This window comes from Roseomonas sp. SRI_022 (assembly GCF_057586215.1).
In genome coordinates this window covers 166,927-280,284 of sequence record NZ_JBYCZL010000002.1, presented here as the reverse complement: position 1 = coordinate 280,284, position 113,358 = coordinate 166,927, and the positions used below count along the sequence as shown (strand labels likewise).

The 113,358-nt window shown below is 68.3% G+C and carries 96 protein-coding genes, 1 tRNA gene, 8 pseudogenes and 1 other annotated feature (2 of these 106 cut by a window edge); of the genes and pseudogenes, 48 read left to right on the top strand and 57 right to left on the bottom strand.

Annotated features, from left to right (window positions below):
* Together tpiA and AC2YHJ_RS03070 are read right to left on the bottom strand one after the other, a co-directional pair.
* A protein-coding gene (gene tpiA / locus AC2YHJ_RS03075; protein WP_487393909.1) for a triose-phosphate isomerase crosses the window boundary here: on the bottom strand, positions 1-300 show its 5' portion. Its footprint begins 420 nt before the window's first position; only the first 300 of its 720 coding nucleotides appear in the window; it begins with the start codon at positions 298-300; its stop codon lies off the left edge, out of view.
* Positions 301-409: 109 nt separating this feature from the next.
* Positions 410-664, bottom strand: coding sequence for a hypothetical protein (locus AC2YHJ_RS03070; protein WP_487393872.1), 255 nt, complete (start codon positions 662-664; stop codon positions 410-412).
* A gap of 308 nt (positions 665-972) precedes the next feature.
* Here AC2YHJ_RS03070 and AC2YHJ_RS03065 point away from each other — a divergent pair, with 308 nt between their 5' ends.
* The 5 genes from AC2YHJ_RS03065 to AC2YHJ_RS03045 are packed head-to-tail and all read left to right on the top strand — an operon-like array spanning position 973 to position 6,406.
* Positions 973-2,865: a peptidyl-prolyl cis-trans isomerase gene (locus tag AC2YHJ_RS03065; RefSeq protein WP_487393870.1), complete on the top strand. Its 1,893-nt coding sequence runs from the start codon at positions 973-975 to the stop codon at positions 2,863-2,865.
* On the top strand, positions 2,862-4,376 hold the full coding sequence (trpE, locus tag AC2YHJ_RS03060) for an anthranilate synthase component I (protein WP_487393869.1): 1,515 nt from the start codon (positions 2,862-2,864) through the stop codon (positions 4,374-4,376). The genes AC2YHJ_RS03065 and trpE overlap by 4 nt, the downstream gene beginning before the upstream one ends.
* The gene (locus tag AC2YHJ_RS03055; protein WP_487393868.1) at positions 4,357-5,451 is read left to right on the top strand and encodes a glycosyltransferase family 9 protein; all 1,095 of its coding nucleotides are present in this window, start codon (positions 4,357-4,359) and stop codon (positions 5,449-5,451) included. The genes trpE and AC2YHJ_RS03055 overlap by 20 nt, the downstream gene beginning before the upstream one ends.
* A 51-nt stretch (positions 5,452-5,502) precedes the next feature.
* A complete protein-coding gene (locus AC2YHJ_RS03050; RefSeq protein ID WP_487393867.1) occupies positions 5,503-5,946 on the top strand; it encodes an antitoxin Xre/MbcA/ParS toxin-binding domain-containing protein in 444 nt (147 codons plus the stop codon).
* A 16-nt stretch (positions 5,947-5,962) separates the two neighbouring features.
* A complete protein-coding gene (locus tag AC2YHJ_RS03045) occupies positions 5,963-6,406 on the top strand; it encodes an RES family NAD+ phosphorylase (RefSeq protein ID WP_487393865.1) in 444 nt (147 codons plus the stop codon).
* 111 nt (positions 6,407-6,517) lie between these two features.
* Here the strand turns inward: AC2YHJ_RS03045 and AC2YHJ_RS03040 are convergent, their stop codons facing one another.
* The 3 genes from AC2YHJ_RS03040 to AC2YHJ_RS03030 are packed head-to-tail and all read right to left on the bottom strand — an operon-like array spanning position 6,518 to position 8,930.
* A complete protein-coding gene (locus AC2YHJ_RS03040; RefSeq protein ID WP_487393864.1) occupies positions 6,518-6,718 on the bottom strand; it encodes a hypothetical protein in 201 nt (66 codons plus the stop codon).
* A complete protein-coding gene (locus tag AC2YHJ_RS03035; protein ID WP_487393863.1) occupies positions 6,715-7,917 on the bottom strand; it encodes a mandelate racemase/muconate lactonizing enzyme family protein in 1,203 nt (400 codons plus the stop codon). Before AC2YHJ_RS03035 ends, AC2YHJ_RS03040 begins: the two co-directional genes overlap by 4 nt.
* Positions 7,914-8,930 carry a Bug family tripartite tricarboxylate transporter substrate binding protein gene (locus tag AC2YHJ_RS03030; RefSeq protein ID WP_487393862.1) on the bottom strand — a complete coding sequence of 339 codons (1,017 nt, stop codon included), beginning with the start codon at positions 8,928-8,930 and terminating at the stop codon, positions 7,914-7,916. Before AC2YHJ_RS03030 ends, AC2YHJ_RS03035 begins: the two co-directional genes overlap by 4 nt.
* Before the next feature lie 72 nt (positions 8,931-9,002).
* Here AC2YHJ_RS03030 and AC2YHJ_RS03025 point away from each other — a divergent pair, with 72 nt between their 5' ends.
* The 7 genes from AC2YHJ_RS03025 (at position 9,003) to AC2YHJ_RS02995 (ending at position 15,326) form a co-directional block, all read left to right on the top strand.
* A complete protein-coding gene (locus AC2YHJ_RS03025; protein WP_487393861.1) occupies positions 9,003-10,400 on the top strand; it encodes a hypothetical protein in 1,398 nt (465 codons plus the stop codon).
* Between the two features lie 214 nt (positions 10,401-10,614).
* Positions 10,615-11,214 (top strand): anthranilate synthase component II, encoded by a 600-nt coding sequence (locus AC2YHJ_RS03020; protein ID WP_487393860.1) that lies wholly within the window; start codon positions 10,615-10,617, stop codon positions 11,212-11,214.
* Between the two features lie 4 nt (positions 11,215-11,218).
* A complete protein-coding gene (gene trpD / locus AC2YHJ_RS03015; RefSeq protein WP_487393859.1) occupies positions 11,219-12,244 on the top strand; it encodes an anthranilate phosphoribosyltransferase in 1,026 nt (341 codons plus the stop codon).
* Positions 12,241-13,080 (top strand): indole-3-glycerol phosphate synthase TrpC, encoded by an 840-nt coding sequence (gene trpC, locus AC2YHJ_RS03010; protein WP_487393858.1) that lies wholly within the window; start codon positions 12,241-12,243, stop codon positions 13,078-13,080. Before trpD ends, trpC begins: the two co-directional genes overlap by 4 nt.
* Positions 13,081-13,090: 10 nt before the next feature.
* Positions 13,091-13,561: a cyclic pyranopterin monophosphate synthase MoaC gene (gene moaC / locus AC2YHJ_RS03005; RefSeq protein ID WP_487393857.1), complete on the top strand. Its 471-nt coding sequence runs from the start codon at positions 13,091-13,093 to the stop codon at positions 13,559-13,561.
* A 1-nt stretch (position 13,562) separates the two neighbouring features.
* On the top strand, positions 13,563-14,768 hold the full coding sequence (locus AC2YHJ_RS03000) for a molybdopterin molybdotransferase MoeA (RefSeq protein ID WP_487393908.1): 1,206 nt from the start codon (positions 13,563-13,565) through the stop codon (positions 14,766-14,768).
* Positions 14,769-14,894: 126 nt separating this feature from the next.
* The gene (locus tag AC2YHJ_RS02995) at positions 14,895-15,326 is read left to right on the top strand and encodes a hypothetical protein (protein ID WP_487393856.1); all 432 of its coding nucleotides are present in this window, start codon (positions 14,895-14,897) and stop codon (positions 15,324-15,326) included.
* Between the two features lie 21 nt (positions 15,327-15,347).
* On the opposite strand, the pseudogene AC2YHJ_RS02990 reads toward AC2YHJ_RS02995, so the two are convergent.
* From AC2YHJ_RS02990 to AC2YHJ_RS02960, 7 genes and pseudogenes are all read right to left on the bottom strand, one after another.
* Positions 15,348-16,424: pseudogene (locus AC2YHJ_RS02990) on the bottom strand (recombinase family protein); the annotation flags it as partial.
* Positions 16,421-17,581, bottom strand: a complete 1,161-nt coding sequence (locus AC2YHJ_RS02985) for a hypothetical protein (protein ID WP_487393855.1) — start codon at positions 17,579-17,581, stop codon at positions 16,421-16,423. The gene AC2YHJ_RS02985 and the pseudogene AC2YHJ_RS02990, both read right to left, overlap by 4 nt.
* Positions 17,578-19,491 carry a hypothetical protein gene (locus tag AC2YHJ_RS02980; RefSeq protein WP_487393854.1) on the bottom strand — a complete coding sequence of 638 codons (1,914 nt, stop codon included), beginning with the start codon at positions 19,489-19,491 and terminating at the stop codon, positions 17,578-17,580. Before AC2YHJ_RS02980 ends, AC2YHJ_RS02985 begins: the two co-directional genes overlap by 4 nt.
* Positions 19,492-19,607: 116 nt before the next feature.
* Positions 19,608-19,814, bottom strand: a complete 207-nt coding sequence (locus tag AC2YHJ_RS02975) for a MerR family transcriptional regulator (protein WP_487393853.1) — start codon at positions 19,812-19,814, stop codon at positions 19,608-19,610.
* Positions 19,811-20,017, bottom strand: a complete 207-nt coding sequence (locus AC2YHJ_RS02970; protein ID WP_487393852.1) for a hypothetical protein — start codon at positions 20,015-20,017, stop codon at positions 19,811-19,813. Before AC2YHJ_RS02970 ends, AC2YHJ_RS02975 begins: the two co-directional genes overlap by 4 nt.
* A 142-nt stretch (positions 20,018-20,159) precedes the next feature.
* A complete protein-coding gene (locus tag AC2YHJ_RS02965) occupies positions 20,160-21,596 on the bottom strand; it encodes a Rossmann-fold NAD(P)-binding domain-containing protein (protein WP_487393851.1) in 1,437 nt (478 codons plus the stop codon).
* 599 nt (positions 21,597-22,195) lie between these two features.
* Positions 22,196-22,537: a hypothetical protein gene (locus AC2YHJ_RS02960; RefSeq protein ID WP_487393850.1), complete on the bottom strand. Its 342-nt coding sequence runs from the start codon at positions 22,535-22,537 to the stop codon at positions 22,196-22,198.
* A 240-nt stretch (positions 22,538-22,777) separates the two neighbouring features.
* On the opposite strand from AC2YHJ_RS02960, the pseudogene AC2YHJ_RS02955 reads away from it, so the two are divergent.
* A pseudogene (locus AC2YHJ_RS02955) lies at positions 22,778-23,254 on the top strand (integrase core domain-containing protein); the annotation flags it as partial.
* A 138-nt stretch (positions 23,255-23,392) separates the two neighbouring features.
* The gene (locus AC2YHJ_RS02950) at positions 23,393-23,860 is read left to right on the top strand and encodes a hypothetical protein (RefSeq protein ID WP_487393849.1); all 468 of its coding nucleotides are present in this window, start codon (positions 23,393-23,395) and stop codon (positions 23,858-23,860) included.
* A gap of 119 nt (positions 23,861-23,979) precedes the next feature.
* Here AC2YHJ_RS02950 and AC2YHJ_RS02945 read toward each other — a convergent pair whose 3' ends face one another.
* Positions 23,980-27,228 (bottom strand): error-prone DNA polymerase, encoded by a 3,249-nt coding sequence (locus AC2YHJ_RS02945; RefSeq protein ID WP_487393848.1) that lies wholly within the window; start codon positions 27,226-27,228, stop codon positions 23,980-23,982.
* Positions 27,229-27,234: 6 nt separating this feature from the next.
* The gene (locus tag AC2YHJ_RS02940; protein WP_487393846.1) at positions 27,235-27,480 is read right to left on the bottom strand and encodes a hypothetical protein; all 246 of its coding nucleotides are present in this window, start codon (positions 27,478-27,480) and stop codon (positions 27,235-27,237) included.
* A gap of 142 nt (positions 27,481-27,622) precedes the next feature.
* On the opposite strand from AC2YHJ_RS02940, the gene AC2YHJ_RS02935 reads away from it, so the two are divergent.
* Entirely contained in the window at positions 27,623-28,153 is a 531-nt protein-coding gene (locus tag AC2YHJ_RS02935) for a hypothetical protein (protein ID WP_487393845.1), read from the top strand.
* A gap of 34 nt (positions 28,154-28,187) precedes the next feature.
* Here AC2YHJ_RS02935 and AC2YHJ_RS02930 read toward each other — a convergent pair whose 3' ends face one another.
* Positions 28,188-28,649 (bottom strand): GIY-YIG nuclease family protein, encoded by a 462-nt coding sequence (locus AC2YHJ_RS02930; protein WP_487393844.1) that lies wholly within the window; start codon positions 28,647-28,649, stop codon positions 28,188-28,190.
* A 202-nt stretch (positions 28,650-28,851) separates the two neighbouring features.
* The gene (locus AC2YHJ_RS02925; protein ID WP_487393843.1) at positions 28,852-29,577 is read right to left on the bottom strand and encodes an SOS response-associated peptidase; all 726 of its coding nucleotides are present in this window, start codon (positions 29,575-29,577) and stop codon (positions 28,852-28,854) included.
* A gap of 284 nt (positions 29,578-29,861) precedes the next feature.
* On the opposite strand from AC2YHJ_RS02925, the pseudogene AC2YHJ_RS02920 reads away from it, so the two are divergent.
* Positions 29,862-30,838, top strand: a pseudogene (locus AC2YHJ_RS02920) (IS3 family transposase); the annotation flags it as partial.
* Positions 30,146-30,262 (top strand) — a sequence feature (AL1L pseudoknot). (Overlaps the previous pseudogene by 117 nt.)
* Here the strand turns inward: AC2YHJ_RS02920 and AC2YHJ_RS02915 are convergent.
* Entirely contained in the window at positions 30,804-32,207 is a 1,404-nt protein-coding gene (locus tag AC2YHJ_RS02915; protein WP_487393842.1) for an IS30 family transposase, read from the bottom strand. The pseudogene AC2YHJ_RS02920 and the gene AC2YHJ_RS02915 sit on opposite strands and share 35 nt — an antisense overlap.
* Before the next feature lie 43 nt (positions 32,208-32,250).
* Between AC2YHJ_RS02915 and AC2YHJ_RS02910 the strand changes: the two are divergent.
* The 4 genes and pseudogenes from AC2YHJ_RS02910 to AC2YHJ_RS02895 all read left to right on the top strand — a co-directional run.
* Positions 32,251-32,553: pseudogene (locus AC2YHJ_RS02910) on the top strand (integrase core domain-containing protein); the annotation flags it as partial.
* Between the two features lie 429 nt (positions 32,554-32,982).
* Positions 32,983-34,734, top strand: a complete 1,752-nt coding sequence (locus tag AC2YHJ_RS02905; RefSeq protein ID WP_487393841.1) for a calcium-binding protein — start codon at positions 32,983-32,985, stop codon at positions 34,732-34,734.
* A 358-nt stretch (positions 34,735-35,092) separates the two neighbouring features.
* Positions 35,093-35,416 carry a hypothetical protein gene (locus AC2YHJ_RS02900; RefSeq protein WP_487393840.1) on the top strand — a complete coding sequence of 108 codons (324 nt, stop codon included), beginning with the start codon at positions 35,093-35,095 and terminating at the stop codon, positions 35,414-35,416.
* A 351-nt stretch (positions 35,417-35,767) separates the two neighbouring features.
* A pseudogene (locus AC2YHJ_RS02895) lies at positions 35,768-35,971 on the top strand (IS66 family transposase); the annotation flags it as partial.
* A gap of 204 nt (positions 35,972-36,175) precedes the next feature.
* Here AC2YHJ_RS02895 and AC2YHJ_RS02890 read toward each other — a convergent pair.
* Together AC2YHJ_RS02890 and AC2YHJ_RS02885 are read right to left on the bottom strand one after the other, a co-directional pair.
* Complete coding sequence (locus tag AC2YHJ_RS02890; RefSeq protein WP_487393838.1) at positions 36,176-37,423, bottom strand: McrC family protein; 1,248 nt, start codon at positions 37,421-37,423, stop codon at positions 36,176-36,178.
* A complete protein-coding gene (locus tag AC2YHJ_RS02885) occupies positions 37,420-39,702 on the bottom strand; it encodes an McrB family protein (RefSeq protein ID WP_487393837.1) in 2,283 nt (760 codons plus the stop codon). Before AC2YHJ_RS02885 ends, AC2YHJ_RS02890 begins: the two co-directional genes overlap by 4 nt.
* Before the next feature lie 476 nt (positions 39,703-40,178).
* Between AC2YHJ_RS02885 and AC2YHJ_RS02880 the strand changes: the two genes are divergently transcribed.
* Positions 40,179-42,812, top strand: coding sequence for a UvrD-helicase domain-containing protein (locus AC2YHJ_RS02880; protein ID WP_487393836.1), 2,634 nt, complete (start codon positions 40,179-40,181; stop codon positions 42,810-42,812).
* Between the two features lie 278 nt (positions 42,813-43,090).
* On the opposite strand, the gene AC2YHJ_RS02875 is transcribed toward AC2YHJ_RS02880, so the two are convergent.
* The gene (locus tag AC2YHJ_RS02875; RefSeq protein ID WP_487393834.1) at positions 43,091-44,047 is read right to left on the bottom strand and encodes a LysR family transcriptional regulator; all 957 of its coding nucleotides are present in this window, start codon (positions 44,045-44,047) and stop codon (positions 43,091-43,093) included.
* Between the two features lie 102 nt (positions 44,048-44,149).
* Between AC2YHJ_RS02875 and AC2YHJ_RS02870 the strand changes: the two genes are divergently transcribed.
* The 4 genes and pseudogenes from AC2YHJ_RS02870 (at position 44,150) to AC2YHJ_RS02855 (ending at position 47,468) form a co-directional block, all read left to right on the top strand.
* A complete protein-coding gene (locus AC2YHJ_RS02870) occupies positions 44,150-45,352 on the top strand; it encodes an MFS transporter (RefSeq protein WP_487393833.1) in 1,203 nt (400 codons plus the stop codon).
* Positions 45,353-45,428: 76 nt separating this feature from the next.
* Entirely contained in the window at positions 45,429-46,382 is a 954-nt protein-coding gene (locus tag AC2YHJ_RS02865; protein WP_487393832.1) for a tripartite tricarboxylate transporter substrate-binding protein, read from the top strand.
* A gap of 4 nt (positions 46,383-46,386) precedes the next feature.
* Positions 46,387-46,632: pseudogene (locus AC2YHJ_RS02860) on the top strand (methyltransferase family protein); the annotation flags it as partial.
* A complete protein-coding gene (locus AC2YHJ_RS02855) occupies positions 46,608-47,468 on the top strand; it encodes a methyltransferase (protein ID WP_487393907.1) in 861 nt (286 codons plus the stop codon). The pseudogene AC2YHJ_RS02860 and the gene AC2YHJ_RS02855, both read left to right, overlap by 25 nt.
* Here AC2YHJ_RS02855 and AC2YHJ_RS02850 read toward each other — a convergent pair.
* Positions 47,395-48,315 carry a LysR family transcriptional regulator gene (locus AC2YHJ_RS02850; RefSeq protein ID WP_487393831.1) on the bottom strand — a complete coding sequence of 307 codons (921 nt, stop codon included), beginning with the start codon at positions 48,313-48,315 and terminating at the stop codon, positions 47,395-47,397. The two genes, AC2YHJ_RS02855 and AC2YHJ_RS02850, sit on opposite strands and share 74 nt — an antisense overlap.
* A gap of 148 nt (positions 48,316-48,463) precedes the next feature.
* Between AC2YHJ_RS02850 and AC2YHJ_RS02845 the strand changes: the two genes are divergently transcribed.
* On the top strand, positions 48,464-49,447 hold the full coding sequence (locus tag AC2YHJ_RS02845) for a Bug family tripartite tricarboxylate transporter substrate binding protein (RefSeq protein WP_487393830.1): 984 nt from the start codon (positions 48,464-48,466) through the stop codon (positions 49,445-49,447).
* A 9-nt stretch (positions 49,448-49,456) separates the two neighbouring features.
* On the opposite strand, the gene AC2YHJ_RS02840 is transcribed toward AC2YHJ_RS02845, so the two are convergent.
* A complete protein-coding gene (locus tag AC2YHJ_RS02840; RefSeq protein ID WP_487393829.1) occupies positions 49,457-50,380 on the bottom strand; it encodes a LysR substrate-binding domain-containing protein in 924 nt (307 codons plus the stop codon).
* 102 nt (positions 50,381-50,482) lie between these two features.
* Between AC2YHJ_RS02840 and AC2YHJ_RS02835 the strand changes: the two genes are divergently transcribed.
* From AC2YHJ_RS02835 to AC2YHJ_RS02810, 6 genes and pseudogenes are all read left to right on the top strand, one after another.
* Positions 50,483-51,442: a Bug family tripartite tricarboxylate transporter substrate binding protein gene (locus AC2YHJ_RS02835; RefSeq protein ID WP_487393828.1), complete on the top strand. Its 960-nt coding sequence runs from the start codon at positions 50,483-50,485 to the stop codon at positions 51,440-51,442.
* 3 nt (positions 51,443-51,445) lie between these two features.
* Positions 51,446-52,174, top strand: a complete 729-nt coding sequence (locus tag AC2YHJ_RS02830; RefSeq protein ID WP_487393827.1) for a dienelactone hydrolase family protein — start codon at positions 51,446-51,448, stop codon at positions 52,172-52,174.
* Between the two features lie 124 nt (positions 52,175-52,298).
* Positions 52,299-53,630 (top strand): MFS transporter, encoded by a 1,332-nt coding sequence (locus AC2YHJ_RS02825; protein ID WP_487393826.1) that lies wholly within the window; start codon positions 52,299-52,301, stop codon positions 53,628-53,630.
* A pseudogene (locus AC2YHJ_RS02820) lies at positions 53,575-53,869 on the top strand (transposase); the annotation flags it as partial. The gene AC2YHJ_RS02825 and the pseudogene AC2YHJ_RS02820, both read left to right, overlap by 56 nt.
* 379 nt (positions 53,870-54,248) lie before the next feature.
* A complete protein-coding gene (locus AC2YHJ_RS02815; RefSeq protein ID WP_487393825.1) occupies positions 54,249-55,043 on the top strand; it encodes a class I SAM-dependent methyltransferase in 795 nt (264 codons plus the stop codon).
* Positions 55,044-55,510: 467 nt separating this feature from the next.
* Entirely contained in the window at positions 55,511-56,617 is a 1,107-nt protein-coding gene (locus AC2YHJ_RS02810) for a mandelate racemase/muconate lactonizing enzyme family protein (RefSeq protein ID WP_487393824.1), read from the top strand.
* Positions 56,618-56,668: 51 nt separating this feature from the next.
* Here the strand turns inward: AC2YHJ_RS02810 and AC2YHJ_RS02805 are convergent, their stop codons facing one another.
* Positions 56,669-58,222: a calcium-binding protein gene (locus AC2YHJ_RS02805; RefSeq protein WP_487393823.1), complete on the bottom strand. Its 1,554-nt coding sequence runs from the start codon at positions 58,220-58,222 to the stop codon at positions 56,669-56,671.
* 338 nt (positions 58,223-58,560) lie between these two features.
* On the opposite strand from AC2YHJ_RS02805, the gene AC2YHJ_RS02800 reads away from it, so the two are divergent.
* A complete protein-coding gene (locus tag AC2YHJ_RS02800; RefSeq protein WP_487393822.1) occupies positions 58,561-59,148 on the top strand; it encodes a hypothetical protein in 588 nt (195 codons plus the stop codon).
* Between the two features lie 159 nt (positions 59,149-59,307).
* On the opposite strand, the pseudogene AC2YHJ_RS02795 reads toward AC2YHJ_RS02800, so the two are convergent.
* From AC2YHJ_RS02795 to AC2YHJ_RS02775, 5 genes and pseudogenes are all read right to left on the bottom strand, one after another.
* Positions 59,308-60,183: pseudogene (locus AC2YHJ_RS02795) on the bottom strand (ABC transporter substrate-binding protein); the annotation flags it as partial.
* Positions 60,184-60,267: 84 nt separating this feature from the next.
* Positions 60,268-61,643, bottom strand: a protein-coding gene (locus AC2YHJ_RS02790; protein ID WP_487393821.1) for an IS3 family transposase whose coding sequence is annotated in 2 segments (ribosomal slippage) — positions 60,268-61,283 and positions 61,283-61,643 — 1,377 coding nt in all. Because the reading frame shifts where the segments join, the coding sequence is not laid out codon by codon here.
* A gap of 64 nt (positions 61,644-61,707) precedes the next feature.
* Complete coding sequence (locus AC2YHJ_RS02785; RefSeq protein ID WP_487393819.1) at positions 61,708-63,795, bottom strand: hypothetical protein; 2,088 nt, start codon at positions 63,793-63,795, stop codon at positions 61,708-61,710.
* A 514-nt stretch (positions 63,796-64,309) separates the two neighbouring features.
* Positions 64,310-64,843: a hypothetical protein gene (locus AC2YHJ_RS02780; protein ID WP_487393818.1), complete on the bottom strand. Its 534-nt coding sequence runs from the start codon at positions 64,841-64,843 to the stop codon at positions 64,310-64,312.
* A gap of 542 nt (positions 64,844-65,385) precedes the next feature.
* Entirely contained in the window at positions 65,386-66,117 is a 732-nt protein-coding gene (locus AC2YHJ_RS02775) for a GntR family transcriptional regulator (protein ID WP_487393906.1), read from the bottom strand.
* A gap of 70 nt (positions 66,118-66,187) precedes the next feature.
* Between AC2YHJ_RS02775 and AC2YHJ_RS02770 the strand changes: the two genes are divergently transcribed.
* Positions 66,188-67,222, top strand: coding sequence for an amino acid ABC transporter substrate-binding protein (locus AC2YHJ_RS02770; protein ID WP_487393816.1), 1,035 nt, complete (start codon positions 66,188-66,190; stop codon positions 67,220-67,222).
* Between the two features lie 11 nt (positions 67,223-67,233).
* Positions 67,234-68,565, top strand: a complete 1,332-nt coding sequence (locus tag AC2YHJ_RS02765; protein ID WP_487393815.1) for an aspartate aminotransferase family protein — start codon at positions 67,234-67,236, stop codon at positions 68,563-68,565.
* 322 nt (positions 68,566-68,887) lie between these two features.
* Here AC2YHJ_RS02765 and AC2YHJ_RS02760 read toward each other — a convergent pair whose 3' ends face one another.
* The 3 genes from AC2YHJ_RS02760 to AC2YHJ_RS02750 all read right to left on the bottom strand — a co-directional run bounded on the left by AC2YHJ_RS02760 (position 68,888) and on the right by AC2YHJ_RS02750 (position 71,905).
* The gene (locus AC2YHJ_RS02760) at positions 68,888-71,188 is read right to left on the bottom strand and encodes a UvrD-helicase domain-containing protein (protein ID WP_487393814.1); all 2,301 of its coding nucleotides are present in this window, start codon (positions 71,186-71,188) and stop codon (positions 68,888-68,890) included.
* Between the two features lie 22 nt (positions 71,189-71,210).
* Complete coding sequence (locus AC2YHJ_RS02755) at positions 71,211-71,363, bottom strand: hypothetical protein (RefSeq protein WP_487393813.1); 153 nt, start codon at positions 71,361-71,363, stop codon at positions 71,211-71,213.
* Between the two features lie 164 nt (positions 71,364-71,527).
* Positions 71,528-71,905, bottom strand: coding sequence for a hypothetical protein (locus tag AC2YHJ_RS02750; RefSeq protein ID WP_487393812.1), 378 nt, complete (start codon positions 71,903-71,905; stop codon positions 71,528-71,530).
* A gap of 160 nt (positions 71,906-72,065) precedes the next feature.
* On the opposite strand from AC2YHJ_RS02750, the gene AC2YHJ_RS02745 reads away from it, so the two are divergent.
* The 3 genes from AC2YHJ_RS02745 (at position 72,066) to AC2YHJ_RS02735 (ending at position 75,286) form a co-directional block, all read left to right on the top strand.
* Positions 72,066-73,097, top strand: a complete 1,032-nt coding sequence (locus AC2YHJ_RS02745) for a methyltransferase (protein WP_487393811.1) — start codon at positions 72,066-72,068, stop codon at positions 73,095-73,097.
* 123 nt (positions 73,098-73,220) lie between these two features.
* The gene (locus tag AC2YHJ_RS02740) at positions 73,221-74,156 is read left to right on the top strand and encodes a Bug family tripartite tricarboxylate transporter substrate binding protein (protein ID WP_487393905.1); all 936 of its coding nucleotides are present in this window, start codon (positions 73,221-73,223) and stop codon (positions 74,154-74,156) included.
* A 107-nt stretch (positions 74,157-74,263) separates the two neighbouring features.
* Positions 74,264-75,286, top strand: a complete 1,023-nt coding sequence (locus AC2YHJ_RS02735; RefSeq protein ID WP_487393809.1) for an MBL fold metallo-hydrolase — start codon at positions 74,264-74,266, stop codon at positions 75,284-75,286.
* A 130-nt stretch (positions 75,287-75,416) separates the two neighbouring features.
* Here the strand turns inward: AC2YHJ_RS02735 and AC2YHJ_RS02730 are convergent, their stop codons facing one another.
* The gene (locus AC2YHJ_RS02730) at positions 75,417-75,599 is read right to left on the bottom strand and encodes a hypothetical protein (RefSeq protein ID WP_487393807.1); all 183 of its coding nucleotides are present in this window, start codon (positions 75,597-75,599) and stop codon (positions 75,417-75,419) included.
* Between the two features lie 168 nt (positions 75,600-75,767).
* Here AC2YHJ_RS02730 and AC2YHJ_RS02725 point away from each other — a divergent pair, with 168 nt between their 5' ends.
* Entirely contained in the window at positions 75,768-76,193 is a 426-nt protein-coding gene (locus AC2YHJ_RS02725; protein ID WP_487393806.1) for a hypothetical protein, read from the top strand.
* A 397-nt stretch (positions 76,194-76,590) separates the two neighbouring features.
* Here the strand turns inward: AC2YHJ_RS02725 and AC2YHJ_RS02720 are convergent, their stop codons facing one another.
* Positions 76,591-79,983 carry a beta strand repeat-containing protein gene (locus AC2YHJ_RS02720; RefSeq protein ID WP_487393805.1) on the bottom strand — a complete coding sequence of 1,131 codons (3,393 nt, stop codon included), beginning with the start codon at positions 79,981-79,983 and terminating at the stop codon, positions 76,591-76,593.
* A gap of 153 nt (positions 79,984-80,136) precedes the next feature.
* Between AC2YHJ_RS02720 and AC2YHJ_RS02715 the strand changes: the two genes are divergently transcribed.
* Complete coding sequence (locus AC2YHJ_RS02715; RefSeq protein WP_487393804.1) at positions 80,137-81,210, top strand: TIGR03032 family protein; 1,074 nt, start codon at positions 80,137-80,139, stop codon at positions 81,208-81,210.
* Positions 81,211-81,661: 451 nt separating this feature from the next.
* On the opposite strand, the gene AC2YHJ_RS02710 is transcribed toward AC2YHJ_RS02715, so the two are convergent.
* The 13 genes from AC2YHJ_RS02710 to AC2YHJ_RS02650 all read right to left on the bottom strand — a co-directional run bounded on the left by AC2YHJ_RS02710 (position 81,662) and on the right by AC2YHJ_RS02650 (position 95,662).
* Entirely contained in the window at positions 81,662-82,156 is a 495-nt protein-coding gene (locus AC2YHJ_RS02710; RefSeq protein ID WP_487393802.1) for a hypothetical protein, read from the bottom strand.
* Positions 82,157-82,243: 87 nt separating this feature from the next.
* Positions 82,244-83,071, bottom strand: coding sequence for an RNA methyltransferase (locus AC2YHJ_RS02705; protein WP_487393800.1), 828 nt, complete (start codon positions 83,069-83,071; stop codon positions 82,244-82,246).
* A gap of 90 nt (positions 83,072-83,161) precedes the next feature.
* On the bottom strand, positions 83,162-84,586 hold the full coding sequence (cysS, locus tag AC2YHJ_RS02700; protein WP_487393799.1) for a cysteine--tRNA ligase: 1,425 nt from the start codon (positions 84,584-84,586) through the stop codon (positions 83,162-83,164).
* A 141-nt stretch (positions 84,587-84,727) separates the two neighbouring features.
* Positions 84,728-86,062, bottom strand: a complete 1,335-nt coding sequence (gene gltX / locus AC2YHJ_RS02695) for a glutamate--tRNA ligase (RefSeq protein WP_487393798.1) — start codon at positions 86,060-86,062, stop codon at positions 84,728-84,730.
* Positions 86,059-86,364 (bottom strand): hypothetical protein, encoded by a 306-nt coding sequence (locus tag AC2YHJ_RS02690; RefSeq protein WP_487393796.1) that lies wholly within the window; start codon positions 86,362-86,364, stop codon positions 86,059-86,061. The genes gltX and AC2YHJ_RS02690 overlap by 4 nt, the downstream gene beginning before the upstream one ends.
* Entirely contained in the window at positions 86,361-86,744 is a 384-nt protein-coding gene (locus tag AC2YHJ_RS02685) for a hypothetical protein (RefSeq protein ID WP_487393795.1), read from the bottom strand. Before AC2YHJ_RS02685 ends, AC2YHJ_RS02690 begins: the two co-directional genes overlap by 4 nt.
* A gap of 180 nt (positions 86,745-86,924) precedes the next feature.
* Positions 86,925-87,959, bottom strand: coding sequence for a DUF1254 domain-containing protein (locus AC2YHJ_RS02680; RefSeq protein ID WP_487393794.1), 1,035 nt, complete (start codon positions 87,957-87,959; stop codon positions 86,925-86,927).
* 39 nt (positions 87,960-87,998) lie between these two features.
* The gene (locus tag AC2YHJ_RS02675; RefSeq protein WP_487393792.1) at positions 87,999-89,429 is read right to left on the bottom strand and encodes a DUF1254 domain-containing protein; all 1,431 of its coding nucleotides are present in this window, start codon (positions 89,427-89,429) and stop codon (positions 87,999-88,001) included.
* 224 nt (positions 89,430-89,653) lie between these two features.
* On the bottom strand, positions 89,654-91,324 hold the full coding sequence (locus AC2YHJ_RS02670) for an NAD+ synthase (RefSeq protein ID WP_487393791.1): 1,671 nt from the start codon (positions 91,322-91,324) through the stop codon (positions 89,654-89,656).
* A 34-nt stretch (positions 91,325-91,358) separates the two neighbouring features.
* Entirely contained in the window at positions 91,359-92,243 is an 885-nt protein-coding gene (locus AC2YHJ_RS02665) for a DMT family transporter (RefSeq protein ID WP_487393789.1), read from the bottom strand.
* A 16-nt stretch (positions 92,244-92,259) separates the two neighbouring features.
* Complete coding sequence (locus AC2YHJ_RS02660; protein ID WP_487393787.1) at positions 92,260-93,051, bottom strand: transporter substrate-binding domain-containing protein; 792 nt, start codon at positions 93,049-93,051, stop codon at positions 92,260-92,262.
* Entirely contained in the window at positions 93,048-94,229 is a 1,182-nt protein-coding gene (locus AC2YHJ_RS02655; protein ID WP_487393903.1) for a beta/alpha barrel domain-containing protein, read from the bottom strand. The genes AC2YHJ_RS02660 and AC2YHJ_RS02655 overlap by 4 nt, the downstream gene beginning before the upstream one ends.
* 53 nt (positions 94,230-94,282) lie before the next feature.
* The gene (locus AC2YHJ_RS02650) at positions 94,283-95,662 is read right to left on the bottom strand and encodes a class II 3-deoxy-7-phosphoheptulonate synthase (RefSeq protein WP_487393786.1); all 1,380 of its coding nucleotides are present in this window, start codon (positions 95,660-95,662) and stop codon (positions 94,283-94,285) included.
* Between the two features lie 122 nt (positions 95,663-95,784).
* Here AC2YHJ_RS02650 and AC2YHJ_RS02645 point away from each other — a divergent pair, with 122 nt between their 5' ends.
* Positions 95,785-96,948, top strand: a complete 1,164-nt coding sequence (locus AC2YHJ_RS02645; protein WP_487393785.1) for a serine hydrolase domain-containing protein — start codon at positions 95,785-95,787, stop codon at positions 96,946-96,948.
* An 81-nt stretch (positions 96,949-97,029) separates the two neighbouring features.
* On the opposite strand, the gene gorA is transcribed toward AC2YHJ_RS02645, so the two are convergent.
* Positions 97,030-98,409 (bottom strand): glutathione-disulfide reductase, encoded by a 1,380-nt coding sequence (gorA, locus tag AC2YHJ_RS02640; protein WP_487393783.1) that lies wholly within the window; start codon positions 98,407-98,409, stop codon positions 97,030-97,032.
* 104 nt (positions 98,410-98,513) lie between these two features.
* Here gorA and AC2YHJ_RS02635 point away from each other — a divergent pair, with 104 nt between their 5' ends.
* The gene (locus tag AC2YHJ_RS02635; RefSeq protein ID WP_487393782.1) at positions 98,514-99,320 is read left to right on the top strand and encodes a tetratricopeptide repeat protein; all 807 of its coding nucleotides are present in this window, start codon (positions 98,514-98,516) and stop codon (positions 99,318-99,320) included.
* A gap of 40 nt (positions 99,321-99,360) precedes the next feature.
* On the opposite strand, the gene AC2YHJ_RS02630 is transcribed toward AC2YHJ_RS02635, so the two are convergent.
* Genes AC2YHJ_RS02630 through AC2YHJ_RS02615 form a run of 4 tightly spaced genes read right to left on the bottom strand, consistent with a single transcriptional unit; the run spans position 99,361 to position 102,398 of the window.
* Positions 99,361-99,747 (bottom strand): VOC family protein, encoded by a 387-nt coding sequence (locus AC2YHJ_RS02630; RefSeq protein ID WP_487393781.1) that lies wholly within the window; start codon positions 99,745-99,747, stop codon positions 99,361-99,363.
* Positions 99,744-100,199 carry a MaoC family dehydratase gene (locus AC2YHJ_RS02625; RefSeq protein ID WP_487393780.1) on the bottom strand — a complete coding sequence of 152 codons (456 nt, stop codon included), beginning with the start codon at positions 100,197-100,199 and terminating at the stop codon, positions 99,744-99,746. The genes AC2YHJ_RS02630 and AC2YHJ_RS02625 overlap by 4 nt, the downstream gene beginning before the upstream one ends.
* Positions 100,196-101,674 carry an NAD-dependent succinate-semialdehyde dehydrogenase gene (locus AC2YHJ_RS02620; RefSeq protein WP_487393778.1) on the bottom strand — a complete coding sequence of 493 codons (1,479 nt, stop codon included), beginning with the start codon at positions 101,672-101,674 and terminating at the stop codon, positions 100,196-100,198. The genes AC2YHJ_RS02625 and AC2YHJ_RS02620 overlap by 4 nt, the downstream gene beginning before the upstream one ends.
* 52 nt (positions 101,675-101,726) lie before the next feature.
* On the bottom strand, positions 101,727-102,398 hold the full coding sequence (locus tag AC2YHJ_RS02615; protein ID WP_487393777.1) for a GntR family transcriptional regulator: 672 nt from the start codon (positions 102,396-102,398) through the stop codon (positions 101,727-101,729).
* Positions 102,399-102,475: 77 nt separating this feature from the next.
* Here AC2YHJ_RS02615 and fahA point away from each other — a divergent pair, with 77 nt between their 5' ends.
* From fahA to AC2YHJ_RS02600, 3 genes are read left to right on the top strand one after another with little or no spacing between them, the layout of a single operon-like run.
* Positions 102,476-103,753: a fumarylacetoacetase gene (fahA, locus tag AC2YHJ_RS02610; RefSeq protein WP_487393775.1), complete on the top strand. Its 1,278-nt coding sequence runs from the start codon at positions 102,476-102,478 to the stop codon at positions 103,751-103,753.
* Positions 103,754-103,776: 23 nt separating this feature from the next.
* Positions 103,777-104,565: a cyclase family protein gene (locus AC2YHJ_RS02605; RefSeq protein WP_487393774.1), complete on the top strand. Its 789-nt coding sequence runs from the start codon at positions 103,777-103,779 to the stop codon at positions 104,563-104,565.
* A 5-nt stretch (positions 104,566-104,570) separates the two neighbouring features.
* The gene (locus tag AC2YHJ_RS02600; RefSeq protein WP_487393772.1) at positions 104,571-105,515 is read left to right on the top strand and encodes a tripartite tricarboxylate transporter substrate binding protein; all 945 of its coding nucleotides are present in this window, start codon (positions 104,571-104,573) and stop codon (positions 105,513-105,515) included.
* Between the two features lie 7 nt (positions 105,516-105,522).
* On the opposite strand, the gene AC2YHJ_RS02595 is transcribed toward AC2YHJ_RS02600, so the two are convergent.
* From AC2YHJ_RS02595 to glmU, 3 genes are read right to left on the bottom strand one after another with little or no spacing between them, the layout of a single operon-like run.
* A complete protein-coding gene (locus tag AC2YHJ_RS02595; protein ID WP_487393771.1) occupies positions 105,523-105,837 on the bottom strand; it encodes a hypothetical protein in 315 nt (104 codons plus the stop codon).
* Between the two features lie 4 nt (positions 105,838-105,841).
* Positions 105,842-107,665, bottom strand: coding sequence for a glutamine--fructose-6-phosphate transaminase (isomerizing) (glmS, locus tag AC2YHJ_RS02590; RefSeq protein WP_487393770.1), 1,824 nt, complete (start codon positions 107,663-107,665; stop codon positions 105,842-105,844).
* A gap of 7 nt (positions 107,666-107,672) precedes the next feature.
* Positions 107,673-108,977 carry a bifunctional UDP-N-acetylglucosamine diphosphorylase/glucosamine-1-phosphate N-acetyltransferase GlmU gene (glmU, locus tag AC2YHJ_RS02585; protein ID WP_487393769.1) on the bottom strand — a complete coding sequence of 435 codons (1,305 nt, stop codon included), beginning with the start codon at positions 108,975-108,977 and terminating at the stop codon, positions 107,673-107,675.
* A gap of 179 nt (positions 108,978-109,156) precedes the next feature.
* On the opposite strand from glmU, the gene gph reads away from it, so the two are divergent.
* Entirely contained in the window at positions 109,157-109,804 is a 648-nt protein-coding gene (gene gph, locus AC2YHJ_RS02580) for a phosphoglycolate phosphatase (protein WP_487393768.1), read from the top strand.
* On the opposite strand, the gene AC2YHJ_RS02575 is transcribed toward gph, so the two are convergent.
* A complete protein-coding gene (locus AC2YHJ_RS02575) occupies positions 109,793-110,575 on the bottom strand; it encodes a DUF3108 domain-containing protein (RefSeq protein WP_487393766.1) in 783 nt (260 codons plus the stop codon). The genes gph and AC2YHJ_RS02575 overlap by 12 nt on opposite strands.
* A 94-nt stretch (positions 110,576-110,669) precedes the next feature.
* Here AC2YHJ_RS02575 and AC2YHJ_RS02570 point away from each other — a divergent pair.
* Positions 110,670-110,744, top strand: a tRNA-Val gene (locus AC2YHJ_RS02570).
* A gap of 191 nt (positions 110,745-110,935) precedes the next feature.
* A complete protein-coding gene (locus AC2YHJ_RS02565; protein ID WP_487393764.1) occupies positions 110,936-111,310 on the top strand; it encodes an LCCL domain-containing protein in 375 nt (124 codons plus the stop codon).
* 307 nt (positions 111,311-111,617) lie between these two features.
* Here AC2YHJ_RS02565 and AC2YHJ_RS02560 read toward each other — a convergent pair whose 3' ends face one another.
* A complete protein-coding gene (locus AC2YHJ_RS02560) occupies positions 111,618-112,784 on the bottom strand; it encodes an acyl-CoA dehydrogenase family protein (RefSeq protein ID WP_487393763.1) in 1,167 nt (388 codons plus the stop codon).
* Positions 112,785-112,926: 142 nt separating this feature from the next.
* Positions 112,927-113,358 carry the 3' portion of an EF-hand domain-containing protein gene (locus tag AC2YHJ_RS02555; RefSeq protein WP_487393762.1) on the bottom strand. 186 nt of this gene lie beyond the right edge of the window, so only the last 432 of its 618 coding nucleotides appear in the window; its start codon lies beyond the right edge, outside the window — the gene reads right to left on this strand; the stop codon is at positions 112,927-112,929.

Genomic DNA, 113,358 nt, shown 5'->3' with positions numbered 1-113,358 from the left:
GTGGTCGGCGCGGCGTTCGGAATGGCCGAGGATGACATAGCGCGCCCCGGCATCGGCCAGCATGGCAGCCGCGATGTCCCCGGTGTGGGCGCCCTTGGCATCGGCGTGGCAGTCCTGCCCGCCCGTCGCGACGGGGGTGCCGGACAGCGCCGCGGCGATGGCGGCGACCAGGGTGGCGGGCGGGCAGACCAGGATCTCCGCCTGCAGCCCGGCGGCGCCGGCGGCCACGGCGCGCGCCAGCGCCAGGCCGTCGGCGGCGAGGCCGTGCATCTTCCAGTTCCCGGCAACCAGCGGGCGCAATCCAGGCGTCACGGCGTCGTCTCCCTCGGCATCGGGACCGGGTTAGCGGCGGGTGCGGGGGCTGTCCATGGCCCGGCGCTTCGCCTCGCCACCAAGGGCGCGACGCCGGCTACGGCGCGGCCGGCACGCCGATGACCCACACGCCGTTGCAGATCTCTTCGAGCACGAATGGCTTGCCGGCCCGGTCGGTGTAGATGGCCAGCTCCATGGGCTGGCCGTAGTTCGGATCGCGACATGGAAGCTTGGCGGCCAATTGCAGGCGCCGGCCCATGACCACCCCGCGCTTGCGCAATTCCTCCTCCGGCGATCCGATGCCCCAGATCAATTCCATCCTTCCGGACGGGCTGTCCTCGATCGTCCTCACGGCATCACCCTGTCGACGGCGTGTCCCGGTCGCAGCCTAGGCCCCTCCCCGTTGGACCGGGTAGCCTTGTCCACCCCCGGGCCTTGATCGGCACGGCCATCGCCACTCCGACAATCAACCCGGCCCCGCACCGGTCGGCCGGCTCATGGCGATGCCCCAGGCTGCCGGCGACTGCCTCACCGCGGTAGACGTGAGGACCCACGGTCTCGCCCCCGGTTCGTCCTCGCCCTCGGCAATGGGACAATGTTGGGGGCGACGCCCCCTCAAGCCCTTCCGTCCCACCCCCCGCCCGGCTAAGCACGCGCCCCATGCTGACCGCGATGCGCCGCCTTGCCGGCACCTGGTTCGCCAGGCTCCTCTTCCTCCTCCTCGTCGCCTCCTTCGCCATCTGGGGCATCGAGGATGTGGTGCGGAACTTCGGCCGCGAGACCGCCGTGGTGCGCGTCGGCGACAGCGCCATCGAACTGCCCGAGGCGCAGGCCGCCGCGCGGCGGGAGATGGCGCGCATCGCCCGGCAGCTGGGCAACCGCTTCGAGCCGGACGAGAACATCCGCCGCGCCGTCAGCGCCACCGCGCTGGAGCGCCTGATCGGCGAGCGGGTGCTGCGCCAGGAAGCGCAGCGCATGGGCTTGGTCGCGCCGCCCGAGACGGTGCGCGATTCGATCTTTTCCATCCCCGGCCTGCGTGGGCCGGATGGCAGCTTCTCCCGCCAGGTCTTCGACAGCTTCCTCCGCGCCAACGAACTGAACGAGCCGCAATTCCTGCAGGTCGTCGCCGATGACGTGCTGCGCCAACAGCTGATGGGCGCGGTGCGGGCGGGTTCGGCCGGGCCGGATGCGATGTCCGGGCCGCTGCTCGCCTGGGCCTTCCAGCGCCGCAGCGCGGAGGTGGTGCGCATCGCCCGCGCCGCGATGCCGGAACCCGAGACGCCGACCGAGGCGCAACTGCGCCGCTACCAGGAAAACAACCCGGCGCGCTTCTCCTCCCCCGAATACCGGGAAGCGTCGGTGCTGGTGCTCTCGCCCGAGACGCTGTCCGCGGAGGTCGCAGTGAGCGACGCGGATCTGGAGGCGGCCTACGACGCCCGCCGAGCGCAGTTCGAGACGCCGGAACGCCGCGCCCTGGAACAGGCCGTGGTGCCGAATGAGGAAGCCGCCCGCGCCATCGCCGAGGCCTGGCGTGCTGGGGCGGAACTCGCGGCGATCGAGACGCAGGCCCGCGCGGCGGATGGCGGGGCGGCCGATCTCGGCCTGCTGGACCGCACGGCGCTGCCGATCGCCGATGTCGCGGCGGCGGCCTTCTCGGCCGAGCCGGGCGCGGTGACCGATCCGGTGCGCAGCCCCTTCGGCTGGCACGTGATGAAGGTGATGCGCGTCGAACCGGCGACGCGGCGGACGCTGGACGAGGTGCGCGACACGCTGCGGCGGGACGTGGCGCATGACCGTGCGCTCGACCTCGCCTATGAGCGCGCGAACCGGGTCGAGGACGCGCTCGCCGGCGGTGGGACGCTCGCCGAGGTGGCGCAGCGCTTCTCCTTGCCGATCGTCTCCGCGACGCTCGATGCCAATGGGCGCGACCAGGCCAATGCGGTGGTGGCGCTGCCGGTGGCCGAGGCGCAGCGCACCCCACTGCTGCGCGCCGTCTTCGCAGCCCGCCAGGGCGATGCGCCGCGCATGACCGAGATGGGCGACGCCTTCGTCGCCATCGAGATCCGCGGCGTCATCCCCCCCGCGCTGCGGCCCTTCGCGAGCGTGGAGACCGAGGTGAGCGCCGCCTACCTCGCCGATGCACGCCGGCGCGAAGCGGAACAGCGCGCGGCCGGGCTGCTCGCCGCGGTGCGCGGCGGCAAGACCATGGCCGAGGCGGCCGGGGAGGCCGGGCTGACCGTGGTGGACCTGACCGGCTTCAGCCGCGACCCGGCGCAGTCCGGCACGCTGCCGCCCGAGCTGATCGCCCCGCTGTTCGAGGCGAAGGTGGGCGACACCACCATGGCCGAGACGCGCGACGGCTTCGCGGTCGCGCGGCTGACCGCGATCATCCCCTTCGACACCGCCAGCGACGCCGCTGCCCTGGCGCGCGTGCGCAGCGAGATCGAGCAGTCCATGCAGGATGAGCTCGAAGGGCAATTCGCCACGGCGCTGCGGGCGCGGTCGAACGTGCGCATCAACAGCCAGCTGCTGGAACAGGTGACGGGCCAATGAGCGGGACCGATTTCGCCGCGGCGCGCGCCGCGCTGGAGGCCGGCCACGGCACCGTGCTGGTGCGCGAACGGGTGGCCGACCTCGACACGCCGGTCGGCGCCTTCCTGAAGCTGACGGGCGGGGCGCAGGCCAATGCCTTCCTGCTGGAATCGATCGAGGGCGGGGCGGCGCGCGGGCGGTATTCCGCGATCGGTCTCGCGCCCGACCTGGTCTGGCGCTGCCGGGGCGGCAAGGCGGAGATCAACCGCCACGCCCTGTCGGCGCCGCATGCCTTCGAGCCGGAAGCCGGCCTGGCGATGGACAGCCTGCGCCGGGTGATCGCCGCCGCGCGGTTTCCGGTGCCGGCCGGGCTGCCACCGATGGCCGCCGGGCTGTTCGGCTATCTCGGCTACGACATGGTGCGGCTGATCGAGAAGCTGCCCGAGACCAACCCGGACGTGCTCGGTATTCCCGATGCCGTGCTGACGCGCCCGACGCTGATGGCCGTCTTCGACCATGTGCGCGACACGCTGACGCTCTGCGCCCCGGTGTGGCCGGGTGGCGAGCCGGGGGCGGCGCTGGAAGCCGCCGAGGCGCGGCTGGACGAGGCAGAGGCGGCGCTCGACCGCCCGGTGCCGCGCCCTGCCCCGCCCGCCGTGCTGCCGAAGCTCGCCCAGCCGGACAGCAACTTCACCGAGGCCGGCTACATCGCGGCCGTCGAGCGCGCGAAGGAATACATCCGCGCCGGCGACGTGTTCCAGGTGGTGCCGGCGCAGCGCTTCTCGGTGCCCTTCGCGCTGCCGCCCTTCTCGCTGTACCGCGCGCTGCGGCGGATCAACCCCGCGCCCTTCCTGGTGTTCGGGGATTTCGGCGGGTTCTCCGTGGTCGCGGCGAGCCCCGAGATCCTTGTGCGCTGCCGCGACAACACGGTCACGGTACGCCCGCTCGCCGGCACGCGCCGCCGCGGCGCGACGCCGGAGGAGGATCGCGCGCTGGAGGCCGAGCTGCTGGCCGATCCGAAGGAGCGGGCGGAGCACCTGATGCTGCTCGACCTCGGCCGCAACGATGTGGGCCGCGTGGCCGCCATCGGGTCGGTGAAGGTGACGGCGCAGTTCCAGATCGAGCGCTACTCGCAGGTCATGCATATCGGTTCCGAGGTGCAGGGCCGGCTGCGGGATGGGCTCGACGCGCTGGATGCCTACGCGGCGGGCTTCCCGGCCGGGACGCTGACCGGCGCGCCGAAGATCCGCGCGATGGAGATCATCGAGGAGCTGGAGCCGTCCCGGCGTGGCCTCTATGCCGGCGGCATCGGGTATTTCGGCGCCGATGGCGGCATGGACACCTGCATCGCGCTGCGCACCGCGCTGGTGAAGGACGGCGTCATGCATGTGCAGGCCGGCGCCGGCGTCGTCGCCGATTCCGACCCGAAGTCGGAATACGAGGAGACGAAGCAGAAGGCGCGCGCCCTGTTCCGCGCGGCGGAGGAGGCGGTGCGCTTCGCCGCGGGGCGGCGTGAACGCGGCAACACCTGACCTCGCCGCGATCCTCGCGGTGATCGAGGACGCCCGCGCCAGCGGCCGGGCGCTCGAAGCCGCGGCCGCGCTGCGCAGCCTGTCCGCCCTGGCGCCCAAGGACAACATGGTGCGTGCCGCCCTCGCCCGCGCCCTGTTCCAAGCGGGCCTATGGAACGACGCCTGGGACGCCTACGAGGTCCGCTTCGACCTGTTCCCCGCCTTCCCCATGGTGACCCGGCCCGGCCCGGATGGCCCGGTGCCCATGCCGATCTGGCGCGGCACGGGCCAGCCCGAGGCGATGCTGGTGATGGGCGAGCAGGGCCTCGGCGACACCATCCAGTTCGCGCGCTACCTGCCGCTGCTGGTCGCGCGCGGCATGCGGGTGCATGCGGTGCTCGATCCGCGGCTGCATCGCCTGCTCGCGCCGCTGACTGAAGGGCTCGACCTGCGATCCGCCGATACGCCGGGGTCGGTTGCCGGGGTGAAGACCTGGCTGCCGCTGCTGAACCTGCCGCGCGCCCTGGGGCTGACCCCGCAGCAGTATCGCGGGCGCATCCCCTACCTGACGGTGGATCGTGAGCGCCGCGCGCGGATGCGCGCGCGGATCGGCGGGCAGGGCCTGCGCATCGGCATCGTCTGGCAGGGCAATCCGGCGGCGCCGGTGGATGGGAAGCGTTCCGCCCCGCTCGCCGCCTTCGCCCCCATCGCAGCGATCCCCGGCGTGCGCCTGTTCTCCCTGCAGAAGGGCCCTGGGGAGGAGCAGGAGGCACCCTTCCCTCTCGACCGGCTGGGGCCGGAGATGGACCAGGGGCCGGACTGGTTCCTCGACACCGCCGCGGCGATCGAGGCGCTGGACCTCGTCGTCACGGTGGATACCGCCGTGCTGCATGTCGCGGGGGCGCTGGGGCGCCCGGCGCTGATGCTGACCCATGGCGCCACGCCAGACTGGCGTTGGCTGAACGCGGCGGATGTGCCGGTCTGGTATCCCTCGGTACGGCTGGTGCGCTGCCCGGACGGGACCGGGGACTGGGCGGGGGCGGCGGCGCGCGCGGCGCTGCTGATCCGCACGGGGAATGTGCCGCCGGCGGTGTGATGCCGGCGGATTCCCTTGCGGAAGACCATGTGAGCCCCCATCTTGGCTCACATGAGCGCCACGGCCCTGATCGACCCCCACGCCATCGCCGAGACCATGGGCGGCGAGCCCGTGCTGAAGACCCCCGTGCATTCGATGCTGGACCTGCACAGGGTCATCCTGGGCGGCGTGCCCAAGGCCGCCGTGGCGCATCTCGGGCGGCTCTACGCCGATGTCATGCCGAGCCAGGATTTCGCGGCACTCTTCACCTCGGTCTCGACGATGAAGCGGCCGGGGCCGCTGCCGCTCGCGGCCGGGGAGCGGCTGCAACGCGTCGCCCGGCTGACCGCGCTCGCCGAACGCGCCTTCGGCGACCAGGACAAGGGCGTGGCCTGGCTGACCACGGCGCATCCGATGCTGGGCCGCACCACGCCGCTGGAACTCGCGAAGACCGAGATCGGCGCACGGCAGGTGGAGCGCCTGCTCGCGAACATCCTCTACGACCTGCCCGCCTGAAATGCCGGTTCGCGTCGTGCGGATCGCGCGCGCGGCGCATCCGGTGTGGTCGGGCATCGGTGCCGCCGTGGTGGGCGGCCGGTGGAACGCGGTCGGCGTGCCGGTGATCTACGCGGCGTCGAGCAAGGCGCTGTCGATGCTGGAGGTGCTGGTCCAGGGCGGCGACATGGCCGTGCCGCGCGACGCGGTGACAGCGATCATTCCCGACGCCGTGGCGATCGAGGACCTGACCCCGCTGCCCGAAGCCTGGCGCGAGATCGACAGCCCCACGGCGATGGCGGCCGGCACGGAATGGGCCGTTTCCGGCCGGACCGCCGTGCTGCGCGTGCCCTCGGTCATCGTGCCCGAGGAAGCGAACTACCTCATAAACCCGGCACATCCGGACGCGGCGCGGATCGCGGTGGGCGACCCGGCGCGGGTCGAATGGGATCCCCGGCTGTTCGGGATCGTCGGCCCGTAGGGCGGGCCAGTCCTCAAACCGCTGACCCGTTGCGGCAGCGCGCGGAAGGTCGATGGCGATGGCCGCGCGCCAAGTCGGCCACCGCCATCGCGGCGAGCGACGCGGCCCCCGTCAGGACTGCATCAGTTCCAGCATCAGCAGGATGTTCAGCCCGAGCCAGACCAGCGCCAGGGCCAAGGCCAGCCAGATCAGGATCGTGCCGATCAGCGCCGCCCTGCCCCGCCCCCACTGCCGCAGCGCCAGCCCACCGACCACCAGCACGACGAGCAGCAGCGGCTGCGCCAGGGGAAGATGGGGCAGCGCCTCCATCATGCGCCGCTGGTCCGCAGGATCGCATCCTCCCGCTTCGCCACCGCCGGCAGCAGCGCCGAACCCAGGCCCGGGCCCTGCATCGGCAGCACCCAGCCCTGTTCGACCTTCGGCAGCACCGTCACCAGGTCGCGATACCAGGTGGCGAGCGTCGCCCGCACCACTTCCTGGAACATCGCGGTCGGCGCGTGCATGGCAAGGTGGACCGAGGCGATCAGCGTGATCGGCCCGGTGCAGTCATGCGGTGCCACGGGCCGCGACCAGGCCTCCGCCAGCGCGGCGATCTTGCGCGCCTCGGTCAGCCCGCCGCACCAGGCGAGGTCGAGCATGACGATGTCCGTCGCACCCGCCACCAGCAGGTCACGGAAGGCGACCTTGCCGCCCAGCGTCTCCGACGCGCAGATCGGCACGCGCACGGCCCGGCGCAGCTCGGCGAGCGAGGCGACGTCGTCCATCTTGGCGATCGGGTCTTCCGCCCAGGTGATGTTGAACTCCTCGAGCGCCTTGCAGATCGACAGCGCGGCAGGCAGCGACCAGACCGAGTGCAGCTCCGCCATGATCTCCATGCGGTCGCCCACCGCGCGGCGGATCTTGGCGAAGGGCTCCAGCCCCTTCTTCAGGTCCGACAGCGTGATCGACACGCCCTGCGTGGCGGGCGCGTAGATGTCGAAGGGCCAGATCTTCATGGCGTTGAAGCCTTCGGACAGAAGGCTTTCGGCAAGCTGGCCGGCGTCGCGCATGAAGGCGACTTGATCGTCATAGGGCCCGCGCGATTCATCCGCCGAGCCGATGTCGCGCCGCTGCGCCGACTTCGTGTTGTAGTCGTATCCGGCACAGGTGTTGTAGCTGCGCACCCTGTCGCGCGACCGCCCGCCCAGCGCCTCATGCACGGGAATGCCGTGGCGCTGGCCCTTGAGGTCCCACAGCGCGATGTCGATGGCGGACGCCGCGCGCACCTCGGCCGAGGATCCGCCGAAGCCGACATAGGGCGTGAGCAGCGCGCGGGAGAAGCCCTCGATGTCGCGCGAATCCTTTCCGATCAGCAGCGGCGCGGCGCTCTCGTGGATCACCGCCTCCACCGCCGCGGCGCCGCGGAAGGCCTCGCCAAGGCCGGTCAGACCCTCATCGGTCGTGATCTCCACCCAGATCAGGTTCGGCCGCTCGCCGATGCGGATGGTGCGGATGGATGTGATGCGGCTCATTCGGCGCGGATTCCCTGCTTACGGACAACCTCGGCCCAGCGTGCGGCCTCGGCACGGACATGGGCGCCCATCTGGTCGGGCGTGCCGCCCAACGGCGTGGCACCCAGTTCCGCCATGCGCGCGCGCACGGCGGGGTCCTGCAGGGCGCGGCCAAAGGCGGCGTTGAGTGCGGCAATGGCGGCCGGCGGCGTGCGCGACGGCGCCATGAAGCCGAACCACGAATCGATCGCCATGCCCTGCACGCCCTGCTCGGCGAAGGTCGGCACGTCCGGCAGCTCGGGGATACGCGTGTCGCTCACCGCCGCGAGGGCGCGCACCGAACCGCTGCGGATATGCGGCAGGATGGAGGGCAGGTTGTCGAAGAACACGTCGACGCGACCGGCGACGAGGTCGGTGATCGCCGGACCCGATCCGCGATAGGGCACATGCGTCATTTCGATGCCGGTGATCGAACGCAGCAACTCGGGTCCGAGATGGTTCGACGCGCCGACGCCCGACGATGCGAAGGACAGCGGCTCACGCCGCGCGAGGGCGAGGAATTCCTGGACGTTCTGCGCCGGCAGTTCCCGCCGCACGGTCATCACGTTGCGCACCGCGCCGGTCAGGATGACGGGCGCGAAGTCGGCCAGCAGGTTGTAGCCCGGATTGGCGTAGAGCGCCGGATTGGCGCCGCAGGGGCCGAAGGCGCATTGCACCAGCGTGCTGCCATCCGCCGTGCCGCGCGCGGCTTCCGCCATGCCAATGTTGCCGCCGGCGCCGCCGCGGTTCTCGATCACCGCGCCGCGCGGCAAATGTGGGCCTGCCGCCTCGGCCAGCACGCGCGCGACGATGTCGCTGGTCCCGCCCGGGGTGAAGGGGACGATGATGCGGATGGGGCGGTCCGGCAGGTCGGCCGCTGCCGCCGGGGCGAGGCCCGCCAGCGAGAGCAGGCCGGCGAGGCCAAGTGCGAGGATGCCGCGTCCGCGCCGCGGCGCGATGGATTGCGGCGACGAAACAAGGCCGCCCCTGGCCATCGCAATCGTTGCTGCCCGGCGCAAACCGCCCGAAAGTGCCTGCGTCATCATTCCCTCCTGAAGGTCCCCTGCTTGCATCGACGCTGCGTCTTCACCAGTGCCGGGGACCGCAATGCGGTTCGCCAATGGCTGCCGCCCGGCGGTGAGCCAGCGTTCGACCTGCTTGTTGCCTTCTACGGGGACGACGATACGCGATTCGCCGAATTGCGCGAGATCGCCACCAAGGTCTGGCGCATCAAGGGCGGCAAGATGCAGAACCTGCACGCGCTGGTGCAGGCCGGGGAGATCGACCTGTCATCCTACGACCAGGTCTGGCTGCCCGATGACGACATCCAGATCGACCCCGCCGACATACCGCGTCTGTTCGACCTGGCCGCGATCTACGACCTGTGGGTGAGCCAGCCGGCCCATGCCGAGGGCAGCCGCGTGACCTGGCCGGTGACCAAGGCGACCGAGACGCGCGACCAGATCCGCTTGACCAACTTCGTCGAGGTCACCTGCCCGCTGTTCCGCCGCGACAAGCTCGCATCCTTCCTCGCCGTCTATGACGGCAGCCTGATCGACTGGGGCGTGGATTGGTGGTTCGGGCATGTCCTTGGCGCCGCTTGGTCCGGCCGCTTCGCGGTGATCGACGCGATCACCGCCTGCAACCCCGAGGCACGCACCAAGGCCGGCGGCTACCGGGAGATCGACCGGCTGCAGAGCCCCGAGGCGCGCCGCGCCGCCTGGTTCGCCCTGCGCGATGCGCGCGGGATCCGCATGACCAAGGCGGAGACCGTCGCGACGCTGCCGCTGCCGCCGGGCTGGCGGGCCTCGAAGCCGCTGACGGTCGCGTCCTCCCCGAAGCCCGCCACGCGGCCGGTCTTCGGCCGGCCGACGATGACGGCATCCGAGGCGGAGGCCTTCCGCGCCGCCATCGCGCAGCCCTTCGGCTGCTACCTGGAATGGGGCATGGGCGGTTCGACGCGGGAGGCCCTGCGATCCCCCGCAAGGCGCGTCGTCGCGATCGAAAGCGACGCCGCCTGGATCGACGCCGCGCGCGCCGATGCCGATGTGGAGGCCGCCGAGCAGGCCGGCCGGCTCAGCATCCTGCATGCGGATATCGGCCCGACCGGCCGCTGGGGCATGCCCACGACCGGCAATGCCGAAAGCTGGCTGCGCTACGCCGAGGCACCCTGGGAGTTGCTGCGGGCCGAAGGCATCTGGCCCGGCATCGTGCTGGTGGATGGGCGCTTCCGGGTGGCCTGCGCGCTCGCCATCGCGCGCGAGACGCTGCGCCGCCCCGGCACCACGCCGCCGCTGCTGCTGCTGCGCGATGTGGGGCCGCAGCGCCGCTACTACGGCCCGATCTTCGAGGCCTGGAAGACCGAGGTCGCCATCGACACCATGCATCTGCTGCGGATGCGGCCGCGGATGAGCGCCGAGGAGCTGGACCGGATGGTCGCCAGCTTCGCCGGGGACCCGCGCTGAGGTCATTTCGGAACGCGCCGTTCGGCGCATTCGGAAGTCCGGCACCGGCCCGCACCCCCGCCCGGCCACCCCCGGCAATATCCTGGAATGGGTGGCCGGGCGGGGGTGCGGGCCGGTGCCGGATCATCAACCAGCGCCGCATTCCGGGGCCGGGCAGCAGCCCCCCGGCCGACCGACTTGATTTCGGCGGCCAGCGGGGCCAACGATCCGCCTCATGATCCTCCTGATCGACAACTACGACAGCTTCACCTTCAACCTCTTCCACTTCCTGGGGGACCTCGGGGCCAAGGTGGAAGTGCGGCGGAACGACGCGATCGACCCGCAGGGGGTGCTCGCCATGAAGCCGGAGGCCGTGGTGCTCTCGCCCGGTCCCTGCACGCCGAACGAAGCCGGCATCTGCCTGCCGCTAATCGCCCTGGCCGCCGAGGTGAAGCTGCCGGTGCTCGGCGTCTGCCTCGGCCACCAGGCGATCGGCCAGGCGTTCGGCGGCCAGGTGGTCCGCGCGGCGGAACCCGTGCACGGCAAGGTCTGGCAGGTGCACCATGACGGGCGGGACGTCTTCGCCGGCATCCCCTCCCCCTTCGCCGCCACGCGGTATCACTCGCTGATCGTCGATCGCGCGACCATGCCGGACTGCCTCGATGTGACGGCATGGACCGAGGACGGCATCGTCATGGGCGTGAAGCATCGCGACCTGCCGATCTCGGGCGTGCAGTTCCATCCGGAGAGCATCGCCTCCGCCCATGGCCACGACCTGCTGCGCAACTTCCTGACGCTGGCCGGCGACCGGATGGCCGCGCCCGCCGCGGCCTGAGTCCATGTCGCTCAAGCCGATACTGGCGCGCCTGGCGAATGCCGAACGCTTGGCGGAAGCCGAAGCCGAGGAGGCCTTCGGCATCATCATGGGTGGCGAGGCCACGCCCGCGCAGATCGCCGGATTGCTGATGGCGATGCGCGTGCGCGGCGAGACGGTCGCCGAGATGACCGGCGCCGTACGTGCGATGCGCGCCCGCATGGTGGCGATCACCGCGCCGGCCGATGCGATGGACATCGTCGGCACCGGCGGCGACGGGGCGGGCACGCTCAACATCTCCACCGCCACCGCCATGGTGGTGGCGGGGGCGGGAGTGCCGGTGGCGAAGCACGGCAACCGGAACCTGTCGTCGAAATCCGGTGCGGCGGATGCGATCTCCGCACTCGGCATTTCGCTGGAAGTGCCGATCGACCGGCTGCCCGCCGTGCTCGCCGAGGCCGGCATGGTCTTCCTGATGGCACCGCGGCACCACGCCTCGATGCGCCACGCGGCCGGGCCGCGGGTGGAACTCGGCACGCGGACCATCTTCAACCTGCTCGGCCCCATGGCGAACCCCGCCCGGGTGAAGCGGCAGATGACCGGCGCCTTCGCCCCGGAATGGCTGCGGCCGATGGCCGAGACCCTCGCACGCCTCGGGACCGAGCGCGCCTGGCTGGTGCATGGCCAGGGCCTCGACGAGCTGACGCTGGCCGGCGAGAGCCAGGTGGTCTCGCTTGAGGCCGACGGGTCGATCCGCGAATTCACGGTGACACCCGAGGATGCCGGCCTGTCCCGCGCACCGACCGAGGCGGTGAAGGGCGGCGACCCCGCCCAGAACGCCGCGGCGCTGGAGGCCCTGCTGAAGGGCGCGCCCGGTGCTTACCGCGACGTGGTGCTGCTGAATGCCGCCGCGGCGCTGATCGTGGCCGACCGCGCCGTTGACCTGCGTCAAGGCGCGGCCATTGCCGCCAAGGCCATAGACGACGGTGCCGCGCTTGGCGTACTGACCCGCCTCCGCGCCGCCTGCCCCCCCAAGGACGCCGCAGCATGAACGCCCCCCTCGTCGTCACCCAGCCCACGGACACCACCTCGGTTCCGGACGTGCTGGTCCGCATCCTCGCGGACAAGGAGAAGGAGGTGGCCGAGCGCATGGCCGCCACCCCGCAGGCGGAGATCGAGCGCGCCGCCGCCCATGCCCCGAAGCTGCGCGACTTCATCGGCGCGCTGTGCCACCGCATTGGGGAGGGCCGCACCGGACTGATCGCCGAGATCAAGCGCGCCTCGCCCTCCGGCGGGCTGATCCGCGACCCCTTCGATCCTCCGGCGCTGGCCAAGGCCTATGAGGCCGGCGGCGCGGCCTGCCTGTCGATTCTGACCGACGGACCCTATTTCCAGGGCAAGCGGGAGGACCTGGAAGCCGCCCGCGCCGCCTGCTCCCTGCCCGTGCTGCGCAAGGACTTCATGATCCACCCCTGGCAGGTCTTCGAGGCCCGCGCCATGGGTGCCGATGCGATCCTGCTGATCATGTCCGCGCTGTCCGACGACCGCGCCAGTGAACTGGAGGACATCGCCCGCTCGCTCGACATGGCGGTACTGGCCGAGGTCCATGACCGGCGCGAGTTGGACCGCGCGCTGGGGCTGGAGACGCGGCTGATCGGCATCAACAACCGTGACCTGCGCAGCCTGACGACCGATATCGGCCTGACCGAGGAACTGGCCCCGCTGGTCCCCGCCGACCGCCTGCCGGTGGCCGAGAGCGGCATCCGCACGCCGGTCGATGTGCGGCGCATGGCGACGGCCGGGGCGCATTGCATCCTGGTCGGCGAGCATCTGATGCGCCAGCCCGACGTCACCGTCGCCGCGCGGACGCTGGTGGACGCGCGCTGAGCGCGACGCCATGGCACTGACGCATTTCGACGCGGCCGGGCGTGCCGCGATGGTCGATGTCTCGGCCAAGGACGAGACGTCGCGCACCGCCACCGCGCGCGGGCGGATCGTGATGGAACCGGCCACCCTCGCGCTGATCCGCGAAGGCCGCGCCGGCAAGGGCGATGTGCTGGGCGTGGCGCGCATCGCCGGCATCATGGCGGCGAAGAAGACCTCGGAGCTGATCCCGCTCTGCCATCCGCTCATGATCTCGAAGGTCACGGTGGACCTCGAACCCGAGGGCGAGAACGCCGTCGCGATCGAGGCGACCGTGAAGCTGAGCGGGAAGACCGGCGTGGAGATGGAGGCGCTGACGGCGGTGACCGTCGCCGCGCTGACCGTCTATGACATGGTGAAGGCCGTCGATCGCGGCATGCGCATCGAGGATGTCCGCCTGGTCCACAAGGCCGGCGGCAAGTCGGGCGAGTTCCATGGCGAGTGACCTGCTGCCGGTCGATGAGGCGCGCGCGCGCATCCTCGCCACCCTGGTACCCACCGCCGCTGAGACGGTCGCGCTGTCCGAGGGTGCCGGCCGCGTGCTGGCGCGCGGGCTGACGGCGCGGCTGACGCAGCCGCCGGCGGATGTGTCGGCCATGGATGGCTATGCGGTGCGCGCGGCGGATGCGGCCGAGGGCGCGACGCTTGCCGTGATCGGCGCCGCACCGGCCGGGCGGCCTTTTGCCGGCACGGTCGGCACTGGTCAGGCCGTGCGCATCTTCACCGGCGGCTTCGTGCCCGATGGTGCGGACGCCATCCTGCTTCAGGAAGACGCGACCGCCACCGAAGGCAGCGTGCGCGTCAACGAGACGGTTGCGGCAGGCCGGCATATCCGCCGGCGCGGCCTGGACTTCGCCGAGGGGGCGGAGGTGCTGCCGCCCGGGCGGAAGCTGACCGCACGCGACATCGGACTTGCGGCGGCGTCGAACAATCCCTGGCTCGCGGTGCATCGCCGCCCGCGCATCGGCATCCTGGCGACCGGCGACGAGATCGCCCTGCCCGGCGATCCCATCCCACCCGGCGGCATCGTGTCGTCGAACGCGCACGCGCTCGCCGCGCTGATCCGCGCGAATGGCGGCGATCCGGTCGTGCTGCCCATCGCGCCCGACGACACCAACGCCATCGCCGAGGTCGCCGCCACCGCCCATGCCTTCGACCTGCTGGTGACGACCGGCGGGGCAAGCGTGGGCGAGCACGACCTGATCCAGTCCGCGCTCGGCGGCGAGGGTTTCGAGCTCGGCTTCTGGAAGATCGCCATGCGGCCGGGCAAGCCGCTGATCTGGGGCAGGCTGGGGCGGACGCCCGTGCTGGGACTGCCGGGCAACCCGGTCTCCGCGCTGGTCTGCGGCGTGGTGTTCCTGATCCCGGCAATCGCCAAGTTGTCCGGCCTGCCGGGCGCGGCGGTGCCGACGCGGCGGGTGCTGACCGGCGTGGCACTGGCGGAGAACGACAAGCGCGCGGACCACCTGCGCGCGACACTGTCCGTCGACGCGAACGGCCGGATGGTCGCGCTGCCGGCGAAGACACAGGACTCCTCGATGCTCGCGACGCTCGCGCGAGCGGATGCGCTGGTGTTGCGGGCACCCTATGCGCCCGCGCTGCCGGCGGGGGCGGAGGTGGAAGCGATCCTGCTGGGAGAACTCGGGGTGTGAGAATGGAGGGGCGCCGCCCCCTGCATCCCTCTTTACCGAACCTGAGGTCAAGGCTTTGAGGGCGTCGCCGACGGCGGCATCCTCCGTGGCCAGAACGGCGCCGCCGGCCCGCAGCATGCCGACGAGGTGACCCACCAGTTCGATCTCCGGCGGGTCGTCCGGCCCCTGCCCGGGGCTGACGATGACCTTGTCGATGAGCGCGCGGGCCGCTTCCAGGACCTCGGGATCGTTCCGGCTCTCGATGGCATCCCGGAGCACCGCGACCCGGCGGGCATAGATCTCGGCCAGGTTGGGATGCAGGACCGGCGGCACCGCCGACTGCCCTTCCAACGCGGCCTTGAGTTGCTCGCGGCGCGCCTCCAGCTCCTCGAGCTTGCGCTGCACGCCGGGCGCGCGGACACCCTCGGCGATGGCCTCCACCAGGTTGTCGAGCTTCCGCTGGATCCCCTGCAATTCGCGCCGGTGGCCCTCGGCTCCTGCGGAGGCTTCCGACTGGGCCCGGTTCCACTCCTCGATGAAGGCCTTGCAAAAGGCCGCCACGCGATCGGATCGCATTAGTCGGCTGCCGAGCGCCTCGATCACCATCGCCTCGAGCCGCCGCCGCCGCACCATACGCGTATTCCCACAGCTCTTTCCGCGCCGTGCGCGTTGGCAGCCGAGGTAATCCCTCCCCAACGCTGCGAACTGACCACCGCAAGTGGCACACACCACCTTCCCGGTCAGCAGGTGCTTCGCTCTCCGCCGCTCCCAGAACCCGGCAACCTCCTGCGCCGACGTCGATGCGGCCTCCTTCGTCAGGCGTGCCTGGGCGCGCTCCCATACTGTGTCATCGATGATGCGCAGTTCGGGGACCTCGGCTTCCACCACCTCCTCCCGAGCATGGAGGCGGCGGACAAGCCGGCCATCCAGCGGGTCGCGCATGAGGTAGCTGTGGTTCCAGCGCAGCCGGCCAACATAGATCGGGTTGCGCAGCATGCCGTCGCCGCGCTTCGGCCGCCCACGGATGGTGGTGTCGTACCAGGGGCCGGCCGGGCCGGGGATACCTTCCGCGTTCAGTGCTACAGCGATCGCGCGGGGGCTGTGGCCGGCGACGTAGTCATCAAAGATCCGGCGAACGACACTGGCATTGACGGGATCGACGACGCGTCGACCCAGTACGGGTTCACCCCTCTCATCCAGTTGGCGGACCTTGCGATAGCCATAGGGCGGTGCGCCGAACGCGAAGCCCTTGCGCGCCCGGCCCTCCTGACCGCGATGGGTCTTGGCGGCCAGATCCTTGAGATACAGGGCGTTCATGGTGCCCTTGAGACCGACATGCAGATCCGAGATGTCATTGTCGGCCAGGGTGACGATCTTCACGCCGCAGAACATCGCCTGCTTGTAGAAGGCGGCGACATGCTCGAGATCGCGGCTGAACCGGTCGAGGCTCTCGGCCAGGACGATGTCGGCCTTGGCGGCCCGCATGGCCTCGAGCAAGGCCTGGTAGCCGGGCCGCAGTAGCGTGCTGCCCGAGATCGCCGCGTCCGAGAACGACGCGACGATCGTCCAGCCTTCGCGCTCGGCGCGCTCGCGACAGATCCGGAACTGGTCCTCGATCGAGGCGGCGCTCTGCAGGTCGCTCGAGAACCGCGCATAGAGCAGGCAGCGGGTCGTCATGGCACTTTCCTCCGGACTCTCTTCGCGGCGGCGGCCGTGCGTCGCGGGCGCGATGTCCCCGCTGCCGGGACGCTGTCCCGCCAGCCATAGACCGAGGCGGCCAGCGACCAGGTCTCCTTGCGCAGGCGGGTGATCAGGCCGCCGTGCCGGCGCAGCGTCTCGGTCGCGCGGGACTTGAGGTAGTGCGTGATGGAGACGCCCGGGCTGTGGCCGAGAGCGACACCGGCGTCGAGGGCCGCCTCTGGCGAAATGAACGAGGCCGTGGTGCGCAGGCATTTCCGGAACCAGTGCGGCCCCTGCTCGCGCCCGAACCAGGCCTTGGTCCGCCAGCGGACCATCTTGCCGAGGTCGTTCGCCGACAGCGCCTTGCCCCTGGTGCCGATCCAGAGCGCGGCGCTGGACGCGCTGCCGGCCAGGCTGGACCGGACCGCGGAGATGTAGCGGTCGAACACGGGAACGAGCTCAGGGTGCAGGTCGTAGGTCATGAGCACCTTCGTCTTGATGTCCTTCTCGCCGAAGTGCACACGATATCCGGCATCCGTGCGGACGATATGCTCGCCGATCTCCATGGCGCCGACGGAGCGGATGCGCGGCCCATGTGCGGCGAGCAGACCGAGCAGCGCCGCATCGCGCAGCGCCACCTGTCCCCTGGCGTAGCCCCGGCCCTCGCAGCCTGCTCGGAACAACTCGAGGGCGCGGGCCAGGAGTTCGCGGGAGTCGCGGATTTCGCACCAGCGCGGCTTTGGCTTCAGCAGGCGGCGGAGCGAGCGTCCGCCGGGCCGGAGGATGAACCCGACATCAACGTTGGGATCCATCAGGCTGAGGCTGCGGTGCAGGTCGCGCAGCCGCCCATAGAGTGTGGTGCTGCCATTCCCCCGCGCGCGTTGGTCGGCCATCCAGCCATCGAGCCGGGTCCGCGTCACGCGGGCTGCGGGGGAGGCCTGCGCATCAAGCTCGCCGCACCGCATGAGGTAATGCAGCCAGAACCCATAGGCCTCGCGGATTTTCCGGCAGGCAGAAGCACCGAGTTCATGAGGGACCTTGCCGTCGTCTTCGTCGAACAGGCTGTCGGCCGGCGTGAATGCCCGCTCCCAGACTGCCCGGTCCTTGGCCGGCCAGTCAGGCAGACCAACGGACCAGATGCGGACCCGCGTCACTGGCGGCGCCCCCGCTTGCGGGCGGCCACGCCCGGCAGCAGCGGCGGCATCGCCCCGCGGTTGCGCTTGGCGAACAGCGCATCGGCGGTGAGTCGGGTACCCCGGCGCTCCGTCGTGATCACCCCGGAGAGCCGTGCAAAAGCCCCCTTGGGCGCCCAGGAGGCGTAGAACCGCATCGAGGTATCGAAGGTCGTGTGCCCGAGCACGAGGCGCAGATCCTCGATCGCATGGGGGTTCGCGCCGAGGATGAACGCACCGGCCAGCGCGCGGAACTGATGGGTGGACATCCGCACGCCAACGTTCCTGTGGATGGCAAGGCTGATCGAATTGCCAAGGCTGCCCTTGTGGCGCGGCTGGTCGGTGTATGTCTTGGACGGAAACAGCCAGTCGCTGTCGGCATTGGGCAACAGGGGCCGGTAGTGGCGGATGTACTCCTCCAGCACCGCCGCCGTGTCGCGGTCGAGGGCCCATTCGATGGCGATATCGTTCTTGACCGCATCGGCGACGATGCGGACATGCGTATAGCTGCGCCGCCGGCTGTCGAGCTTCACGAGGTCATATCCCAGGCGGAGGTTCGCGAGGTTCTTGATCCTGATCGGGCAGTGCAGCTCGATCTCGATCGCCACGGCGATTGCCGCCGTGCGCGCTGCCTCGAGCAGCCGTGGCGGATGCTCCACGCCGCGCGGATCGATCCACCCTGTGCGCTGCTCTTGAGCGATCCTCATCAGCTGGCGCGGCAGGTGCAGGATGGCCGCGCGGCGGCCGGGATCCTCTAGTTCCGCCAACAGCCGCATGTTCCGGTCGGTCATGCGCTTCTGCCGCTTCGGCTTGGCCTGGCGGAGGAGATTCAGCGCCCTCCTGAGCGCATCGCCCTCCAGGCGGGCATGGTACTTCGCCACGACGCGCAGGGTGTCGGAGATGATTCCGAGCTGGGCCCCCTTACGCTTGCCGGCGCGAAGGAAGTGCCAGTTCAGGATGCGCTTCAGGTTCCCGGGCTGGGCCACCATGGCCAGGTCGGAGATGCCCTCGGGCGGCGTGCCGCTGTGCACCAGCGCCGCGAGTGCGAGGCGCAGCGCGTCCATGCGTGTCCGGACGCTTGACGGGCGCAGCGCTTCGTCCGGGCCGTCCTCGTTCTCGAACAGGTCGTCACCGGAGCCGCGGGTCATGCGCTTGCGGAACGCCTCGACATCGGCCTGGAGCGAGGCGGGATAGCTCTCGAACGGCAGCGAGTACTGACGCGGCTCGGCCGCCGGTGCGGTCAGCCTGGTCGCCGGCCATCCGGCAACCGTGCCGGCGGCATGATTCCAGCCCTTGGCGACGCGGCGGACGTTGTCGCGCGCCGATCCCCGGATATCGCACTCCTGCAGATGCGCCAGGTACGCGGCGAGAACGGCATCGTTCACCGCCGGAGGGTCGAGCCCGCGATCCGAGCAGAACCCGACGAACGCCTTGAGCCGCAGCCAGGCGATCTTGTCGACCAGGGCCTCGAGCAAGGGTGCCCAGGCCGGCAGCAGCGCGCCACCCGCCCGGCGGCGGTCGGCCAGCAGATCGAGGCGCTTGAGGATGTAGCGGAGGTGCCCGCGATAGGCCGCGAAACTACTGTCGCGGAGTCGGCACGCCGCCGGCGTCGTGCGCGACATGATCTCGCGCACGGAGCGAGCCGTGAACGGGATCTGGGCCAGCTCGGCGCCGCTGGCGCGAGCGAGCAGCCAGACGGCGGTCTTGAGATCGCGTTGTCGAGCCGGCCCGATGTCGGTCCACCCATCGATGATGCCGGGAATGGCGGGGCGCTCTGCGCCCTTCTTGCGGATCGCTTTCAGGCCGGCAACGGCAAGGGCGGTCAGGCCCTTGGCGGCGGCGGGGGTGACAAGGGGTTTGGGCAGGGAGAGCCCGGGAGCCATCATGTTCATCGAGAGCCTCCGTTGGTGATGGTAGGAAATAGTCGGAAATTCTTCAAGACGGTTATTGTCATAACCGCGAATTGTATTGGATGCCGTCTCGAAGAATACTGGATTGATATCTGTAATCACGGCGACTCCCGCCGCCCATGATTGAGCAGCCGCTCGACGTCTTCGCGGCGGTAGTAGCGATGGCTGTTGATGCGGGTGGCCGGGACCAGGATCTCGTCCTGCTCCCAGTTCCACAGCGTGCGGGGATCGACACCGAAGATCTTCGCGACCTCGGGGGCCTTGAGCAGCCGGGCCAGGCCAGCATGATCGCCGGGCGCGCTCATCGGCCGGCCTTCGGCGCGACGACGGGCGGGTTCGTCGCAGGGACACCGGCACAGTCGGCCATCGCCCGGGCAAAGAGGCTGCGGGCGGCGGCGCGGCCCAACGCTGCATCGAGCGCAATCAGCTTGGCGTCGAGGGACGCGTCAGCCTGGTCGGCGGCGGTGGCCGGGCCGGGGGCCTGGCCGTGATGGCGTGGGTCGCTCATGGCGACCCCAGGCACTACGCATGCGGCGGCACCGATGCACCAGAGGCCTGCCGCCGAAAATGCGCGACGGTGACGTCGGTATCGCGCAAAGCCAGCTCAGTCCTGGCTTTGCGGTGAGACAAGAATCACGTGGCGGCGGCGTTCACCGGGGCTCCAGGCTGCCGTGCAGATCGACGAGTTGGCCCTGCTCGCGCGCGCCCAGGCGCTCGATCGTCTCTCGCATCACGCGTGCGGTGCTTGCCGGCAGGGTATGGCGGTTCGACGTCCCATCTTCGCGCCGTCCCCAGCCGGCGTGCATCTCGACCACGGTGAGGCCGACCCGCCCAAGATCGCGGGCCCACAGCGACACCAGCATGTTGATCGCGGCATAGGCCGGCGCAGCCGTATATCCGCCAAGCAGCCTGCCGTGAGAGGCACTGGCCAGGCGTGAGGTGATGACCACGATCTTGCCGCCCTCGCGCAGCACGAGCCGCTCGCGCAGCCCCTGCATGATCGCCTGGAGGACGCGTGGGACATTGAGGGCTGTCTGAGCCCAGCCCGCCGAATCCACCTGTTCGAAGTCCTCCGGGCCCGGTGGATCGATGACGCCGTAGCGGCCCGTCAGCCCCCCGATCACGAGCAGATCGAGCGGCCCCTCACCGAGCTGCGCGAGTTCCTCCTCGCGCGGCATGCGGGTCAGGGACAGGGGCGCTACCGTGATGCCACCACCGAGCTCAGCCTGCACGGCAGCGATCCGATCAGCCGGCGCCGTCGCAATCACACGATCGTCGGCCTCGGCATGGAGACGGACCAACGCCCGCAGCACGGGATTGTCTGCGCCGATGACCAGCACGGACCGGGACGCCGGTCGTGCCGGCGTGGCCTCGCCGGTCGCTTTGAGCGCGGGGCGGTCCTTATCCTTCAGGTAGGCTCGTACAGCCTTGGAAACCGATCCCTTGGCGAATGAGCAGGGCTCGTTCGTCAGCACGTCCAGGGCGAACGCCATGAACTGACCCTTCGACGTCGACTGCGTCGGCACCTCCGTCCGATATTGCCACCACGTCCCTTCCAACGCTTCCAGCGCGATGTCGAATACGCGCGACCGTCTCGGGCGGGCTCGCTCAAGGCGCGGGACCGCCTGAGCCGAGACCGCCAGGCCCTCGGCGAGCCGGTCGAGCGCAACGGCCGTGGCGTCGAGCCATCGGAGACGGTGCAGGCGGTGTTCGACGGCGATCGCAGCCTGGATGCCGTCAGGCTCGGCTTCCGACAAGGCGGGGCGGCCCAGCGCGTCGATACTGGCCAGCAGATCGACCTTGCGCAGCGCCTGCACGGCCTGCGCTGCCGCTTTCGAGGCGCCATCGAGGATCCGCTTGGCGGTCGAACCCTTGCCTCCCACCCGCTCGCTCACGTCCATTCGGGCCAGGTGCTTCGCGAGACCACGGAGGTCGGCCGCCGCCGCCGTCGTGTCGAGATGCCTCAGCGCGATGTCCGCGTAGTCCGTGGGAGGCGTGTCGGGCGCTACGCGTGAAGGCCGAGCGTCACGCTTACCCTTCGCGCGCTTGCTGCTCCGCTCGCTGTCGATATCGACATCCTTGGCCATGCTCACCCTCACCCGATTCGCATCATGCGACACGCAGATCATTGACCAGGCGCTACTGCTTATTGATCTTACCGATGGTCTGGTGGTGAGGCTCTGAGCCAGGGCAAAGCGGGACCATCCCCGCGCCCATCGCAGGGTGATCCCGCTGCCCTCAGCATCCGTGTTCCGGCGGAGCCGGCCCGTCGCCTGTGGGCCCGCACGGCCCAGGAGGCGGCCGCGCGGAAGGCTTGCTTCTTCACGAGGACTGCCTGCGTCCCCGGGCGGCCATGGGCATCAAGCCTGCGCGGTGCCCTTCCGGTAAATGCCGCCATCCCCACAGTACCGGACTGCTTCGCACGCTGCCGTCTCTCGCCGACCATGCGGGCAGGGTCCGGCGCGATCGGCCCACAAAGGGCCCTTCGCGCCGTGGCATCTGCCTCGCATGCCCCGCACGCCGCGGCACGCGGATCCTGCCGCCGAAAATCGTCGCGCGTGTCGCCGATGATGGCCGAGGCCAGGACATCGCTGGCTCGCGGATAGGGCAACAAACATCATCAGCGCTCTGTCAGGACCACAAACGACGAGCGCCCCGCCGGATCACTCCGACGGGGCGCTGTCTGTTACTGCTTCGGTACCTCCGCACCCTCGGCAAAGCGGCTCAGAATCGTCGTGCCGATGGCGAGTTCGCGGAGGATGCGGCGGGAGAGGCCGCCGAGCTGGCCATTGGCCTTCTCGAGAGCCTCGACCGCCGCCCTGAGGCCGGTCGAAAGACCTTCCCAGGCGATGAGCGCGGCTTGCGGGTCGTCCGCCTCGTTGGAGCGCCGGAGCACATGCTCCTGGACACTCCAGTCGGCGATGCCCCGGAGGTCGCGCACCACTTCGTCGAGCGCGGCAAGTGCGCGAGCCGCATCAAAGATCTCCGCGAGCGAGTTCCCGCGAGGGATAGGTGTCCCTTTGGTCATGTGATGTCCTGATTGTTGGAGAGGAGGGCGTCCAAACCCGTCAAGGCGAACGCTTCGCTGACCTGCAATGAACAAGATCAGCATCAACAATATAGTAAATCTCATTTCAATTTAAATAGTTCGATAATAAAATATAGTCTGAATACCTTCGGAAAGTCTAAGAGGCTGTCACTGAGCGGTATCGGAATGTGGATTCGGTGACCGCGTCGGGGGTGATTCCAACGAGTTGCCGAGACCGAGTTGGACTTCGTCGCCGACCAGTTGTTCGACGGCCGACCGATCCGCGTCTTGGCGGTGCTCGATGCCCATACGCGAGAGGCGCTCTCGATCGTACCGAGAGTGAGCTTCCGGGCGTTCGACGTGGTGCAGGAACTGGATCGCCTGGCGTGCGAACGTGGCCCGCCGACGACGTTGAAGGTGGACAGCGGGCCGGAGTTTTCCGGACGAATGCTGGACCAGTCGGCCCACCTGAACGGCGTGGCGATCGACTCCTCGCGTGCCGGCAAACCCACCGAAAATGCGCACATAGAGGCGTTCAACAGCCGGCTGCGAGCCGAATGCCTGAATGCCTCGTGGTTCCTGTCGCTGGCAGACGCACCGGAGCGCCTGGAAGCCGAGCGACACGAATACAATGAGGAACGGCCGCATGGGTCACTGCGGAACTTGACCCCGCGGGCGTTCGCCGAGCAGGCTCAAAACACCCGAGAAGTTGCTTAACCCCCGGACCACAGAAGAGGGCAGGACCAATGGGGCCAACTCCCTCATAGCCCGTGGATCCTCGATCGGGGGCAGGTCAGTGCCGCATTTCGTACAGCATTCTGGCGCAGGTCGCAGCGTTTGGCTCAGAATGAGACGATGAACGACAGCCCAATATTCCGAGCCATTGCACGTTCCTCTGATGTCGCCTGGCTTCAAACGTGCCGCAAGACCAACCTGGAGCGAGATCCGGCCATCGCTGAGGCCGCGCGCAAGCGGATTGTCGAGGTTGAAGTCGCTGCATCGCTCGCACTTCGATTGGGTGGCGTCACGATCGAAAGCCGGGTTGCCGAATCGGTGCGTGTTTATCGGGAATTTCTCAAGCTGAAACACGGTAGAAACCAGGCCGCCGGCTATACGGAGCGCGATATTCGGCGTCACGGCGCAAAAGAGGCAGTCGTTAAAACCGTCAAGACTGGCAAGGTCACGGAAGGACTTAGAGCACTTCTGGAATGTAATCGCCTAGACTGTTCGTATGAACAAATTGCGATCGATTTTGCCGCCGAGATGCCACCAGAGGTAGTGGAGCAGGCGAAAAGGACATTGTCGGCTTTGGGCGAGGCATAGAGTTCAGGGGCAGACACTCTACCCGCCCCGCGTCCGAGAGGCTGCGCAGTCTGTACTCGCGCCGTGTCTACGCATCGTCCGGCCATCGAGCCAGCATCCGCGCAACTAGGGGCAGTTGGTCATCGAAAGTCCCGCGTCGCCGGCATCCGCGGCGGTGGAACGGGCTCCGCGCCCTCCGCCCCGTCCTCGCCCATGGTCATTACGCGCCGCAGTAGATCCGACCGGTCGATCAGCCGCGACGCGACCAAGTGGATGATCGGCACCTCCGAGTGCTGGTCCTCGCGCTCCACCCGGCCATCCACCGCCATCAACCCCGAAGTCAGGAGAGGCACGCGATCCCGTTCGGCAATGTGCGTGTAGACCACGACATTGGCCTGGCCGTGCTCATCCTCGATCGTCACGAAGATCACGCCCTTCGCCGTCATCGGCTGCTGACGCATCAGCACCAGGCCGGGGATGCGCAGGCGCCGGCCCGCCGGAGCGCGTGCGAGGGTCCGCGTATCATCGCAGCGTAGACGGCTCAGGATCGGCCGGAGCAGTGCGAGGGGATGCCGGCGCAGCGTCAGGCTCATGGAGGTGTAGTCGCGACCGATCGCTTCGCCCTCCTGCATCGCCGGCAGGGTTGGAGCCGGTTCCGGAATCAGCGCTCGCGTCTCCGGCTGATCGGATGCCATCGCAGCGCCGAACAGCGGCAAGTCGGTCGGCATGCGAACGTCCACCGCCGCGGCGTTCCATCCTACCTCGCGGCGGCCGAGGCCCAGCGCGGCAAACGCATCGGCACCGGCGAGCGCCTCAATGGCACGGCGATCGAGGCCCGCGCGCATCGCCGCTTCTTCCACCGAGCCGAACGGCGCGCCGTTGCGCGCCATCCGCGCCTTCACCAGGTTCCGGCCAGCCTCTTCGGCCAAGCCAGACACCATGCGCAGCCCAAGCCGCATGGCGTGCTGATCTGCGCTGCGGGGATCGGGTTCCAGGCTGCAATCCCACTCGCTGGCGTTGACGCAGACCGGTTGCACCACGACGCCATGCTCCCGCGCGTCACGCACGATCTGCGCCGGCGCGTAGAACCCCATCGGCTGGCTGTTGAGCAGCGCACAGGCAAAGACCGCCGGGTGATGGCACTTCAGCCAGGATGACGCGTAGACGAGGTGCGCGAAGGAGGCGGCATGGCTCTCCGGGAAGCCGTAGCTGCCGAACCCTTCGATCTGCTTGAAGACCCGCTCGGCCATCTCCGCCGAGTAGCCGCGGCGAACCATGCCGCCGACCAGGCGGTCCCGGTAGGCACCGACCCCTTGGGTGTACTTGAAGGTCGCCATGGCCCGGCGGAGCGCGTCGGCCTCGTCGGGCTCGAACTTCGCTGCGACGATGGCGAGCCGCATGGCCTGCTCCTGGAACAGCGGCACGCCGAGGGTCCGGCCCAAAACTGCCTTGAGTTCGTCCGGCGGGCCATGCTCCGGCGAGGGACCCGGATATTCGGGCTGCTCGAGACCCCATCGGCGGCGGATGTAGGGATGGACCATGTCGCCCTGGATCGGGCCGGGCCGCACGATCGCGACTTGCACGACCAGATCGTAGAACTCCTTGGGCCGCAGCCGCGGCAGCATGGCCATCTGGGCCCGGCTCTCCACCTGGAACACGCCGAGGCTGTCCGCCCGACGCAGCATGGCATAGGTGGCAGGGTCGTCCTTCGGCACACTGGCGAGGTCGAGCACGACGTGTCGGTGTGCGCGCAGCAGGTCGAAGCCGCGACGCAGGCAGGACAGCATACCCAGGCCAAGCACATCGACCTTGAGAATGCCGAGGGCTTCAACGTCGTCCTTGTCCCATTCCAGGACGGTGCGGCCCTCCATTGCCGCATTGGATACGACGGCCAACTCGATCAGCGGCCCGCGGGTGATGACGAAGCCGCCGACATGGGTTGCCAGGTGACGCGGGAAGTTCTGGATCTCCTCGGCCAGTTCCAGCGTCATCGTCAGCCGTCGATCTTCGGTGTCCAGGCCGGCCGCGGCGGCGATCTCCGCAAGCGGCTCGTCGGAACCCGGCCCCCAAACTGATTTTGCCAGCTTGGCCGTCACGTCTTCCGAGAGGCCCATGGCCTTGCCCACCTCGCGCACGGCGCTACGGGACCGGTAGCGGATCACGGTAGCGACGATGGCGGCGCGGTCACGGCCATAGCGGTCGTAGATGTGCTGGATCACCTCCTCGCGCCGCTCGTGCTCGAAATCCACGTCGATGTCGGGCGGCTCGCCGCGGGAGGCCGAGACGAAGCGCTCGAACAGCAGGTCGTGCTTGGCGGGATCGACGGCGGTGATGCCGAGGACGTAGCAGACGGCGGAGTTGGCGGCGCTGCCGCGGCCCTGGCAGAGGATGCCCTTGCTCCGCGCGAAGCGGACGATCTCATGCACCGTCAGGAAGTAGGGCGCGTAGCCCAGTTGCTCGATCAGCCGCAACTCATGCTCAAGGCGACCGGCGATGTCGTCCGACACGCCGGCGGGCCACCGGGCCGCCAGGGCCTCGGCGACGCGCGCGACAAGCGTTTCCTGCGCCGTGCGACCGGGTTCCAGCACCTCCTCCGGGTATTCGTAGCGGAGTTGGTCGAGGCTGAAGCCGCGGGTGGCCTCAAGAATGCGCAGGGACGACGCCAGGGCCCCGGGATGGCGATGGCACAGCGCCGCCACCTCCGCCGGCGTCTTTAGCCGGCGGTGCGAGTTGGGCTCGGCGGCGAAGCCGATCTCATCGACGGTCGTGCGCAGGCGGATCGCCGTCAGCACATCGGCGAGGCGCCGGCGAGACGCCTCGTGGTAGCGCGGCGCCGTCGTGGCCAGCAGCGGCACGCCGCAGGCGGCGGCGCCATCGAGCCGGCGCTGGACGCCACCGTCCTTGAAGCATGACACGGCGCAATGCAGCGGCAGCGGCAGGCGGTCCCGCAGGGCCTCGGCGTCAGTGCGCAGGCGGGCCTGGAACTCGGCCGAGACGATAGCGGGCGTCATCAGGGCCACCACGGAGCCCTGCGCGGCGCTGATCAGGCCGGCGCGGCTGATCCGGCACTCGCCCTTTGGGGCAGCCATGCGGCCGCGGGAGAGGAGCGCGGTCAGCCGGCCGTAGGAGGCGCGGTCCGTGGGCCAGACCAGGTATTCGGTACCGTCGTCCACGAGCACCCGGGAACCCACCGCGAAGGGCAGGCCCAGTTCCTTGGCGGCGACATGCGCCTGCACCACGCCGGCCAGGGTGTTGGTGTCGCAGACACCGATGCCGGCGAGGCCAAGCTCCGCAGCGGTGGAGACCAGCTCGGCCGGATGCGAGGCGCCGTCGAGGAGGCTGAAGTTGCTCCTCGCGCACAACTCGGCGAAGCCAGGGCAGGCCGTCATGGCGGGCTACCCGGCGCTGTGCGGCAGGCCCGTCCGGCGCTTGAGCACGACGAAGCCGGCACGGTCGAGGTGTTCGACCAGCCGTTCTGCGGCAATGGCCGCGGCGAACTCCCACCCGCCGGACCGGGGCCGGCCACGCTCGTCGAAGCGCAGGGCGTAGGCCAGGGATTCCGCGACCTCCGTTGGGCTGGCCGGAGCCAGGGAGGGCGTCGCGGCGGGGATGGGCGGGATGGCGAGGGGGTCGGCGGACATGGCCGGACGATGCCGGACACTTGCGAACGAATCAAGAACATCGTATGGATGGCGCACCGGCCGAAATCGCGCTGGTGCTCTCCGCCGGATCGCCATCACCGACGGCCCGATCCGCGGCGCCTCAGCAGGTAGGAGAGATAAGATGCTCGACGCAGCACGTCCGTCGCAGAGCGAGATGGCGAGCGCCATCGCGGCGACATTGGACGGCCATCTGGTTGGCCTGGCGGCAGCGGACCTGACTGCGCCGCCGCTGAAAGGCATCGTTGCCAAACTCGGTGCTGTGACAGCAGCGGTTGCCGATGCGCTTGCCACGAAAGCCAATAGGGACCGCGGCCAGGTTTTACTGTTCGCGGCGTCCACACACGCATGCAATGCTGCCGTCGTGCCAGCTATGGCCGCGCTGACCGATCTCACGGAGGCGGGCGCGCCGTGGAATGGCGAGGGGGCCATACCCGGCACCGATCCCATCGACGACCGGGAGCTACAGCGGAACCTCGGGCGGCGGTTTGCATCCGAAGCCGTGCTCAAACTCATCGAAGCAGGTTGGACGGCCGAGCAAATTCTCAACGGCTGGATCGTGGTGACAGGCGTTGCCGCGTGGGACGGCGCGGAACTTCTTACGATTCAAACTGAGACGTTCCTTCAAGACGGCACCAAACCACTTCCCCGCTAGGGTAGGGCCGAGGCAACCAGTCCGTCGCGCGAAATCAATCCGTGGACGGACGGCGGCGCGCATCAGGTGCTTCGAGGAACACGGGTGAAGTCAGCGCCAGTGCACGCGCTGCTTGCCGGAGGGAGGAAAGGGTCTGCCGATAGGGGTGTGCGCATCCAGCGATATTCAGAGGCAGCGGAACGACCTGAAGCAACCCCTCCTCAACTTCCCAGGGCATTGAGAGTGGCAGCATCGCAATCGTCAGATGGTCGGCCATCCAGCGGTCGAGAGCTTGTTCGCCTTGGTGGCCGAACGTCATGCGTCGGCCACTTCCGACCCTATGCAGACGCAAGCCAAGAACGCAGCCAAGTGTTCGGCGTAGTGTCGAGCCCTCGGCGTTCCCCAACAGATGATCCCGCATGCGAGCGCGGAGGTGGCGGCGGCCTTCGTTCTCCGCCGGCCGACGCGCCTTTGAAGGTGCTATCCCGAGATAGATCAGGTGACCGCCCGGGCCCATCGGACAGTCATCCAACGGAAGATCGCCTGGCGCTGCCGAGCAGAGAAAGCCGTAGAGCCCAGGAAGCGCAGGGACCGCCGCAATATTCCTCATTAAGACACTTGCGGGGATGGCGCGGTCAGGCTGCAACAGATGTTCTAGAGATATGGCGGTCAATGTCTGGTGCTCTCGGCGGGAAGGTGAAGCTCGGGTGGGCGCGGGACTACGCGACTTGGGGCGGGTCGCGCTTCTCACCGCGCGCCACGATCGTCAGTGATCCGTTCGGCAGCGGGCGTTGCAGATCCTTTGCTTCAGACCAATCCTCGCTCATCCATGTCTCGATCTCGTCGGGCGTGGTGAGGATCACCGGCATCGCCCTGGGGTGAATTGCTTTCACTTCAGTGTTGGGGTCAGTGGTGAGGAAGCCGAAGAGATCGATTGTCTCCTCGCCGGTCTTCACCTTCCGCACGCTCGTCCACTGCGGCACCCAAATCCCCGCGAAAAAAGTCAGTGGGCGGCTGTCGTCTCGGGCAAACCAGATATCGCCGCCGGCCTCCCGGTTGAACTCGCTGAAGGACGTGAAGGGCACCAGGCAGCGGTTCTCTACGCCTAGCCAGCGCTTCCAGTGCTTGGAAGGGGTGTTGCGAACGTTGGTAGTGCCGCCGTCAGGCTCCATCCGTAGCAGCTTGTCGAAGTCTACCGGCTTGCCCTTCGCCCGAAGCTTGTCGGCGCGTGTCGTCGCGGCTTTGAACAGAGCTTCCTTCGAACTGGGCATGCCCCACCGGACCATGGCCAGCTCGCGACCCGCAGCGGTGTTCCGCACGATTGGGGCCGTGTAGTCGGGGAACACGGCGGGCATCGGCTGTAGGTTGCCCGAGGTGTCGCGGAACGCTCGAGCAAGCTGAAGGATGGCCTGCTGATTCGAGACAATGCTGTAGAGGTTGCACATCAATGGACCTCAACGGGCAGAGCAGAGGGCGAGCATAGCTGTGGATAGGCGTGGAAGAAGGACCCCATTGAGGGGGTGATCGGCGTCCAAACGGGACCCCCTTGGTGATGGGGTTCACGGTGGTTCCTGGGATGACCGGGGGCCTGTTTCGGGATGCTGGTGGTGGAGACGGTAGCGAAGGTCTGAGGTGGTCCCCAACCGTCGGACAGTTTGACGGCCTGGATAAGCTCGGTCTGAACCGCCCTGGGTTTGTCGGAGGCTCCAACTCCTGAGAGGCTGGAGCGATGACGAGCAAGACGACGAACAAGTTTTCGCCTGAGGTTCGCGTCCGCGCGGTGCGGATGGTGCTGGAGCACGAGGCTCAGCACCCATCGCGCTGGGCGACGATCCTGTCGATCGCGGCCAAGATCGGCTGCACGGGCCAGACGCTGAACGAGTGGGTGAAACAGGCGGAGCGCGATACCGGGCGCAGGCCTGGGCCGACGACGGAGATGGCGGCCCGGCTCAAGGCGCTGGAGCGCGAGAACCGCGAGCTGCGCCAAGCCAACGAGATCCTGCGCAAGGCGTCGGCGTATTTCGCCCAGGCGGAGCTCGACCGCCGGTTCAAGCCATGATCGGCTTCATCGATGATCATCGTGGGGTTTATGGGGTCGAGCCGATCTGCAAGGTCCTGCCGATCGCCCCATCGACCTATCGCGCGCAGGTGGCCCGGCGGCGTGATCCGGCGAGGCTTCCGGCCCGGGCGCAGCGTGACGCCGCGCTGATGCCGGAGATCGATCGCGTGTTCGAGGAGAACTTCCGCGTCTATGGCGTGCGCAAGGTCTGGCGGCAGCTGAAGCGCGAGGGTCATGACCTGGCGCGGTGCACCGTCGCGCGCCTGATGCGCAGCATGGGCCTGCAGGGCGTGATCCGCGGCAAGCCAGTCAGGACCACGATCAGCGACAAGGCCGCACCTTGCCCGCTGGACCACGTGAACCGGCAGTTCAAGGCGCCGCGCCCGAACGCGCTGTGGGTCTCCGACTTCACCTATGTCGCGACCTGGTCGGGGTTCGCCTACGTCGCCTTCATCATCGACGCCTATGCGCGACGGATCGTCGGCTGGCGCGTGTCGCGGACCGCGCATACAGGCTTCGTACTGGATGCGCTGGAACAGGCCCTGCACGAGCGGCGCCCGCTGCATCGCGGCGGCCTCGTGCATCACAGCGACAGGGGCAGCCAGCCCGGGTTCAACCGATCATCGCAACACCTGTTTCCGCCAGGAGCAACGCTTCATCAAGGGCTTCTGCCGGCGTCTTCCAACTGAGCGTCTTACGCGGCCGTCCATTGAGCGCCGCAGCCACGGCGGCGAGTTCATCAGCGCTGTGCGCGCCCAGGTCCGTTCCCTTCGGGAAGTACTGCCGTAGCAGCCCGTTCGTGTTCTCGTTCGTGCCGCGCTGCCATGGGCTGCGTGGATCGCAGAAATACACCTGGATGCCGGCGTTGATCCGCAGTTGGGCATGCTCACTCATCTCTGCTCCCTGGTCCCAGGTCAGCGACCGTCGCAGCGCCTCCGGCAGCGTGGTAATCGTGCGCGTGATGGCGTCGCGCACCGCCAACGCGCCGTGCCCCGCGAGGGCTGGTCCGTTCTTGATCCGCGCTACGGTCTCATGGCCGGGCATCCGCGGCAGATGCAGCAACATCGTGAACCGCGTTGCGCGCTCCACCAGCGTGCCGATCGCCGAACTGCCGAGACCGAGGATCAGGTCCCCCTCCCAATGCCCCGGCACCGCCCGATCCGCTGCCTCCGCCGGGCGCTCGCTGATCAGGATGTCAGGCGTGACGTAGGACTTGCCCCGCCCTCTGCTCCGCGCCCGCGGTACACGCAGCGGTCGGCCGGTCCGCAGATAGGCCGTCAGCTCGCGCCTCAGCGCACCGCGTCCCTGGACGTAGAGCGATTGGTAGATGGCCTCGTGGCTGATCCGCATCGTCTCATCGCCAGGAAAGTCGAGCCACAGCCGCCTCGAGATCTGCTGCGGGCTCCATGCACGCGCCCAGCGCCGGGACCGTCGCTGCCCCTGGCGGCGGCCCTTCCAGGCCACCACCGGCCCAGCAAGTGCGGCCCCGTCCGGAGCAACGAGAGCGCCCGCCAGCCGCTCCTGCACATAGCTACGCAGCGTCGGGTTGGTGGCCAGCTTCGCTGGTTTCGGGCGCTGCGCTGCCCGCTCTGCATGCCATTGGGCCGTGGTGGCACGATACTCCAGGCCGCCGCTCCGGGTCGCGGCATTCCGCCGCAGTTCGCGCGAGATTGTCGATGGAGCCCGCCCTAGCCGCCGGGCGATCTCTCGCACCCCATGCCCCTGCGCTCGCCATAGCGCGATCTCCTCACGCTCCGCGAACGACAGATACCGTCCCGATGGCGTCTTCGATGCACACCTCAGTGTCGATGGTGGCATGCCTCCCGCCTCCCGGAACCAGCGGGACCCTACCGCTTGCGAGACCGCTACGCCGGTCGCCGCGTCTTCGCTGGACAGGCCCGCCGCAATCAGCGTCCAGAAGTGTCGTCGCTCCTCGCGCATCGCCACCCCTGGCCGGCCAGGTGAATACAGTTTGCCTCGCAGGGCTCGGCCCGAACGTCGCTTCCCGCTCCCCATCGCAACTCCCTCCATCAAGGCGTTGCGACGACCACGTGAATTCACCCAGTACGTCTCCATCCACTACACGGAACGCCTGGCAGAGGCCGGCATCGAGCCTTCCGTCGGCAGCGTCGGCGATAGCTATGACAACGCCTTGGCCGAAAGCATCAACGGTCTCTACAAGGCCGAGGTCATTCACCGGCGCGGCCCATGGCGCTCGCTCGAGGCCGTGGAATTCGCCACCCTCGAGTGGGTGGACTGGTTCAACCATCGGCGGCTCCTCGAGCCCATCGGCAATATCCCGCCGGCCGAGGCCGAAGCACTCTACTACGCGGCCCAGGAGACCCTGCTCCTGGCAGCGTAACCCATACCAATCAGCCTCCGACAAACCCGGGGCGGTTCAGACTCCGGTTCGGCACCCGATGATCCGGGTGCTACCAGCCCGAGCCCCGCGGATCAGCTTTCAGCAGGGCAGCGCGGTGCTCTCGGCGCACGCGACCATTCGCTCCGAAGCAGCGCGAAGCCAAGCGAAGGTCGCGATCGTCTTGCTGCTTTCTCGACAGAAGTCCCGAGTTACCGGCAGCTCAAGAGCCGGGGCCGCTTTCGCCCATCATCATTAGGTTGCCGGAACAGACCTTCTTGAGAAGCGTGGCGTCACGCTATGCGCAAGCTCGAAATGGCACATGCATACAACCAATTGGTGATGCTTGGCGATCGGCACTAATCTCAATTTATCTAGAATGACGCCAAAAAGAAACCTCGATGCGCGTCACAATGGAGTGGAGTGGATTCGATGGCAGTCATGGTCGCCGGCGATTTCGGTGTCGATATGGGCGTCTCCGACCCGAATGCGGGTTCGGGGCCTATGTACGTCGATTATGCAGACTTTGATGAATATCATGTAACCGATTACATGGGGCGTTCGATCGATTTCAACGGGGTTTTTTATTACGATTACTATGGAAATCTCACATCTGGCAATATTCGGGAGATGAGTGACTGGAACTACGGATCCATGATCTATGGGATCCGAGATATGAACATCACGGTCTCAGAGTATCTAAATGCACAATCGCTGGGTGGAGAAGCCCTGCGCGCTGCCATATTTCGCAGCAACGACATCCTGTACGGCGCCGATGCCACCGACATCTTGCAGGGCTATGGGGGTAATGACAGCGTTTTCGGCTTTGGCGGGAACGACACGATCCGTGGCGGAGACGGGGCCGATTGGATCGAGGGCGGAGCCGGCAATGACTGGATCGAGGGTGGTATCGGCACCGACGTGATTTTCGGCGGCAATGGCGCCGACACTTTGGCTGGGGGGGCAGGAAACGACGTCTACGTCGTCGATGCTCTCGACACCGTCGTTGAACTGGCGGGCGGCGGCGTCGACCGCGTCGAGACCGCGGGACACCACACCATGGCGGCGCAGGTTGAGAACCTGCTGCTGACTGGCGCTCTCAACACGGCTGGCGTTGGCAATACGCTGGCGAACGGAATCACCGGCAATACCGGCAACAATCTCCTGAATGGCGGCGCCGGCAACGACACGCTTTCGGGCGGCGCAGGCAACGATACCCTGGTCGGCGGCGCAGGCAGTGACAGCTTGATCGGCGGCGTCGGTGACGACGTTTACCGGATCGACGGCTTCGACACCGTTGTCGAACTGGCGGGCGGCGGCGTCGACCGCGTCGAGACCGCGGGACACCACACCATGGCGGCGCAGGTTGAGAACCTGCTGCTGACTGGCGCTCTCAACACGGCTGGCGTTGGCAATACGCTGGCGAACGGAATCACCGGCAATACCGGCAACAATCTCCTGAATGGCGGCGCCGGCAACGACACGCTTTCGGGCGGCGCAGGCAACGATACCCTGGTCGGCGGCGCAGGCAGTGACAGCTTGATCGGCGGCGTCGGTGACGACGTTTACCGGATCGACGGCTTCGACACCGTTGTCGAACTGGCGGGCGGCGGCGTCGACCGCGTCGAGACCGCGGGACACCACACCATGGCGGCGCAGGTTGAGAACCTGCTGCTGACTGGCGCTCTCAACACGGCTGGCGTTGGCAATACGCTGGCGAACGGAATCACCGGCAATACCGGCAACAATCTCCTGAATGGCGGCGCCGGCAACGACACGCTTTCAGGCGGCGCAGGCAACGATACGCTCCTCGGTGGCAATGGACAGGACGTGCTGCACGGCGAAGCCGGCGACGACGTCTTCCGTTACAGATTCGCCAGCGAGGGTGGCGACATCATTATCGGCTTCGCCTCGGGCCACGACGCCATCGCCCTCGATGCGAGCGGCTTCGGTGGCGGACTGGTGGCGGGGATGGACCTTGCTGCCTCTGGGCGCTTCTCAGCAAATGGATCGGGGATTGCAACCTCGGCGGCTGGGATCGGACAGGTCGTACTGAACACCACTACTGGTGCCCTAATCTGGGATGCTAACGGCGGTACGGTAGGCGGCACTACGACAATTGCAGTATTCGAAGGGGGATCGCCGTTTGGCTTCTCGGCGAATGATCTGGTGCTGATCGGCTGAAGTGACTGCTCGGCCCGGCGCGCGAAGTGCCGCGCCATCTCCTCCGGCAGGTGCAGGCGGTGTAGCGCATTTGTTTCCGCGACGCGGCCGATCTCGTTCACCGGTGTCCCTAGCCGGATCGCCGTCAGCACGTCGGCCAGAGGGCGGCTCTCCGGTGCGTGAAACTGGGCATCGGTTGTGGCCAGCAGCGGCACGGCGATGACCTAGGCCAGGGCGGCCAGGCGGCCGAGACGCGTCGGATCGCCGCCGTGCGACCGCCGCAAAACAGTGCGGCTCGGGCCCTGCGGTTGCCTTTGCGCAGATCGGCCTTGTCGGCTTTGACGGGCAGATCGAAGTCGAGGCTCTCAGGCTCTATGGCTTGCCCGAGGCGGCACCGGCGCTGCTATGCGGCACGGCTGCGCTGCCGATCGGACAACGGGAGTTCGCCGCGGAGGTGTCGTGGGGTCTGCCGAACTTGGCGCCGGGGGCGAACAGCTTACTCGCTGTCACCGTCAACGGCGCGCGGCAGGGGGATCTTGCGCATGCCGCGCTCGCTTCCTCGACGCGCTTCAACGAGCTCGACACCGCGGCGTGCTCCAACAACACCATCCGCGCCATGGCCAGGAACATCTCGCCGACGGCGACCTTCGATCTCGGCGCGGCGACACTGTCGGTCGGTGCGACGAAGCGGCGAGTGCCGTGAGCTGGATGGCGGGCGCGGGTCGCAATATCCGCACGCCCCTCCGACTATGCGGCCGGCCCGATGCTGGCCGGCCTGGTGGGCTCCAGCGGGTTCGCTGCCATTCCCCACCACCGCCCTCGATCCGCCCCGCTGTGCGGCGTCTCCGGCGGTCCCCGCGCTTTCGGGTCCGGGTCCCCATCGCGGAAGACCATAGAGGAGCGACTGCTTCCTGGTCACGGCCTACGATAAGCGGCGTGTTCCTTCGTGAATGTTCGACGCTCGACGACGCACCGTGGCACGCGTTCGGCGACGACCCTCGCGCAGATCGGCATCATCGGCTTTGACGGGCAGATCGATCTCGAAGCGCTGCGGTTGGCCGCGTTCATCGGCCGCCACGCCCTGGCCGGGCCGCGGGTGCATGCCGACGACACGCCGATGCCGATGCTCTCGCCCGGGCGTGGCAGGACGCAGACGGCACGGTTCTGGGCCTACCTGCGCGACGACCGGCCGTTCGGCGGGCGCGATCCGCCCGCGGTGCTCTACGAGTTCACGCCGGACCGGAAGGGCGAGCAACCGGCATCGGGCCCCGGCGTCGCGCCATCTGCGGCTTCTGGGGCAGGTGCTGAATGTCTGCCATGCCCGCCGCTGTTCTCCGGCAGACCACATCCAGTTTATTTGCGAGGCACTGGGCGTTCGTCGGCCGCCGGGCATCCAGAGCGGATCTTACAATCGACGCCCTGCGCGCCGGCGGCCCTGAACGAGGACAGCATGAAGAGCAGATCAGACGCCTGGGCGCAGGCCAGTTGGGAGTGACTGTCCGCCTGCTGCAGTAACCAGGTCCAACGCGTAGACCTCGATCCGGGGCGACGAAGGCAGCCGGAGCTCGAAAATCTCAACCAATCCGGCAGGTACTCCGGGTGGTCTTGGATAGACGAGCGCGACGTTGGGGCATCGATACGCTCCAGCGTAGGCCGCCAGCTGGTAGGCGTCCTCCCGGGCCACGCCTCGAGCGGCTGCGCTTGGATCCAAACGCTTCCACTTTGCGTCCAGCAATCGTTCTACGGCACCTCCCGCGGACACCACAGCAGCGTCAGGCCGAAGGCGGAAGGCCGGGCCATCGGTCGAACCTGCGAGATGCTGGGACGGCCCCTGCAGAACAACGCGCGAGTCCGCGCCGTTTGACCGCCATTCGCGCCGTAAACACGCCCCCACAAATGTCTCGAACAGGCGCTGCATGTCGAAGAGCAAACACAGACCTTCGACGCCGCCGGCTCGCACATCCGGGTAGAGGCCACGGAGAAACCAGGCGGCGCGCTGAAACACGGGCTTCCAGGCCAGCGTCAGCCGGCTGAACGGCAGGCGATCGATGTCCTCCGGAGAGCACGGAGCGTCCGAGATCTCAGCCAAACGGTGCAACAGCCCACTCACCGCCGTCCGGGCTTCAACCCTCATGGCCTGAGGCAGTAGCCTGACCAGGACTGCCTTCAGCGCGCGATTGTGGGGATTGTCGGGGGACAACTCGTCGAATCCACACCGCAATCGGCTGCGTTCCGCGGCCGTGCGGCGAATTTGCTCCGCCAAACGGAGACGCCCGCGCAAGGTCGGCAGATCGTCCTCGAAGGCTTGATAGGACCGGATCGCGCCACCCCGGAGGAGCCCGGAAATACGCGCGCAGAAGTCGAGGATGAACACATCGAGCAGGTGCAGCCGCTGCAGGCCGAGCGGGGCGGTGCCGGCATCATTGACCGCAAGCTCACCCGAGCTCCGGAGCATAGCTACCAGCACTCCTCGAGCCTGCACGTCGTCCGAGGCACCGACCTCGATCTTCGGCAGGATCTCCAGCACGAGGTCGCCCGCCCGGACAATTCCGGCAAACGGTCCTATCCGAACTCCGCCACGCTCCCAGGTGAGCGCACCGCGCGGCAACTGCGGCTCGAGCTTCACCAGCGCGCGCTGCTCCCCGGTGGTGAGCTCGCCGTCGCCGCCGACCCGGAGGAGGTCGCGTTCGCGAGCCGTCAGCACCGTCATTCTATCGGCTCGTAGATCTTCCGGACCGCGTCTGGTGTGATGTCTGATGCTGGTGTGACCGAGTAGTGGACACCCTCAGAAATATCGTCGTCTGCTCCAGCGAAGAGCTCCGCCGCGCTGACTGGCGTCTCCCGAACCAGCTGGTGCTCGGATGGCGCGGTGTGGTCGGCCAGTACGAGCCGAATGCGTCGCCAATCGTCGTAGAACAGCTCCTGCAGGAACGGCACGACCTCACGCGCAAGCACGCGCCGCAACGTCTCGAAATCACGGACCCGCACGAAACATGCGTGTCCAATCGTTTGATCCCGATGCGCTAGATGGGTGATGCGACGATTGAGAGCTGCCAGCAGGCTTCGCAGATCAATCTCGTCGCCGTCGCCGTCAGGGATGCGGCCGTTGCCGTCTGCGCCCGTGAGGGCGTTCGGCAAAGGGATAAGCTCCTCGAACTCGAAACGGCGCCGTAGCGCGGCGTCGAGAAGCGCGATGGACCGGTCCGCCGTGTTCATCGTGCCGACGACGTCGAGGTTCGCCGGGACGCCGAAAGCCTGACCCGAGTACGGCAGAGTCACTTCGAGGCCAGACATGAGTCGGCCGGCGCCGTCGTAGGCGGCGCGCTTGTCAGGTTCGAGAAGCGTGATCAACTCGCCGAAGATCTTGGCGATGTTCCCACGGTTAATTTCGTCGATGAACACCGCGTATCGCCGGTCCGGATCAGCCTTTGCTCGCTCACAGATCCTCTTGAACACGCCCGGGCGCACTTCGTATGCCACCGTCCCGTCCGGGCGGACCACCGGCCGGATGCCTTCTACAAAATCTTCGTAGCTGTAGTTCTGGTGGAAGGTGATGAACTCGAAGCGCCGTGCGACGTCGCCGCCGGCAGTTCGTCCCTCGTAGCTCGGGATGAAAACCGCCTGAATGCGGTGTGTCTTCCCGGTGCCGGGTGGACCATAGAGGATGATATTGCGGGGGGCAGACGGCCGGGTGGACGGCGGCGCGACGGTGGACCCTCCGACGTCGGGGTTGACGACCCCAACAGGCGGTAGGGCATTCCAAAGCTCTGCCAACGCTGATGCTGCGGCCGGGTCGATCTGTATCCCCGACCCCTGTGGGCTCCATTGCTGCTTCGGGAAACGCCCCGCCAGCGCATCTCGCGGAACGATCTCATCCCGCGCGGCGTCCCTTATCCCCGAGAACTGCACCTCGACAAAGCTGGCGACCTCGCCGGCCTCCGCTCGCGTTGGGTCGTAGTGGGGACCTTCGAACGGCGCCTTCACGATGGTGCCTGCCGCCACGATCCCCCGTGGCTCGCCGCCCGTTCGCGTGAGGTATGCTGCGTCGCCTTCCTTCGGTTTCGACGAAGCGCAGCGCCAAGGCCTAACGACCGGCTCGCCGCGGGCCGATGCAGCACGGTCTGCCGCGAGGCTTTCCCAGGCCCAATTCTGCGGGTTCCAGCTGAGGAGCCAGCTTCGGACCGCCGCATCCTCCTTCCACCGCGCCTCAAAAGGAGGACGATAGAAGTCGATTTCAGGTGTCCCGTTCTCCTTCTCGAGGCGCGCTCGGATCTCGAGCAGTGTGCGATTGCGCTTCTCGTCATCCCAAGAGCGAACCTCTGAAGCCGGCAAGCCCATGAAGGCTTCGACGATCCGGCGCTTGTCGCGACCCGACGCTATGCGTTCGAAATGGTCCGGGAAGAGGAGGTGACGAATTATGTGGCGGAACTGTCGCTTGCCCTGCTGCGGCACGCCGTCGAGCCAGCGCGAGAAGCCCCAAGGATCCGAGAGAACGGTCTCCCTCGCGGCGGGCTCGAGGTGCTTGAAGGCCCGAGCAATGGTCAGCAGGTAGGAAAGCTCGCGCCAGCGGTGCGCATTAAACCCCGGACCACCGGATCCAAGGCCCCCGAGGACGGTGTCGGTGAGGCGCGGATGGCCTGGTGGCAGATCTTCGCCGCCCCACGACCATACCGTTAGCACCGTCTCTCGCTTTCGGTCCGCGGACACGTTGCTGGGGAATAGCAGCAGGATCCAGATCGCCTCGGCCATCAGGCGGCGTCCTGCCGGAGACGCCTCCTGCAGCTGGCCCTGAAGCTTTTCCAGGAACGTACCGTCACCTTCGTCGAGATTCTGAACGAACACCCGATCAAGTTCGTCCAGGTGCTCTTTGGTCCAGAGCGGTTCGCCCTCTCTGAGAATCGAAGCGTCGCCAACGAAGCATTGATCCCGCCAGTCCACAGCGGCAGACAGCACAGCGTTCGCGTCGTGATGGGGATTGAAACGCGACATTGGTTAGCATTGTCCTTGGGTGGGATTTGAGGTCAGGAGTGTGACAAGTTGGAGTGCCCCCCGAGCGGACACACGGCTTGGGTTGCTGGCTGCTCAGCGATGAACTCACGAGGCGAGAGTATCTGCAAGCCGTTGTGAGGCTGGACGGCGTTGTAATCCTGGAACCAGGCGAGGAGTTGCTGCAGGACGGAGATCGCATCCGGCCGCGGGTTCACCCGGACGTGGTCGCGCTTGTCGGCGGGCAATGTCGCAGGCGCCATGCTGCGAAAGGGTAAGGATGCAATGGGAAGGATGGCCAGGCGCCAGGTGGCGTCAGACGCCCAGCGTGAGGGGGTTGACACCGAGGGCATGAGGCTGGGCGCCTCGACCATGATGAGAAGCCCCTGGTGAAATTCAGGGGCTTCTTGTTGTTCACCGGAAATCCGTAGTATCGCGGACCCTAGAAGACCAATTCGCTGAAGGCCTCTGCCGGCGTCATGAAAACGGAATGGGCGCCATCTTTCTTCGGCAAGCTCATATCTCGTCATTCCGATTGGCATCTTCGGCTGATCGATGACGAGTTCGAGCTCACGCTCGGGCGGGATACCATTCGTGCGGGGGTATACGCTGCGGATCCGCCGGTCGTCCGGCTGGGGCTGTTCTGGAGCGCGATTTCCTTTCCGATTATGAAAGGGATGACCGTCCGGCTGAATGGGCTGCCGAACTCTGGCGGTCGGTCTCTCGCCGTCGCAATCGCGCGCGTGCTCCGGACCGCAGAGGCCCGGAAGGTCGACGCGGCGTACGGCAAGATCGCGGCGTGGCTGGAGCAGATCCGCGATGTCCTCCGCGCCGCCGCCAGCAAGCGGCGATGGATATCTCATGAGGAGCAATTGGTCATCGAGGGACTGCGGCCGGACGTCGATCTCAGCGTGTTGCGGCCCATCCTTCGCGATGACAAGTACACTCCCTATCTCCGCAATCCGGTTCCGAAGATCGACGAGGCTTTCCGGCTGATCGAGAGCAAGTGGACGCCGCCCTGGGGTGCGATCAACGAGGAGCACACGAAGAAAGAGCTAGTCGCGTCGAAAGGTCTCTTCGATCGCGTCGAGAGCCGCCCACTCACCGAGGAGCAGGCTCGCGCTGTGATCTGCTTCGACAACCGCGTTCAGGTGGTGGCCTCGGCAGGCTCGGGGAAAACCTCGACCATGGTCGCGCGAGCGGCCTACGCGATCGAGCGAGGTTTCGTTGAGCCGCATGAAGTCATCATGCTCGCGTTCAACAAAGCGGCCGCGGAGGAGCTTGGCGAGAGGACATCGGCAGCTTTCGCTCGACTGGGAAGAGATGACGTCGCGGTGCCCGCGTCGACATTCCACGCCCTCGGGCTCCAAATCATCGCCAGGGCGACGGGGAAGAAGCCAACCGTGCCCGAGTGGGCGATCGATCAGCAGAGTGCTTTACGCAAGCTGGCGTGGCTGATCGGCAGGATCAAAGACCGCAACCCGGCCTTTCGAGCACGATGGGACCTCTTCCGGATCGTGCTAGCTAAGGATCTTCCCGCACCAGCACCGGGCACTTCGGACCCACCACCAATCCCCATCACGCTCGACGGAAGACGCGTTAAGAGCCACGGGGAGCGGCTCATCTGCGACTGGCTCTTCTACCAAGGCGTTCGATACCAATACGAGAAGCCTTATGAATTCGACACGGCGACCGAAACCTATCGGCAGTATCATCCGGATTTCTACTACCCCGAGATCCGGCTATATCATGAGCATTTGGCTTTCGATAAACACGGCCGCCCGCCTCCAAAATTTCAAGGCTACATGGAGAGCGTTCAGTGGAAACGCGCATTACACGCAGCCAAGAAGACTGATCTTATCGAGACGACATTTTACGAGATCATCAATCTGTCATTCGAATATCTCGAGACGGAGCTAACGAGGCGCGGCTTGGTGCTCGATCCCAATCCGGAACGGCGCGCCGTTGGGGATCCTCCGGTGCCCGAGGGCGCTGTGATTGGGCTCATCCGCACTTTCGTTACGCACATGAAGAGTAACAGCCTCTCCGTCGCGGCCATCCGCACGCGGGTTGAGACCATGCCTGATGACTCGTTCAGAGTTCGCTATCGCGTCTTCTTGGATATCGTGGAGGAGGTCGCGAAAGCCTGGGATAACGCCCTGGCGGCCGAGGGCGGCATCGACTTCGAGGACATGCTCAATCGCGCGGCCGATGTCCTGGAGGAGGGCCTGGTCGACCCGCCGTTCCGACTCGTCCTCGCCGATGAATTCCAGGATGCCTCCAAGGCTCGGGCCCGCCTGTGCCGCGCCCTGGTGTCCAAGCCCCATCGCTACCTGCTCGCTGTCGGCGACGATTGGCAGTCAATCAATCGCTTCGCGGGTGCCGACGTCTCCGTCATGACGAAGTTCTCCGAGACGTTTGGAACCGGGCAGACCCTCAAGCTCGAGAAGACCTTCCGGTGCCCCCAAGAGATCTGCGACATCTCGAGTGAGTTCGTCTCGAAAAACCCTGCGCAGCTGCGCAAGAAGGTGGAGTCAGTCGTCGGCAGCCGACCAGACTCTGTCCGAGCCTTCGAGGCCCCGAGCCAATTCGACCTCCTCAACGCGATTACGGCTTACCTCGACATCCTCCGGTCGGAGCTCCTCGCCGACGAAGCGGGCGTCCAGGGCGGCAAGAAGGCCACCGTCAAGATCCTGGGCCGCTATAACAACGACAAGCGATATCTGCCCGAAAACTGGAAGTCCCGGTTCGGCGATGTCATGGATATCTCGTTCCTGACAGTGCACCGATCCAAGGGGAGCGAGGCCGACTACATCATATTGCCAGCGATGGTCGAACGAGGATTTCCCAACCAGCGCGCGGACGACAGCATACTGACGCTCGCGATGCCGGATGGTGACAGCTTTCCGTACAGCGAGGAGCGACGCCTATTCTACGTCGCACTGACTCGCGCGCGGAAATCTGTGGCGATGTTCACTGCCCGGGGAAAGCGATCGTCGTTCCTGGGGGAGATCATGCCGCCGGGGTCGATCATCTCGCTCGGCGAGGACGGATATCCGAAGCGTCCGCCGGCCCCGGTGATCGCCATCGATGAGCGGGACATTCCTTTCTAACGCCCGCTCGCCGCCAGACGTCATCCCATTCCACAGCGGCGAAGGTCATCCAAGATTTCCAGGGCAGTGACGTGCTCCCCTGAACGTCTCCAGTCAGACGGAGAGTCCTCTGCGTTGATGACTAATGGTTGAGGTGATGGCAACGGGGTTGGGGGCATGGCCTGGCCAGAGAATTTCGTTCCTGGGTTCCCACCGCTGCAGCGGTAGGAACTGGAAATTGAAATTCTCTGGCAGCGTTCCGCTGCTCCATCATTCTCACGCTCCGGCGTCCGATGTGCTCACGCCAGGATGGGATCGACACCCGCGGTCTGCGGGCCGACATCCTTCACGGCGCGCAGAAACAGCTCGACCGGCCCTGGCATCCAGCGCCCCTTCAGCGTCAGCGCCGCGATCGCTCCTTCACTGTCCTCCACCGTGATGTCGAGCGCGCGCAGCCACGGCGCGTTGATGGGGTGGTGCAGCATCGTCCGCGGAAGCATCGAGATGTAGTGCCCACCAGCGATCAGGCTGAGGCGCATCGAGATGGACACCGAGGTCACGGCCGCCGTCGGCAATGGCAGCCCTTCCCGCCGGAACGCAGCGGCGACCAGCCGTCCCAGGAAGGTGTCCGGCGGCGACAGTGTCCAGGGCTGATCCATCACCCCTGCAAGCGTCAGCCCCTTGCGGCGCAGCAGCGGGTTTCGGCGCTCCGCCACCGCCACCAGCGGCACCCGAAACAGCCAGGCGGCGTCGAGATCCTCGTCCGCCCCGCTGAGGCCGTAGCGCGTCACCACCACATCCAGCCGCCGCGCGCGCAGATCGGCCAGCAGTGAACCGGTGTCGCTGATCGTCACCTCGAAGGTGATACGCGGCCGGTCGCTGGCGACCGCGCGGATCGCCTCGGCGATTGTGACGGTCATGGGTTCCGTCGTGCCTATCCGCACCTCGCCGACAGTCGGGTCGGCAAGATGCGCGAGGTCTCGCGCGCCCTGACCGAGTTCGTCGAGAATGGCCCGTGCCCGCGCGGCCATCGCATCGCCAAACACCGTGGGCCTGACGCCGCGCGCATCGCGTTCCAGCAGCGGCACGCCGAGCTCCGCCTCCATCTCCTGCATCGCCTTGGACACGGCGGGCTGGGTCAGGGCGAGGACTCCGGCCGCCTTGGCCATGCTGCCGCTTTCCAGCACGACCAGCAGAGTGTGCAGGTCGCGCAGCCGCAGCCGGCGGGCCAGGCGCGAGGCGAGCAACGGGTCCATAGATATTCCCCCAAGTTTTATCTCCCAAAGAAAACACGAATTCTTCTTTGATCTGCAAGCAGGCAGGGTTCCGCACGCCAGCCACGCACTGGGAGCCCCGCCGTGACAGACTGCCACACGACGATGCCGGACCACCCCAGGGGTTGGGCGGTGGTGGGCGCCGCCTTCCTCCTGCTGCTCGGCGGCTGGAGCGCGATCTACGCCTACGCCGCCTTCGCGCCGGTTCTGGCACGGGTAGCCGGTATCGGCGAGCCGGCGCTCTGCATTGTCTACGCACTGGCCGGCAGCACCTGCTTTCTTGCGGGTGCGCTGGCGGGGCCGCTCGCGGACCGGATCGGGGCACGCCGGCCAGCGCTCTGCGGTATCGTCATGGTGGCGGCGGGGCTGGTGCTGGCGGCCTTCAGCGACAGCCTGGCAATGATGGCCCTGACCTTCGGCGTCCTTGTCGGGGCTGGGGTGGGCCTTGCCTACATTCCAGCCATGGCGGCGGTGCAGTGCTGCTTCACGGCGCGCCGCGGCCTGGCCTCCGGGATTGCAGCGATGGGCATCGGCGTGGCCACGCTGCTGGTGCCCGTCGTCGCTGCCATGCTCGCGCCTCTTGGCGACTGGCGCACCCAGATGCGCGTCCTGGCCCTGATGGTTCTGGTGCTGGGCCTGATGGGCGCGACGCGGCTGCCGGGCGCCACCGCCGGCGGCGCGGCCAGGGAGGGTGCGTGCCTGGGCGCGGTGTGCCGCAGCCCGGCATTCCTCAAGCTCTATACCGCCGTCCTGCTCGTCTCCATGCCCGTATCCCTGCCCTTCGCTTGGCTCCCCCGCTCGGCCGAGCTTGCTGGCCTGTCCAGGGATCAGGGCCTCGCGCTGCTCGCCGCGGTGGGCGTGGGCTCCGTGCTCGGCCGAGTGGCACTGGGTCATGTCGCGGACCGCTTCGGACGCGGTGCCACGCTGCTGCTCTGCTGCCTCGGCGTCAGCCTTGCCATGCCGCTGTGGGCTTGCTCGGGCGGTGCTCTCCTGGCGCCTTTCGCGTTGGCCTTCGGCGCCTTCCAGGGCGGCTTCGTCGCGCTCTGCCCCTCCGTGACGGTGGATCTGTTCGGCCGCCGTTCGGCAGCAGGGACAAGCGGACTGCTGCTGACCGGACGCGGCATCGCAGTGCTGCTTGCCGCTCCTGCGGTAGCGGCGGCCTCGACCGTGATCGGCGAAACGGTGCCGATCCTGCTCATGGGTCTGTGTGGCATGGTCGGCTGCGTGCTGCTGCGCGGCGTGGTGATGCCGGCACGCGCCTCCGCTAGCCTATTCCAAACGGTTTGATCCCCCCAAAGACATTCCGAATGCCGGGTTGGATCACGCCACTGCATCCTGTCCCGGTCATCCAAGGAGCCACGCCATGACGATGACCCGCCGACTGCTACTCGTCGCAGGCCTGCTGCCCTTCGCTGCGATGGCCCAGGAGGCACCACCGCTGCGGATCGTCTTCCCCTTCGCGCCCGGCGGCGCGGCGGATGCCATCGCGCGACTGCTGGCGGAGGAGCTGCGCCCGCGCCTCGGCCGGCCGGTGATTGTGGAGAACAGAACCGGCGGCGGAGGGCGCATCGGCGCCCAGGCCGTAAAGGCCGCGCTGCCTGACGGGGCCACCCTGCTGTTCGCCGCCGCGACGCAGATGGTACTGCAGCCGCATACCGATCCGGCGATCGGCTACGATCCAGTGGCCGATTTCCGCCCCGTCGCGCAGGTGATGCGCTTCGGCCAGGCGATCGCCGTCGGCCCTGACAATCCCGCGCGGAGCCCGGCGGAACTAATCGCCTGGTTCAAGGCCGATGCGGCAAGGCGCAGCTTCGGCTCGCCCGGCCTCGGCACGGGCGCGCACTTCGCGGGGCTGGAATTCGGCCGCCTCGGCGGCGTGGCGCTGGAGCATGTCGCCTATCGCGGCACGCCAGCGGCCCTCCCTGATTTGCAGACAGGACGAATCGGCATGTTCGTCGCCTCCTTCGGCGAGTTCCGCGACCATGCGCGCGAGGGGCGGGTGCGCATCGTCGCCAGTACCGATGCCGAACGATCGCTTGCCACGCCCGACATCCCGACTTTGCGCGAGAGTGGCTTCGACATCGTCGCGCCCGGCTGGTTCGCTCTCTATGCACCGGCCGGCACGCCGGAGTCGGTAGTGGCAAGACTTGCCGCCGCGGTGGCGGATGCGCTCGCCGTCGCGGCGCTGCGCGCGCGCATCGCGGCGATGGGCTTCACGCCGAGCGGCGCGGGCCCGGCCGATCTCGCCGCGATCCAGCGCACCGAGGCCGCGCAATGGTCCGCGATGGTGCGTGCCAGCGGCTTCCGGCCGGAATAGGCCGATGCAGGAGACGCCCGCGCAGGCACTCCGGCGCCTGATCAACGGCTACCAGGCTAGCCAGGCGATCCATGTCGCGGCGGGGCTGGGTCTCGCCGATCTGCTGCGCGAAGGTGCCATGAGCGCGGCGGCCGCCGCGGCGCGGCTCGGCGCACATGCCGATGCGTTGCACAGGCTGCTGCACGCGCTGGCGGCGCTGGAGGTGTTGCGCGAAGGCCCGGATGGCTGCTTTGCACTGGCTCCGATGGGGGAGGCGCTCTGCGCGGACGCCGTTGGGTCCTGCATGCCTGGGCGACGCTCGCGGGGCGCCCGGCCGGGTGGGCTGCCTGGGGTGCGCTCGAACACAGCATCCGCACGGGAGAATGCGCCTTTCGCCACCTGCACGGCACCGACGCCTGGGCGTGGCGCGCGGCGCATCCGGCGGAAGGTGCCATCTTCGACCGCGCCATGCGCGAGGGATCGCTGCGCATCGCCGCGGCCCTGCCGCGAGCCATCGACGTCACGCGCTTCCGCCACGTCGTCGATGTCGGCGGCGGCGACGGTTCTCTGCTGGTGGCGCTGCTCCGGCAATGCCCCGCGCGGCGGGCCACGCTGTGCGACCAGCCCGACGTGGTGGCCGGATGCGACGGGGCGGAGGTGGCGAACAGGCTGCGCATCCGGGGCGGCGATTTCTTTGCCTGCGTTCCGGAAGAGGGCGACGCCTACATCCTGAAATTCATCCTGCATGATTGGGACGATGAGGCGGCACTCGTACTCCTGCTCCGCTGCCGGGGCGCCATGCGGCCGACATCGCGGCTGCTGGTGATCGAACGCCTGCTGGCTCCGGCCAATGAAGGGGCGGAAGGCAAGCTCTCGGACCTTAATATGCTGGTCAATCTCGGCGGGCGCGAGCGGAGCCCTGCGGCGTTCGAGGCGCTGCTCGCCAAGGCAGGCTTCGACCTGCTCGCCGTGACCCCGCTCGATGCACAGCTGGCGGTGCTCGAGGCGGCACCCGCGCGCCCCACCTCATGCCTCAGCCTGGCAGGGGTTGTTTCGACGGCTTCGGCATCGCCGTCTCACGGATCACCGCATGCGCCTCTGCGATAAAGAGCTGCGCCGTGGGCGTCGGGCTGCGGTGACGCAGCGTCGCGATGACGGTGGGCAGATGCCATGGAAATCGCGCGACTGGCACCTCGCGTATCCAGTGAGGGCATGGCGACAGCGCGAAGGTCAGATGCGGGATGACGGTCACGTACCGCCCCGTCGCCAACAGGCTGTAGCGCACGGTCAGCGAATCGCTCATGAGCAGGCTTGGCGGCAAAGGCAGGCCCGCTGCCTGGAAACCTTTGGCGATCGGCCCATCCGTCGCGACTTCCGCCGGTGCGACGATCCATGCTTCATCCACCAGCTCGGCCAGGCTGACCCGCCGCCGCTTCGCCCAGCGGCTCCCCGCGCCGCACACCACGACCAGCTCCTCGCAGAGCAACGGCTCATGCACCATGTCCGGGTCCGGCTCGGCGGTCAGTGGGCGCGTGACGAAGATGTCCACGCGGCGTTCGCGCAGCAGATCCATGCGCAGATGCACGCCGCCGCGCTCGGTGGAGAAGCGCAGACGTGGATACCGTGCGGAAAGCCGAGCGATGGTGGCGGCGACGATGCCGCCGCCGGTGACCTCGGTGGTGCCGATGCGCAGCAGCCCGGCATTTGGGTCGGCCAGCGCGGCGATGTCCTCGATGCCCTGTCGCAGCTCGTCGAACACGGCGAGGCTGCGGCGCAGCAGCGCGTCGCCGTAGACCGTCGGCACCACCCCGCCCGGCGTGCGGTCCAGCAGCCGCACGCCGAGAAGCGCTTCCAGATCCGTCATCGTCTTGGACACCACGGGGCGCGAGACGGCGAGGCGTTCGGCCGCCTTGGCCATGGTGCCTTCCTCGGCCACCGCCAGGAAGAAAGACATGCAGGTCGCGCGGTGTCAGACGGCGCCCGATGCGGTCGGTCCAATCCATGCCCGGTTAGCCTCCAGCCTAATGCCAGGTCGGGAAATAGAACTTGGGAGTTACGTGCCGCATTGGCCAGTCTTGGATAGAGCCAACTGGAGAGCCCTGATGCCACGCCCCCTTCTCAGCCGCCGCCAAGGGCTGGCGGCGCTCGCCACGCTGGCCTCAGCCGGCCCCGCGATCCCTGCACCCACACTCGACCGGACGGCGCGGATCATCGTTGGCGCCGCGCCGGGCGGCGGCACCGACACCGTCGCGCGTCTGCTCGCCGAGCGGCTGTCCGGTCGCTACGCGTCGCAGGTGATCGTCGAGAACCGCCCCGGCGCCAGCTCCCGCCTCGGCGCCGAGGCGGTGAAGGCCGCCGTGCCGGACGGGACCACCATCCTCATCTGCCCGATGCCGGTGCTTGCGCTGTTCCCGCATGTGCTGCCGCGCACCACGCGCTACGACCCGATCGCCGATTTCACCCCTGCTGCCACCATCGGCGAGCTGGCCTATGGCCTGATCCTCCGCCGCGAGCATCCCGCGACCGACCTGCGCAGCTTCATCGACTGGGCGCGGGCCAAGGGCGACATCACCTTCGCGCCGCCGGTGGCCGGCGCGCCGCAGCACATGCTCGGGCTCGCGCTGATGCGCGCGGCGGGGGTGAACGCCACGGTCATCACCTACCGCGCCAGCACGCTGGCGCTGCCAGACCTCATCGCCGGCCGGCTCGATTGCTACATGAGCCACATGGCCGAGCTCGCGCCGCCCTTGCAGGGAGGCCAGGCCAAGCTGCTCGCCGTCAGCGCGCCGGCGCGGCTGTCGGCCTTCCCCGATGCGGCGACCTTCGCAGAGCAGGGCTTCCCGCAACTCACCGCCAGGGAGGCCTTCGTGGCGATGCTGCCGGCAAATGCGTCTGCGGCGGTCGTCGCGGCATTGAACGCCGCCATCGCCGATGCGGTGGCCGAGCCGGCCGTCCGGCAGCGGCTCGCGCAATTGCAGATGACGCCGCTGGTGCTGTCCCCGGCCGAGACCGGCGCGCGGCTCGCCCGCGAATTCGCCGCCTGGGGGCCGGCCGTGCGCGCCTCCGGCTTCACGCCAGAGGAGTGAGGGCGCGTGTCATCCCGGCCCCCGCCCACCGCGCTGCGTCTGGATATACGCGAGCAGCGCGCGCACCCGCGCCGGGCGCAGCCGGTCGCGCGGATAGACTGCGAACAGCGACGGTCCTTCGAAGCGGCAGCGCGGCAGCACTCGGACCAGGGCGCCGGTGGCGATGTGGTTCAGCACCAGCATCAGCGGCAGCCGCGTCACGCCGAGACCGGCCAGCACCCAGTCCCGCACCTGGATGGCGGAGGAGGTGCGCACGCGGCAGCTCAGCGCGATATGGTGGCGCTTTCCCCCTTCATCCGTCAGCGTCAGCGCCTGGCGTTCGCCACCGAAGCCGGCATAGCCGATCCAGGCGTGCCGACTGAGATGCTCGGCGCGGTCCGGTGGGCCGCCGGCAGCGTCGAGATAGGCGGGCGTCGCGCACAGCACGCCCTCGAAGCTGCCGATGCGGCGCGCCACCAGGCCGAGTTCCGCACCGCGCAGCCAGCCGAATCGGAAGGCGACGTCGATGCCCTCGGCGCGCGGATCAACGATGCGATCGGTCGCCGCGACATCCAGCCGCAATTCGGGATGCGCGCCGAGGAAGGAGGCCAGCAGCGGCACCAGCACCGCATCCGCCATGCCGACTGGGCAGGAGATGCGCAGCAGGCCGGTCAGCATGTCCTCATCGCCGCGCGCGGCGGCAAGCACCGCATCCGCCTCGGCGCGCAGGCGATGGCTGGCCGCGAGCAGCCTCTCGCCGGCGGGCGTCGGGCGCGTGCCGCGATGCGCGCGCACCAGCAGCCGCACGCCCAGCGAAGCCTCGAGCGCCGCGATGCGCGTGCTGACCGAGGATTTCGCCAGGCCGAGCGAGGACGCCGCGGCGCTGATGCCACCAGCCGCAACGACGCGGTCGAACAATGCGAGGTCGCCGAGAAGGGTGTCGTGGATCGCCATCGTTCGATCTGGCCGAACGGTCCATCCCGAATCAAGAACCCATTTGGTCGGGGGCGCTGGCTATCGTCGGCGGCGAACTCCGCGCTGAGGAGACCGAGGCCGATGATCCAGCCCACTTCCATTCCTCGCCGTGGCCTGCCCGCCCTGGCCTTGCTGGGCCTGCCGCGCATCGCCCGCGCCCAGGCCTTCCCGTCCCGCCCCGTGCGTCTGCTCACACCCTTCGCCGCGGGCGTCGGCGCCGAGGCGACGCTCCGCCTGTTCGCTGATAGCCTGTCCCGCCGCCTGGGCCAGCCCGTGCCGGTCGAGAACCGGCCGGGTGGCGATGGCGTGGTCGCCGCGATGGCCTTCCTCGGCCTCAATGACGACCACAAAATCTTCTTCTCCTTCGCCGGCCCCTTCACGGTGAACCCCTTCACCATCCCGAACCTGCCCTACCGGCCGGAGCAGTTCGCGCCGCTGTCCACGGTCGCCATCGACCACATCGCCATCGCGGCCGCGCCATCCCTGCCGGCCACGGACCTCAGGCAGGTGGTCGCGCTGGCGCGTCGCGATGCGCTGAGCTGGGCCTCCTCACCGGGAGGCATCGCGATCGCCTTTGCCGGCTTCGCGGCGGGGCAAGGCCTCACGCTGACCCGCGTGCAGTATCGCGCCGTGCCGGAGATGCTGAACGATCTCTCGGAGGCGCGACTGCAGATCGCAGTCATGCCGCTGGCCACCGCACTGCCGCAGGCGCGTGCCGGGCGGCTGCGGCTGCTGGCCGTGACCAACGCGACGCGATCCCCTGCTGCGCCCGAGGTTGCCACGGCCGCCGATCAGGGCTTCGCGGATTACGTCTTCGAGGGTTTCGTCGGCGTCTTCGCCGATGCCCGCCAGCCGGCATCCGTGCGCCGGGTGCTGGAGGAGGCCGCGCGCGCCGAAGTGGCCGAGCCCGCCTTCGCCGAGCGGGTCCGCGCGTCGGGACAGCTCCCCTTCGCCGGCGGCGCCGACGACCTCACGGCCCGCATCGCCGCGCAGCGCGCGCTGGTCGAGGCCGGCCTGCGCCACCTGCCGCCAGGGGGATGAACGATGCGGGCAGCGTTCACCCTCGCCGCCTTGCTCGCCTTGGGGCTCGGGCCTTCGTCGCGGGCACAGGTCGCGGTCGAGATCGTGGCCCTGCCGGCGCCGGCGGGTCTCGCGCGACTGCTGCGCCCGCCGGACGTGGCGCAGCCGCCGCTCGTCATCCTGCTGACGGAGGCCGCGGGCGATGACGGTCGCGACGAAGCCTATGCGGACTTCCTGCTGGCCCGTGGCATCGCGACGCTGACGCTCGGCTTGGGGGAAGGCGACGAGGTGCATGGTGCCGGGCTCGATGCGGCAACGCGGCCCGGTGCGTCCGCCGCCGCGCGGCAGTGGGCGCGCCAAATGGGATTTGCAGCGGCGGAGATCGGCGTGGTGGGCTTCGGCCTGGGCGGGCGCCGGGCATTGGCCGAGGCGGATGGCGAGCCGGTAGCGGCGCTTTATCCGCGCTGCCGGGACCTCGCGCTGCCGTCGGACGGCCCCGTGCTGATCCTGCAGGGCGCGCTGGATGCGGCGGGCTGCGAGACGGTGGCCGGCCGGCCAGGCATCCTGCTGCGGCTGCTGCCGGATGCCGGCCATGGCTGGGACGTGCCGGCGGGGTCGCGGCCCGGCGCGCCGGCCCTGCTGCCGGACCCCGCTCGGCAGGGCCGTATCGCCGCGCTCCACGATCCCGAGGCAACCGGCATGGCGGCGGCGATCCTCGCCGACTGGCTGGCCCGTCAGTTCCGCGCGCCATGACACGCCCCGCGGCGGATTGGATGGCGTTGGAACGGGCGGGGCGCCGCGCCGCGTGGCGCAGGCTGGTCACGGCAGCCAGGCGCGGCATGCAGCGCATCTTGACTGGCCGGTCGGACCTCGTCTGATGATGCGCCTGCCGCAGCCCGAATGCGAAATGGGGTGGCAGGCCGTCGCGGGCGCGTTTCTGGTGCTGATGACGGGGTTCGGCGCGATCTACTCCTACGCCGCCTTCGCCGAGGAGATCGCGGGCAGCTTCGGTGCCGATCGCAGCACGGTCGCGGTGGTCTTCGCGCTGAGCGGTGGCGCCTGCTTCCTGACAAGCGCGGTGGCCGGACCGCTCGGCGACCGCCTCGGCCCGCGGGCGATGGCGACCGCAGGGATGCTGCTGGTCGCGATGGGCCTGCTCCTGGCGTCCATGGCGCGCGGCCTGCCCGGCCTTTGCCTCGGCTACGGGCTGCTGACCGGCATCGGCGTGGGCTTCGCCTATGTGCCGGCGATAGCGGCGGTTCAGCGCGCCTTCCTGGCGCGGCGCGGCCTCGCCTCGGGCATCGCGGTCAGCGGCATCGGGATCGGCACGGCGCTGGTGCCACCGGCGGCGGAGATGCTTGCGGCCTTCGGGGATTGGCGCGTGGCGTTCCTGCTCTCCGGCATCGCCGTGGCGATGGTGGGGTCGGCCGGTGCGATGCTCCTGCCGGCACGTGCGGCGGCGCCGCTTTGCGGCGATGACAGATCGCCGCTGCCGGTGCGGGAGATGCTCCTAGCCTGGTTCGGCACGCTGCTGGTGTCGCTGCCCGCCATGCTGCCGCATGCCGCGCTGGTGGGTTCGGCGCGCGACCTTGGCATTGCGCGCGCGGAGGCGCTCGGCCTGCTGGGGCTGATCGGCATCGGCACCATCCTCGGGCGCTTCATGCTGGCCGCCGTTGCGGATCCGCTTGGACGCTTGCCTGTCTTCCTCGCCTGCTGCGCGAGCATGGCGGCGAGCATGGCGCTGTGGGCCGCGGCCGACGGCCTGTGGGCGCTGCGCGTCTTCGCGATGGCCTTCGGCGCGGCGCAGGGCGGCTTCGTCGCGCTGCTGCCGGTGTTCATCGCCGACCGGTTCGGCACCGCGCGGCTCGGCCATGTGATGGGGGTTCTGTTCACCAGCCGCGGGATAGCATTGCTCCTGGCGCCGCCGGTTCTGATGATGGCGATGGGTGCGCGCGGGCTGGCCGTTCCGGTTCTGGCCTTCGGCGGCCTCGGGCTGCTCGGAACGGCGGTGCTGGCGCTCGGCGGCGGGCGGATAGGCCAGCGGGATCGCCCGGCGACCAGGCGACGGGCGGCTATCCGCGCTGCAGTGACCTTCCCCCCTGAACGGGATCCATCGGTGATGAGAGAGTTGGCCTCCTTGGAAGGAGGCAGGGATGCCGAAGAAGGGTCATACGGCGGAGCAGATCATTGGCCTGCTGCGGCAGGCTGAAGTGGAGCTGGCGCAGGGGCGGAGGATTGGGGAGATCTGCCGCGGCCTTGGGGTCTCGGAGGCGAGCTTTTATCGCTGGCGGGCGGAGTATGGCGGCTTGAAGGTCGACCAGGCGCGATGGCTGATGGACCTCGAGCGTGAGAATCCGCGGCTGAAGCGGGCAGTGGCGGGCTGACGCTGGACAAGCAGATCCTGAAGGAAGCCGCGGAGGGAAACTTCTAGGCCCCGAGCGCCTTCGGGCAGCCGGCCCCACCATCCACACCAGCATCAGCATCGACGCCCGCGGTGCGGATGCCGGCGTCGAGGCCCGGCGGCGGCTGCTCGCCGGGCAGATCGCCCGTCAGGCCTCGGCGATGACGCTGGATGCCATCCGCCGCGGCGGCGCGGCCTACGACACGGTGCGCGGGTAGCAGCCAATCTGTTCAATTGGACCATCGGCGTGGTGACCGCGGCGTTGAGTCCTACACCGCCACCGTGGCACGATCTGCGCGGCATTCGATGCGGATCGGAGCTCGTCAGGCCATGCACGACCAGGCTGATCAACCCGCCTCACCGCCCACGGACAACCCACACACGTGGCAGGCCCGCTATTGGAACAGCGCGGCTACGGCGCCCTGGGTGAGCCTTCAGACGCGGCTGGACGAACTCTTCGCATCGCTCACGCGCGTCGCTGTCGATCGGGCGGCGCCCGGTCCGGGCGAGCAGGTGCTCGATGTGGGATGCGGGTGCGGCGACACGGCCCTCGCACTCGCCCACCGCGTCGGCGCGTCTGGTTGCGTTGAAGGCGTGGACATCTCGGCACAGATGCTGGCCAGAGCGAGAGAGCGCGTTGCCGCAGGAGATTTTCCACAGGTGGCTCTCACGCTGGCGGACGCCTCAAGCCATGCTTTCGAGCCTGCCGTCTTCGACCTGATCTTCTCCCGGGTCGGCGTCATGTTCTTTGGCGATCCGGTCGCCGCTTTCGCGAACCTGCGTCGTGCGCTGCGTCCTTCGGGGCGGCTCGTCTTCGTCTGTTGCCGCACGGCCGCAGAGAATGGCTACATCACGGCCGCCGTGCGCGCGGCCTTGCCGCTACTGCCGGCCGGAGCGGTGCCGGTGCCAGGGCCGGATCAGCCGGGCATGTTTTCATTTGCCGACCCAGCGCGGGTCCGGCGCATCCTTGAGGGCGCCGGTTTTTCAGAGGTGGAACTGACGGCGCATGACGAGCCCATGCGCTTGGCCGGCCCGGGCGGCGCCACTGATGCCGCCGCTTTTTCCATCCAGTTCGGGCCGTTGACGCGCGTTCTGGACGAGGTCGCGCCTGCACTGCGAAGCGAGATCCTCGCCGCTATCACGGAGACCTATCGTCAGCTCGAGGGCCCTGAGGGGGTGGTGCTTCCAGGCGCCTTCTGGATCGTCACCGCGCGTCCATGACCAATCGCGCCATCGCTGCTGAGTGCAAGGGCCCCGGACTCACTCGCTGATCGGCAGGCCGGCTTCGCGCCCCTGGCCGGGGCGCGGCTCATCGCCATTCCGCGAGAGAAGGTGCTGTGACCGAACATACCTGGCCGATAACGCTGCGACCGTCGCGGCTGAGCTTCTACCTCCAGCACAACACGCTGCGCTTCGTCTCGCCGGTCACCGGTACTCAACCTTTCATTCGATTCAGGAGTGCCATGGGCGTTGGTCGGATCGTCGAGCCCCGAACGACGCCGACCGGGACCCGCTCTTGCGCCACTTTCTCGCACGCTTTCAGAGCTGGTAGTCCAAGTTCCGATGGGGACACGATTCGGCGCCTACGCGCAGACTCGCGGCTGATTGCTGGGAGTCGAAGCGGGTGAAGGATGCCGGCGCGTTCGGTCCCAGAATGGAATTACAGTGGCCGCGCGAGGAGGCGATCCATGCTGATTACCGATGTCCGGGCGCATCACGTCCGGATCCCCTATGATGCAGGTGTGGCGAGCTTTAAGCAGGGCGCCTCGGCCATCGCGGCCCTGGACATGGTCTTGGTGGAGATTTCCACCGATGCCGGACTGACCGGCTGGGGCGATGCCTGGGGCTATGTCTGCCCGCGCAGCACCGCCACCGCAGTCGCCGAGATGATCGCGCCTCAGGCGCGCGGGCTCGAAGTTCCTGACGCGGCCGGCATCCCCGCCGTCATGGAGCGTATCCAGCGCAACCTGCACCTCTTCGGCCGCTACGGCATCACGATGTTCGCAATCTCCGGACTGGACGTTGCGCTCTGGGACCTCGCCGCCCGCGCGCGGGGCGAGCCGCTGCACCGACTATTGGGCACGCGTCGCCGGGCACGTATACCGGCCTATGCGAGCCTCCTCCGGATCGGTGAGCCTGGCTTGGTGGCGCAGGAGTGCCGCGCTGCGCTGGCGCGCGGCTACCGCGCCATCAAGTTGCACGAGACGACTGTGCCGGCCGTGGCGGCCGCGCGGCAGGCGATCGGCCCCGATGTACCTCTGATGGTCGACATGAACTGCCCCATGGAACCGTCCGAGGCCATCTCCTTTGCAGAGGCCTGCCGGAGTTCGGCGCCAGTCTTTCTCGAAGAGCCGGTCTGGCCGCCAGAGGATTTTGCGGGGCTCGCGCGGGTTCGGCGGGAGGGGAATCTCGCCGTCGCGGCGGGCGAGAATGCCTGCACTGTCCATCAGTTTCGCCAGATGCTGGAGGCAGGTGCAGTGAGCCATGCGCAGCCTTCCGTCATCAAGGTCGGCGGCGTCACGGAGTACCTGAAGGTCGTCGCGCTGGCCGACGCGACGGGCATCCGCCTCGCGCCGCATTCGCCCTATTTCGGGCCGGGCTTCCTTGCCACGCTGCAGCTGATGTCGCTGCGCGACGACGACACCTTCGTCGAGGTCTTCTACATGGACCGCGCCGCCTGCCTCTGGGGTGACCGGATCGAGGCGGACGCCAACGGGACCATCGCGGTTCCCGATGGTCCGGGGCTGGGCTACGAACCCGATCGCGATGTCATGGAACGCTATCGCGTCTCGTGACCGGGCGGGAACGAGCCGCTCGGCGATGGTCCGTGCTCAGTCTGGAGCGCGCTACAGGAAGAAGTCGGTCGCGGCAAAGGCCACGAGGCCCATGACCTTGATCTGGAAATTCGCGCCGTTGACGCCGTCCGTGTCGCCCTCGACGAAGGTGTTGCCGCCGGATTGGAAGGCGCGGAGCTGGCCGGCCACGCCAGTGAACGATCCGGCGATGAAGGTGAACGCCGCATCACCAGCCGCGGCGCCATTCGCATCGATCACCGAGAGATCGATGCGATCGCCTTCCGCCTGGCTGAAGCCGAAGATTGCGTCCCGGCCTGACACCGAGGTCGTGGAATCGCCGATCGCCAGATACCGGAAGCGGTCCGCGCCGAGGCCGCCGTTCAGGATGTCTGCCCCGGCGTCGCCGGTCAGCGTGTCGTTCCCGGCCTCACCAAGCATCCGGTCGTTGCCCGAGCCGCCTCGCAGGCTGTCATTGCCGATGCCGCCGAGCATGCGGTTCTCGGCGCTGTTGCCGTTCATCACGTCGGCGCCATTGCCGCCACGCAGCCATTCGAAGCCGCTGAACTGGTCGCCCTCGGCATCGCCGCCGGCAGCGTGCCCGGTTTCGAGGTTTACCGTGACCGCGGCCGCGCCCCCCGCGTAGTCGAGCACATCGATGCCCGCGCCGCCGATGAGCAGGTCGGCGCCCGCACCGCCATTCACCCAGTCCTGGCCGTCACCGCCGTCGATCGTGTCTGAATCGCCTTGGCCGCTGAGGATATCGTCTCCGCCATGGCCCTCGATGACGTCATTGCCGCCGCCGCCGGCCAGCACATTGGCATCCCGGCCGCCGAGGATGGTGTCGCTCCCGAGAAGGGCGCTGACGGCGCCGGTGACGATCCCCTCGCGGCTGTCGAAGAGGTTGTTGCCCTGGCCGAGGGAGACGCGCCCGAAGATGGTGCCGGTGTTGATGATCGTGTCGGCCTGGAACGACCCGGAATAGGCGTAGGGAAGGCCGGCGATGGTGCCGGAATTGGTCAGCCTCGTCTCGGCCCCGATGGCGCTGGCGACACTGATTGTGGCACCCGGGCCGGGGGCCGTGGTGGAGATCAGCCCGGTGTTGACGATCTCGACGCCGGAATTGCTGATTTGGATGGGGATCCCCCCGCTGATCGTCCCGGTGTTCAGGATGTACGCGAAGGGGCTGTCGATCAGCAGCACCCCGTAGGCGTCGCCGAAGATGCCCCCATGGTTCTCGACAGCCACGCCGCTGAGCCGTTCCCCCCAGAACCCATCGCCGCCGCTGACCTCGCCGAAGTTGCGGAAGCGCTCGGGGTCGAACATCTTGATGGCCGCGACGTCGCTCAGGCTGGCCACGAAGGCGTCGGGCCCGATGTCGAGCGTGTGGCCACCGCCGCTGACGGAATCGCCCCACAGGTTGATCGCGGTTCCGAAGGCGGACACCACGTCTCCCTGGCTGGAAATCCTCACCGCGCAGTCGCTCGCATAGGTCACACCGCTGAAGACGTTTTCGACCACCGCGTAGTTCGCCTCATAATAAGAGATGTTCGCGACCTCACCGGTGCTGAGCGCGATGGTCGGCTGGGGATGGAAGTAGGAAGCCATGACCGTTCCTTCCCTTCGAGCGGGTGCAGTGGCGCGCCGATGCTGTCGCGCGGCGTGCGACGCATGCGACGAGATCAGCCTCGGCTGCGACCACTGGAAGCGTCGTCGGGTGGGAGGCGGCGTGTCCCGCCACATGACCATCCGGATCTAGTGCCGACACTCCCGCGACGGGTCCGTCAGGCATCCGTGGGAAGCCTAGGCGCCTGTCAAGTCGTTCTGCAATGGCAATCACGGAGGCGGGAGCCAGCGGGGTTTCTGTGCCTGCCTAGTTTCAAACGACGCGCGCGAGCGTCGGCCGTGGCGAGGCGAGATGGAACGCCGCGGCAGGGGATATTCGCATGCCAACTGACTTGCCACTGTTCGGCGCTGCGATGGCGTCCGATCGGCCCGAGACGCGAGCGCTGATTTCCGAACCCGCTCCGACCTTGCCGGCGATGCAGGAAGGTGAGGCGATCGGTCGCGACTACACCTCCATGAGCCTGACGCTGCGCCGGCGTCCGCTGGCGCTGCTCCGGCCGATCCTGAGCCGTCTGCGCTGCGATGACACACGGACGCTGGCGCGGACGCCCCAGGGGAGGCGTCTCCGCATCCCCGGCCTGGTGCTGATGCGGCAGCAGCCGATGACGGCGAAGGGCGTGATCTTCGTGACGATCGAGGATGAGCACGGCCAGGCCAATGTCGTGGTCTACACGCACATCGCCGAACGGGACCGCGCGCCTCTGCCGACGTCGGGGTTGATATTCGTTGATGGACGCGTGGAGCGCGAGGACCAGCATTCGGAAGTGTCACTCATCCACCTCATTGCCTCGCGGCTCATCGACCGGTCGGATCTGCTGCAGCAGTTGGCCGCGATCAGTGGAGACGGGATGCCTGGGACGGAACCGGTTCGACCGCCGCGGATGCCGGCGACGCGGGACTTCCGATGAGAAAGCAACAAGATGATCGCGACCTTCGCTTGGCTTCGCGCTGCTGCGGACCGAATAATCGCGTGCGCGCAGAGCACCGCGCCACCCCCCGAGTCCTCCGAAGTGGTAATTGATAGGCAACTCGGCCTCTGCTCGGCACCTGCATCTTCGGGCGAAGAATCACGCCCACCGAACACCAAAGAAATGCGTGGTACCTGGAGCGAAGCCTATCAGGCCGCGTTTGTGGGCTCCCATGGCTCGGTATTCCCCGACGGGGATGCAAGGCACGTCCTCGAAGGCCTGCAACTGCATTTGCTCGCAGATCGCCGCCCGTGCCTGCTCGTTCGGGGCAGCAAACCAGTCCTGCCGTTGGGATTCCAGCTTGGAACTGTCCGGCCAGCCGAACCACGCCCTTTCCCCATTGGCGCGCAGGCCGAGATGGCCGCCTGGATCGATACTGCTCGTTAGGCTGGTCATGAAGATATTCCAGCCGCCCTGGGCAATCGGTGCGCGGCTGGCGCGACGGGCCGCGATCGAGTTCCAGTCACTCACCTGGACATCCACATTCATGCCCGCCTGACGGAGCATGTCGCCGGCAACTTCGCTCAGGGCCTTCACGTGGGCCCAGTCCTCCGGCTGCATGAGAACGACCTTTTCCCCTGCATATCCGCCTGCGGCCAGGTCGTGCTTCACCTTGTTCATGTCGCGCGGCCCGTTGAGCAGTTCCATTCCAGCCTGGCTCGCCATCGGTGAGTTTGAGCTGAAGAATCCGACGCCGGACTTCCAGAAGGTCGGGTCGGTCCCGAACGCAGCGGTCATGAAGTCAGCCTGCTTCACGGCGCCCAGTACGGCGCGCCGGATCGCTGGGTTGTTGAAGGGGGGCTGCACGTGGTTCATCCGCAGGATCGCGGTCGTCGTGTCTATCCTGGTGGCGACGACCAGGTCTGGCCGGCGGCTGATGACCGGCGCCATGTCGCTGGGTAGCTCCTCGACCCAATCCACCTCACCGCTCCGAAGAGCCGCGGCGCGCGTGGCGGGGTCTGGCATCACAGTCCATTCAAGACGATTGTCCGTCGTCGGATGATTTGAGACGGTGGAGGGTGCTTAGGATTGGAGTGTCGGGCTCACCTGGGTTGAAGGTTATGCGGCCTGCCGCTGGTGCAGCAAGCGGCGACGTTGGATGGTCTGACGCTTGATACGTTGTCGCTCGCGCAGGATCGTGGGTCCGCGGCCGAAGTAGACATCGGCCGGGGTGAGGTTCTGCAGGCTCTCGTGGGCGCGGCGGTGATTGTAGTGCTCGACGAAAGCGGGGACCTGTGCCTCGAGCTCGCCGGGCAGATAGTAGTTCTCGAGCAGGACGCGGTTTTTCAGGGTCTGGTGCCAGCGCTCGATCTTGCCCTGGGTCTGGGGATGGCAAGGCGCGCCGCGGGTGTGCGGCATGCCATTGCTGGCGAGCCAATCGGCGAGCTCGCCGGCGATGTAGCTCGGCCCATTGTCCGAGAGCAGGCGCGGTCGATGCTGCACGCGGGCCGTGCCGCAGCCGGAGGCCTCGAGCGCGAGTTCGAGGGTGTCGGTGACATCACGTGCTGCCATCGTGGCGCAGAGCTTCCAGGCGATGACGTAACGGGAGAAGTCGTCGAGCACGGTGGAGAGATAGAACCAGCCCCAGCCGATGACCTTGAGATAGGTGAAGTCGGTCTGCCAGAGCTGGTTCGGCGCGGTGGTCCTGGTGTGGAACTCGCCGGCCGCCTTGACCACGATGAACGCGGGACTGGTGATGAGATCATGCGCCTTGAGCAGGCGGTAGACCGAGGCTTCCGAGACGAAGTAGCGCTCGGCGTCGGTGAACCGCACGGCGAGTTCGCGCGGCGACAGTGCGGGCTCGGCCAGCGCCAGCTCGACGACGCGGTCGCGGACCTCGTCGGGGATGCGGTTCCAGACGCGATCGGGCCGCGAGGGCCTGTCGGCCAACGCCTCCGGCCCGCCGGCCTGGTAACGCTCGCACCAGCGATAGAACGTCGCCGGCGGGATGCCGAGATGTGCCAGCGTGCGGCGCACCGGCAGATGTGATTGCCCGACCAGGTGGATGATCTCGAGCTTCTCGGCCGCCGAGTACCTCATGCGAGGTCGTCCCCAGCCCCGGTCATGCTTTTTTTCAGCAGCCGCAGCTCAAGCGTCTGCTCGGCGACGACCTCCTTCAGCGCGCGAGTTTCCTGCCGCAGCGCCTTCACCTCGTCGGTCGTGGCAGCGCGGGCGGTATCGCCCGCCAAGCGCCGCTTGCCGGCTTCGAGGAACTCCTTCGACCAGGAATAGTACAGGCTCTCGGCGATCGCTTCGCGCCGGCACAGCGCGGCGATGCTGTCCTCGCCGCGCAGTCCTTCCAGCACAATCCGGATCTTCTCCTCGGCCGAGTGGTGCTTGCGGGTGCGGCGCCGAATGTCGCGGACCACCCGCTCGGCCGGCGCCTTCGCAGCGGCAGTCTCTCGCGCTGCCGGGGCGGAGGATTTCTGGCTCATCTTCACTCCATCGATGGTTACGATGAGCCAGAAATCCTCCGCTCCTCAACATCCCCGATCTGTCTCATTGGCGCCGACGCCGAACACCTTTCAGCTCAAGAAGGTCAGCCAGCCATCCCGCCGACTCTATCTCCCTGATGCTCTTGATCGCGCCTTCAAGAACATCAATTCGACGCAGTCGTGCGGCCAGATCGGCGATAATATGCAGGCGTGTGCTGCACAGGTTGGGATCGAGGGAACCGGGGTCGATTGCCAACGCAATTTCTAGTGCCGCTGCGGGATCATCCACCGCCCGAAGCTCTGCCAGTACGAGACGGCTCTCCGAGTTGGCCTCCAGTTCGATCCAGGCAATGGCCTCTTTGCGCCTTCCCAATTCCACAAGCGTCAATGCCATTAAACGACGCAGTGCCGGCTCCTCGGTGACGACGTTCTCGAACCGCCGAAGAAGCTCTTCGAGCTCCTGGTGCCTGCCGCAGAGCCTCAGAAGAATGCTTGCATTGTTGAGATGCGCACGAAGGTCGTGCGCGTCGCTGAAGCCAATGCGAAATAGGCGCTCCACCAGCGCCTTCATATCATCGGCTGCGGTGTTAAGGTCTTGGGACGAAATCCGCTCCATGACCACGCCGGCATCGACTTTGTCGATCACAAGCGAAAGCACAGCGGCCGCATTTAGCGGGCGGAACTCCGGCACCGCCGGATGGCGCGCCGCCAGGTCCATGCAGATCTTCTGCCAACCGGGCGTTCGCCGCCGCCAGTGGAAGTCTGCCAGTCCGAAGTCGGCGTCGGGCTTTCCGACGAGATCGGCTGGTACCAACGTTTCTGGAGGCCCCACCCAGGTCGATCGCGCTGCCGCGTGGAGCAAATACTCTACGGCGTGATCGGCGCGTGGTGTGCCGTTCAACGCGGCGCGCGCCAAAGCCATCGCCTCTTCGTGCCGGCCTTCCAGCATGCGGACCAAGGCTAGGTTCGAGATTGCCTTCGGGTCGGTCGGGCGGACGGCATGGGCAGCTGTGAAGCGAGGGATCGCGTCTTGCTCGCGCCCGAGACGCAGTGCGATCGCGCCCAAGTTGGTCAAGATCCGAAACCGGGCCCAAGGCTTTTCGTCGGGCCGTAACCCATCGAGAAGCGTGACGAGCCGCTTTTCCACGATGAGAGGTTGGTCTTCGCCCAGCCACATCTCTCTCAGCAAATCGATCTGAGCGTGCAGCGCCGGATCCTCGGCTGCTTGATCAGCCGTGGCTTCCGTCGGAGGTCGGACATCGATCGACTGGCGGAGACTAGACGCGAGAGGAGGCGTGAGTCGTGCAGCAAGGCCCTCGACGAGAAGGTCCACCAGAGAACCCACATTTACGCCGACGGCCGGCGCGAGATCGCCCTCGGATCTCTCGGGGCGATAGCTCTGGAGCATGACTTCGGCTATCGCCCGAGGCACACTTACCCTGGACGCCGTGTCGAGGAGTTCCCTCAGCTGGCCGCTTCGCAGCACACGCTTGGTTCGCTCGGGCGCTACGCTTGCCTCAAGCACCCGCACAAACACGTTGTCCGCGAACCGTCTGCCCTCCGCGATGGGCACATCGAGTTGATTGAAGGCGTAGCTCGCCACACGCTCACGGAGGCTATGCGCAAGAGCGTCTATTGGGCGCTCGCCGTATCGCCATTCGATCCTCTGGATTAAGTCCGTGCGGAGCTGCTCATCACTCCTGGAGCGGATAAATTCTCTTGTCTTCTCGTCAAAATCAAGAACTTCGAGCACCTTCCGCAATGGTGCAATATCGTGACCTTCACCAACTTTCTTCCAATACTCCAGAGCAGGTGTAGTCCCGGTCCTGTGATCGCGCTTCTTCTCTTGGACGGCGATCGCGGTAGTGAGAAACACAAGCCGCACGGCACGGCTCGGATTCGACTCGACCAGTTGGACGAAGGAGGAGACAGCCTCGCGCGCAGTCTCCGACGCGAGGCTGATGCTCCCTGGGGTATCCTTGACCTGCACCCCGCTCAATGAACCATGGGCAACTCGCGCGAAGTCCTCGGCAACTTCCAAATAGAGTTCTTCTTCTCCCCCGAGTTCCAGCCAGGTGAGGGCAGCCGCATAGACTTGATATGCGTATCCCCGAAGGGACGCGACAGCTTCGCGCGCCTTGTCACCGACCACGCGGTCGCTTGTGCTTGAAGCCTGAAGGGCCTCTTGCGTCTGTGACACCGCATCCCGACTCGCCATCGAGTTGTTAGCTGCGCTCAAAGTGTGACACTCGAGCGGTTCGCGACTCGCCCATTTCTCGACTCCATTGCTATTGGCTTGCCATGGCCATCGCTGGAAGACGAGCGAATTGGTGACGAATTGTTCGCGCGAATGAGCCTTTTGGAGAAGGCCGACTGGGTGACCTGGGACCGCTTGTGATCAGCCTGGGTCGTATCCGGCGAAGGAACTGCTGTGGCGAGTATGCCAGCGCAGAAGACCTCGATTGTGAAGCGGACGGCGGACCAAGGGCCAGCGACGGTGGACCCGGTGGCTTTTCGGACTCTGGCCTTCAACTTGGCTAAGCGTTCATGCGTCCGGCGCTCCGCTGCCGGAAGGTGATTTCGATCCCTCATTGTGGCTGCATACCCTGAAGGCCTGGGCGTACACTCTGGCCAAGCCAGCGCCCCAGGCGATCGGCCCGTGGGCGCTACCCGCAATCCGCACAGGTCATCAGCCCGCGCTTCTCGCGCGCGGGCTCGATGGCATAGCCGCAGCGCATGCAGTTCGTCCCATCGTCGGAGGCGTCGAAGGGGTCAGCAACGTGCCTGGTCAGCGTGCTGGCAGTCAGTTTGCGAGGCCGCCCTCGAGCGCGGCGTGCCGCCACGACCGGCCCCTGGTCGGGGGCTGACGGTGTGGTCTTCGCCTCCGGGGTGGCTGCCTCCCACGCTGGCATGAGGTGTGCGGTCGGCCTTTCCACCTCAATGGTCTCAGGCTCAACGAGTGCAGGTGCGGCGACTGTCTGCTTTGCCGGGAAGCCTCCCTCCCAGGAGGCGGCTCGGACATACGGATCGACGCGCCGCGGCCTGTCCTTGATCGCCCCACCCGACCGCACATGCACCACCTCGACGGTCCTGCTGCCGGGCGCACCGGCACGTCGCGGGATGGTCAGCAACTCGCGACGGTTGGAAGCCTCGGGCTTGTCGTCTTTGAAGCGGGCGAAGACGCGGTCTTTGTCGTCCATGGACGTCCGGCATAGCGAGGTGAGGCGGCACTTCGGCGCCGCAGAGAAGCTTGGGGGCGGATCAACGATTCGCAGCAATGAAAGATTGCTGGGCGAATCGCACTACTGAATTTCGGCGGCACCGGCCAAAAAACAAGCCCGGAATTCAACGGCTTAAGCTTGAGGGTAAAATCGGCCCACCCTCAAGGTTCGGAGACTCTCCGCTCTCAGCTGCGCGAATTCGGCACTGGTTGCGCCTTCGAACCATCAAGGTCGGCGCGCAAACCCCGGCCAAACCTGCGCCTCAGCGAGGTGCCCTGACCAAGAGAGACAGGTTGTGAGAGAGAAGACTGGAGCAGCGGTGGGAACCGGAATCCAACCTTCTCTGGACGGGTCGCTCGCTGACGGGCGATTCTGGAGGCGAAGCGTGCACCGCGGAATGGTCTGCGAGTGACGTTGCCGGGAAAGGGAATCGGCCAGGGAGTGCGTCGGAGTTCAAACCGCGCATGTCGGCTGTCTCGCACCGGAGTGGGCCGGACGATCCGCCTAGAGCCGCCTTACGATTAGCCGGTGATTGGCTGCAGCGCTTGCCAGCCTTGCGCTGGAGGCGGCGGGTCCTCGGGAAACCGCAGCCTGGCCAGCAGGAACGCCGCTGCCCGTTCGATTTCGCTGCGTGATGCAGCCGCTGCTGCCTGCGGGTCGTGCGCTTCGGCGGCCGCGAGCAGCCCTTCGTGGTCGTCGCCATCGGTGCGCGCCGGCAGGATCGGCCTGGCCAGGGCAATGACGGCGCTGCGCCGCATCCACAGCGTCTCGATCATCGCCAGCAGCAGCGGCTGTCCGGCCGCGGCGAAGAAGCGCTGGTGCAGCAGGCGGTCGCCGCGGCGGTAGGTGTCCTCGTCGCCGGCGGCGCGTGCGGCGCGGGCCTCGGCTGCGAGGGCGCGCAGGGCGGCGATCTCATCGGGCCGTAGGCGCGGCACGGCGGCGGCGGCGGCCTCGGGTTCCAGCAGGGTGCGGATGCGCGTGATCTCGCGATAGGCGTCGCGGGTGATGAGGGGGACGATCGCCGCCCCGCTGGGGGCGATGTCGAGGCAGCGTTCCGCCGCGAGCCGGAGCAGGGCCGCGCGGGCCGGCATGGGGCTGACGCCGAGTGCGGCGGCGATGCGGCGGATCGAGAGTTTCTCGCCTGGCGGGAAGCCACCCTGGATCAGCGCGTCGCGCAGCGCGGCGTATGTGCGTTGTTCTAGGGATTCATCGCGGGGCGCGGGGTCGGGGGGGAAGGGGGCTAATTCCGTGATTGCGTCTCATGCCGTAGCGTGATCACACTTTGCTGGCGCCGCGCCAGCCTCCTGTGAAGGATCAGCCCCCATGCGCTTGCCGTCCCCCCGCATCACCGGCTTGGCCGCGCTGGCCGGCGCCGCGCTGTCGCTGCTCTCGGCCTGGCCGGTCCAGGCCGGCGCGACGCTCGATGCCATCCGCCGCAACGGCCATGTGCGCTGCGGCGTCTCGACCGGCGTCGCCGGCATGTCCCAGCCCGACAGCCAGGGCGTATGGCGCGGCTTTGATGCCGATATCTGCCGCGCCATGGCCGCGGCGGTGTTCGGCGACGCCGAGAAGGTCCGCTTCATCCCGACCACCGCGCAGAACCGCTTCACCGCGCTGCAGTCGGGCGAGGTGGACCTGCTCACGCGCACCACGGCGCTGACGCTAGCGCGCGACAGCCAGATGGGCCTGACCATCACCGTGCCGCACTTCTTCACCGGCCAGGGCGTGCTGGTGCGCCGCGCGGCGAATATCGCGCGCGCCACGCAGCTGGACGGTGCGACCTTCTGCGCGACGCAGGGCAGCGAGATCGAGCGCAACCTCACGGACTGGGCGCGTCAGAACAATATCCGCGTCACCACCATTCCCTTCGACACTCCGCCCACCATCCTGCAGGCCTTCCTGGCCGGGCGGTGCGACGCGATCAGCAACGACATGATCAACCTCGCCGCCAATCGCGCCGCCGCGCCCAACCCGCAGGACTTCGTGCTGCTGTCCGACCTGATCTTCAAGGAGCCGCACGGCGTGCTGGTGCGCAACGGCGACCCAGAATGGGCAGCGCTGACCCGCTGGACCGTCTTCGCGCTGATCCAGGCGGAGGAGATGGGCCTGACACGCGAGAACGTCGCGGGCATCCGCGCGAGCACGCAGGATCCCAAGATCCGCCGCTTCCTCGGCCTGACGGAGAATGTCGGCACCGGCTGGGGCCTGCCGGCGGGCTGGGCGTTCGAGGTGGTGCGCCAGGTCGGCAACTACGGCGAGGTCTTCCAGCGCGGCCCCGGCAGCGTGCTTGGCATGGATCGCGGTCCGAACCGTCCCTGGACCGAGGGCGGGCTGTTGATCTCCTGGCTCTGGCAATAGGACGCAGAACAATGGCACCGCTCGACGCACCGACCGCTCCGCGCAACAGCGACCTCGATGCTGCGCTCGCTGAGGCGCGCGAGCGCTACATCGGCGCCCGCCCGAAATCCGCCGCCGCGCATGACCGCGCCCGCGCCGTGCTGCCCGGCGGCAATACCAGGTCCGTGCTGTTCTACACGCCCTTTCCGACCGCAATGGCGAAGGGCGAAGGCTGCTGGCTGGAAGACATCGACGGCCACCACTACCTCGACCTCGTGGGCGAATTCACCGCCGGGCTGTTCGGGCATTCCAACCCGCGCATCAAGGCGGTGCTGGCGGCGACGATCGCGAACGGCCTGAACCTGGCCGGCGTGGGCGAGAACGAGGCGCGTTTCGCGGAGATTCTTTGCGCGCGGTTCCCCTCGCTGGAGCGCGTGCGCTTCACCAACAGCGGCACCGAGGCGAACCTGATGGCGCTGGCCGCGGCGCGCCACCGCACCGGGCGGTCGAAGATCCTCGGCTTCCATGGCGGCTACCATGGCGGGGCGATGACCTTCGCGGGCGGCGGCAATCCCGTGAACGCGCCGTTTCCGGTGGTGCTCGCGCAGTACAACGACATCGACGGTGCGGTGGCGCTGATCCGCGATCACGCGGCGGACCTCGCGGCCGTGATCCTGGAACCGATGATGGGCGGTGGCGGCTGTATCCCTGCCACGCGCGACTTCCTGCTGGCGCTGCGCGCCGCCGCGACCGAGGCCAGCGCGGTGCTGATCTTCGACGAGGTCATGACCAGCCGACACAGCGCCGGCGGCCTGCAGCGCCTGCACGGCGTCACACCCGACCTCACGACGCTCGGCAAGTACATGGCCGGCGGGATGTCGTTCGGCGCCTTCGGCGGTGCGGCGGAGGTGATGTCGGTGTTCGATGGCTACCGCGCCGGATCGATGCCGCATTCGGGCACCTTCAACAACAACGTGCTGTCGATGGCCGCCGGCTGCGTCGCGATGGGCGAGATCTTCGACGATGCAGCGGCGGAAGCCCTTCGCGCACGCGGCGAGGCGCTGCGCGATGCACTGAATGCGGCCTGCGCCAAGCATGGCGTGGCGATGCAGTTCACCGGCATCGGCAGCATGATGCAGCCGCATTTCCGTACCGGGCAGATCCTGCGCCCCTATGTCGCGACGGCGGAGGAGGACGCGCTGCGCGAGCTGTTCTTCCTCGATATGCTGGCGGGCGGGCTGTACCTCGCGCGGCGCGGCATGGTGGCACTGAGCCTGCCTGTCGGGGATGCCGAGTGCGCGCGCTTCGTCGCGTCGGTGGAGGAGTTCTGCGCGTCGCGCAAGCCATTGCTTGCCAAGGCCTGAAGCCGCACGTGTTTCGCCACGGGGCGCCGGCCGCAGGCCGGATTAGAGCGAACTCTGCGGACATCTCCCAGCCGAAGCGCCGAGCGAGGCACGCGCAAGGCCGCGCCGCCTGAACCTGGAGGAGGTGCGACTCGGTACAAGCGGTCTCCATCTCGCAAGCGTGGTCGACGGTCGCGGGGTCAGCGGTGGGAATCGGGCGACGAAGGTCGCTGGCGCGCGTGTCCTCTGGACGAAGCGCTCTTGCGATTGGTGAGCCAGATGTTCCTCAGACGTCCTGATGAGGATCTTACTAGACGCGCATCACGGGCGTGCTTCGCCCAGCTCAGATTTCATATACTAGCTCAGGGACAATGACTTCCCATGCTGTCCGCTTGAGGGCGGAATGGTATTCCTCGACGGAATCCTCGCGCCTCCGCGAGATTACCGCAAGCACCTTGCCCCGAAGAAACCTCGCTCCTTGGGGCGCGCGATGTTTCTGCGCTAGTCGACCTACCGTGACGCCGGCCGCGTCGATGATGTCCCATCGATCGCCATCGCGACGAAGGCTCACGGGATCGCCTGGGTTCAACCTCGCAATTGCGTCAAGCGCAGGATGTCGGTCTCGCAAGCGTCCGGCGTAAGACAGATCGACCTGGCTCAGGTCAAGCTGTTGGTACACCCGCCGGCAGTCGGAAACGTCGATCGAAGACTCGTCGATCTCCCTCACCAGGAAACAGGAAGCATCGAGGTCTCGCAAAATCGCATGTCTCGTGTTCTGTGAGACCAGCGCCAAGGTCCGTCGCGCGCGGGTCATTGCGACGTAGTATAGCCGCCTAGCAGCAGCGCGATCCTCGCCGCGTGAAACTTTGTCCCAGCCGCCGTCGAGAACAACGACGTCGTCGAACTCGAGACCCTTCGCCCGGTGGGCGGTCAGAAGAAGGAGGCCTGCCTGTCGCTTCCTTGCCTCTCGGCCCCATTCGGCGAGCCATTCGATTACGTCGTGGGGCGCCGTCTCACGCTCACCGAGTTCCTGACTGAACTGCTCGATCCCCTCCGCGAGCAACGACCACCATGGTCCGCTCGGCTGCTGCCTCAGCCATGACACTGTCTCTGCAGCGCTGATGCCCGAAGCGGGGCGGTCACGCAGCCATTCGACGAGGCATCGAGTCTCGCGAAGGCGCCAGAAGCCAGGCGCATCCTCGTTTGCCATTTGGACCGGAATTCCGCGCGCTTCGCAGTAGCTGCGGACCGGCTGCAGGTAACTCCACTCGCGTGCGACAACAGCGGCGCCAGCCCATCGCCAGTGCGGGACTATATGTGCGAGCCGCTCGAGTTCACGCACGGCGACCACCGCTTGCCCTAGTTGGTCCGTCCGGGCCGCGAGGACTTGGACGCGCCCCTGTGCGACCGGGTCCAGCGTCTCGAGTCGGCCGCCTCCGGGTTCCCGCCGTCGCTTGCGATCGACGACAATGTCGTGCCCGGATTTCATTCGGTCGGGCGCCGGTCCAATTACGAGGTTCGCCGCCCGGACAATGTTCGCCGTCGACCGGTAGTTCTCCAGCAAGTGCACAGGACGGGCCGCGTAGTCCGCCTCGAAGCGCCGGATGAACTCGACTGACGCGCCCGAGAACGCGTAAATGTTTTGGTCGTCATCGCCGACCGCGAAGAGGCTCAGGCGGCGGTCCTCGTCCTCTAGCGAGCGCCCCGCGACGGCAGCAATCAGCTCGTACTCATCAGCGCCGATATCCTGGTACTCGTCTACCAAGATCCATCGGTAGCCCTCGACCAATGTGTCCCTCTGCGCTTCGGCCTCCTCCTTCGCCAACCCATCACCGCGGATGAGCGACACCGCGTCGCGGAGGATCCGGTCGAACGCGTTCGGGTTGAGCCGCTCGGCCTGCCCCGAGAAACTCGCCCCGACGAGACGCATCGCAAGGCCGTGGCAGGTCGACACCGTTATGCCCCGTGCGTCCTCGCCAAGGAGTTCCTGAAGTCGGCGGCGTATCTCCGCCGCGGCATGCCGATTGTAAACAAGTACAAGTACGCCACGTGGGTCCTCCCGCCGTACCCGGAGCAGGTAGGCAATGCGATGCACAAGAACGCGGGTCTTGCCAGAACCGGGTCCCGCCAGGACGAGGACGCTTGTCTGTTCCCTGTCGTCCGCCACGATGCGGGACTGCATCGCATTCTCCAGCGCTTCGACGATTCTGCGCCACGACTCCGGCGTCGTTTGGCGGCGGATCTCCGCCGACCGGCCGGGAATCCAGCGATCGACGAAGGCTTGGCGATCGAGTCTGAAGTAGTCGTCTGCGAGCCGGAGTGCCTCGCCACTGGAGGCAAGCCCGCGTCGTGCGTATTCGGCGATGATGTGCGTCTGCAGCGTTTGCTCGTCGTAGTGCAGGCGGAGTGGCTCGAAGTCCGCGTTGGTAAACTGCCGACGGCCGGGCTCGAGGTGAACCGTTATCGCTGCTCGGAATATCGCGAGTCCCTTGCCGAGGGTGATCACCTCCTGTTCGTGGAGCCAAAGGAGCGCCCGGTCGAGCAGCCTGGATACATCGCTCACCTCGACACGCAGCTCCAAGTCACTCGCCAAAGCGCCGGTGAGCGCTCCGAGGGTTGTGAGTACGCGGACGTCATGCGTCACGCCTCCTGCGTCGGTTGGGTGGCTAGATGTCGGTGGGATCAGTGCGCCGTGCGGCGCTGCCGGCGGCGAGGCCCATGCGCATGGCCAGCAGCAGTTCGGCCGCCGCCCAGCCGGTCGCACCCATCTCGCGGGCGGTGGCGAGTGCGGCCGGCAGGTCGAGGTCGAAGCCAGCCATCGTCGCAGTGGCGCAGGTGGTGCCGGCGGCCCAGCAGGCGGCGCCCTCGGCGCTGGCAGGGGCATCGGCGGCGTAGGGACAGGCGAGGCCGCAGTCGCGATCGAGGGCCGCGCAGCCGCGGCAGTAGTCAGGGCCCTGGCCGAAATGCCATTCGGCCCGAGCCCTCAGCCGTTTCCCTCCAACGCCACGGCGGCGACCGGGCCTGTCGCACGGTCCCAAAAGGCGGCAGCCATCTCGTCCATGTCCATCAGACGCTCGACGGCCTCGGGCGAGAGCAGCAGCGGCTTGCCGGCAGCGTCGCCGACACCCTCCCAGGCGGTGACGGCGTGGCGGGCCAGCGCCTTGACCAGGAAGGCGAAGGCCAGGCCGCGGGCCATGTCTGGGTCGAGGTCTTCGGACGCGGCCCGCAGTGCGCCAAGGCGGCGGGCGGAGCCGGCCTGAGCGGCGGCCATGACGGCGGTGGTGACGGGTCGGATTTCCACGCGGACGCCGCGCGGCAGGTCGAGCCAGTAGGGTTCAGTGGGCAGATCGAGGGTGAGCATAGACTTCTCCATTGGCGACAAGCGCGCTCAAGCGCCGCATTCGAGAGGCGATCAAAAGGCTTGCTTACGAAGACGCGGTGGGCGCAGCTTGACGAGCACTCCGCCTTGCCTTGGCGTCTGGCGATCCGGCCGCCAGCAGGTCCGGTGGAGGATGGCGACGATGGCTCCCGAAGCCAGTGTTCCGGACCCTGCTGCAGCCCTACTGCGCATTGCTGGGGGCATGCGGGCGTCGCAGGCGCTTCACGTCGCCGCAGCGCTCGATGTTGCCGGCCGTCTCGCTGCCGGTCCCTGCGACGCGACCGCACTAGCCGCGGCAACCGGCGCCGATCCTGTCGCTCTGAATCGCCTGATGCGCTGTCTCGTGGCGCTCGGCGTCTTTGCCGAGCCCGAGCCCGGCCGCTTCGCACTTACCCCTATTGGCGACAAGCTCCGCGCCGACGCGCCTGGCTCGATCCGGCCTGCCGTGCTTTGGATGGCGAGCGACCTACGATGGCGTTGCTGGGGCAACCTGATGCACAGCGTTCGCACGGGCGAGCCAGCTTCCTCGTCGATCGTCGGCCCTGACGTCTTCGCTTGGTATGCAGACAACCCCGAGGATGCGGCACTTCATGTCGGCGCCATGGCAATCTTTGCCGCCGCAAGATCGAGCGCCGTACTCGCCGCCTTCGACTTCTCGCGCTTCACAAGAATCTTGGATGTGGGCGGCGGCAACGGCCGCTTCCTCGCCGAGGTCCTCGCCGCGAACCCCACCGTTGCCGGAATCCTGTTTGACATGCCGCATGTGATCGAGGGCGCATCGCCGCTGCTCGCGGCCCCTGATATCGCGACACGCTGCGATGTGGTGAGTGGAAGCTTTTTCGAGGCGCTGCCTGAGGAAGCCGATGCCTGCCTGCTGAACCAGGTGATCCATGACTGGGACGACGACCGCGCGGCGGCAATCCTCGCGGTGTGCCACACGGCGCTGCCACCGGACGGCTCATTGCTCCTAGTTGAACGAGTCATGCCTGAGCGCGGGGAGGGCCAGCCGCCCGAGCCTTTCCTGCTGGACATGGAGATGCTCGTAATGACGCCCGGCGGCCGCGAGCGTACCGAGGCCGAGTTCTGCGCGTTGCTGTCACGGGCGGGCTTCGCTGTGCGGCAGATCGTCGGCACCGCCCTGGCCGTCAGCATTATCGAGGCGACGCCCGCCTAGCGCCGCTGCGTTCGCCTCGCCGCGCCTCGCCTCGTCCATACGATGTAGGAGGTAGCCTTGCACAAGCATACACCGATCACGCGCCGGGCATGCCTCGGCCTGGGTCTGGCCGCCCTTTCGGGCATGCCGGGTCGAGGTGCGGCACGAGCGCAGCCGAGCAGGGCGTTCCGGCCGTCGCGTATTATCGTACCGGGTGCAGCGGGCGGCGCGCCGGATCTCGGTGCCCGCCTCCTAGCCGACGGGCTTGCCCGCCGACGCGGCCACGCTCTGGTAGTGGAGAACCGAGTGGGTGCCGACGGCATCATCGGGGCAGAGGCCTTCGCGCGGACCGGTCCTGGCGAGGCGCTGTTCTACAGCGTCCTCAACGTCGTGACGGTGCTGCCGCTCGGAGCCGATCGGCTGCCCTATGACCCAGACGCGGACTTCGTGCCGATCCATGCCGGCACGACGGACTTCCTGGGCATCGTGGTCCGGGGGACGTCGCCGGCGCGCAGCGTCGCGGAGTTGGCCGACCATGCGCGTGCGAGGCCGGGGGCGCTGAACTGGTATGCACCTTCCGGGACCGCGGCATACCTCGTTTGCAAGGACTTCATGCGAGGCGCCGGCGGCCTCGACATGAACTATGTGCCCTACAGCCGCCCTCCCCAGGCCCTTCTCGATCTCGCCGCTGGACGCCTCGACATGGTGCTGCTGCCGCTCGCATCGATCACGCCCCTGCTTCAGGATGGGCAGCTGCGGCTGTTGGCAACGACGGGCCGGACCCGGGCCCCGGCGGCGCCCGACGTGCCGACCGTGGCAGAAGCCGGGTTCCCGTTACTCGAGATCGAAGGCATCCATGGCCTGTTCGGATGGCGCGGCATGCCGGAAGCAGCCCGCACGGAACTAGCCGAGCAGGCCTGGGCAACCCTGACGGAATCCGCGACCGCTGGTCGCCTCCTCGCCGCTGGCATGGAGGTGCGTGGGGCGTCTTCGCCAACGGAGTTCACGGCTGAGATTGCCGCGCATCGCACTAGGTGGGCGGCGCTCGCGCGGGAGTTCGGATTGAGGCCGGCGAATTGAGCTGCAGCCGTAGGGGCCGCTGCCGCCCTGGTACGAAGCGGAGCCGAAAAACGCCATGACAATCCTGATCGATGTCATGGAGTGCATTCTCCTTAAGGAACGTCACAATGGGCAGGAGATCCTTTCTAAGTGGTGCAGCGGCGCTGATGGCCGCAGGTGAAGCGGCGGTGCGATCCGTCTCCAATACCGCTGCGGCGCAGGGCCCAGCGGCAGCCGCGGGCGAGATCGTTGTGACTCTGCTGGGCACCGGCTCTCCGGAACCCAGTGCGACGCGTTTCGGGCCAGCAACTTTGGTGCAGGCTGGTGGACTAGCGCTCCTGTTCGATACCGGCCGGGGAGTGACGGTGCGCCTTCACCAGTTGCGCATGTCCTTCGGAAGGGGCCTCGATGTCGTTTTCCTGACCCACTACCACTCCGACCACCTGGCCGGCCTGCCGGATCTCTGGCTGACCGGCTATCTGCGTGGCGCGCCGTTCGCATCTCGCGGCAGGCCACTCAAGCTCTGGGGGCCGTCAGACGGCACTACGCCCAGCCCGCTGACGCGCCTCGCGAACGGCCTGCGAGAGGCTTTCGCGGCCGACATCCGCATGCGCGTTGCCGAAGAAGGCATCGACATCGCCGCGACTGGCATCGAAACGCACGATTTCCAAGGCGACGGCATCGTGTTTGAGGAAGCTGGCGTGAAGGTCACCGCCTTCGCAGTCGACCATGGGAATTTGATAAAGCCATCGGTCGGCTATCGCATCGACTACGGATCGCGGTCGGTCACCATCTCAGGCGACACTCAGCCAGACGAGAACCTCATCAAGCATGCGGCCGGCACTGACGTCCTGATTCATGAGGTCCTGGCGATAGCGCCGGATTGGGCAGGGCGGCCTGAGTTCAGGTCTGTTATCGAGCATCACACCTCGCCTGAGGATGCCGGTCGCGCGTTCACCCGGGTGAACCCGAGGCTTGCAGTTTACACGCACTTCATCCTGATCGCGACCGGCGGTGCGGAGATCGTCCCACGCACGCGGAGTACCTATGCCGGCCCTTTGGAGGCCGGAGAGGATCTTATGCGCATCACCATCGAAGATGAAGTGAAGGTCCGGCGTTGGGATGCTCAGCGGCGGGGATATCCCGCCTGAGCGGTAATCGCGCAGCTCTGCCGCCGCGAGCTCCAGTTTGTGCCAGGAACGCCGCCGGCGATTGGGGAACTCGTGATTTACGGAACAGGAAGTCGGGCGGCTGCGGCTGGCAAGAAGCTCCGCTGAGATCTCAGGCCCGTTGTTCGCGCCGAACTGGCTTTATCTGCCGGTCATCGGGTTCACGTGTACTTTGCTCAGCGCCGAGATCACAGGAGAGGAACGGCATGCGCCGCCAGTTGCTGCCGGGCGCGGTGCCGTAGGTGGTCTCGGGGAGCATGAGCAGACGGCAATTTGCGCCGATGGCACGGGGCATGAGCTTTTCTCCGGGAAAGAGATCAGGCCAGCGGCGAGCCGGCGACGGTGAACCAGAGGGTGATGGGGATCGAGGCGGCGCGGGCCCCGGCAGCCCCCTCGAGCTCCACATCCTCGAAGGTGGCGCTGCCGGGCTGCGCCCAGCTACCGGGTTGAGGTTCAGGCCTCGATGGCTGTGGCATTGCCGGACACCGATGCCGAGGTCGATCCAGTGCCGACCAGCGGCGGCGGCCGAAAGCCGGAGCCGGGGTTGGACCGGCTGAGCAATATCATCCAGGCGTTCAACGACCAGTTTGGGAACGTCGACTGGAAGGACGGGGACAAGATCCGGAAGGTGATCACCGAGGAGTTGCCGGCCAAGGTGTCCGCGGACAAGGCCTTTCAGAACGCGGTCCGAAACTCCGATCGGCAGAATGCCCGAATCGAGCATGACGCAGCTCTGCAACGGGCGATGAACGACCTCGTCGCGGACCACGTTGAGCTCTTCAAGATGTTCCAGGACGATCCGTCGTTCCGGAAATTCCTGACGGACAACATTTTTGCCGCCACCTATCGGCCCGATAAGGGGGCCGGCTCGGGAGCGTCGGCGCCCTGAGTTGGCGCCCGGTTGTGATCGGCAGGCGTAGCCGGCCGCAACTCCCGGCAGAAGGCGCCGGTTAGGATGCCAACAAAATCAATGCGTTGTAGGGTTGGGAACTAATCGCCCGAGTCCCAAGGTGCGGAGAGAATTGGCCGGTCGGAGAGAGAGAATGCCGCTCCGGGTCCGGTGGCTTTCCCGACCTACACGCGAGAAGTCCCGCCAAACCTGGGCCTGACAGTGACCGCGCAGCTGTGCGGAGAACGAGGTTGGAAAACCGATTGGAGCAGGTGAGGGGATTCGAACCCTCACCCCCGGGGTCGCCGGGACGTAACCGACGTTCGGCATAAGCCGATGCGTGTCCCCGCATCCCGAAATCGAAATAGTAACGGCTTCGTCGGTTTTGTGTCGGGTGTCATGCTACGAGGGCGATATCTGTCGCTGCCAGCAGCGGCGCCCCGGTCAGTATCGCAATCGCCAGCGAAGGGGCCCCACCCGCCCCGTCGGCGTCCCAGAGAAGTGACCCCGTGGCGGCCACGTAGACGAACTGCGGGGCCAAGCCGACGGCCACTGCGCTGGATACAAAGTTGCCAGCACCGAGTATTCCGATTGGCAACAGACCACCAAAGCCAGCCGTCGATATCTCGATCCGGTCCGATGCGGTCGTGAAATCCTCGATGCGGTCGATACCCTCCGCCGATGTCCCGAAGCGGAAGACGTCGCCTCCCGCGCCGCCGGTCAGCACGTCGTCACCGGCGCCGCCGAGCAGGGTGTCGGCGCCGGCCTCGCCCAACAGCGTATCGTTGCCCCACAGGCCGGCGAGCAGATCGGCTCTGGCATTTCCGGCGATCGCGTTCCCCAGGTTGTTGCCGGTGAAGTCGTGGCGGATCGCGTTGAGGCCAAACACCGCTTCGACCTCATATGCGAGCACGTAGGCCGCAGCTGCGGTCGCCACGACGTCAAAGCCGCCTCCCGGTCCCTCCACGACGGCTTCGGTCGCCTGGTCGAGAACAAAGAGGTCGTCGCCCGCACCACCGGCAAGGCGATCCAGCCCGGTGCCGCCGTACAGCGTGTCGTTGCCCGCACCACCTTCCAGCGTATCGGCACCGGCCTCCCCCAGCAGCGTGTTGGCGAGGGCATTCCCGATCAGCCGGTTGTTCCGCGCATTGCCGACGCCGTCTGCGGCCACACCGATCAGCGTCAGGTTCTCGAGGTTGGCGGCGAGGGTGTACGCGACTCTGGCGACGACCCCGTCAAGGCCGGCGCCGGCGGTTTCGACGACGACATCGGCTGGGTCGTCGACCATGTAGACGTCGTCGCCCAGCCCGCCGGACATGCTGTCGTTGCCCGCACCACCTTCCAGCGTATCGGCACCGGCCTCCCCCAGCAGCGTGTTGGCGAGGGCATTCCCGATCAGCCGGTTGTTCCGCGCATTGCCGACGCCGTCTGCGGCCACACCGATCAGCGTCAGGTTCTCCAGGTTGGCGGCGAGGGTGTACGCGACTCTGGCGACGACCCCGTCAAAGCCGGCGCCGGCGGCTTCGATGACGACATCGGCTGGGTCGTCGACCATGTAGATGTCGTCGCCCAGCCCGCCAGACATAATGTCAGCACCGACACCGCCGTTGAGCGTGTCGGCGCCGATGAAGCCACGGAGCGTATCATCATCGCCGAAGCCGAGGATGCTGTCGTCGTGGCGGGTGCCGACGAGGCTGTCCGCGCCAATCGCACCGAGGATGATCCAGCCCTTGATGACTACGACAGCCTGGTCCACGCGCAGCGTGGCCTGCCCCTTTGTCAGGGTGCGGATGCCGCCGGCGCTTCCCGCATCGATCCAGCCGTGATCGAGCAGCGTCAGGGTGTCACCGGCATTACCGGTGACGCGGAGCGTGTTCGACGTGTCGGACAGGTTCAGCACTTCGAGGGCGGTGAGGCGCAGCGCGCTGTTGCCCACACCGGTGAGGTCGATAGCCTCGATGTGCTGAATGCGCGTGTTGGCAATGGCGGTCAGGTCGAGTGTCCTGCCGCTGGCCGTAAGCCTCAGCGTGTCGATGCCGCTGCCGCCATCGGCGCGGCGGAAGCCGGGACCGGTGACGGCGATGATGTCGTTGCCCGCACCGCCGGAGAAGGCGTCCTTGCCGCCGGCGCCACCAATAAGTGTGTCGTCGCCGAGACCGGCGACAATAACGTCGGCGCCACCAGTTCCTGTTAGCGTGTCGGCACCGGGCGTCCCGGCGTGGGTCACGGACGACGTGAAGTCGCGGCCCAACAGCACGTAACTGGCTCCAGCATTATATTCCAGATCACCCGCACCGTCGGCAAGGAAAGCACCGATGATCAAATCGTCGAAGCCGTCACCATTGATATCGCCAGCGGAGGATACCGCTTGCCCGAGCCAGTCGCCCGCATCCGCGCCATAGATCACGAACCCGCCGATCCCGGCAGCGATGTCAGCGAGGTCGATCGTCGCCCCAAAGCCGCTCGCCCGACCGAACACCACGTAGCTGGCGCCGGCGGAATCTTTCAGATTCGCCGCGCCGTCGGCGCCGCGAGCGCCGATGATCAAATCGTCGAAGCCATCGCCGTTGATATCGCCGGCGGAGGACATCGCGAAACCGGAAGTGTCATACGCATCCTCACCGTGGATCACGAACCCGCCGATCCCAGTTCCGATGTCGGAGATGTCGATCGCCTCGCCCCAGCCGCTGGCCTTGCCGAACACCACGTAGCTAGCGCCGGAGGACTTTCGCTGATTGCCCGCGCCGTCGGCCTGGGGAGCGCCAATGATCAAGTCTTCAAAGGCATCACCATTGACATCGCCGGCTGAGGACACCGCAAAGCCGGCCCAGTCCATGGTATCCTCGCCATGGATGACGAATCCGCCGACCCCGGCGGCGATGGTCGCGAGGTCGATCGCCGCCCCGAAACCGTTCGCCTGGCCGAATACCACGTAGCTGTCGCCGGCGTACGATTTCAGATTGCCCGCGCCGTCGGCGCCGCGAGCGCCGATGATCAAATCGCCAAAGCCATCGCCGTTGATATCGCCGGCGGACGCGACCGAGGTGCCGGATGTGTCGTCGAACTCCTCGCCATAGATGACGAAGCCGCCGATCCCCGCGGCGATCTCGTGAATACGCATCCCGGCGCCAAAGCCGCTTGCCCTGCCGAACACTACGTAGCTGGCACCAGCCGCGAACTCCTCTCCCGGGCCGTTGGGGCCGCTGGCCCCAAAGATCAGGTCGTCGAAGCCATCGCCGTTGATATCCCCGGCGGAGGCAACAGAACCACCAAGGTTGTCACCGTCATACTCGGATCGGAGGACGAACCCGCCGACCCCGTTCGCGATGTGGTCGAGATCGATCGCGGTGCCGACGTCGCTTGCCCTGCCCAACACAACGTAGCAATCGCCGAAGCCCAAGGACGCGCCGGTGGGAGCGGAGATGATCAGGTCATCGAGGCCATTGCCGTCAATGTCGCCAGCCCCGGCTACAGGCAAGCCGCCTCCGTAAGATAGCCGACCGCCAAAGATGGCGAACCCGCCGACTCCGTTGGCGATGTCGGCCAGGTCGATCTCCGTCCCGAAGTCACTCCCTTTGCCGAACACCACATAGCCGCCGCCTGCTCCGTACTCGACATTGCTTTTAGGATCGGCGCCGGGCGCCCCAATGATTAAGTCGTCGAAGCCATCGCCGTTGACATCTCCGGCGGATGCTACCGATAGGCCGGAGATGTCATTCGCATTCTCGCCGTGGATGACGAATCCGCCAATCCCCAGGGCGATATTGGCGAGCTCGATCGCCTCAACCATAGCCCAACTCCTCACCCCGTGAGGCAGCCGCCGCGAATGGACCCGCCGCCATCAACGGCGCGACAGAACGCTAACAGCCCCGTGATGCCACACGGTACGTTTTTCCGCGCGTCCGGACGATCCGCTCCCGGATCCCAACTCGGGGTTTCCTCCATGTCCGCCGGCTCAACCACCGCTTCGCCCGTCGCCCTCGAACTCCACGTCTCGCGCCACTTCGTCTCCTTCCTGGCGGGCCAGGGCGCGAGCCTCGCCATCACCACCTATCAGGCGGGCAAGCTCTTCCTCCTCGGCGCCAAGCCCGACGGAAAGCTCTCGGTCTTCGAACGCACGCTGCAGCGCTGCATGGGCCTCGCTGCCTCACCGGGCGCCTTACATGTCGCGACGCTCAACCAGGTCTGGCACTTCCAGGACATCCTCGCCGGGCAGGACGCCGCCGCGGCGCGTGGGCGATACGCCGGCTACGACGCGCTCTACGCGCCGCGCCGCTGCTGGGTGACCAGCGATCTTGACGTGCACGACCTCGCGCTGCCGCGTGACGGCCGGCCAGTCTTCGCCAATACGCTTTTTTCCTGCGTCGCCGCGGTGTCGGACAGCGCGAGCTTCACCCAGCTCTGGCAGCCGCGCTTCATTAGTCGCCTGGCGGCGGAGGACCGCTGCCACCTCAACGGCCTCGCGATGCAGGACGGCGCGCCGCGCTACGCCACCGTGGTCGGCGCCAGCGACGTCGCCGATGGCTGGCGCGACCACCGCAGCGGTGGCGGCCTGGTGCTCGACATCGCCAGCGGCGAGACCGCCTGTGCCGGCCTTTCCATGCCGCATTCGCCGCGGCTGCATGACGGGGTGCTCTACCTGCTGAACTCCGGCACCGGGGAGTTCGGGCGGGTGGACCTCGCCGCCGGGCGGTTCGAGCCGATCGCCTTCTGCCCGGGCTACCTGCGCGGCCTGGCCTTCCTCGGCGGGCATGCCGTGGTCGGGCTCTCCCTGCCGCGCGACAATCGAACCTTCACCGGGCTACCGCTCGACGAGGCGCTCTCCAGCCGCGGCGCGGAACCGCGCTGCGCGGTGATGGTGATCGACCTCACGACCGGGGACACCGTCCACTGGGTGCGCTTCGACGGGGTGGTGAAGGAACTTTACGACGTGGCGGTGCTGCCCGGTGTGACGCGCCCGGCGGCAATCGGCTTCCTGGGGGAGGAAATCAGCCGGTTCGTCACGATCGGGCAGTAGCCGGACTGAACTCTGTTGGGTGCAGCTCAGGGCGCGAACGCTGTCACGCGCAAGTGCGTCGCTGCGCTGCGCCCGCACCATCGTCGCTCAAGGCGGCGCAGTGTCGGACGTCTCCAGGTCGCTCCCGACACCAGCCGGACGGGATGGGCGCGGCCCAGGGCCGTCAGCCCGACAAGCGTGTTCGGTATAAGCCGATGCGTGTCCCCGATTTGAACCTGCAATCGTGGCTCTAGGGCGGTCAGCGAGGCCCAATGGCTGTTCGGTATAGAGATGTCCAGGCCCTCCAAACCTCCCCGCCAAATGCCAGTGGCATTTGGAAAGCCGTCTTTTGGTGCTGGGCAGGGGTGTGGCGCTCAGGCCCGCATGGCGTCGCCGCGCCCGCGTCAGTTCGATCCCGAGGCCGGGGCGCGTCGGCAGCGGCACTGGCCGTCCGTGCAGTTTCAGCCGCGGATTACAGCGCCTGGTCCAGGAGCCAGTCCTCGCGTCGCGCCGGTGCTGCCGTCACATGGCGCCCGTGTTCCGCCTGCCACGCCTGCACGCGCAGCTTCCCCGTCCCCAGTTCCACGAACGCGTCGATCGGGTCGTTGAAGCTGCAATGGTCGGAGTACTGGACGTTGTTCAGGACCTGGTCCGCCGCAAGGACCCTCCTGACGGTCGCACGCCAGCTCGGATGACCGATGGCGATCACGCGCTGGACGGCGTCGCCGGTCCAGTCCTTCATGCGCCCGAGCATCTCGGTGAGGCTGACTTCCTCGCCCACCCTCTCCGATGCCGCCACGACCGACACATGGCCGGCTGTCGCCTTGCCCCCGGCATGCAGGAAGACGATGCCGACACAGCTGTCGATATGCGGGAAGACGATCGCGTCGTTGCCATCCGCGGTGACGATGTCGAACATCTCGTTGCGCGCCGCCAGCGCATATTCCAGGCAGACGACATCGACCATGACGCGGCTCCGTGACGTGGGATCAGGGCGCCCGCTGTACAACTTTTACGACAATTCTGTCCCGGAACATTCCCGTGAAGCGCGCGGTCAGGCCTCGTCCGGCTGCGGGGTCCAGGGCGGGGCGACATCCGGCCGCCCCCGCCGCATGCGCCCGCGGGAAAGCTCGGTCACGACGCCATGCAGCGTACGGAGTTCCTGCTCCGTCACCTCGCCCCGCTGGAACCAGTGCCGCAGGTTCCGCACCATGCCGGGACGCTTCTCGATGTTGTCGAGAAAGCCCGTCGCATCGAGCTCGCCGACCAGCCGGTTCAGGAAGCCTTCGAGCTCGCCCTTGGTGGCGACGCGCGTCTCATTGGTCATGAGCGTGCGCGGTGGGGTGGGCTCGGCCGCCGTCCACCATTCATAGGCGAGGATCATCACCGCCTGGGCGAGGTTCAGCGACATGTGCTCGGGGTTGAGCGGGTAGCGCACGAGGGTGTCGGCGCAGGCCATGTCCTCGTTCTCGAGCCCCGCCCGTTCCGGCCCGAACAGCACCGCGGAACGCAGGTTGCGCGATGCCGTCTCCCGCAGGTCTTCCGCCGCCGCGCGCGCGGTGCGGACCGGGATGACGATGTGGCGCGGGCGCGGGCAGGTCGCGAAGACGCGGTGGCAGTCGGCGACCGCGGCGGGGACTGAATCGAACACCGTCGCGGCATCGAGGATGGCATCCGCACCCGATGCCGAGGGATAGGCGTCCTGCTGCGGCCAGCCATCGCGGGGGCTGACGATGCGCAGGTGGAAAAGCCCGCCATTGGCCATGGCGCGCGCGGTGGTGCCAATGTTGCGCGCCATCTGCGGGCGCACCAGCACGACGATCGGGCTTTCGCCGGCGGGCGGCGTCAGCGTGGCCCGGCCTTCCTTGCGCCCGCCCGTCATCGCGGCGCGGTTCGGGCGAGGATGGCGTGCGGCCGCGCGGTGGCGAAGCGCGTCACGCGCAGGCGGTTGGGTCCGGCCATGGCGGCAAGGTCACGCACGGCGCCAGGTGGTGCCGGCGGGCCCGTCCTCCAGCAAGATGCCCTGGGCGGTCAGGTCGTCGCGGATGCGGTCGGCCTCGGCCCAGTTCCTGGCCTTGCGGGCGGCGAGGCGGGCGGCAATGGCGGCCTCGACGGCGGCCGCGTCGTCAGCGCCGCCCTGGCGCCAGGCGGCGGGGTCGCCGGTGGCCACGCCAAGGATGGCGGCGGCCTCGCGGAAGGCCGCGGCCGCCACGCCGGGCGCGGGCGGCGTGGACAAGCCGGCGCGTTCCATCGCGACGGCGGGCGAACCCCCGACCGTCACTGCATTTTCCAGCGTGCGCAGGTCGCGCAGCCGGGCAAGCGCGAGCGGCGTGTTGAGGTCATCGAGCAGCGGCGCGATGACCCAATCGGCGAGTTGCGTCGCCGTATTGCCGCCGGGTGCGGCCGGCGCGCGGGACAGCATGGCGTAATGGTCGTCGAGCTCGGCCTTCGCCTCCTGCAGCGCCTCGGCCGTGAAGTCGAGCGACTGCCGGTAATGCGTGCGCAGCAGCAGCAGGCGGAAGGCCTCCCCGGCCCAGGGACCTTCGGCGAGGATGTCGCGCACCGTGCGGAAATTGCCGAGCGACTTCGACATCTTCTCGCCGTCCACGAGCAGCATGCCGTTGTGCATCCAGTAATGCGCGAAGGCATGGCCGGGGAAGGCGCAGACGGATTGCGCAAGCTCGTTCTCGTGGTGCGGGAAAATCAGGTCGTGCCCGCCGCCATGGATGTCGAATTCCTCGCCGAGATGCTGCCACGACATGGCGGAGCATTCGATGTGCCACCCCGGCCGGCCGCGGCCCCAGGGGCTGTCCCAGCCCGGCGTCGCGTCGTCCGAGGGCTTCCACAGCACGAAGTCGCCGGCGTCGCGCTTGTAGGGCGCGACGTCGATGCGCGCACCGGCCAGCAGCTCGTCCGGGCTGCGGCCCGACAGCGCGCCGTATCGCGCGAAGGACGGCACGGAGAACAGCACATGGCCGTCCGCCGCATAGGCATGGCCATTGGCGATCAGGCGCTCGATCAGCGTGATCATCGCGGGGATGTGGCCCGTCGCGCGCGGTTCGACATCCGGCGGCAGGGCGCCGAGTGCGGCCATGTCGCGATGGAAGTCGGCGGTGGTGCGTGCGGTGATCGCCGCGATGGGCTCGCCGGACTCGCGCGACCGCGCGTTGATCTTGTCGTCCACGTCCGTGATGTTCCGGACATAGGTGACGCGCGGGTAAAGCCGCCGCAGCAGCCGCGCCAGCACGTCGAACACGACGACCGGGCGCGCATTGCCCAGATGCGCGAGGTCATAGACCGTCGGCCCGCAGACATAGAGCCGCACATGCGTCGGGTCGATCGGGCTGAAGCGGCGCTTGGTGCGCGCGGCGCTGTCGTGGATGAGAAGGTCGGTCATGGCGGTCCGGCTGGTCGGGATGGCGTCGGGCAGGCGCGCGGGGAAGGACCTTCCCCGGAAGGGCGGTTCAGCGACAGAGCGCGGACGCGCGAGGCCTGGACGCGGACATGGGTTGCTTTCTGCGCCGATCCGGCGCGCGGTTCAAGCGCCGGCTGAAATCCGCAGGCGCTGGACCGCCTTCTCCCGCCCGATCAACGGCAGCAGGGTGGCGAGGTCGGGGCCATGCTCCTCCCCCGTCAGGGCCAAGCGCAGGGGCAGGAACAGCGCCTTGCCCTTGCGGCCGGTGGCGGTCTTCAGTGCCTCGGTCCAGCCGCGCCAGGTATCCGCGCCCCAGGGCTCCGGCGGCAGGGCTTCGAGGCCGGCGCGCAGGAAGTCGCCCTCCCCCTCCAGCACCGGCGGGACGATCGTGCCGCGGACGATATCGAACCAGGGCCGCGCTTCCCGCATCAGGTCGAGATTGCCGCGCACGGCGAGCCACCAGGCCTCGTCCGCGCCTTCCGGCAGGCGGTCGCGCACGGCCTCGAAGGGCGCCTCGTGCAGCACGTGGCGGTTCAGCGCGAGCATCTGCCGCGTGTCGAAGCGCGCCGTGGCGTGGGAGACGCGGGAAATGTCCCAGGCCGGCGCGAGCGCGGCCGGCATCCCCGGCACCGGATCGGCCGAGGTGCCGAGTGCGGCGAGGTAGCCGACCAGCGCGGGCGGCTCGATGCCATCCTTGCGCAGGTGGCGCAGCGAGATGGAGCCGAGGCGCTTCGACAGCGCGCCGCCTTCCTCATCCGTCAGCAGCGGAAGATGCGCGAAGGTCAGGTGCTTCGGGTTGCCGCCCAACGCCTCATAGATGTCGAGCTGGATGCCGGTGTTGGTGACGTGGTCCTCGCCGCGGATGACATGGGTGATGCCCATCTCGATGTCATCGACGACGCTCGTGAAGGTATAGAGCGGCGAACCATCGGCGCGTACCAGCACCGGGTCGGAGATGGCCGACAGCTTCACCGTACGCTCGCCCAGCACCAGGTCGCGCCAGGACACCGACCGCATCGACAGCTTGAAGCGCCAATAGGGCTGCTTGCCATTGGCGAGCGCGCGCTCGATCTGCTCGGGCGTCATCTTCAGCGCCTCGCGGTCGTATAGCGGCGGCTTGCCTTCGCGCCGGCGGCGTTCGCGCTTGTAGGCGAGTTCTTCCTCCGTCTCGAAGCAGGGATAGAGCCGCCCGGAGGCCTTCAGCCGCTCGGCGGCAGCGGCGTAGCGGTCGAGCCGGTCGGATTGGGCGACGCGGTCATCCCAATCCATGCCGAGCCAGCGCAGGTCTTCCTCGATGGCCTGCGCGAATTCGGGCTTGGAGCGTTCCAGATCGGTGTCGTCGAGGCGCAGGATGAAGGCGCCGCCATGCCGGCGCGCATGCAGCCAGTTGGCCAGCGCGACGCGGGCATTGCCGACATGCAGCAGGCCGGTGGGGGACGGTGCGAAGCGGAGTTTCATCGGTTGGGATCAAGTGCCTGATAGTCGGTGTCGGCCCGTTTCGTGGCCGGCTGCGCGATGCAGTGGGCGAGCCAGGGCTTCAGTTCGAAGCCCGGCGCGATGGCGTACTCGCCGAAGGAGAGGAAAGCCTGTTCCAGCGCGGCGGCGTCCGGATACTCGGCGCGCAGGCCTTCCACCTGGTCGCGGATGAAGCGGCGGGCGTATTCGGCGGCGGCCTCCGCGCTGCGGAAGCCGTCGACCGACCATTCCTCGTCCGGGTCCTGGTAATGCGCGAAGTCGCCGCAGAGGACGGAATGGCTCATTCCTCCTCCTCGTCATCATCCTCGTCGCGGCGCGGGTCGAGCACGCGCCAGTTGCGGTCCTCGGCATCGCGGACGGGGGTGTCGGCGAAGTCCTTCAGTTCCGAGCGGCTGACCCAGGCGTCGTCGCCGGCGCCGAGGACTTCCGCATCCTCGCCATAGGCGAACCAGGCATCGAGCGTCGCCTTGGCATCCGCGCCCGGCGCGCGGCAGCGCTCGACGGAATCGCGGACGTAGCGGCGGGCGAAGGCGTTGGCGTGCTCGATGCTGACGAAGCCGGTGACGGTCTCGACGGGGTCGGAACCGTTGGCGCCGGACATGTCCATGATCTGCACGGCGTATTCGCCCTGCGGGAAGACCTCGGCCTCGAATTCCTCGCTCATCGCACGCGCACCGTGACGCCGTTCGCGGCGGTCGCAACCGCCGCGCGCATGCCCGCCTCTGCCGCCGTGTGGTGCACCGATGGTGCCATTGGGATCTGATGCATCCCGCCCATCATAACCCGACACGGGCCGCCCGGGCGAGATGGCCGGCGACGCGCCGCCGCTGCCCCTGCGCCCCGATCACTGCACTGGTTGCGCCTGCGGAAACGTCCAGCGGCCGTTCAGGATCTCGGGCCGCGGCCGGTACAGCCGCACCATGTAGTTCCAGCCCGCCATGATCGGCAGGCAATTGGGCACCTGGCCGTCGCAGCCGCCGAACTGGACCTGCACCGTGCCGTCGCTGCCGCGCCGCGCGGTGAGGTTGTTGATGGTGTAGGCGTTCTGCGGATTGGCCTCGAAATACCCCCGCGCATTGTACAGGCTGATGGACCAGAAGCCGTCCACCGGGACGCGGCCCACCGCCAGGCGATAGACCGTGTTGCCGTCGTTCCGGGGCGGCACGACGTTCAGGTAGAGCGCATCCTTCTCAGGATTGCCGCCCCAGGCCGAGGCAGCGCCGATCAGATGCCGCACCGGATCGACATCGCTCCGCGCGCCGAACATGCGGCGCGTATCGGGCAGCGTCGCGGCAAGGCCGAGCAGCAATTCGCGCACCTTGGTCTGGCTCGCGCGGTCCCAGTTCGGCACCTCGAAGCGCCCCGGGCTGCGCTGTTCTGCCCTGATGCCGTCCTGCAGCGCGTGCACCTGCGCCATATCCTGTGCATTCGCCGGATCGACCAGCGTGCGGATGCCGACGAGGACGTAGCGGGTCCCGACCTGCTGCCGCGTCAGGGTGCGCCGCCCACCGCCGTACTGGACCGAGATCGTGTATTCGTCCTGCGAGATCGCCTGCATCGACACGAAGCGCGTGCCGGCATTCGGCACCGTGACGGTCGCCGGACCGGCATCGAGGTCGAACACCGCGGCGGAGTAGAGCGTGTCCCGATTCAGGCGGATGACCGTCTGCCCGTCGATGGGCGCCGGGGCGCGGTCGTGAAAGAACCGCCCGAGCCCGCCTCGATGCACCATCGCCGCGAAATAGAGGTCGCTTTCCGCCCGCACGAAGTTGTCGGGCGTGACGGGCACTGGGGTGGGCGGCGGCGTCTGCGCCAGCGCGGCATGGCCGAGCAGCGCGAGCAGCGCCGCGACGATGGGCCGAAGCATGGTGTTGATCATGACGGTTCCTTCAATGCGACGGGACATCGGCGGACGAATTCAGCTCGCGCGCTTCTCGATGTCGGGCAGGCGCCAGGTCTTGTCGAACAGCGGGCGCTTCGGGCCGTAGAAGCGGAACATCACCTCGAACTGGGCACCGGCGCGCGTCGGGATCCAGTTCGACTGCCGCCCTTCCGGCGCATTCGGTCCAAAGGCCAGATCGACCGAGCCATCGGCATTGCGTTGCAGGCCCGGCGTGTTGGACGAACGGCTCGCCCAGGGCATGTCGCGGATCAGGGCGTGCGTCACGCGGTCATAGACCGTCACCGACCAGTAGAGGTGGACCGGCACATTGGCCGGTACGGAGAGCCGGTAGGTGCTGCCGCCGTCGAAGTGCTGCCCGGCCCGGTCACGGATCGCGATCAGGTAGAATTGCCCCTCGCCAAGACGCTTCGCGCTGAAATAGGCGAAGGAATAGGCGATGCCGCGGCTGTCGATCGGATAGCTGTCGCGATTGGCGAAATGCGACTGCATGCCCTCGATGAAGTCCGCGGTCACCGGCAGCGCCCAGCGCGTGCCCTCGAAATAGGGCGGGGTGAACAACGCCTCATAGCCGGCATCGAGCCACGCCTGGGCTTCGCGCGCGCTGGCCTCGAGCGTCTGCCGGGTCGCCGCATCGGGGTTGAAGGGCTTGCCTTTTTCGATGCCGATCGTCCGCAGCGGATCGATCATCGCGCGGTCGCGCTCGATCCATGGTTCGCGCTGCACGAAGCGGTCGAGCGCCTGGAAGAAGCGCAGGTCGTAGGGGATGGTGCTGTCGAACAGCGTGTCGATGGCATCGACGAAGCGTGTCTCGGGCGGGTTCGCCGCCTGCGCCAGCGGATAGATCCGCGCGCGCTTGCCGTAGGCGACGGCCTTGGCGATGTCCTCCTCGCTGCCGCTGCGCGGGTTGGACCGCAGGATGACATAGCCGGTGTAGGTGTCGGACCGGCGGGCGATGTAGCCATCCGGCACGGCGCCCCGGTGGTCCGGCGGCAGGATCAGGTATTTGCCGCCCGCGCCCTTGTCCGCCCCGGCCGGGCCGACATCCTCGAGCGCGGTCTGCCAGCCATCGTCGATGCTGCCGGTGATCGTCCCTTCACCGGCGGGCGGGATCTCGAGCACCACCGGTCCGTTTCGGGTGTCGTAGAAGGGGAAGACGTAGATCGTGTCTGGGTTGGGCGTCAGCGTCTGGTTCTTCCAGGTCAGCAGGCGCGACCAGAGGACCACCTGGTTGAAATCGGCCCCGGCGCCGCGCATCGCGTCGACGATCAGCTGGAAATTGACGGCCGGGATGCCCCAGATGGCGGCCTCGATCGCGCGGCGCGCGATGGCGCGCTGCACAGGATCGCCGGGGGGCGCGGCCTGCGCCGCGGCGGGGCGCGACGCGGCCGCCGGCATGGCCGGGAGGAGAAGGGCGGGAAGCGTTCGGCGCGGCATCTTCGGCGGCACGGTTGGACCCCTGCTGCGATGGCGGCGCCCCTTGGAAGGCGCACGGCTCATGCGGTGACTTGCGCGACGCTAGCATCCGCATCGGGACGCGCCGAGCAGCCCTGTTGCCGACGTCCCGCGGATCGCGCGCCCGGCGCGCAAAGTCACGCAGAGTTGCGCGAGTTTGCCGCCGCCTTGTCTCGGACCCGTCAGCGCATGACGGGCGCTGCCGTGACCGCGGGCCGTTACCGCACGAGCGCGGTGAAACCGTTGGTGATCGGATATCGCCGGTCGCGCCCGAAGGCGCGGGCGGTGATCTTCACGCCCGGCGGCGCCTGGCGGCGCTTGTACTCGGCGCGGTCCAGCAGCTTCCACACGCGCAGCACGGTCGGACGATCGAACCCCGCGGCGACCAGCGCATCGACGGATTTCTCGCCCTCGATCAGCCCTTCCAGGATGGCGTCCAGCACCTCGTATTCCGGCAGGCTGTCCTGGTCCTTCTGGTTCGGTCGCAACTCGGCCGAGGGTGGCTTGGTGATGACGCGTTCGGGCATCACCGCACCGGACGGCCCAAGCGCACCATCCAGCACATTCGCATTGCGCCAGCGGCACAGCGCGAAGACCATGGTCTTGTAGACATCCTTCAGCACGGAATAGCCGCCGCACATGTCGCCATAGATGGTGGCGTAGCCGGTGGACATCTCCGACTTGTTGCCCGTCGTCAGCAGCATCGAGCCGAACTTGTTCGACAGCGCCATCAGCGTGACGCCGCGGATGCGCGACTGGATGTTCTCCTCGGTGATGTCGGGCGGGCGATTGCCGAAGGCGGGCGCGAGCATCCCGGCGAAGGCATCCATCGCCGGGCCGATGCCGATGGTGTCGTAGCGGATGCCGAGCAGCCGCGCGCAATCCGCCGCATCCTCCAGGCTTTCGCCACTGGTGTAGGGGGACGGCATCATCACCGCATGCACGCGGTCCGGCCCCAGCGCATCGACGGCGACGGCCGCCGAGATCGCGGAATCGATGCCGCCCGACAGCCCCAGCACCACGCCGGGAAAGCCGTTCTTGTTCACGTAATCCCGCAGGCCCAGCGTCATCGCCGCATAGACTTGCCCGAGCATCTCAGGCGGCTTGCTGATCGCGCCCGGCTTGCAGACCAGGCGCTCGCCTTCGCGATGCCACTCGGTCAGGCGCACTTCCTCCACGAAGGACGGCAGCAGCGCGGCGAGCGAACGGTCGGGGTTCAGCACGAAGGATGCGCCGTCGAAGACGATCTCGTCCTGCCCGCCCACCTGGCCGAGGAAGACGAAGGGCAGCCCCGTCTCCACCACCCGCGTCACCGCGAGCGGCAGGCGCTGGGTCTCATGCTTGTCGGCCTCGAAGGGCGAGCCGTTGATGGACAGCAGGATCTCGGCGCCGGTCTCGCACAGCGTCTCGGCGACTGTGGGCAGCCACCAATCCTCGCAGACCATCAGCCCGATGCGGAAGCCGCGGAAGGGCACCGGGCCGGGCGCAGGGCCGGCATCGAAGACACGCTTCTCGTCGAAGACGCCGTAATTGGGCAATTCGTGCTTGGCACGCCGCGCGGCGATGCGCCCGCCCTCCAGCAGGAACGCCGCGTTGTAGAGCCTGTCGCCATCCGCCCAGGGGCCTCCGACGATCAGCCCCGGGCCGCCATCGGCGGTCTCGGCGGCGAGTGCGGCGATGATCTCGGTGCAGGCGGCGACATAGGCGGGCTTGCGGACCAGATCCTCGGGCAGATACCCGCCCACGGAGAATTCCGGCGTCACCACCAGATCGGCGCCGAGGCGGGCACCTTCCGCCCGCGCGGCGCGGATGCGGTCGGCGTTCGTCGTGAGCGCCCCCACATGGGTGGTGTTGATCTGCGCGAGGGCGATCTTCAGCGTGTCGGCCATGATGGGCGGAACCTAGGGATGGGGGGGTGCAGGGTCAACGCGCCCGGCCGATCCCCACCAGCATCCCGCCCGAAACCAGCAGCACCGCCAGGATCGCGACCGGCGACAGCCCCTCCCCCAGCAGCGGCCAGGCGGTCAGCGCGACCAGCGCGGGCACCGCCGCGCCGATCATGGTCGTCGCCGCCGGTCCCAAGGCGGCGACCGACCGGGTGTAGAGGATCCCCGCGATCACCGAGGCCCCTGCCCCGTGGAAGGCCGCCTGGGTCAGGATCACCGTCCAGGACGCCTGCGCCATGCCCGATGGCAGCGCGAAGAACCAGACCGGCAGGAAGACGGGTGCGGCGGTCAGGCCCAGCGCGATCGTCGTATCCAGCGCCGGTAACGCCCAGCGCTGCACCAGCAGCGTATAGATCGCCCAGCTCGACACCGCGGCGAGGAACAGCAGGTCCCCCCGCCAGGCGCCGTCCCAGGCGCCGCTGGTGGTCCAGGCCAGCAGCACGCTGCCCAGGGTGATGATGCCGAGCCCCGCCAGCCGCCGCAGCGTGATCCGGCCCATGCCGCAGGCCGCGGCCAGCAGCGCGGTCACCGCCGGCAGCCCCGCCGCCATCACCGTCGCCCCATGCGCTGCGGGCGCGAGTTGGTATCCGGCATAGGCCCCCAACGGAAAGCCGAACCCTGCGAAGACCAGCACCGCCGGCACCCGGCCTGGCGCGATGCGCGGCAGGCCGCGCCAGGCCACCAGCGGTAGCACGCAGACGAAGGCGCCGGCGTAGCGCAGCATCGCCACGTCCCAGGGCGTCAGCCCGTCGCGAACGATGAAGCGGGAGACGAGGTGGAAGCCGGTCCAGACCAGCAGCAGCAGCCCGGCACAGAGCCAGCCGATCAGCCGTTCGCGCGCGGGGTCCGGCGAAACGGGCATGGAGGCTGGTGCCGCCTCAGCCCTCGAAGCGCGAGCCCGGCGGCGCGACGGCCCCGGTGATGCCGCCGGCATCGAGCGCCCGGCGCACCGTGCCATCGGCCTTGGCGCGCTCGATCCACGCCGTCGCGGCGGCGAGCGATTCCGGCCGCCCCGGCGGGACGATGATGGCGGTGCCGAGGGCGTGGAAATGCCCGTCGAGAATGCGCAGCCCCTGCACCTGCGGCAGCAGCGTCTGCAGCGATTCCAACCCGAGTGCGACTGCCTGCGCCCGGCCCTCGCGCATCCAGCCCAGCGCCTCCGGCACGCCGACGGCCGCGAGGAAGCGGGCGCGGGGGAAGGCGCGCTCGGCGCTGCGCAGCGTCGTGGTGCCGCGCACGCCGACGATGGTCAGGTCGGCGGTGTTGGCGTCCTCGACCTTGGTGATCGCGACACCCGGCATCACCGCAAGCGTCGAGACGGAGAGGAAGTAGTTCGGCCCGACGCCGACCCGCGCGGCGCGTTCCGCATCCATCGGCACGAAGGCGACGTCGAGCCGCCCTTCGGCGATCGCGTCCGTGACCTCGGAGGAGGAATTGAAGGTGACGAGATCGAGCGTCGCCTTCGCGTCGGCGGCCAGCGCACGCGCCAGCGTCACCGTCACCCCCTGCGGCAGGCCGGCGGCATCGCGGCTCGCCCAGAAGGCCGAGGAGACCGGCGCGATGCCGACGCCCACCCGTATCCGCCCGCCGGGCGCCAGCGGGTTGGCACCTTGCGCCAACGCCACGCCGGGCAGCAGGAACACCGCGCGGCGGGCGATGGCGATGGTCACTGCCCGCCCCCGTTCTTCCGCCGCGCTTCCTCATGGCGGAGCAGGAACTCACGCCCGATCTTCACCCGTGCCGTGCCGTCGTAATCGACGATGTCGGCGGTGGCGTAGGTCTCGGACCAGGCATCGGGGATGAAGGATCCGGTGCCGACCACGTCGATCGGTGCCCTGGCTTCCGCCATGACGCGGCACTTGCCGACGCCGAAGCCGGAGGAAGCGACGATCCGCACTTTGGGGAAGCCGGCCTTGTCCAGTTCCTCGCGCATCTTCCACACCGCGGAGGCGGAGACGCCGGTGCCGACGAGGTGGCGCAGTTCCGTCTCCGACCGGTAGCGGCGGATCGCGCCCGGCGCGTGGCGTTCCAGCACCGCATAGGATTCCGCCGGGTCGAGCCCTTCGAGGAACCGCCCACCATGGGTGTCGAGCCGCATGGCCAAACGCCCTTCGGCCGCCAGTTCTGGGAAGCGCCGCGCGACGGCGAGGCCGTCCGTCACCTCCCGCCCGAAATAGTCGACCAGCACGGTCAGTGCGTCGTCGGGGAAGGTCTCGTGGAACATCTCGGCGGCGCGGACCGTGGTGCCGGCGTAGCCGATCAGGGCATGCGGCATGGTGCCGTAGCCGGCCTTCTGGCCAAACCAATGCGCCGTCGCGTCGTTGGCATTGCCGATGAAGCCCTTGGCCCCTTCGGCCTGCGCCGCGCGGCTGCCGACGGCGGCGGCATACGCCATCATCTCCTGCATCTCGGCCCCGGCGCAGTGCCGCGCCTCCATCGCGAGGAAGGCGACCTTCGGCAGTTCCAGGCACATCTGGTAGGCGTTGTGCGCGGCGACGCAAGCCGCGCCCAGCTTCTGCAGCAGCAGGGTCTCGAGGTCCGACAGCGCGATCAGGGATCCGGTGATGTAGATCAGCGGATCACCGGCGCCGACCCACTGCCCTTCCTCATGCATCACGTCGATCTGGATATCGGTACCGCGCGCCGTGGCGACGGCACGCAGCCAGTCCAGCACCAGCCGCGGTGCCGAGACGACCGGGCGGCGCAGGAACACTGCATAGGTCACGCGCGCATCGCCGAAGCGCTGCACGATCTTCTTGGTGCGGTTGAAGTAGGAATCCGTCCGCGCGGTGATCACCGCGTCGGCGGTATCCGCGGCTGGCGCGGCGGGGGATTCCCGCCGCGCCAGCCCGGTTGCGAGTGCCGCGCCCAGCGTGCCGCCGCCAAGCGCCGTCGGCTTGTTCACTGCGCCGCCTGGGCCGGGCTGGCCTGCGCGATCGCCTTACGGGCCTTGAGTTCCTCGGCGATCAGGAAGGCCAGTTCCAGCGACTGTTCTGCATTCAGGCGCGGATCGCAGGAGGTCGCGTAATTCGCCGACAGGTCGGTCTCCGACAGGCGATGCGCGCCGCCGAGGCATTCCGTCACGTCGGAGCCGGTCATCTCGACATGCACGCCGCCGGCGGTGGTGCCCTCGGCCTCATGCACGTCGAAGAAGCCGCGCACCTCGCCCATGATGGAATCGAAGACGCGGGTCTTGTAGCCGGCGACGGTGGTGGTGTTGCCGTGCATCGGGTCGCACAGCCACACCACGTTGCGCCCGGCCTTCTGCACCGCGCGCACAAGCGGGGCGAGCTTCGTCTCGACCTTGTCGTGGCCCATGCGGGAGATCAGGGTCAGCCGCCCCTTCTCATTCGCCGGGTTCAGGATCTCGGTCAGGCGCACCAGCTCGTCCGGGTCCATGGACGGGCCGACCTTCATGCCGATCGGGTTCTTCACGCCGCGCAGGAATTCCACATGCGCGCCGTCCGGCTGGCGCGTGCGGTCGCCGATCCACAGGAAGTGGGCCGAGCACGCGTAGGCATCGCCGGTGGTGGAATCCACGCGCGTCAGCGCCTGCTCATAAGGCAGCAGCAGGCTTTCGTGGCTCGTGTAGAAATCCGTCTCGCGCACTTGCGGCAGGTCGGACATGCCGCAGGCCTGCATGAAGTTCAGCGTCTGGTCGATGCGCGTCGCGAGGTCGGCATAGCGATCGGCCAGTGGGCTCCGCGCGACGAAGCCGAGGTTCCACCGATGCACATGGTGCAGGTCGGCATACCCACCCGTCGCGAAGGCGCGCAGCAGGTTCATCGTGCCTGCCGATTGCATGTAGGCGAATTCCATCCGCGACGGGTCGGGGATGCGGGCCTCGGAGGTGAAATCCGGCCCGTTGATGATATCGCCGCGATAGGAGGGCAGCGTCACGCCGTCCTTCGTCTCGCTGTCGCTGCTGCGCGGCTTGGCGAACTGCCCGGCCATGCGGCCGAGCTTCACCACCGGCACCTGCCCGCCGAAGGTCAGCACCACGGCCATCTGCAGCAACACGCGGAAGGTGTCGCGGATGATGTTGGCGGTGAAGTCGCCGAAGCTCTCGGCGCAATCGCCACCTTGCAGGACGAAGGCTTCACCGTCGCCCGCACGTGCGAGCGCCGCCCGGAGGCGCCGGGCCTCGCCTGCAAAAACCAGCGGGGGAAATCGCGCGATCTTCCCTTCCATCGCGGCAAGCGCCGCCTGGTCCGGGTAGTCCGGCACCTGCCGGATCGGCATCGCCCGCCATGATTCGGGGCTCCAGCCACGCGCGCTCATTGTCTGGCACTCTCCTCCGTGAAAGTCGGGCACCTTAGCCCTGCCTCGGGGGGTGGGGGAAGCGGCGGCGCCGTGCGAGGCTGGCAGGGCGGCCATGTGCAGCCATGTGGGGAGGGACAGCGATGAAGGGAAGCGACGCCGCGGCACTGCTGATGCAGGGCGCCGTCCAGAGGGGCGAGCTGCCCGGCGTGGTCGCCGCCGCCGCGGGGCGGGATGAAGCGGGCTTCGCCCATGGCTTCGGCGTGCGGCGGCTCGGCGCGCCGGACCCCATGACGCCGGACACCGTGGTCTGGATCGCGTCCATGACCAAGGCGATCACCGCAGTGGCGGCGATGCGCCTGGTCGAGGCGAAGCGCCTGTCGCTCGACGCCCCGGCGGCGGAGGTGCTGCCCGAGATCGCCGAGGTCCAGGTGCTGGATGGTTTCGGCGCCGATGGCACACCCCTGCTGCGCGCGCCGAAACGCGCCGTCACCCTGCGCCATCTGCTGACCCATACCTCCGGCTTCTCCTATGAGATGTGGAGCAAGCAGACGGTCGCGGCGCGCAAGGCGCTCCGCCTGCCGTCGATGAACAGCGGGAAGCTGGCGGCGCTGCGGCTGCCCCTGCTGTTCGACCCGGGGGATGCCTGGAACTACGGCATCGGCCTCGACTGGGCGGGCCGCATGGTCGAGGCGGCGAGCGGGCAGCGCCTCGGCGCCCATTTCGCAGAGACGATCTTCGCGCCGCTCGGCATGGCGGACACCGCCTTCCGGCTGACGGATGCGATGCGCGCGCGGATGGCCAGCGTCCACGCCCGCGGGCCGGATGGCGTGCTGACGCCGACCGACATGATCATCGAGCAGAACCCGGAATTCGAAAGCGGCGGTGGCGGGCTGTATTCGACGGCGCGCGACTACCTGGCCTTCGCACGGATGATCCTGAACGGCGGGCGCCATGGGCGGGACCGCCTGCTAAAGCCCGAGACGGTGGCGATGATGGCGCAGGACCAGATCCCGCGCCTGACGGTGCAACCGATGGTCTCGGCGGTGCCGGCCGCGACCAATGATGCGGACTTCTTCCCGGGCCAGCCCTGCGGCTGGGGGCTGTCCTTCCTGGTGAACCGGCGGCCGTCACCGCAGGGGCGCTCGGCGGGCGGACTGGCCTGGGCGGGGCTGGCGAACACCTATTACTGGATCGACCATGGGCGGGGGACGACGGGGATCTTCATCTCCCAGGTGCTGCCCTTCTTCGATGCGAAGGCGATCGGGCTGTTCCGCGAGTTTGAAGCGGCGATGAACGCAGCCTGATGGGCCGCGGCCGCTGCGCCGCGCGCCCTGATGACCGACAAAAGAAGGGCGGGGCGCGGGGGAGGTTCTCCTCCCCCGCCCTTACTGCGCCGCCTGCGCCACGCCCGCCACTCGCGTCCGCGTGCGCAGCGTGACGAATTCCTCCGCCGCCGTGGGGTGGATGCCGATCGTCCGGTCGAAATCCTGCTTGGTCGCGCCCATCGCCACCGCGATGCCGATGCCCTGCATGATCTCCGCCGAATCCTCCCCCAGCATGTGCGCGCCGAGGATCTTCTGCGTCTCCTGGCAGACCACGAGCTTCATCAGCGTCTTGCGCCCTTCGCGCTTGCTGATGGTGTGGCGCATCGGGGTGAAGCGGGCGACATAGACATCGACCAGGCCGCGCGCGGCGGCCTCGGCTTCCGTCAGCCCGACCGTCCCGATGGGCGGTGACATGAACACCGCGGTCGGCACGTTCTCGTAGGAGACCTTGCGCGGGTTGTTGCCGAACAGCGTGTCGGCGAGTGCATGGCCGACCGCGGTCGCCATCGGCGTAAGGTTCACGCGGTCGATGACATCGCCGATCGCGTAGATGTGCGGCACGGCGGTGCGGTGCTCCGCATCGACCGGGATGCCCTCGCCGGCCCGCAGGTCGATCCCCGCCTTGTCGAGCCCCAGGCCCGCGGTGTTCGGCACGCGGCCGGTGCAGAAGAAGACCGCATCCGCCTCCCGCATGAAGTCGTTCGACAGCGCGACCATCAACTGGTCGCCGACCTTCGAGATTCGGGCCGGCGCCACGCCGGAGGTCAGGCGGATGCCCTGGGCGGCCAGCGCCTCGGCGGCGGCCGCGCGGATGTCCTCGTCGAAGCCGCGCAGCGGCATCGGCGCGCGGTAGATCAGTTCCACCTCGGCGCCGAGGCCACGCAGGATGCAGGCGAATTCCACGGCGATGTAGCCGCTGCCGATGACGATGGCGCGCTTCGGCAATGCCTTCAGCGTGAAGAGATCGTCGGAGATCAGGCCGAGCTCGGCTCCGGGGATCGGCAGGCGCGTCGGCGTGCCGCCCACGGCGATGACGATGCGTTCCGCCGTGACGCGCTTGCCATCGACGTCGAGCGTGTGCGGATCGATGAAGGTCGCGCGCGCATCGAAGGATGTGACGCCCGCGCCGGCCAGCAGCCGCCCGTAGATGCCGGACAGGCGCGTGACCTCGGCATCCCGCGCGGCGGCGAGCTTCGCCCAGTCGTGGCCATGGTTCTCGAGCGACCAGCCGAAGGCGGCCGCATCCGCGGCCCAGGCACCGTATTCGGTGGCGTTCACCATGATCTTCTTCGGCACGCAGCCGACATTGACGCAGGTGCCGCCCCAGAAGCGTTCCTCCGCCACCGCGACGCGAGCGCCATGCCCGGCCGCGATGCGCGCCAGCCGCACGCCCGCGGAACCGCCGCCGATCACGAATAGGTCGAAATCATAAGCCGCCATGGGCCGCACGCTCCTGTCCTCGCGGCGCAGGATATCGGGCTGAACCGGCCCCGCGCCAAGCGGGCATAATTGCGAGTCATTCGCAAATCACCTAGACCCGGCGCATGTTCCGCCGCCGCCCGCCGCCCCGCCCTGCCCGTCTCACCATCTCCCCCGCCGCGATCCGCCAGGCGAGCGCGGCAACGCTGGCCGCCGCCTTTGCCGCCCCGCCCGAACAGGCCGCCCCCTGGGTCGAGGCCGCGGCGAAATACGGCATGCCGCGCGCCATGGTGTTCTGGGGGCAGATCCTGCTCGACGGGTCGGGCGGCGTGGCGCAGGACCGCCCGGCGGCGGTCGCCTGGTTCCGCATCGCGGCGACGGCGGGCGAGGCCGAGGGGATGAACATGCTCGGCCGCTGCCATGAACTCGGCTGGGGCGTGGCGGCGGATCAGGCGGAAGCAGCGTCCTGGTTCCGGCGCGCGGCCGAGGCCGGGCTCGACTGGGGGCAGTACAATCTCGGCAACATGCATTTCCGCGGGCGCGGCGTGCCGGAGGACCGCGCCGAGGCGCTGCGCTGGTATCGCGCCGCCGCCGCGCAGGGCCATGCCAAGTCGATCAACATGGTCGCCCGCTTCCTCGAGGAAGGCTGGGAGGCGGCCGCCGATCCCCGCGAGGCGGCGCGACTCTACGCCCTGTCGGCCGAACGCGGCGACTTCCGCGGCCAGTTCAACCTCGCCGCGCTGCTGACGGCGGAAGGACGGATCGAGGATGCCGCGCGCTGGTTCCGTGCCGCCGCACACGGCGCGCATGAGGCATTCCGCCGCGGCATGGTCGAACGCCTCTCGGCGCGCCCGGAAATCGAATTGCAGACAGTCGCAGGCGAGATCAGGGAGGGCTGTGCCCTCCCCGAACCCCACCCACCAAAGGCCTAAGGGCCTTTGGAAACCGTCACCTGGCGCCGGGCGTCGAGGGTCAGCCCATAGGGGTGCAGAGTTCGACCAGGGCGCCGTTGAGGTCACGGACATAGCCGACGGTCTGGCCCCAGGGCTTTTCCTTCGGTGGCATCACCGGGACGGCGCCGGCAGCGACGGCCCGCGCGAAGGCGGCGCGAACATCATCGGTGACCAGGGCGATCTCCATGCCCGGCGGCGTGTCGCCGGGGCGGGTGCGACGGAAACTCGCCCCCTGCTCGTCAATCATCGCCTCCGAGGCGAAGGCCAGGGCCGTGGCGCCGGTCTCCATCCCGGAATAGGTGCCACTGTCATGGACGAAGCGCGGCGCCAGGCCAAAGGCCGCCGTATAGAAGGCGACCGTGGCCGCGACGTCTGGCACGTAGTGGATGACGTAGCCGAGTTTCATGGCGCGGGCCTTCGCGGCACGACAATGCGCACGGTGAAGACCTGAACCTCCTCACCCTTCTGGTTCAGCGTGCGATTGCGCATCAGCGCCGAACCCCGGTCAGGGCGGGACCGGGAGGGGGCGACTTCCAGCACCTCGATCTCCAGCGACAGGCTGTCGCCGGGGCGCACCGGGCGCGGCCACTGCAGATCCCCGCCGCCACCGATGATGCCGCCGGCGATATTGCCCGCCGCCTTGATCACCATGGGCATGGTCAGCGCGGCGGTGTGCCAGCCGCTCGCGGCGAGGCCCTGGAACAGTGGATGCTTCGCCGCTGCTGCCGGATCCGTGTGGAAGGGCTGCGGGTCGTAGCGACTGGCGAAGGCAATGATCTCCGCCTCGCTGACCGTCACCGGGCCGGCGGTGAATCGCCGGCCCACGGTCAGGTCCTCGAGGTAGATCGCCTCGCTCACGTGCCGATGCCGCCGATCGCGAGGTACTTCACCTCAAGGTATTCCTCGATGCCCATATGGCTGCCCTCGCGGCCAAGGCCGGACTGCTTGAGGCCGCCGAAGGGCACCTCGGCGGTCGAGATGATGCCCTCGTTGATGCCGATGATGCCGTATTCCAGCGCCTCGGCGACGCGGAAGATGCGGCCGACATCGCGGGCATAGAAGTAGGAGGCGAGGCCGAACTCGGTGTCGTTCGCCAGCTTGATCGCCTCCTCCTCCGTCTTGAAGCGGAACAGGGGCGCCACCGGGCCGAAGGTTTCTTCCCCGAAGATCTTGGCCGCGCGAGGCACGTTGGCGAGCACCGTCGGCTCGAAGAAGTTGCCGCCGCGGGAATGGCGATGGCCGCCGGTCACGATGGTCGCGCCGAGGGCGAGCGCATCGGCGATGTGTTCCTCGACCTTCGCGACTGCATCGGCATTGATCAGCGGGCCCTGGGTCACGCCGGGTTCCATGCCGGGGCCGACCTTCAGCCCTTCCACCGCTTCCTTCAGCTTCTTCGCGAAGGCGTCATAGACGCCGTCCTGCACCAGGATGCGGTTGGCGCAGACGCAGGTCTGCCCGGTGTTGCGGTACTTCGACGCCATCGCGCCCTGCACCGCCTGGTCGAGGTCGGCATCGTCGAACACGATGAAGGGCGCATTGCCGCCGAGTTCCATCGAGGTCTTCTTGATCGTCGCGGCGCATTGCGCGAGCAGCACTCGCCCGACTTCCGTCGATCCCGTGAAGGACAGCTTGCGGATGATCGGGTTGGCGGTGAGTTCCTTGCCGGTTTCCCCGGACGGCCCGGTGATGACGTTGCACACGCCGGCCGGCATGCCCGCGCGTTCCGCCAGCACGGCGATCGCCAGCGCGGAATAAGGCGTCTGCGAGGCCGGGCGGATCACGCCCGTGCAGCCCGCGGCCCAGCCCGGGCCGGCCTTGCGGGTGATCATCGCGGAGGGGAAGTTCCAGGGCGTGATCGCCGCGAAGACGCCGATCGGCTCCTTCGTCACGATGATGCGGCGGCCCTTGGCGTTCTGCGGAATGGTCTCCCCATAGACGCGGCGGCCTTCGTCGGCGAACCACTCGATGAAGGATGCCGAATAGACGACTTCGCCCTTGGCTTCCGCGAGCGGCTTGCCCTGCTCCGCCGTCATGATGGCGGCGAGGTCGTCGGCGTTCTCGTGCATCAGCTTCGCGAGCTTGTGCAGGATGACGGCGCGGTCCTTCGCCAGCATCGCGCGCCAGGCCGGCCAGGCGGCGTTCGCGGCCTCGATGGCGCGACGGGTTTCGGCCTGGCCCATGGCAGGGACGTTGCCGATGACTTCGCCACTGGCGGGATTGCGGACCGCAAGCGTCTTGCCGCTATCCGCCTGCACCCATTGGCCGGCGATGTAGTTGGCCTGACGGAAGAGATCCGGGTCCTTCAGCGGAACCTTGGCGATGGCGTCGAGCATGGCGGCTTCTCCTCCGGGTGTTGCCGGAAGATAGGCCCGCGGGACGCCGCTGTCAGGATGCCCGCGGCTCCCCAAGCATCGCCAGTACCCGCGTGGCCGTGGTCCCGATATGGTCGTGCAGGGCCAGCAGCGCCGCGGCGTCCCGCGCCAGCACCGCATCGGCCAGACGCTGGTGCGCGCCTGCCATGCGGCCCCAATCCTCGGTCGCGCTCTTCATGAGCCGGCGATACCGCGTGGTCTGCATGTAGAGCTCGTCGCAGAAGGCCCGCAGCGAGACCAGCGGACAGGCCGCGATCAGCGCCCGGTGGAAGCGGTGATGCTTGGCCTCGTAGATGTCGAGCCAGGCCTCGCCGGCCGTCCGCCGCTCGACCTCCCGCTTCAGCAGGGACAGGGAGGTGACGATCTCGTCCTCCCAGGCTGCCCCGCCTTCCTCCATCGCCTGGCGCAGCGCCTCCGGCTCCACGAACTGGCGGGACCGGGTGATGTCGAGCAGATGGACCCGCGTGACCGGCGGCACCGAGAAGCCCTTCTGCCCCTCGAACACCACGAAGCCCTCGGCGGCGAGGCGGGACAGCGCCTCGCGCAGCGGCGTCGCGCCAAAGCCGAAGCGGGCGGTCAGGTCGCGCAGGCGCAGCCGCGCCTCGGGCGCCAGAACACCGGCGACGATGTCGTCCCGCAATCTCTGCGTCGCGGCCTCGACGGCGGTGGCAGGAACGATATCCATATCGAAAATATATTTCATCTTGTCATATCGATCAACAACGTCATGATCCCGCCCATTCGGGAGAAAACGGAGCGCCCATGGCCCAGCGAGATGCCACCCACGACCCTGCGCGCCGCAGCTGGGTCGACAGCGCCAATGCGCCGGGGGCGGATTTCCCCATCCAGAACCTGCCTCTCGGCGTGTTCAGCGCCGGGCTTGCCGGGCCGCGCTGCGGCGTGGCGATCGGGGACCAGATCCTGGACCTGAGGGCTGCGGTCGATGCCGACCTGGTCATGAATCCGGTCGTGAAGGAGACCTCGCTGGCCGGGCTGATGGCGCAGGGTCGCGCGGCGTCGGCCGCGCTGCGGGCGGAGGTCTCGGCGCTGCTGTCCGAAGGTGCCGTGCCGCGGCCGGATGTGCTGGTGCCGATGTCCAGGGCGCGGATGCACCTGCCGACCAGCGTGCGCAACTTCTCCGACTTCATGGCGAGCTACGACCATTGCGCGCGGCTCGGCGTGCGGCGCGATCCGAAGAACCCCCTACCCCCGGCTTTCCGGCAATTGCCGGTGGCGTACCATTCGCGCGCTTCGTCGGTGCGCGTGTCGGGGGAGGCGGTGACCCGCCCGCATGGCCAGTGGCAGCGCCAGGACGGGTCCATGCAGTTCGGTCCGACCGAGGCGATGGACTACGAACTCGAAATGGCCGTCTGGATCGCCGGCGACAATGCGATCGGCGAGCCCGTGCCGATGTCCCGCGCGCCCGATCGCATCTTTGGCTACGGGCTGTTGAACGACTGGTCCGTGCGCGACGTGCAGCGGTGGGAGATGCCGCCGCTCGGGCCGTTCCTCGGCAAGTCGGTCTCCACCTCAGTGTCTGCCTGGATCGTCACCGCCGAGGCGCTGGCACCCTTCGAGATCCCCGCACCGGTGCAGGACCCGCCTGCCCTGCCCTATCTCGACAGCGCGTGGAACCGGTCGAACGGCGCGCTGTCGGTGCGCATGACGGCGGCGATCCTCACCTCGCGCATGCGTGCGGAAGGTGCGGCGCCCTTCATCCTGACCGACACGCAATTCGCCGGCATGTACTGGACCGCCGCGAGCATGGTCGCGCATCACGCGACCAATGGCTGCAACCTGCTGGCGGGCGACCTGCTCGGCAGCGGCACCGTCTCCGGCCCCGAGGAGACGGCGCGCGCCTGCCTCGCCGAGATCGGCCTGACCGGCCCGATCACCCTGCCCAATGGCGAGACTCGAAAGTGGATCCAGGATGGCGACGAGATCGTCTTCCGCGCCCGCGCCGAGGCGCCCGGTGCCGTGCCGATCGGCTTCGGCGAATGCCGCGGCGTGCTGAACCCGGCCATCGCCTGGCCCGCCTGAATCAAGAACGAAGGAAACGCCCCATGGCCCGTCGTATCATCGACATCTCGGTCGCGCTGAAGTCCGGCATCGCCTCCGACCCACCGCGATCCCTGCCGGAGATCGAGTATCTCGACCACAAGATGACCGCGCCGGGCATGGCGCAGGAATTCGGCATCCGCGAGGACGAGTTACCGGAAGGCAACTACGCCGCCGTGGAACGCGTGAAGATCAGCACGCACAACGGCACGCATTTGGACGCGCCTTACCACTTCTTCCCGCGCATGAACGAGCGCACGGTGCCTGGCGGCGAACCGTCCTGGCGGATCGACGAGATCCCGCTCGACTGGTGCTTCCAGCCCGCGGTCAAGCTCGACTTCCGGCATTTCGACCACGGCTATGTCGCGACGCCGGGCGACGTGCAGGCGGAACTCAAGCGCATCGGCCATACGCTGAAGCCGCTGGAGATCGTGGTGGTGAACACCTCGGCCGGCGCGCGCTATGGGGAGGACGACTACATCCACTCCGGCTGCGGCATGGGCAAGACGGCGACGCTGTGGCTGCTGGAACAGGGGGTGCGCGTGACGGGCACCGATGGCTGGTCCTGGGATGCGCCCTTCTCGCTGACGAAGAAGAAGGTGCAGGCGACCGGCGATGCCGGGCTGATCTGGGAAGGCCACCGCGCCGGGCGCGAGATCGGCTACTGCCACATCGAGAAGCTGTCGAAGCTGGAAACCCTGCCCTCGAACGGCTTCATGGTCGCCTGCTTCCCGGTGAAGGTACATCGCGGTTCGGCCGGCTGGACCCGCGCCGTCGCGATCATCGAGGAGTGATCGCCATGCGCCGCACACTTCTCGCCCTCGCTTTGCTCGCGCCCGTCGCGGCCGCCGCCCAGACCTTCCCCGACCGTCCCATCACCATCGTGCTCCCCTATGCGCCGGGCAGCGCGTCGGATGCCTATGGCCGCGCGCTCGGCGAGCACATCACGCGGCTGATGGGCCAGCCGGTGGTGCTGACCAACCGCGATGGCGGGTCGGGCGTTGTGGGGATGCGCTTCGTCGCGCAATCCGCACCCGATGGGCATACGCTCGGCCTGACGCCCGTCACACCGGTGGTGGTGCAGCCGCATATGGTGCGCAACCTCGGCATCGGGCCGGACAGCTTCGCGCCGGTCTGCGGCACGAATGAGAACGTGATCGGCGCCGTCGTCGCCGCCAACAGCCCGATCCGCGACCTGCCCGGCCTGGTGGCGGAAGGCCGGCGCCGGACGCTCACCTTCGGCAGCCCCGGGCCGAATTCCCTGCCGCAGCTCGCCATGGTGCGGGTGACGCGCGCGACCGGAGTGGAGTTCACCCACATCCCGTTCCGCGGCGATCCGCCGCATCTGAATGAACTGCTGGCCGGGCGGCTGGATTTCTCGGCCGCCGTCGTCGCCTCGGCGAGCGGGCTGATCGATGGCGACCGGCTGCGGCTGATCGCGGTGTTCTCCGCGCGCCGCCATCCGGACTACCCCAACGTGCCGACCGCGCGCGAACAGGGGATCGATGCGCAGCAACTAAGCCAGGTCGGCATCTATGCCCCGCGCGGCACGCCGGAGCCGATCATGGCCAAGCTGGAAGAAGCCTGCCGCACCGGCACGGAGGACGAGGCCTTCCGCCGTGTCGCCGCGACGCGCCGCGTGCCGGTGAACTTCATGTCGCGCGCCGACTTCACCGCCATGGTGCACAGCGAATACGAAGCCTATGGCCGTATCCTGCGCGAATTGGGCGTGCAGCCCGAATAGCGATCGATTAGCCGCCCTGCCAGACGATATGGCCGCGCAGGGCGGCCGGATCGGCGCGCGTCCAGCCCTTGCCCGTGGCGTAGGTCACCATGTCGGCGAACTGCCCGCGCCAATCCGCCCAGTCCGATCGCTGCGACGCCTCGATCAGCCAATCGATGGATACCCAGGCGTGGTCGCTGCCGTCGAAATCGACGATGCCGCGCAGCGCCACGGCAAGCGCGGGCAGCGCCTCCGGCGTCGCGGCGACGATGACGCTGAAGCGGCGGAGCTCCGTCGCCTCCGCCAGGCGGGCCGGCTGGCCGGGCGCGAGGTGGACCTCCATCCCCTCATTCCACCGTCACGCTCTTCGCCAGGTTGCGCGGCTGGTCCACATCCGTTCCCTTCAGCACCGCGACGTGATAGGCGAGCAGCTGCACAGGAATGGCGTGCAGGATCGGTGCGGAGAAGGCCCCGACGCGCGGCAGCACCACCACACGCTCGGCGAAGGCGCGCAGCCGGGACGCGCCGAGGTCGTCGGTGAACGCCATGATGCGCCCGCCGCGCGCCGCCGCTTCCTGCAGGTTCGACGCGGTCTTCTCGAACATCGGCCCGGAGGGGCAGAGCGAGATCACCGGCACGGCTGAATCGATCAGCGCGATCGGCCCATGCTTCATTTCGCCGGCCGCATAGCCCTCGGCGTGGATGTAGCTGATCTCCTTGAGCTTCAGCGCGCCTTCCATGGCGATGGGAAACAGGCTGCCGCGGCCGAGGAACAGCACGTCGCGTGCCTTGGCGACCTCCGCCGCCATGGCGCGGATCTCCTCATCCTGTTCCAGCACCTGCGCGGCGTGGCCCGGCACTTCCAGCAGGGCAGCGGTCAGCGCCGCTTCATCCTTGGCGGAGATGGTGCCACGCGCGCGACCGAAGCCGATCGCCAAGCATGCCAGCACGGCGAGCTGCGCGGTGAAGGCCTTGGTCGAGGCGACGCCGATCTCGGGGCCGGCGACGGTCAGCACGGCGCCATCGGCTTCGCGCGCCATGCTGCTTTCCGGCACGTTGACGACCGCGACGACCTTCTGGCGGTTCCGCTGCAGCAGATGCATCGCCGCCATCGTGTCCGCCGTCTCGCCGGACTGGCTGACCAGCAGCGCCGCGCCACCTTCCGGCAGCGGCGGCTCGCGGTAGCGGAACTCGCTCGCCACATCGGCATCGACGGGAATGCGCGCCAGTTGCTCGATCCAATAGCGCCCGACCTGGCCGGCCAGGAAGGCCGAACCGCAGGCGGTGATGGTCATGCGCGGCACGGTGGCGGGGTCGAAGGGCAGCGGCGGCAGGGTCACGCTGCGCGTCATCGGGTCGAGGTACTGGGTCAGCGTGTCGCCGAGCACGACCGGATGCTCGTGCAGTTCCTTCTCCATGAAGTGGCGATAGTTACCCTTGCCGGTCGCGGCACCCGAGACCGCGGTCAGGCGGATCTCGCGTTGCACCGACACGTCGTTCAGGTCGAAGAAGCGCGCGCCGGCATCGTCCACCACCGCCCAGTCGCCTTCGTCGAGATAGGCAATGCGCCGCGTCAGCGGCGCGAGCGCCAACGCGTCGGAGCCGACGAACATCTCGCCATCGCCATAGCCGACGGCGAGCGGCGCGCCCTGCCGCGCGCAGATCAGCTTGCGCGGATGACCGGCGAAGACCATGGCGAGCGCATAGGCGCCATGGGCGCGCTTCAACGCGGTGCTCGCGGCCTGCTCGGGCGTCAGCCCCTCGGCGAGGTTCTGGTCCACCAGGCGGGCGAAGGTCTCGGTGTCGGTCTCCGTCTCGAAGACCTGGCCCTTGGCTTCCAGCTCGGCGCGCAAATCGGCATGGTTCTCGATGATGCCGTTGTGTACGACGGATACGCGCGGCGTGCCGTGCGGGTGAGCGTTGCGTTCGGTCGGCGCACCATGCGTGGCCCATCGCGTGTGACCGATGCCCGTGGTGCCCGGCAGCGGTGAGGCATCGAGCACGGCGGCGAGATTGCCGAGCTTGCCTTCCGCCCGGCGGCGGTCGATGTGGCCGTTGACCAGCGTGGCGATGCCGGCGCTGTCATAGCCGCGATATTCCAGGCGGCGCAGCGCCTCCAGGATGCGCGGCGCTGCTGCTTCGCGCCCGACGACGCCGACGATTCCGCACATGGTCCCGCTACCCCTTCTTGCCCTTGAAGCCGCGCCCCGGCTTCATCGCCTGCTGCCCGCGCGCGATCGCCAGCGCATCGTCCGGCACGTCCATGGTGATGACGCTGCCCGCGCCGACCAGCGCCCGCGCACCGACATGCACGGGCGCGACGAGGGCGGTGTTGCTGCCGATGAAGGCGCCATCCCCGATCGCGGTGCGGTGCTTGCGCACGCCATCATAGTTGCAGGTGATGGTGCCGGCGCCGATATTCGCCCCCGCGCCGATGCTGGCATCGCCAAGATAGGCGAGATGGTTCGCCTTCGCCCCCTCCCCCAGCGTCGTCGCCTTCAGCTCGACGAAATTGCCGACATGCGCGCGCGGTTCGACCACCGTGCCCGGGCGCAGCCGCGCATAGGGGCCGATGATCGCATCGCGCCGCACCACGCAGCCTTCCAGATGGCTGAAGGCACGGATCGTCGCACCCTCCTCGACCGTCACGCCGGGGCCGAAGACGACATGCGGTTCCACCAGCACATCGGCGGCGAGGCGCGTGTCATGCGACAGGAACACCGTCTCGGGCGCCGTCATGGTCACGCCGGCGTCCATCGCGGCGAGGCGCAGCGCGGATTGCAGCGACGCCTCGGCGTCGGCGAGTTCGGCGCGGCTGTTGATGCCCCGCAACTCGGCCTCCGGCGCTTCCACCGCACGCACGCGAAGGCCCTCGGCGCGCGCCAGCGCAACCACGTCGGTCAGATAGTATTCGCCCTTGCTGTTGTCGTTGCGCACCGCCGACAGCCAGCGGGACAGGTTGGCCGAACCAGCGCAGACCACGCCCGCATTGCACAGCCCGACGGCGCGTTCGGCCTCATCCGCATCGGCCCATTCGACAACGCGTTCGACGATACCATCCGCCCCGGTGATGACCCGGCCGTAGCGACCCGGATCGGCGGGGCGCATCGCCAACAGCACGAGGTCCGCATCGGCCCGCGCGGCGAGCAGCCGTTCGAGCGTCGCCTCGGTGACCAGCGGGTTGTCGCCATACAGGACCGCGACATCGCCCGGATGCCCGCCGAGCAGCGACATCGCCTGCAGCGCCGCATGCCCGGTGCCGAGCCGTTCCCGCTGCACCACCACGTCGTGCGGCGCGACGGCGGCTTCGAGGTCCGGCATGTCCGGCCCGACCACCACGGCGATCCGCCCGAAGCGCGCCTCGCAGGCGGCGAGGAGATGCCGGATCATCGGTCGCCCCCCCAGCGGATGCAGGACCTTCGCCCGGGTGGAGCGCATGCGGGTACCGAGACCCGCGGCGAGGATGATGGCGGCAGCAGACATGCCTTCCGGTAACAAGTCGTGCCGCGCCGCGTCCAGCGTGGAGGCGGTCAAGTTGCTTTGCGGCATGTGTCGGCTGGCCCCGTCCCGGTCATGGTGCGACCCATGATCGCACCGGCGTGCCGCATCACGAAGCGATCCCGGCCCTTGCGGGGCGCGCCCGGGCGGCATACCCGTCCTACATGATCAGGACCGTCGTCTTCGACCTTGATGGCACGCTGGTGGACAGCGCCGCCGACATCCATGCCTCGCTGGACCGGCTGATGGCCGCCCAGGGCCTGCCGGGCTTCACGCGCGCCGAGGTGATCGGGATGATCGGCGACGGGGTGCGCGCCCTGGTGACCAAGGCGCTGACCGCCCGCGGCCGCCCCTTTGACGAGGCGGCGCTGGATGCCTTCGTCGCCGACTACACCGCCGAGGCGACCGCCCGGACCCGGCCCTTCGATGGCATCCCGGCCGCGCTGGACAGCCTGGCCGCAGAGGGCTGGCGCATGGCGGTCTGCACCAACAAGCCCGAGGCGGCGGCGCGCAAGCTGCTTGAGGAACTGGGCCTGGCGGGCCGCTTCGCCGCCCTCGGCGGGGGCGATTCCTTCCCGGTCCGCAAGCCGGACCCTGGGCATCTGCTCGCGACGCTCGCCGCGGCCGGCGGGGCGAAGGACCGCGCGGTGATGATCGGCGACCACCGCAACGACGTGCAGGCCGCAGCCGGCGCCGGCGTGCCCTGCATCTTCGCGGGCTGGGGCTATGGCCCCCTCGCGATGGCCGATGGCGCGCCGGTGGCCGCCACGCCGCATGACTTGCACGGGATGATCAACACGCTACTGGCCTGACGGGCCGATCCGCACGAGGTCGAGCCGCATCGAGCCGAAGATGGTGGAGGGGAAATCCACCCTTACCGGCATGGGCGGCAACCCGGCGCCGAGCACGGCGATCCAGGCCTCGGCTTCGCGCGGGCGGCCCGCCTCGGCCGGGTCGTCGCTGCGCCGGAAGCCCGCGACCAGGCGGCTTTCGAGCCGGCAGCGCAGCGCCTGGCCCGAGACGCCCGCCACCGGCGCGGTGCCGATGCCCAGCGTCCGCGAGGACCATTCCAGCCGCCGCCGCCCGTCGAACACCGCCCCCGCCAGGTCGCAGCGCCCGGTTGCCGCCGAGGCCAGCGACAGCCGCACCAGCGCCGAGAGGCTGTCGATCGTGCCCGCCATCTGGTCCGGCGGCACGGGGATGCGGTCCGGCCCGTCGGGCGGTTCCAGCACGGCAAGGCGCGGCGATCCGCCGAGGTAGTCCAGCACCGTCCGGCGCGCCCCGCTGCGCCAGTTGCCCTCGGACATGTAGCGCAGCGGCCGCACCTCCCGCCCCACCAGGCCGCCCTGCACCTCGGCGCGTTGCTCGCTCGGCAGGAACAGCCGGGCGAGCCCGCGGGCGCGGGAGATGCTCTCCAGCCGGTAGGAGGTCTCGGTCAGTTGCAGCGCAAGCTGCACATCCACCACCGTCACGCCGGACTGGGAGATGGTGTAGTTCGCCTCGACCGGCATGGCGCGCGCAGCCGGGACGCCGCCGGCAAGGGCGACAGCAGCCAGCAGCGCGGCGGCGTGGCGTGGCGTCATGCCCACAAGAATGGCGCATGCCGCGGCCGGAACAAGGGGGCGGGCGCTTGACACCCCCACCCACCCCCTTCTATGTCCGCGCTCCCTGCTGGATGGGCGCGTAGCTCAGCGGGAGAGCATTCGCTTCACACGCGAAGGGTCACAGGTTCAATCCCTGTCGCGCCCACCATCCGCTTCCCAGACAATTCGCCTCATTGGCCATGATTTGCCAGGCCGTGCAGTGTCGGGCCACGAACCATGTGCTCGCCGATTTGCGCTCGGACATGGGCGCGCAGCAGCGACGCGTTTCCGACCATCGCGCCCCGGGAGTTCCAGGCGAGGAGCGTGCTACGCTGAGCCGACAGCATCAGGAGGCTGAGCATGGTGCGGGCAGTTCTGACCGTCATGCTCCTCGCGTCGTTCGGGGCGCGGGCGCAGCCGGCGGGGGGTAGCCTCATGCCTTGTCCGGCGACCGGCGAAGGCTTCGGTGGCGGCTGTGCCTGCTGGCGCGTGGAACCGGCGCCCGTATGGGGGACGGGCAGCTACACCGCGGCGAGCGGGATCTGCAGCGCGGCGGTACATGCGGGCGTGATCCGGGAGACAGGGGGCACGGTGCGCGTGGTGCCCGAGCCCGGGCAATCCGCCTATGCGGGCAGTGTGCGCAATGGCGTCACGTCGGGCACACACGGTTCGGCAGCGTCGGGTTTTCGCGTCGAGCGGCTGACCGGGGGGTGGGGCTCTGCGCCACGTCAATGACGTCGGGGCGCTAACAGCGATTGCCCAGCCTATTCGGTTCATTGTGAACCCCTTCCGGCAAACGCGGGTGAACGATGTCCCGCGGGCTTGTCGAGGGGGGCCGCACACCACCCCCGGCACACCCCCTGTCGGTGCAGATCCGCCAACGGCCACGGGCGGTGCCAATCTGCGGCCGCAGAGAGCGCGGGCACGACTTGGAATACCTCGAAAGGATGTCGCTCGGGCTTGACCTCGGCATCCTGCTGCGTACCGCCGCCGTGGCTCTGAGCCAGCGCGGCGCCGTGTAGCGCGCGCGGCGCAGCACGGCTCAGTACGATTTCGGCAGCCCCAGCACCCGTTCCGCGAGGTGGCTCAGGATCAGCTCGCGGCTGACCGGGGCGATGCGCGGGATCAGGCTTTCGCGCAGGTATCGCTCGACATGGTATTCCTGGGCATAGCCCATGCCGCCATGCGTCATCACCGCCGTCTCGGCGGCCGTGAATCCGGCCTCGGCGGCCAGGTACTTCGCGGCATTGGCCTCGGCGCCGCATTCCTTGCCGGCGTCGTAGAGTGCGGCGGCCTTCATCGTCATCAGCCAGGCCGCTTCCAGATTCGCCCAGCAGCGCGCCAGCGGATGCTGGATCGCCTGGTTCTTTCCGATCGGGCGATTGAAGACGATGCGTTCCTTCGCGTAGGTCGCGGCCCGGCGCAGCGCGGCATGGCCGATACCCACCGCCTCGGCGGCGATCAGCATGCGCTCGGGGTTCATCCCGTGCAGGATCTGCCTGAAGCCCGCGCCCTCGGCACCAATGCGGTCCTCCTCCGGGATCTCCAGCCCGTCGAAGAACAGCATGTTCGAATCGACGGCGTGGCGGCCCATCTTCTCGATCAGCCGCACCTCGACCTTCGACCGGTCGAGCGCGGTGTAGAACAGCGTCAGCCCATCCGTCTTGCGCTTCACCTGGTCGAGCGGCGTGGTGCGCGCCAGCAGCAGGATGCGGTCCGCCACCTGCGCCGTGGAGATCCAGATCTTCTGCCCGGTCACGACGTACCGGTCGCCGCGCTTTTCCGCGCGCGTCTTCAGTTCCGTCGTGTTCAGGCCGGCATTGGGTTCGGTGACGCCGAAGCAGGCCTTCTCGCGGCCCGCGATCAAGGGGGGAAGGAAGCGCTGCTTCTGCGCCTCGGTGCCGAAGACCACGACCGGGTTCAGGCCGAAGATGTTCATGTGGATGGCCGAGGCGCCGGTCATGCAGGCGCCGGATTCGGCGACCGCGCGCATCATGACGGTCGCCTCCATCATGCCGAGGCCGCCGCCGCCATACGCCTCCGGCATGGCGATGCCGAGCCATCCGCCTTCGGCCATGGCCGCGTGGAAATCGTGGGGAAAAACGCCATCCCGATCGCGCGCGAGCCAATAGGCGTCGTCGAAGCGCTCGCAGAGGCGCAGCACCTGGGCGCGTAGTTCTTCCTGGTCGTCCGTCAGCGAAAACTGCACCGCGCTTCCCCCATATGCGTCTTGCCGGCGGGAAACTGCGGGACGGTTCCAAGGGGGTCAATGCGCGAACGCCGCCACGGACCCCGCAGCGGCGTTCGTTCCGGAAAGGCGGGCCAGGGCATCACCCCCGGCCCGGCCAGGTTCAGCGCGGCGTCGCGGGGGCGGCCGGGGCGGCGGGCGCAGCCGGGGCCGCCGGGGCGGCGCCTGGGCGACCCGGACCACCCGCGCCGCGGTGACGGATCTCGTCGCGCGACAGGGCGCCGTCGCCGTTCTGGTCGGCCGCGCGGAAGGCTGCCTCGAACATCGGGCGCAGCTCATCCATCGTGACCTTGCCGTCGAGGTTCGCGTCGATGAAGCGGAACATCGCGGCACCGCGTTCCTGCATCCGCTCGCGCATCGCCTCGGGCGGGGCGCGGCGGCCAGCGGGGCGCTGCGCCTCCATGTAGGCGCGGAACTCCTCGATGGTGACGCCGCCATCCTTGTTGGCGTCGATCTCGGTGAAGCGGGCCTGCAGCCAGGTCGTGCCTTCTTCCCGCGTCACGCGGCCGTCATTGTTCGCGTCGGCACGGGCGAA

Excerpts from the sequence above, each read along its gene's own strand:
- AC2YHJ_RS02720 (WP_487393805.1), bottom strand. The coding sequence starts at position 79,983 with ATGGTTGAGGCGATCGAGCTCGCCAATATCGCCCTGGGGATTGGCGGA.
- AC2YHJ_RS02840 (WP_487393829.1), bottom strand. The coding sequence starts at position 50,380 with ATGGCGATCCACGACACCCTTCTCGGCGACCTCGCATTGTTCGACCGC.
- AC2YHJ_RS02800 (WP_487393822.1), top strand. The coding sequence starts at position 58,561 with ATGCCAACTGACTTGCCACTGTTCGGCGCTGCGATGGCGTCCGATCGG.
- AC2YHJ_RS02850 (WP_487393831.1), bottom strand. The coding sequence starts at position 48,315 with ATGTCTTTCTTCCTGGCGGTGGCCGAGGAAGGCACCATGGCCAAGGCG.
- AC2YHJ_RS02565 (WP_487393764.1), top strand. The coding sequence starts at position 110,936 with ATGGTGCGGGCAGTTCTGACCGTCATGCTCCTCGCGTCGTTCGGGGCG.
- AC2YHJ_RS03050 (WP_487393867.1), top strand. The coding sequence starts at position 5,503 with ATGAGCGCCACGGCCCTGATCGACCCCCACGCCATCGCCGAGACCATG.
- AC2YHJ_RS02965 (WP_487393851.1), bottom strand. The coding sequence starts at position 21,596 with ATGGCCAAGGATGTCGATATCGACAGCGAGCGGAGCAGCAAGCGCGCG.
- AC2YHJ_RS02715 (WP_487393804.1), top strand. The coding sequence starts at position 80,137 with ATGTCCGCCGGCTCAACCACCGCTTCGCCCGTCGCCCTCGAACTCCAC.
- AC2YHJ_RS02805 (WP_487393823.1), bottom strand. The coding sequence starts at position 58,222 with ATGGCTTCCTACTTCCATCCCCAGCCGACCATCGCGCTCAGCACCGGT.
- AC2YHJ_RS02835 (WP_487393828.1), top strand. The coding sequence starts at position 50,483 with ATGATCCAGCCCACTTCCATTCCTCGCCGTGGCCTGCCCGCCCTGGCC.
- AC2YHJ_RS02945 (WP_487393848.1), bottom strand. The coding sequence starts at position 27,228 with ATGACGGCCTGCCCTGGCTTCGCCGAGTTGTGCGCGAGGAGCAACTTC.
- gltX (WP_487393798.1), bottom strand. The coding sequence starts at position 86,062 with ATGAAACTCCGCTTCGCACCGTCCCCCACCGGCCTGCTGCATGTCGGC.
- moaC (WP_487393857.1), top strand. The coding sequence starts at position 13,091 with ATGGCACTGACGCATTTCGACGCGGCCGGGCGTGCCGCGATGGTCGAT.
- AC2YHJ_RS02725 (WP_487393806.1), top strand. The coding sequence starts at position 75,768 with ATGGCTGTGGCATTGCCGGACACCGATGCCGAGGTCGATCCAGTGCCG.
- AC2YHJ_RS02970 (WP_487393852.1), bottom strand. The coding sequence starts at position 20,017 with ATGAGCGACCCACGCCATCACGGCCAGGCCCCCGGCCCGGCCACCGCC.
- AC2YHJ_RS02735 (WP_487393809.1), top strand. The coding sequence starts at position 74,264 with ATGGGCAGGAGATCCTTTCTAAGTGGTGCAGCGGCGCTGATGGCCGCA.
- AC2YHJ_RS02680 (WP_487393794.1), bottom strand. The coding sequence starts at position 87,959 with ATGATCAACACCATGCTTCGGCCCATCGTCGCGGCGCTGCTCGCGCTG.
- AC2YHJ_RS02710 (WP_487393802.1), bottom strand. The coding sequence starts at position 82,156 with ATGGTCGATGTCGTCTGCCTGGAATATGCGCTGGCGGCGCGCAACGAG.
- AC2YHJ_RS02745 (WP_487393811.1), top strand. The coding sequence starts at position 72,066 with ATGGCTCCCGAAGCCAGTGTTCCGGACCCTGCTGCAGCCCTACTGCGC.
- glmS (WP_487393770.1), bottom strand. The coding sequence starts at position 107,665 with ATGTGCGGAATCGTCGGCGTCGTCGGGCGCGAAGCAGCAGCGCCGCGC.
- AC2YHJ_RS02915 (WP_487393842.1), bottom strand. The coding sequence starts at position 32,207 with ATGGGGAGCGGGAAGCGACGTTCGGGCCGAGCCCTGCGAGGCAAACTG.
- AC2YHJ_RS02690 (WP_487393796.1), bottom strand. The coding sequence starts at position 86,364 with ATGAGCCATTCCGTCCTCTGCGGCGACTTCGCGCATTACCAGGACCCG.
- trpE (WP_487393869.1), top strand. The coding sequence starts at position 2,862 with ATGAGCGGGACCGATTTCGCCGCGGCGCGCGCCGCGCTGGAGGCCGGC.
- AC2YHJ_RS02885 (WP_487393837.1), bottom strand. The coding sequence starts at position 39,702 with ATGTCGCGTTTCAATCCCCATCACGACGCGAACGCTGTGCTGTCTGCC.
- AC2YHJ_RS02750 (WP_487393812.1), bottom strand. The coding sequence starts at position 71,905 with ATGCTCACCCTCGATCTGCCCACTGAACCCTACTGGCTCGACCTGCCG.
- AC2YHJ_RS02595 (WP_487393771.1), bottom strand. The coding sequence starts at position 105,837 with ATGGAGGTCCACCTCGCGCCCGGCCAGCCGGCCCGCCTGGCGGAGGCG.
- AC2YHJ_RS02740 (WP_487393905.1), top strand. The coding sequence starts at position 73,221 with ATGCCGGGTCGAGGTGCGGCACGAGCGCAGCCGAGCAGGGCGTTCCGG.
- AC2YHJ_RS02905 (WP_487393841.1), top strand. The coding sequence starts at position 32,983 with ATGGCAGTCATGGTCGCCGGCGATTTCGGTGTCGATATGGGCGTCTCC.
- AC2YHJ_RS02605 (WP_487393774.1), top strand. The coding sequence starts at position 103,777 with ATGGCCCGTCGTATCATCGACATCTCGGTCGCGCTGAAGTCCGGCATC.
- AC2YHJ_RS02960 (WP_487393850.1), bottom strand. The coding sequence starts at position 22,537 with ATGACCAAAGGGACACCTATCCCTCGCGGGAACTCGCTCGCGGAGATC.
- AC2YHJ_RS02865 (WP_487393832.1), top strand. The coding sequence starts at position 45,429 with ATGACGATGACCCGCCGACTGCTACTCGTCGCAGGCCTGCTGCCCTTC.
- gph (WP_487393768.1), top strand. The coding sequence starts at position 109,157 with ATGATCAGGACCGTCGTCTTCGACCTTGATGGCACGCTGGTGGACAGC.
- AC2YHJ_RS02645 (WP_487393785.1), top strand. The coding sequence starts at position 95,785 with ATGAAGGGAAGCGACGCCGCGGCACTGCTGATGCAGGGCGCCGTCCAG.
- AC2YHJ_RS02890 (WP_487393838.1), bottom strand. The coding sequence starts at position 37,423 with ATGACGGTGCTGACGGCTCGCGAACGCGACCTCCTCCGGGTCGGCGGC.
- fahA (WP_487393775.1), top strand. The coding sequence starts at position 102,476 with ATGGCCCAGCGAGATGCCACCCACGACCCTGCGCGCCGCAGCTGGGTC.
- AC2YHJ_RS02845 (WP_487393830.1), top strand. The coding sequence starts at position 48,464 with ATGCCACGCCCCCTTCTCAGCCGCCGCCAAGGGCTGGCGGCGCTCGCC.
- AC2YHJ_RS03030 (WP_487393862.1), bottom strand. The coding sequence starts at position 8,930 with ATGGCCAGGGGCGGCCTTGTTTCGTCGCCGCAATCCATCGCGCCGCGG.
- AC2YHJ_RS02600 (WP_487393772.1), top strand. The coding sequence starts at position 104,571 with ATGCGCCGCACACTTCTCGCCCTCGCTTTGCTCGCGCCCGTCGCGGCC.
- AC2YHJ_RS02940 (WP_487393846.1), bottom strand. The coding sequence starts at position 27,480 with ATGTCCGCCGACCCCCTCGCCATCCCGCCCATCCCCGCCGCGACGCCC.
- gorA (WP_487393783.1), bottom strand. The coding sequence starts at position 98,409 with ATGGCGGCTTATGATTTCGACCTATTCGTGATCGGCGGCGGTTCCGCG.
- AC2YHJ_RS03040 (WP_487393864.1), bottom strand. The coding sequence starts at position 6,718 with ATGATGGAGGCGCTGCCCCATCTTCCCCTGGCGCAGCCGCTGCTGCTC.
- AC2YHJ_RS02635 (WP_487393782.1), top strand. The coding sequence starts at position 98,514 with ATGTTCCGCCGCCGCCCGCCGCCCCGCCCTGCCCGTCTCACCATCTCC.
- AC2YHJ_RS02925 (WP_487393843.1), bottom strand. The coding sequence starts at position 29,577 with ATGTGCAACCTCTACAGCATTGTCTCGAATCAGCAGGCCATCCTTCAG.
- AC2YHJ_RS02630 (WP_487393781.1), bottom strand. The coding sequence starts at position 99,747 with ATGAAACTCGGCTACGTCATCCACTACGTGCCAGACGTCGCGGCCACG.
- AC2YHJ_RS02665 (WP_487393789.1), bottom strand. The coding sequence starts at position 92,243 with ATGCCCGTTTCGCCGGACCCCGCGCGCGAACGGCTGATCGGCTGGCTC.
- AC2YHJ_RS02975 (WP_487393853.1), bottom strand. The coding sequence starts at position 19,814 with ATGAGCGCGCCCGGCGATCATGCTGGCCTGGCCCGGCTGCTCAAGGCC.
- AC2YHJ_RS02705 (WP_487393800.1), bottom strand. The coding sequence starts at position 83,071 with ATGACGGGCGGGCGCAAGGAAGGCCGGGCCACGCTGACGCCGCCCGCC.
- AC2YHJ_RS03035 (WP_487393863.1), bottom strand. The coding sequence starts at position 7,917 with ATGAGCCGCATCACATCCATCCGCACCATCCGCATCGGCGAGCGGCCG.
- AC2YHJ_RS02830 (WP_487393827.1), top strand. The coding sequence starts at position 51,446 with ATGCGGGCAGCGTTCACCCTCGCCGCCTTGCTCGCCTTGGGGCTCGGG.
- cysS (WP_487393799.1), bottom strand. The coding sequence starts at position 84,586 with ATGACCGACCTTCTCATCCACGACAGCGCCGCGCGCACCAAGCGCCGC.
- glmU (WP_487393769.1), bottom strand. The coding sequence starts at position 108,977 with ATGTCTGCTGCCGCCATCATCCTCGCCGCGGGTCTCGGTACCCGCATG.
- AC2YHJ_RS03065 (WP_487393870.1), top strand. The coding sequence starts at position 973 with ATGCTGACCGCGATGCGCCGCCTTGCCGGCACCTGGTTCGCCAGGCTC.
- AC2YHJ_RS02810 (WP_487393824.1), top strand. The coding sequence starts at position 55,511 with ATGCTGATTACCGATGTCCGGGCGCATCACGTCCGGATCCCCTATGAT.
- AC2YHJ_RS02765 (WP_487393815.1), top strand. The coding sequence starts at position 67,234 with ATGGCACCGCTCGACGCACCGACCGCTCCGCGCAACAGCGACCTCGAT.
- AC2YHJ_RS02650 (WP_487393786.1), bottom strand. The coding sequence starts at position 95,662 with ATGAGCGCGCGTGGCTGGAGCCCCGAATCATGGCGGGCGATGCCGATC.
- AC2YHJ_RS02935 (WP_487393845.1), top strand. The coding sequence starts at position 27,623 with ATGCTCGACGCAGCACGTCCGTCGCAGAGCGAGATGGCGAGCGCCATC.
- AC2YHJ_RS02780 (WP_487393818.1), bottom strand. The coding sequence starts at position 64,843 with ATGGACGACAAAGACCGCGTCTTCGCCCGCTTCAAAGACGACAAGCCC.
- AC2YHJ_RS02770 (WP_487393816.1), top strand. The coding sequence starts at position 66,188 with ATGCGCTTGCCGTCCCCCCGCATCACCGGCTTGGCCGCGCTGGCCGGC.
- AC2YHJ_RS02615 (WP_487393777.1), bottom strand. The coding sequence starts at position 102,398 with ATGGATATCGTTCCTGCCACCGCCGTCGAGGCCGCGACGCAGAGATTG.
- AC2YHJ_RS02755 (WP_487393813.1), bottom strand. The coding sequence starts at position 71,363 with ATGGCTGGCTTCGACCTCGACCTGCCGGCCGCACTCGCCACCGCCCGC.
- AC2YHJ_RS02875 (WP_487393834.1), bottom strand. The coding sequence starts at position 44,047 with ATGGACCCGTTGCTCGCCTCGCGCCTGGCCCGCCGGCTGCGGCTGCGC.
- AC2YHJ_RS02685 (WP_487393795.1), bottom strand. The coding sequence starts at position 86,744 with ATGAGCGAGGAATTCGAGGCCGAGGTCTTCCCGCAGGGCGAATACGCC.
- AC2YHJ_RS02730 (WP_487393807.1), bottom strand. The coding sequence starts at position 75,599 with ATGCCCCGTGCCATCGGCGCAAATTGCCGTCTGCTCATGCTCCCCGAG.
- AC2YHJ_RS03020 (WP_487393860.1), top strand. The coding sequence starts at position 10,615 with ATGATCCTCCTGATCGACAACTACGACAGCTTCACCTTCAACCTCTTC.
- AC2YHJ_RS02980 (WP_487393854.1), bottom strand. The coding sequence starts at position 19,491 with ATGAACATGATGGCTCCCGGGCTCTCCCTGCCCAAACCCCTTGTCACC.
- AC2YHJ_RS02950 (WP_487393849.1), top strand. The coding sequence starts at position 23,393 with ATGAACGACAGCCCAATATTCCGAGCCATTGCACGTTCCTCTGATGTC.
- AC2YHJ_RS02575 (WP_487393766.1), bottom strand. The coding sequence starts at position 110,575 with ATGACGCCACGCCACGCCGCCGCGCTGCTGGCTGCTGTCGCCCTTGCC.
- AC2YHJ_RS02930 (WP_487393844.1), bottom strand. The coding sequence starts at position 28,649 with ATGGGCCCGGGCGGTCACCTGATCTATCTCGGGATAGCACCTTCAAAG.
- AC2YHJ_RS02670 (WP_487393791.1), bottom strand. The coding sequence starts at position 91,324 with ATGGCCGACACGCTGAAGATCGCCCTCGCGCAGATCAACACCACCCAT.
- trpD (WP_487393859.1), top strand. The coding sequence starts at position 11,219 with ATGTCGCTCAAGCCGATACTGGCGCGCCTGGCGAATGCCGAACGCTTG.
- trpC (WP_487393858.1), top strand. The coding sequence starts at position 12,241 with ATGAACGCCCCCCTCGTCGTCACCCAGCCCACGGACACCACCTCGGTT.
- AC2YHJ_RS02620 (WP_487393778.1), bottom strand. The coding sequence starts at position 101,674 with ATGCTCGACGCCATCGCCAAGGTTCCGCTGAAGGACCCGGATCTCTTC.
- AC2YHJ_RS02880 (WP_487393836.1), top strand. The coding sequence starts at position 40,179 with ATGAAAACGGAATGGGCGCCATCTTTCTTCGGCAAGCTCATATCTCGT.
- AC2YHJ_RS02825 (WP_487393826.1), top strand. The coding sequence starts at position 52,299 with ATGATGCGCCTGCCGCAGCCCGAATGCGAAATGGGGTGGCAGGCCGTC.